This window comes from Arthrobacter sp. NPDC058130, assembly GCF_042884475.1.
Lineage (GTDB): Bacteria > Actinomycetota > Actinomycetes > Actinomycetales > Micrococcaceae > Arthrobacter.
The window spans coordinates 56,069-171,411 of record NZ_JBHVTV010000012.1; the positions used below are offsets into that span (position 1 = coordinate 56,069).

Here is a 115,343-nt window from a genome sequence, read left to right on the forward strand (position 1 = left end):
GGCGCCCGGCGGGCCACAGTGCTACGACGTGCGTTCCGACGGCCGCGACGAGCGGACACGAGCCGGCATGCGGTCTCCGCAATGAGGTTCAGAAGTGAGGGAAGGGTGGATGGCTGGTGTACCGCAGATGCGATTTCCTACTCCCCGCACCCACTCGTGAAGTTCAACACGTGGAATTGACACCTTGTTACTGTGCCACAACACAGGGAACCCAACTCAATGAGGTGTGGCCCAACAGATGCCGGTATCGGCTCCATGGAACACGCTATGTGTGCGGGAACATAGTCGAGCCCCCAAGGTGGTGTCGTCGACCATAGGTTTGCTTGCCGTGACAGGGCAGAGTTAGAACTCAATCGGCCGTGTGCCGAGTGAGGTTTCCGTTTTGAAGGAGAGCAATGAAGCCCCCCGTGTTAGCCCATAACGACGTGGCCCCGGCCCCCGAGGCGTTCAGCTTCGGCGCGCGCGCGGCCTGCAGCAAAGGAGCGCGATGAAACCGTCGGCATTCGCCTACTACGATCCGGAGACGCTCGACGAGGCGGTGGATCTGAAGCGGGAGCATGGCTCGGACGCAATGATCCTGGCGGGCGGCCTCAGCCTCATGCCACGTATCAGCATGCGCCTGACCAAACCCCGGGTGCTGATTGACATCAACCGCATCGAAGACCTCAAGCGAGTCGTTCAGAACAGCGCCTACATTGAGGTCGGCGCGGGAGTGCGCCAGCACGCAGTCGAGGTTCACTCGGGCGTCCGCGACCGGCTGCCCCTGCTCGCCGAGATGGTCACTTTCATCGGGCACGCGGAAATCCGCAACCGGGGCACAGTCGGCGGAAGCATATCTTTCGCTGACCCGGCGACGGAACTACCCTGCGCCTCCGTGACCCTGGACGCTGAAATGGTCGTCGTGGGTCCGAACGGAACACGGACGGTGAAGGCCCCCGAATTCTTTGTCGGAGCCTGGGTCAACTGTTTGGGACCCGACGAACTGCTGGCAGCGATAAGGTTCCGTGCGCAACAGGCCGACGGCCATGGCTTCGTGGAGCTATCACGCCGTGTCGGCGAACGCGCTCTCGCTTCTGCTGCAACGCAGATGACCTTTGCCGAAGACGGCGCCGTGGCTTCGGTTTCGATTGGCGTATCCAACATAGCGGACCGGCCGCTGCGGGCCACTGCCGCCGAACAGATGCTGGTCGGCCAGAAGCCAACCGAGGCCCTCATTTTGTCGGCTGCCCAAACAGTCACGGACCAGGTGAGCAACGGCGATGACATTCACGCCACACGAGCCTATCGGCAACACGTTGCAGGGGTTATCACTGCACGTTCCATCAGGGCTGCGGTCAACCGCAGCAAGAAGGGAGATCAGTCATGACGACGCAGTCCACCACTGACAGCGCCTACCGCCGCGCGGTGACAGTAACGGTCAACGGTAGAGAATTTACGCGCGACGTTGACACGCGCACCACGCTAGCCGACTGGCTCCGTGAAGATCTTCAACTGGTCAGCGTCCACCTCGGATGTGAACAGGGCGCATGCGGTTGCTGCAACGTGCTTCTCGATGGCGAGTCTGTCCGGTCCTGTCTGATGCTTGCTGTCCAGGCAAACGGACACGAAGTCGAGACCGTTGAGAGCCTGTCAGCTGACCCGAACCACCTCCACCCCATCCAAGACGCCTTCCACGAGGAACACGGCCTCCAGTGTGGATTCTGCACGCCCGCGATGGTCCTCCGCACCAAGGAATTGCTTGCCGAACAGCAGGACCGCACAGACGAGGACGTTCGTGATGGAATTTCCGGCATTCTGTGTCGATGCACCGGCTATCAGAACATAGTAAATGCCGTGCAGTGCGCTGCGCGGAAGATGACCAAGCAGTCTCCAGCGCCTATCGCAGCAGGTGTAGGCACAGGCGATAGCCCGGCTTCGGAACGGAAGGCTTGACATGACCGGAACAGCTCCAGCACAGGCCACGTCAGGGAACCACACCAGCGGCACGGAAAGCGTGCCCGCGCCTCCTGGCAGCAAGTTCAAATACATCGGTCGAAGCATGAAAAGGGTCGAGGACCCCCGATTGCTCGTGGGCAGGGGCGGATACATCGCGGACGTCCGAATTCCCGGCCTGAAGCACACAGCCCTGTTCCGGAGCCCCATAGCGCACGGGAAGATTGTCTCCATCGATGCCACAGAGGCGCTGAAAATTCCTGGTGTCATTGCAGTATTCACGGGTGAAGACTGCCGGGAAAAAATGAGTCCCTGCATGAACTTCGGCCCCACCACGATCCAGCAGTACCCCTTGGCCGTCGACAAAGTTCGCTACTTCGGCGAGGCAGTCGTCGCCGTGGTCGCAGACAGCCGCTACATCGCCGAGGACGGCGTCGACGCTTTGAAGGTCGAGTTTGAGGAGCTGCCTCCCATCGTCAGCCCCATGGCTGCCCTGGAGCCGGATTCACCGCTCGTGCATGAAGCCCACGGGTCCAACCTCGCCTACGAACGCACCTTCACCTTCGGTGAGTTTGATAAAGACTTCGAGGAGGCAGACATCATCGTCTCCGACCGCCTCCATTGGGGCCGCACAGCCGGCACCCCGATGGAAACAACAGGAGCGATTGCCCGCCCAGGCTTCAACGGCGTGCTCGAAATTTACTGCAACTCGATGAACTTCAGCTACTTTGTGTGGTTGATTGCCACAGCGCTGCAAGTCCCCAGCAACCGCATCACCATCAACCCCGTACCAGCCGGCGGCAGCTTCGGCAGTAAGTTCACCGCCCACAAGGTCCCGACACTTGCTGGGTTCCTGGCGTTGCAGCTCAACCAACCTGTCGCCTATATCGAGGACCGGCTCGACCACACCCTGAACTCCGACCATCACGGGTCAGACCGTTACTATGACGCCAGACTGGCTTTGAAATCCGACGGTACGTTCGTAGGACTCGACATTGACGTTATCGACGATTACGGGGCGTACCTACAGTTCGGAGTCGGGACGCACGGCAACGCGCTTTCACAATCGGTGGGGCCCTACCGTATCGGGAGCCTGCGCTACCACCTGCAGGCAGTGCTGTCCAACAAATGTCAGCAGGGGGCCTACCGGGGCTTTGGTTCGGAAGTGCAAAACTGGGTCCTTGAACGCCTCGTCGATCTTGCCGCCAAGGAATCCGGGCTGAAGCCTGAGGAAATCCGCCGCAAGAACTTCATTCAGCCGGAGCAGTTCCCCTACAAGATTCCCGGCGGCAACCTCTACGACTCCGGTAATTATGAGGCCGTGCTTGATGAAGCGCTGTCCATGATAGACGTTGAGCATTGGCGGCGGGAGCAAAAGCGACTGCGGGAGGACGAAAACCGGTATATCGGAATTGGTCTGGTTTCGACCCAGGAACGAAGCGTTTTCAGTTCGACTGAGTTCTGGTACTGGTTTGACGAGCCGGCCTTCCCCATCACATCCAGCCCGGAGAGCGCGACCGTTTCCATTGATCCGGCCGGCGAGTTCCAAGTGGTACTGCATTCACAGGCCATGTGGGGTAACAGCCCCGAAACTGTCGCGGCCATGGTCGTGGCCGAAGAATTCGGTGTCGATCCCGCCAAGGTCAACATCCGCTACGCCGATACCGCCCACGCGCTGCCGGGGACCGGCCCGGGCGGTAGCCGTTTCACCGTCATGGTGACCGGCGCCATCCGGGGAGCCTCACGCAAGCTTCAGAAGAAGATCATCGACATCGCAGCCCACACTCTCGAAGTGCCGGCGGAAGATCTCGAGGTTACGGACGGACGCGTCCAGGTCAAGGGCGCTCCCGGGGTCGGGCAATCCTTGGGTGAAGTTGCGGCAACCGCGTACTTTTTCGCCCTCAACCTCCCGCCCGGTGTCACCAGCGGGATGGAAGAGCAGTACACGTATGACCATCCGATCACGACGCTGCCCTCACCTGACCGCAGTGATTTGGGTATTTTCTACCCCATCATGGGTCACAACTGCCACATCGCCGTCGTCGAGGTCGACCCCGACACCGGCATGGTGAAAATCCTTGACTACGCGGCCGTCCATGACGCGGGAACCATCGTGAATCCGATCACCCTGGGAGGTCACGTCACCGGCGGCGCAGCCCAGGGTATTGGCCAGGCGCTGCTGGAAGAACTGCCCTACGACGAGGACGGTAAGTTCCTGGCGACATCTTTCCGCGATTACCTCGTGCCTTCTGCCCATGAGGTACCCGCCATGAAGCTTGGCCACGTTGAGACGCCCTCGCCCTACACGGAATACGGTATCAAGGGAGGCGGAGAGGGGGGCCGCATGGCCACGCCCGGTGTGCTGTCTCAAGCTGTCGACGACGCGCTGCGGGAGTTCGACATGCGCGTTCGGGAGCTGCCCATCAAACCATCCCGGATTGTCTCTGACGTCCTCGCGTCGACGGCCCGGAAGCCGTAGGCGGTGGATCCTATGATCGATACTCTCGGTTCGGCCGCGCGGGTAGGCGCCCCTGCCAGCGCGGCCGAGCTGCAGGCCAGCCTTCGCAGCGTGGATTATCTCGCAGGCGATGACCTCGCCATGGCAGCGTTCCTCGCGCTGAAGCTCAACCGTCCACTTTTGCTGGAAGGGGAAAACGGTGTGGGGAAGACGGAGATTGCCCATGCCTTCGCGGGTCTCCTCGGCAGGGAACTGATCCGGCTGCAGTGCTACGAAGGGATCGACGCCAGCCAGGCCCTCTATGACTGGCACTACCCCAGGCAGCTGCTTGCCGTGAGGGAAGGCAAAGGACACGGCGATGTGTTCACCCCGGAATTCCTGATTGCCCGACCGCTGCTCCGGGCACTGGAGAAAGGCGACGGGGCCGTCCTGCTCATTGACGAACTCGACCGTGCCGACGACGAGTTCGAGGCGTTCCTTCTCGAGTTGCTCTCGGACTTCGCCGTGACCATCCCTGAAGTGGGGTTGGTGCGCGCAGAACAACCGCCGCTGGTCATCCTGACATCCAACCGGACACGCGAGCTCCACAATGCCGTCCGCAGGCGCTGCCTGTACAGCTGGGTGGCGCACCCGGACGCCCAACGTGAGCTGGAGATCATCAAGCTCCGGGCCCCGGACGTACCCCAAGAGCTGGCCATTGAAGTGAGCGGAGCAGTCGCCAGGATCCGCGGCCTTGACCTGGTTCACCGGCCAGGTGTCGGGGAGGCTCTGGATTGGGCCAGCGCCCTGCACATGCTGGGCGTCATGTCCCTGGACCGTGAAACAGCCCGAGTCACCATGGCCGCACTCATCAAGGACGTCGATGACCAGCGTAAGGTCCAGGCGCACCTTGATGATGTCATCCCTCCTGCCCAGGACTAAACGATGGAGCTCTTGACCGGACAGCGGCAGGAAAAGGTCACCGAAGACCGTTCCGACCCGGCACAGATGTGCACAGGCTTCGCTGCCGTGCTCCGCAGGTGCGGGGTGCCTGTGGGGACGTCGCAGTCCATCACCTTTCATGCCGCCGTTCACGAGCTCGGCGACTTCACCCCGGCCGAGCTGTTTTGGGCAGGTAGGGCGGTGTTCGCCACAGACACCACCGCTTACGCTGCCTACGCATCGGCGTTCGCCGAATATTTTTCGGAGAGTGTGTCCAACGAGGATCTTCCGGCTGCCGCCAAACCTCCCGTCGGTATCTTCGCGGAGGAAGCCGAGGAGGCCGAACGGCCGCCGATGAATCTGGAGGTAGGTGAAGAGCTCCTGGAGCTCCCAGAAGAGGCACGCGTCCTTGCCAGCGAAGTGGAACGGCTGCGCGTGAAATCTTTTGCACTGATGACCGAGCAGGAGCGGCAGGAATCCGCACAAATCATCCGTCATCTTCGCCTGCGACTGGACCGCCGGCCGAGCCGGCGGCGGACCACGGCACGGACGGGCCCATTCCTGGATATGCGGGGTACGCTGCGGTTTCTGTTATCAACGGATGGGGAACCGACACGTCTCTGCCGCCGCCGCCGGAGGATCCGCCAACGTCCCATCACCTTCCTGCTGGATGTTTCGGGGTCCATGGGAGCGAACGTCCACGCAGTTCTACGTTTCGCGCACGCCTTGGCCAGGGCGGGGGAGCACGTCGAGGTTTTTACCGTCGGTGTCCGCCTCCACCGGGTCAGTGACGCCCTGCGGTCCGCGTCGGCAGACCGCGCCCTGGAACTCGTGGGGCAGATCGTTTCCGACTGGGACGGTGGCACTCGTCTGGGGAGCTCCTTCTCCGAACTTCTGCAACGCAGTCATGGTCACAACACCCTCCGGGGCGCCGTCATTGTGATCTGCTCCGACGGGCTGGATCACGATGAGCCGGAGATATTGGCGACAGCCATGGACCGTCTTCACCGGCTCTGCCACAGGCTCATCTGGCTCAATCCTCTGAAGTCCGATCCACGCTATGAACCGCTTGCCCGGGGGATGGCCGCAGCCCTTCCCTACATTGATGACTTCCGCGCCGGACACAACATTGCCAGCCTGGAGGGCTTGGCCACCGTGCTGGCCGGCGGTAAGACGAACACCACGAAAGGCCCTGTCAGTGAGAGACATTCTTGAGGAAGTGACCGGGTGGTACCGCGAGGGCACCCGGTTTGCGCTGGCCACAGTAGTACAAACATGGCATTCGTCACCCCGGTCGGCTGGCGCCGCGATGGCTGTGTCGGAGTCGGGCGACGTTGTGGGCAGCGTCTCCGGAGGATGCGTCGAGGGCGCTGTCTTTGAGCTCGCCCAGGACGTCCTGGCCACCGGCTTACCTGTTCGGCAGACGTATGGGGTCTCGGACGGGGAGGCGTTCGCCGTGGGGCTTACCTGTGGAGGCACCATTGAGGTGTTCGTTGAACTGGTGACCCCAGAGCTTTTCCGGAGACTCCCGGACGTCGCGGAAGCGGTCGGGATGCGCAGCGCGGTGGCTGTTGCCACCGTCATCGGGGGCGATGCTGACGTCGGAGCGCACATGATGGTCACCGAAGGTTCTGCAATCGGTTCCTTCGGGGAGCACTCACTGGACCACAACATCGCCGAAGTGGCGCAAGGAATGCTTGCCCAGGGCCTCAACGGCGTTGTGCATGTTGGTCCTCATGGCGAGCGGAGAATGGACGACGTTACCGTGTTTGTCGAATCTTTCGCGCCGTCACCTGAGATGATTGTTTTTGGCGCCATTGATTTCGCGGCCGCCGTGGTGCGCATCGGCAAATTCCTTGGCTACCACGTAACCCTTTGCGATGCCCGTCCGGTGTTCGCAACCCGGCAGCGGTTCCCGGAAGCAGACGAGATTGTCGTCGAATGGCCCCACAAATTCCTGCAATCCAGAACTGTCGATGAACGGACGGTGCTGTGTGTGCTGACGCATGACCCGAAATTCGACGTCCCCCTCCTCGTTGAGGCGCTCAGAACCAAAGCGGCGTACATAGGGGCGATGGGGAGCCGCCGTACCCATCTCGACCGACTCGATAAGCTACGCAGTGCCGGAGTCGGGGCTGCCGAGCTGGAACGGCTGTCGTCGCCAATCGGTTTGGATCTCCGGGGCAGAACCCCGGAAGAGACAGCCGTTTCCATCGCCGCCGAAATTATCGCCTCAAGATGGGGCGGCTCGGGACAACGGCTACGAGAGTTATCGATGCCGATCCATGCCTGAAACGACTGCCGCGGCGCGGGAAGGCAAGGTGGACGTGGCGGCCATCATTCTCGCAGCGGGTGCCGGCTCGCGTTACGGGTACCCCAAGATCCTCGCTCCAGGCTTCCTTGATGCCGCCCTGGGGGCTCTGGACGGCGCAGGAGTAGCCAAAATCATGGTCGTTACCGGCGCCCGCCGCGTGGTCCTGCCTGACAATGTCCAGGAAGTATTCTGCCCTAGATGGCACCGCGGCATGGGTGCCTCCTTGCGTAGCGGCCTCGAGGCAGCGGCCGGGGCGGCCCAAAGGCTTCTTCTGCATGTCGTTGACTGTCCGGACGTCGACTCCCATGTTGTGAGACGGATCCTGGAACAAGACACTACCCGGCCGGCACGGGCCGTCTTCGAGGGGAAGCCCGGACATCCAGTGGTCCTGCCACGGCCTTACGTCACCAAGCTCCTTACCGTTCTTGACGATGCCGCCGGCGCTGGCCGCTACCTGGCCGGCTTGCCGGAACTGCTACAGGTCGAGTGCTCAGACCTCGCTTCCGGGCATGACATTGACGTTCCGGGCGAGGCCGGACAATACACATGGGAGCAGGTATCCCCGCCGCCGGGCGCGGGGAACTGAAAAGCTCCTTTCCGGCTGTAGCTTTCTGACTGCGGCGATACCTGCCGCGCCCGAAACTGCAAAGCAGGACACTCCGGGACCGCGCCGGCTGGCCGGGCCTGAGTCCGGCTGTGGGCGGTCGCTGTTCTTCCCACCCCCGATACCAAGACCACCACAGCAGGATGTCCGTGCCCAGATCTGAGGGGGCGTTGACTCGCATCTGGTCCATGCGTTGGCCCGGGCCAACGCCCTGCTGCAGATCCCCAGCGACGTCACTCATCTGGCCCAAGGTCCGGAAGTCGAAGTATGGATGCTTTGAACCAACTCCCCGGTATCACTGGCGAACTGACCCACCTCAGGCAAGACGGCACTGCACAGATGGTGGATGTCTCCGAGAAGGATGTCACCACGCGTGAGGCAATGGCCAATGCCACTGTCCACAGCACGCCAGGCGTTATGACCCTGCTGGGAGCCGGCGAGTTGCCCAAGGGTGATGCGCTCGCAGTGGCGCGTGTTGCGGGGATCATGGCGGCCAAGAAGACAGCCGAATTAATCCCCCTGTGCCATCCGCTGCCATCTCCAAGGTCATCGTGGATTTTGAACTCGGCGTCGACTCCGTGTGCATTCGGGTCACCGTCAAAACCAAAGGAGTCACGGGCGTCGAGATGGAAGCCTGACCGCAGTTTCGGTCGCGGCCCTGAGCGTCTACGACATGATCAAGGCAGTAGATAAGCACGCAGCGCTTACCGACATCCGCGCGCTGGCCAAGAGCGGCGGAAAAAGCGGAAACTGGACCATCCGGTAGGGCATCACCAGGGCGTGCGCCTGACGGGACGCTCGCGGCAGCATGCCCAGCCTCGACGCTCGAGTGGAAGAGATTCGCCTTGCGGGCTTCCGCGCGCTTTGTTGCTTGTTGCCGGGCGGGGTTGGAGGAGAGTGCGGCTCGCTCGGGACCGCACCTCCGCATCTGCTCATCCTGGCACCGAGGGCGGTGGAGCGTGGCGTCCGTTGTCTGACACGTTCCGGGTATCGGCTGTTCAGCATGGCAGCCGAAGGTCGGCCGCGGTTGCGGGAAGGCGGATCCAGTATGCCGGAATATGGCTGCTTTGAGAGTGGGCCTTCGTCGCCCGGGTAGCAGAACGACGTGGAGGGTGAATAGAAGCCCCATGCCACCTGGAGCGGGTCTGCGGGCCTTAGCGCGTACACGGGGTGGCTGGCATCCAGGAACTCGAAGCTTGTCACCTCCCAGCCTTCCGCCAACGGGGTCTGAAATGGGTACATACCACTGCTGACTTCGCCGTTGACGTCTGTCACGTAACGGAGCTGCCCGCGGCCCGTTGCGGCGATTCCCTCGCCGACGGTGGCGGTCGTCCGAATTATGGGAACACCGTCGGCCTCTGTGGTGGCAGTCAGAACGCCGTCTTCCACGACGGGCGTCGTCTTACCGGGCCTCGCGGGTGCCCCTCTGTGAGGCGTGCTCGCGCATGTCTGCGTTGGAATTGAAGTCGTTCGTCACCACCGCCCGGGTATCTTGCCGTCCGGCGTATCGCGGCCTGACAGGTCAGCGCCACAATACGTTAGGGAGTATGCCTCGAAGGCGGACGTCTGGTCGGTCGAGTCGACGACCTACTGGTTGACGAAGCACTGGGCGTTTTCAGCGAGCTCCAACTCCGCTGGGACGAGTCCGCGCACCGCGGCCGGGTCCGCGGGCACCCAGGTGAAGTAGGGCATCCGGCTTCCTGTCAGCGATGGTCGAAATCCGCCGCCGTCACAATGGCTCACTTTTCGACCGTCACCGACAATTCCAGTAACCAATTGCGGCGCTTCGAGTACAGCCATAGAGCATCTCCTTTTGTAGTGCAGCCGACCAGGTTCAGCTGGCGTGCCGATCACACTACTGCTCCCGGTGTGGACAACCTATGGGTGGCTCCGCTGGCTCAGGTGCCTGATTCTGTGTGGCCTCACAGTGCCGGGCAGTTTCGACGCCTGTAGCCGGTTGCACCGACCGGACTGCATAGTTTCTGGTCCGGAAGCGCGTGGCCGCTGCCGTCCCTGCCCAAAGGCGGGGCCGGTCAGCCAGTCTTCGTGTTCGTCGGCACATGAGAGCAGCGGAAAGTGTGGTCCGCGGCTCATGGTGAGGAGGCGATTTGGGGCACATACTCGAAGCAACGGAGTCATTCCCAGTGGGCCGAGGTCTACCCCAACTGTCCGGCCGTTCCGCGAGGCGCGAGTCGTTCGGCCAACACATTGACTCGCGACGTTTGCGAGTTCCCGTCGGCGACGGGCAAGAAGGAGAGAGTTATGGTCAGTCAGAAGAAGCAGACCCCCGGCGTCCTGGCGGAGGTTTCCGAAGACCGCCCGGCGGAGTGGAACCTCACCCCTGAGCCGAGGGAACCACGGTTGCCTGCCTGCATCGACGATTTGGCGGCATCGCCGTGGGTCGGTCTCCATTTCAGGCATGAATTCCTTCTCCAGCACAGCCATGAACTGTTGGAGCTTTTCCTGCCCGCATCGCCCTGAACAGCCTGTACGTACCCGGCAGTGTCAGGGCTCAGACACCTTGGCCGCAACAGCATTTCCGGCCGCGTGATGGCAGCCGGCCACACCGGCAAATGAACTCGGGCAGGGCCCGACACGGAACCGCTGTCAGTCAATGGGTACTGGGTAAGAATCCAGCGATGGGGACAGCGACAGCTGTCACGCATTCACCGTCGGGATGGTTCTACGTGGCGCGTGCCTGGATGACGTCGTCGATTGTCAGGGCAGTGCTAATATGCGTCAGGGATGCGATGCTCGTGAGCTGTAGTCCGAGAATCTCCTCGATCCGTCGGCGCCGCTGGTCGACAGTGTTTTTGTGGACGAACAGCTGTTCCGCAGTCGCCTTGGTGTTGAGGTCGTTCCTGATGAGGGCGGAAAGTGTTGGAAGCAACGCCGTACCTTGCGCCCGGTCGTAAGCCCGCAACGGTCCTAGAACTTGCTCAGTGTAGCTCTCGAGGCGCGACGTGTCCGGCACCTGCAGGAAGAGCCCGGCCATTCCGAGATCGGACAGGACGAGCGTACGGGTGTGCAGGCCGCGAAGGGCGGCGAGTTCGACGGCACCCCGGGCGATGGCGAAGGTTTCGGGATAGCTGGCGGGATTGTTGACCGGCCCAGTAATCACTGTGATGGCTGACATCGCAGCTGTGCTGTTACCGGTCAGGCTGCGGCGGATGTCCTCGCTGACTGCACGGACGGTCTCCAACGGCTGGTTCTCCACCGGCCAAAGGGCGACGACATAGCCTCCGTGCATACCGAGGAGAGGCTTCGGCGTGGTGTTCTCGCTGAGGCGCATGAACGTCGAGGCCAGCCGGTACTGCAATGGCCCTTCGAGGCCGTTGTCGTACCTTGCGAGGATGACAGCGTGTGGTTGTGACAAGTCGTGGCCGAGACTCGCGGCTTGGTTGATCAGCGCAGTAGAACCCCGGACAGCCCCACTGAGCAGTCCCGAAAGTATTTCCCCGGAGTGTCTCCAGGCAGCTTCAGCTGCGGTCCGGGTCCGAAGGAGCTCAAGAGCCATGACCGTCGCGGCATGTTCTATGGTGCGTCGGTCCAAGGGTCCCAAGGATTCCAGCTGACCGTTAGTCCAGATCCACGCGACGATCTCGTCTTTAATCATGACAGGTGCACGGAGGACAGAAACTGGATGTCCGCTCCCGGACAGTACCTGGGTTTGCGCGAGAGCCGGAGACTGCGGTCCTGCTGCCGCTGGTTCGGCATGCTGGTAGCTCGTTTCCCGGATCAAGATGTCGGGCAGTGATTCAGTTCCAACGAGGGAATTGCACAAGAGCGCGCCATTTGCCCCCCGGACCGTCACAGGACGGGCGATCAGCTCCGCCAAAGCGGCCGAAACGGTGGGAACGCCGCCTCCTTCCAAAGCGAGGGCAGTGAGTCGCTCATGGACCTCCGCACCTTGGCGCTGAAGGTCATACTGTTCTTCCAGGCTCGCGTTCGTGATGTTCAGATGTTCAATTGTCCGCGCTTGGTCTGTTTTCAATCTGGCCGTCGTGATGGCGATGGCAGCCTGATCGGCCAGCATCGTCAGACGTGCCTCCTCTTCTTTTGAGAAGTCGTGGGCGGCTCTTGTGTAGCAGTTGAGTGTGCCGAGGATTTCGCTGGCCGTGTTCAGCGGCACCGAGATCATGGACAGGAAGCCTTGGTCTGAGGCTACTCCGCCCCACGGCCCGAAAGAGGGGTTGGTTCGCGTATCGGCAACGTGGACTGCGACGCCAAGCGTAAACGCCTGGCTTGAAGGAGCAGGGGTGGAAACTCCATGCAGCCGAATGGGATGGGTTGCGTTGACATCCTGGATGTAGTCCTCGGAGAGGCCGAATGAACCCTTGATCAACAGCACCCGATTCTCGGGGTCCGGCAGCGTGATGGCGCAAAAATCGTAGTCCATGAGCCGGCATGCCGTTTCGGCGATGACTGAGAGCAGAGCATCAAGTGAAGCTCCCTGATTGACCGCCGAACCAATTTCGGCGACTGAGTGCAGCCACCCCTGCAGCTGCTCGGCTATCCGGTCCGGTCGCACTTTCACCTTCCAAGTTTTTCAAGAATCGCTGCGGCGCTCAGTTTACAAGCAGAGTATTTCCACGATGCCAGCCCGCTCACGTTTCGGACAATGTGCAGGGGGACACTCAATGTGCCTGCTTTATGTTCCTAGAGACCTAGGATGTGGCTGTCTTGCCGGGATCACTTAGCGATGGCCGTCACTGGGGGTGCCGTCAGCGGAGCCGCCTACTAGCTCAAATCCGTTCCGTTTAGCCGGCTCTGGCTGCAGCGGCCACCTCAAGCCGTGGTGCGGGCATCCTGAGCCATGAGGGCGAAGTCAGGATTGCGCAAGTGCGTTCCGGAAGTGCGTGCAGGGTAGTGCTTTTCCTGATGTGTGCGGATCGTGCCGTACTCCTGGTTATCCATCACGATGACCAGTGGAGTGGCGCCGTATTGCGCGGCCGTGGCCAGCTCCTAGCCATTCATGAGGAATTCGCAGTCTCCCGCGATAGTTACCACGCGCCGGCCGGGTACTCCAGGGAAGCGGCCACTGCGGCGGACACGGAGTAGCCCATCGAGCCGTTTCTTGCGCTGATCATCGATGCGTACGATTCGGTGGGGAAGTACCTGTGCGCCCAGTTGGTGTGCTCACCTGCCCCAAAGGTCACCATTGCGTCCTGTGGCAGTTTGGGATGAGGTTGGCCATCAGGGTGTCCATCCGGGCTTGTCCGGATGAAGGTACCGGGGCCGGCAGCTGGGCGAACGTCTCTTGCTCGGCCCTCATCCGTTCAGTCCACGCCTGCCATTGCGGTTTGATCGGCAGGCTCACCGCTGCGAGGTCCCGGACGAATGCATCCGGTTTTGTTCTCTGCATCCAGAGCCTCGCTGAGTGCTTGAATGTCGAGTCCGGTCATGCCTCCGGCCGCAACGGGGAATGGGGGATGCAGTTCAGCAGGGACCAGCCCGCGGATAACTTCTTCGGGGAGCCCGACGACGACGGGTCCCGGGCGGCCACTCATGGCAGCGAACATGGCTGCCGCGACCAGTTCGGAAGCCCGTTCCGCGTGGTCGAGGACCATGACACGTTTGGCGCCCGTGTCAAACCATGCTTGAGGTCAAACTCCTGAAAAGCTTCGCGGTCCCGGTGGGCGAACGGGATCAACCCCACGAATAGCACCATCGGAGTGGAATCCTGCCACGCGGTGTGCAGGCCCACATGAGCGTTGGCCGTCCCGGGGGCCCTAGTGACCATGGCGACACCGGGGATTGTGTCCATTTTGCCGTCGGCTTCGGCCATGGAGCTGGCGCCGCCCTCACGACGGCATAGAATCGCGTCGGTCTCCGAGTCGTGGAGCCCATCTAGGACATCAAGGAAGCTCCCTTCGGGTACGACGTGCACCCTCTTGACACCGTGCGCGCGCAGGCTGTCAACAATGACGTGGCTTTCAGTCTTGGAAGAGGAATCCGGCTGGATGGGCGGGCCGTCGTTTAGGTCATCGTCTGTAATGCTTTCTCTAGGTGTGGCCTGGGTCTGGTCATCGGCGCAGCGAAGGCTAAAACGGACCCGGTAGGGCCGGCTGCGGCGGGGAAGCACACGTATTTCTGGCTCAGGATCTACGGGATTGGTGGAGTTCCGGACCCAGCAGCTTTGTGCTGTGTGCGTGGCATCCCACTGTGGTGGGCCATAGAAAAGGTCCCGGGCTGTCGCTGAAAGCGAAAGCCCGGGACCTCTCCCACCCGTACCGTTACTTTTCGGTCAGCGTCAGTGGTGCGTTCTCGGAATTCAGATGCTCGACCGTGGTGAAGATGATCTCGTTCTCACCCACGTTTTCGATGTCGTGAAGCAGGTACTCACCGGCACCGAAGTGGAAGTGCCGGGTTTCTCCCGGCTGGTAGGACACCTCGCGGGTGGTGCCATCGAAGGTGTGCTGGCGGCTGCGTCCTGCGGTGACGGCCGTCCAGAAATAGTCCAAAACATGCCGATGGGCATGCCACCGCTCGCCCGGGGCGAGCCTGATCTCCCAGACACGAACCCGGTCGTTTTCGCTCAGAAGCTTGGATCCAACGGCGCCGTCGAATGCGTGATCTTCGAATTCGCGGCGAAGGTCTTCGGACCAGCCTTGGAAGTTCGTGCCGACAAGTTCACCGGCGAGGGGAAGGTCAGAGAGGAATCGTGTTTCAGTCATGCGTTCAGCACCCTTTCAGGGGGTCGGTATTGGTTGCGTTCTTGAAAATGTCATAACCATTTCCATGTCCGAGAAGCTTCAGACGGTGGCTGATCAGGGTCGTAGGGTCGTTAGACCGCGCAGCATCGCTGGAGCATGGGCGGGAATTATTCCCTGGGGCCATAGAGACCGAAACGGAGGTCCGGGTCTCCTGGGGTCCAGGTGTTCTCGAATTGGGACCGCGCGCCCATGCTGGTCACGCGGTCGATGAGGTTGTTACCGAGCCGAAGTCGCCCCGGTTCCCATTTGGCCAGAGCCTCGGTGATACCCTCGTTTTCGCCAAGAGCCTCCGCTAGTGCCCAGGCATCTGCCGCTGCTTTGGCAGCTGCAGCTGCGGCGTGAGGGCGGGCGGCGAATGCGGCATCGCCGATCAGGGCGACCCGTCCTTCGACCATTCGGGGCGTCCGGACGTCGAGGACAGGCTGGATATACGGCTCCGCAGTAAGGTTGACGAGTTCGGCGGCGGCCGGTGCCAGCAGTTCCTTGGCAGCCGTCTTCATTTCGGTGACGTAGCGGTCCTGAACCTGTCCAGGATGAACTGAGACGGAACCGACAAATCCACGTTTGTCGGTCAGGATCTCGTCGAGTTCACGGCCCTCGGCCACATTCCGGTACCAGACGTAGTTAAGGAGGCGCTTGCCAACCTCAAAGCCGTTGTCAGGGCCGGGGATGGGGTACATGCAGATGTGGGTGCTGGGTCCAACCGAGTATGTGAGGGAACTTCCGAGCAGCTCTGCCGTTTCCGTCGGGACGTCGCTTTCCAGGACGGTACCGCGCCAGCCGATGTAGCCGGAGTAGGACAAACCCGCTTCGGGGTATAGGCGTTTGCGGCCGACTGAGGTGATGCCATCGGCGAAAACTACGAGGTCAGCGCGTTCAGTGCGGCCGCTGACAAACCGGACGTCTACACCATCAGCATCCTGGTCAAATCCGACGGCGTACTCGCCCAATACGTAGCTCTCCCGGCCGAAGTCGGCCAGCAGGGAGTTGTACATGACGCTCCACGAGCTGTAGTGCCACTCCGCCTTCTCTTCGAACAAGATTCTGTTACCTTCGCCCAGGTAGCGGAGGAATTGTGTCGAGGTGCTTACCTCTTCAGGGCTGATGTTGCTTCGTTCACGGAACCACCGGAGGGTGTCAGGTTGAAGCACGATGCCGCCGCCGCGGTTGCCCAGCTCAGTGGATGTCCGTTCGAAAATCGTGACATCGAATCCTTGTTCCCTGAGCAGCAGCCCCGCGGTAAGGCCGCCAACGGACCCTCCGAGGACCAGGGCCCGCTTGCCATTATGCGTAGTCATTCTGTTAGCTCCTTTGCCAGCTTGTTGCGTCATCGGTGACCGCAATCACTACGTCCAGTGTGGGCGGTGCAACATCGCCAACAAAGGTGCATGAGCCTATAAAGATTGCCCAACCTATGTGTTGGAACACACGGTCCTTGTGGTGAAGGGCAGGGCTGGCCAACGTGTCACGGCGACGGCCTAGTCGTAGTTCCCACGGACGTTGTGAACAGCGTGGCGTGATGTAAAGCGCGAGGGCCTCCGGTATCGATTTGGGTTACCACACTCCCCTCGACGCCCAGGAGGTGGACATCAAAAGCTCGGACGCATCCCCAACGGCGGCGGACACCGCGCCCTTGGCCGGGCCGAGGGCAGGCGGAACCGCAAGGCGGGGACCGGGTACGCCTGCCTGCACCACGCCGTCGATGACGACTCGCGTCTGGCGTACTCGGAAATCCTCACCGACGAGACGAAGGAAACCGCCACCGCCTTCTGGCTGCGCGCCGTCGCGTTCTTCGCCGCCCACGGCATCAACGTCAAGGCCGTACTGACCGACAATGGGTCCTGCTACCGTTCCCGGGCCTTCGCCGCGGCCGTGGGACCACACATCAAGCACCGCAGGACCCGCCCCTACCGGCCCCAGACCAACGGCAAGGTCGGACGCTTCAACCGCACCCTCGCCACCGAACGGGCCTACGCCCGCCCCTACCTTTCAGAAGGTGACCGCGCCGCCATCTGCCCGGACTGGCTGCACCAATACAATCACTGTGGGTGAGAATCTGCGTCGCCGCGCCGGCAGCGCTGGTGGGACTTGCCACAATGATCATGACGCCTCCGTCTCTGGCCCCGCAGATCGCCGGTCTCGTCGCGCTTCCGGCGGCTCTGGCAGGACTTCTGGGAGGATTACTTGGCCGACGCCGGGGCCAGGCAGCGGATTGTCCGCCTCTGACACCTCCGGGGACTAAGCGGATCGGCATGGATCCCGGAAGCATCCCTCCGATCACCGGCACCTCTGGTGTGTCAGATTGAGCTCTGAGAGTTCAGTCCTACCGTGCCGGTAGATGGCAATTCAGGGTCTGTCCTGACGCTTCAAGGGCCTCCTCCTGGCGTCAAGTCTGGGTGTAGACCAGCCTGAAATCTGTGCGACAGAGCCAGTTTCGGTTCCGTCGCCAGCGGAGGTAGTTGCCGGTTTATACGCCGCGACAAACCTTTCGGGTTAAACACCAGGTGCGTCCTCATTCCTACTAGTGCGCGGCGGAGCCAGTTGCAGGGATTCTCAGCCGCGGTCCCTGGAGTTGCTGTGGTACAGGACTGCCCTGCGGCCCCGGTCCTCAAGTCGGATCAGGAACGAGAGAAAACCGGTGTCACGCGCACAATGTGCTGGGGCGGATGACACCGGTCTTCATTCAGGATCTCTCAAAAGTTAGTTCACACCGGCCTTTTCTACGGTGTTCTTTGCAACGAGCGGGTCCTGCGGCGGTGCCGGAGATCTCTCGTTCCAGAGCTGTGTGAGGTGGCCTATGGAGGTATCTGCCATATTGGCAGTGGGGACATGTGCATCTCAACCCACATCAGTGCTCGGCTGGCTCAGCCTAAGCGGCCACTGATCCCGGCGGACTGCAGGCGCCAGAGCCGCAGGGCCACATGGATGTCCAGGGATCGGCCGCCCCTGCGCCAGCTGGCGCCGAGGATAGTATCGATGCGCTCCAGCCGCTGGCGGAGCGTGTTGGGATGAACGTGTAGGGCCTCCGCCGCCGCCGTGCCGGACGCGTCGTTCTCCAGGAAGGTCCAGGCGGTCAGAACGAGCTGCGTTCCACGGCGGCTGTCATAGTCGAGCAGGGGTCCGAGCTGGGCCGCCAGCAGTTGCGTGGCAAAGGGGCTGTCCATGGCGCCCAACAGCATCCCGGCCGTGCCGAGGGCGGCCAGGTCGGCGGCCTCGCCCTTCCGCGACAGCGCTTGCAGCGCGCGCAGCACGGCATGGGCCTCGGCATGGGCTCCTGCCAGGCTGGAAAATCCTGTTACCGCCCGTGAAGAGCCCACGCTGGCCTCGATGCGCTGGTGCTTCAGGGCATCGAGGATCGACTGTCCGTTGTCCTCGCCCCCGCCCCCGCTCGTACTACGGCCGTGGCGCGTCGGTGGCTCGATGACGCACAGATGCGATTCGTGGAGGGCAGTGATTCCGGGACGGTTCTGGGCGTGTCGCTTCAATACTGCGAGTGCCCTTTGCCGCTGGTCCTCCCGAACGCCCACCACCCGGACCACCAGCGGGATGCTGTCTGCGAGGCCGAATCTCCCGGCCCGGCGTTTCAGTGCTTCTGAATCCTCGGACCGCGGGTTCAGGAGTTCGTCTATAAGTTCCAGCTGCAACCGGTACTGCGCATCCTGGAAAGTCCTTTCAAAGAGCAACGCCGCACTGAGGACCAGGGCGCTACGCTCCAGCACTGCAAACCGCTCCTGGCTGATGTGGCCGGCAACAATCAACGAGGCCAGGTGCTGGTCGCCGGCGACCGCGGACATCACGGTGTACTGCCGGCCGTCTACCGTGAAAGGGATGGGCAGCGTCCGCGCGGCGGAGAGCTCGGCGGCGCTTAACGCAGCGGGATGGCCGAAGTCCGGGTTTGCGCCGAGCCCTGCCACGGTCTCACCCATGGGCGAAACCACGAACACTTCGCTGTCCATGGACTCGGCCAAAAGTAGCATGAGGTTGGGCAGGCTGTTGGCAGACGCCAGGGTTTCCATCAACCGCTGATCGAGGGAAGAAAGCTCCTCCAACGCCTTCACGTGGGCAAGATTCTGCCGCTGCGCCTGATCCAGCCGGGCCAGGGCGTCGGCCATTTCCGTGAAGTGACGGGCGTTCTCGAGCGCAACAGCGGCATGGGTGCCGATGGATTCCATGAGCGCGACGTCGTCGCTGCTGAAGTTGTGCGCGTGCCGGTCCGCCACGAGGAGCGCCCCGATGACCTTGCCTTCGGCCCTCAAGGGCACGCCCATGATCGCCTTGACGCCTTCTGCCGCGACCGCCGCATCACTCGACTCGAGGTGAGATTTGCTCTGGTCAGCCAGGTAGTCCGCGGATTGGGAAGGGGCTTCACCGGTGGCCACGGCGCCGAGGACGCCCTCGCCCAGGGGCATGCGGATATTCCGAAACAGGGCTGTTGCGGCACCGTCGGTCACCCGGATGTACGATTCCCCGGAAGCGTAATCATTCAGGCTCAGATATGCGATGTCGCTGCCGATGAGCGAGCGGGTTCTGCGCACGATGGCCTTCAGGACGGCCTCAACGTCACGAATGCCGGTGAGGTCCGTGGCCGTGTCGTACAGGACTCGCAGCAAGCCCTCCCGCCGACTGGCCTCCCGGAGCCTGGCGTTGAGGCTGCGGGCCGCTGCTGCCGTCGCTGGATCGAGCAGGTTCTCCGCCTGCATGGCTGCCAGTTGGGTTTCCAAACCCTCAGCAGACACGCCCTCACCGAGGAGAGCCAAAAGCCGCCCTAGTGTCAAACCCTCCGGAGGAGGAACGGCGCCGGTGTGGACCGGCGGACTCTCTTGGGCATCCATACGGGCCATGGTAGCGGCCATCCGAACCTTGAGGAACGCCGCCCCGATACCGTGGGTGGCGGGTTCAACGCCCTGGCTGGTGGGCTCCCCGCCTCTTGGAATCTGGGGGTATGTGCCGTCCTATCTGGCTGATCCGGTGGCCGGTTTATAGACAGCAAGAAGAAGCACAAATGTCTCGCCGGCCGCCACCCACGAAGGATGCTCCAACAAATGATGGGACAGTTGCGATAGGGCGGAAACAAAGACCAGATCGAAGAACAGCTCGAGGCGCGAAACCTCGCTTGCGGAAGTCGCGGACGCATCAGCGACCTGGCACGGATCATCTGTATCCAGGATCCAGTCCCGCCGAGGGTTTCGAACAGGAGGGCTGCCGTTCCCACCGGGACGATCCAGAAGTGATCTCGATGGGGGTTGCGCCCTGAGCCTGAGCAGCGTCCAGGCGCCGGGACGCCGCGATTCCCCGGGGCCGGACCCCGCCCGTTGCTGCTCCCGGGAATAAATACGCTTTCTCAACGTTGAGTCAAGTACACTCAACTCTCTTAGGAAGGTTTCATGGCTGAATTTTTTGGGCCGGCGGAGTCCGGCCACGGCTCGTTCGACGAATTCCTTGCCCGTTACCTGCAGGGCCAGCGCGCGGCCGGCCCCGGGCACCCGATGGACATCACCCGGCTGCTGAGCCGGCGCACCCATGACGTGCTCGCGCGTGCCGCACAGTTCGCCGCGCAGCACGGTCACATCCATGTGGACGCGCTGCACATCCTGCGTGTCATGGTCGAGAGGGAACCGGCCGCCGACTACATCCGCCGCGCAGGCGCGGAACCTGCCGCCATCGCCACGGCGGCCGAGGAGCGTCTCCCGGAGCAGGGAACGGCCAGGGCGGAAACGACGCCGGCCCTGACGCCGTCGGCCCAACGCGCCCTACTCGACGCCTACCAGGTTGCCCGGGCATTCGGCTCAACCTACATCGATCCCGAACACGTGTTCTTCGCGCTCGTCGTTAACCAGCAGGCCCCGGCCGGGCAGGTGCTCGCAGCGGCCGGGGTGACGCCGGAGTCCCTTCAGTCCGGTCCGCGCGACCAGTCCGCTCGGCGTGGGGCCACGTCGACCGGCGCGGAGCCCGGACTGTCGCAGGCGGGTGCCGCCGGGTCGGACACCCCGACCCTGGACACCTACGGCAGCGACCTCACGGCACATGCCCGCGAAGGCAGCCTGGACCCTGTGATCGGCCGGAGCGCCGAGATCGAGCAGACCATCGAGATCCTGGCCCGGCGCACCAAGAACAACCCTGTCCTAGTCGGGGAAGCCGGCGTGGGCAAGACCGCGATCATCGAAGGGCTGGCCCAGGCGATCATCGCAGGCGCCGTGCCCGAACAGCTCCGCGGCAAGCGCGTCATTGCCCTGGATCTGCCTGCTATGTTGGCCGGGACGCGGTACCGCGGGGACTTCGAGGAGCGCCTGACCAAGGCGATGGACGAGGTTGGTTCACGCGCCGGGGAAATCATCCTGTTCATCGACGAACTTCACACGGTCGTCGGAGCCGGCGGCGCGGGGGAAGGCGGCATGGACGCAGGAAACATCCTGAAGCCGCGCCTGGCCCGTGGTGAACTTCATCTCGTCGGCGCCACCACCCTGAGCGAATACCGCAAGGTGGAGAAGGACGCGGCTCTGGAACGCCGCTTCCAGCCCGTACAGGTCGGCGAGCCGAGCATCGAGGACGCCGTACAGATCCTGGGTGGCCTGCGCGGACGGTACGAGGAACACCACGGCGTCCGCTACACCGACGAGGCGATCCGCGCCGCCGTCGAACTCTCCGCACGCTACGTGAGGGACCGTTTCCTGCCCGACAAGGCCATCGACCTCATCGACCAGGCGGGTGCGCGGCTGAGCATCAAACTCGGCTCACAGACCGACGTGACTGTTCTTCGCGAGCAGCTCGCAACCCTGGAAAAGTCCAAGGACGATGCTGTCGCCGCGGAACGCTATGAAGAGGCCTCGCGGCTGCGGGATGAGATTGAGGCAGTGAACGGGAAGCTTTCCGCTGCGATTTCCAGTGCACCTGAGGCTTCCGAAGGCGCCGAGGCGGTCGTCGGTGAAGCGGAGATCGCGGGGATCATCTCCCGGTCCACCGGGATCCCGGCCAGCAGGCTCACGGAAGACGACCGGGAACGCCTGGCCAGGCTCGAGGAGGAACTGCATCAGCGGATCGTCGGGCAGGAAGACGCCGTAACTCTGATCGCGAAGGCGGTCCGGCGTAGCCGCACCGGCATGGGGGACGCGGACAGGCCTGTCGGCAGCTTCCTGTTCCTCGGCCCGACGGGTGTGGGCAAGACCGAACTCGCCAAGGCGCTGGCCGGGTCCTTGTTCGGGGATGAGAATGCGATGGTGCGCTTCGACATGAGCGAGTTCGGCGAACGGCACACCGTAAGCCGGCTGGTCGGAGCCCCTCCGGGTTATGTCGGCTACGGAGAAGCCGGGCAGTTGACCGAACGCGTCCGTCGTAACCCGTACTCCGTGGTGTTGCTCGATGAAGTGGAGAAGGCCCACCCGGATGTGTTCAACCTGCTGCTCCAGGTGCTCGACGACGGGCGGCTGACCGACGGACAGGGCCGCATGGTGGACTTCCGCAACACCGTGATCATCATGACCTCCAACCTCGGTTCGGAGTTCCTGGCCAGCAAGGGCGGCGCGATGGGCTTTGTATCGAAGGCCGACGAGGGCAACGGCTTCGGCTCGGAGAAGGCGCTGCGGGACCGGGTGCTGGGCCGGCTGCGGGAGACCATGCGGCCGGAGTTCCTCAACCGGATCGACGAGATCGTCCTGTTCCGCAAGCTGGACCAGGCGCAACTGCGCCGGATCGTTCGGCTGATACTGAACCAGACGGAAGCCCGCCTGCAGTCCCAGGGCATCACTCTTGAGGTCAGCGAAATGGCTGTCGACTGGATCGCCGAACGCGGCTACGAGCCCGAATACGGAGCCCGGCCGATGCGCCGCGTGATTCAGCGCGAGCTGGACGACCGGATCGCGGATCTGTTCGTGGCGTCGGACCTTCAGTCTGGCGGCCAGGTGGCCGTCTCGGTCGACGGGCAGTCGCTCGTCGTCGAGGCCCGCCATGAGGCGATGCCGCTGGCGGCGTAAGCGGCGTCCGGATCCGCCAGCGGGTAGGTCCGGACCGCGGCCGGGTACACAGGGGCGCCCTGTGTGCCCGGCCGAAGCTGTCTGGCGAGCCCCTCCCGGTTCGCTGTGCCACGTCGCCACCCATTTCCAGGACGCGCTGTGGCGCGAGATGTTCCACCTCGTCCAGAGCGGCGTGACAAGCGTCAAGGACACCGACACCGCCACTTCCTATGGCGCCGCCCGCCCTGAGCGAAAGCAGCGGCTCTCTGCCCATATGCTTAGCAGGGCAATAGGTCTCACGCCCGCGCAGGAGGGCTTTTGCCCTGGCGAGCTTCATCGGGTTGACGATGCTGCGGTGCTGATGAGATGTGGAACGTAGGAGGTTCGTCTTGGCTGTAGCACCTGTGCCGCGTTCAGACGCGGAGGTCCGCCCGTACCTCGACTCTCTGGGCTTGCCGGGGATTGTTGATCTGCATGTGCATTTCATGCCTTTCAAGGTGCTGGAGAAGGTGTGGGGGTTCTTTGACCGCGTTGCGGACAGCGGTGCTCCGCCTTGGCCCATCACCTACCGGGGCCCGGAAGAGGAGCGGGTGCGAACGCTGCGGGACATGGGAGTGAAGGCATTCACCACGCTGAACTATGCACACCGCCCCGGCATGGCGCAGTGGCTCAACGACTACTCAACAGCATTCGCCTCGACCCATGCTGACGCCATCCACTCTGCCACTTTCTACCCCGAGCCGGGCGTGGAAACCGTCGTCGCGCGCAGCTTGAAACTAGGCGCTCGAATCTTCAAGGTACACATCCAGGTGGGAGGATTCTCACCCTTGGACCTTCAGCTTGCACCCGTCTGGGAGCTCATCGAGGACTCCGGCACACCGGTCGTCATCCACTGCGGCAACGGTCCGCACCCCGGAGAATTCACCGGACCCGAACCCATCCGCGAACTCATTAAAAGGTACCCCTCGTTGGTGCTCATCATCGCGCACGCGGGCCTGCCGGAGTACCAGGAGTTCGCCGATCTTGCCGCAAACAACCCTCACGTCTACCTGGACACCACCATGGTCGGCACCTCTTACATGGAACAGGTCGCCCCGATCCCGCCCGGATACCAGGACACCCTTGCTGGACTGTCACACAAAGTCGTCTTCGGTTCGGATTTTCCTTCGATTCCCTACTCCTACAGCCACCAGATTCAGGTACTCGAAGGCTGGGGGCTCGGAAGCCAATGGATGAAAAACGTCCTCTGGCACACCCCGCGGACACTCCTAGGGCTGGACCGGCTGCGCTAGCCACGCCTGTTCTTTGCTCCTAACCCTGGGGCAGGCCGTGTCCGAGCCCGCGCGCCCTCCAGGGCGCCGGGTCCTTCGGATTTTCGAGACGGCAAATACGGGGAATGAATACCTGCGTCGCTACCGCCTGCTGTTCGTTCTTGGGGGGGTGGGAATAGCGTCGCGGCTCTTCCCTGCTGCCTGTCACGACGGGGGATCCATGTCCAGCAACTCCCCGTTCCTTCCGAGCACCGCGGGCTGAGGTGCCCCGATAATGGAGGCATGCGAAGGGTCATCGAGTGTTCCTGAGGGATAAGGAGACGCGCAAGTCGTGAGTAGCCATAGTTTCAGCTCCCCCGTCAACAGCACCCGGGTTCGGCTGGCGGTCATGGCGGCCGGGGGGCTGGCCGTGGCCGTTGCCGTGGGGCTCTTGGGCTCCTGGGCCTACGCCCCGGACATCGGGTGGGCGGCCGCGTCGCTGATCTACTTGGTTTGGGTGTGGTCGGTGATTTGGCGCCTTGATGCGTCGGAGACCGCTGCCCACGCACTCCGCGAGGATCCCGGCCGGTTCGCCTCCGATATTCTCGTCCTGGCGGCCACGATGGGAAGCTTCGGCGGCGTCGCACTCATCCTGATGGATGCAGGTTCCGCCGAGGGGGGAACGAAATCGGTCATCATTGGCGTTGCCCTGGGCAGCGTCGCCCTCTCTTGGCTCCTGGTCCACACCCTTTTCACACTCCGCTACGCCACCCTTTACTACCGGGCAAATGATGGAGTGGACTTCAACAAGAAAAATCCGCCCAGGTACGCGGACTTCGCGTACCTGTCCTTCACCATCGGCATGACATTTCAGGTTTCCGACACCAACCTGACCACGGACTCCATACGGTACGCCGCACTGCGCCAGTCCCTGCTGTCCTACGTGCTGGGAGCCATCGTGCTAGCCACGGCGATCAATCTCGTCGCGGGCCTCGTCCGCTGAAGGTCCGGCTCCGAGTCGCCGGACTGGATTCCCGATATTTAGCAGCGGCCGTCAGCGGCATCGTCGTGCTTATCCGTGCCAGTCCAAGGAGCTCACCGTCCCGGGCCCTGGCCGATGTGGGCCAACTACGCGCGGCGCACCGAAGGATTCGGACTGTTCAGTTATGGCTGTCCTGCGCGGTGCCAGACGCTGGGGCGAGTGTTCACGGCGGGGGAGGCCGAAACGTGGTAGCCCCCGGGGCCGGCAGGTGGGAGGTAGACGCTTTCACCACCGGGTGGGGCAAGGCGCCGGTCACGGATGCCCAAAATTCGGCAAGCGTGGCTGGATTCTGGGCCTCCAGGTTGATCGCACCGAGGGTGATCTGATGAGTTGTCATGGTTGCAGCGCTAACCGGGGCCTTCCTTGACCTGCCCGGCATCAGGGTGGTCGTCCCCGGGGGCGGACGCCAATGCCGACGTTCCTGCGGCGGGGGCCGGGCGGGCCGGGGGGAGTGGCCCGCGTAGCGTTGGGTGGTCTCGGTTGTTTGGGTGTGTGGCAGGAGCGTTGCGGCAGGTGCGGCGGTGAGCGTTATGAGGGGCCCGGGCGGTCACGAAAGCAACGCGTTCCGGCGTGGCTCAACGTCCAGTGGGGCCCGTGCCGGGTCTAGGGCCGGGTTCCGTAGATGAATTCCTTGGCGTGGCTGACGGCCTTTCTGAATGCGTCGTTGCGCAGGGTGATCTGGTCATCTGTGTCTGTGGTGCCCGGTTCGGTGTAGGCGGTGAGGCCGGGGTGGAGCCCCCAGATGTCTCCGGCGGGCGGGAGGTAGAAGACGCCGAAGGAGCGGTGACGGGGGTCGTCGGCCCAGATGGGGACGACGGCGACGGCGGCGCCGGTGTCCGGGTTGATCCATTGGGCCCGGGGCAGGGGGTGTTCGTGGACTTCGGGGTCCAGGAACGGGGCCGTTCCCTTGCCCCAGCGTTGTTCGAAGCGTTCGTAGAACGCCGGCATCAGATGGGCATCGTAGGGGTGCCAGGCACTCATGGGGGTTTCCTTGTCCGGGTCGGGTTTTTGTCAGTGGCGGCGTCCGGGGGCTGGTCAGAACCGGATCCACCACAGGACCTGCCGTCCCGGGGCCGGTGTGCCCGGTGTCGGGCTTTCGCGCCGGAGCGGGCCGATGATCAGGTCAGGGCCGGAAAGTCCCGGCTCCCGCGGCGGCGCTGGCTGGGGCGTCGTCGGCCGTTGCCGGTCGTAGGCGGCCCGCTTGGCCGGGTCGCCGAGGACGGCGTAGGCATCCATGATCTCCTGCAGCTCCTGCAGCTCCTGCCGCTCTTGCGCTGTGGAGTCCGGGCCGGCGGGAACGGCGCCCGCGGGACGGGTGTCGGGATGACGGGCCCGCACCATGGCCCGGTATGCCCGGCCTACCTCGCGGGCCGTCGCCGCACGGCCCAGGTGGAGAACCTCGTAGGGATCGGGGCTGCGTCCTTTCATGGTCCGGACTCCCGTCGGCTCGGCTGTTCCGGTCCGCCCTGGCGCCCCGGCGGGGCGGGGGCGGGGGTGTGCGGGTGGTCCCCGGCCCGGAGGCCGGGGACCACCGTGCGGGAGGCGCCGTCGGGGCCGCATTTCGCTGCGCAACTGGCGCGGTGGCGTGGCTGCTCTGCATCGCCCTTTACTTACTGGCGGCCGGTCCCGGTGCTCCCGGTCCTGCGGGCCTGTCCTTCCCCAGGGGTGGGTCAGGCGGCGTTGATTGCCTGTGGCTCGTTTTTCTCGGAGGTGATCTCGATGCGGCGCGGCTTGGCCTTTTCGGCCACGGGGATCCGCAGCGTCAGGACCCCGGCGTCGTAGCTGGCCTTCACCGCGTCGGTGTCCAGGGCGTCACCGAGGATGAGCTGGCGGCTGCGCCGGCGGCAGCATTCACACACCCGGAATCGTCCTCGACCATGCGGCCCACCCAGGGGTTTACTGCCGGGCAAGGGCGCGGTTAGGCGGATATGCCGACGGTCCGCCCTGCATTTGCATTCGATTCCGCATAGGCCAGCAAGGCGGCGGTGGTCCGTTCGATGTGCTCCGTTAAGGCTTGGACTGCGCCTTCGGCGTCCCTTGCGACGGCGAGTTCAGCTATGTGCCTGTGTTCGGCGGCGACGTCGCGGTCCAAATCATGTGCGATGTCAATGGACCAGTGCTGATAGAGCAACGAACAGTCCCGCAGCTCGGTGGCGATGGATTCGAGTCGCGGGCTGTTGGCTCCGGTAAGAAGTGTCCGGTGGAAGGCGTGGTGGGCCAGAGACCAGTCCCCGCCCAAGTGCCCTTCACGTGTTGTGTACGGCGTCCCCTGAAGTGTGTGATGGGCGGCTATCACCGCGGATTCCCACTCCAATCCACCTTGGCTAATTGATTCCCGGAGCACGGCGGTTTCGATGAGCACACGGGCGCGGGTCAGATCCAGCAGGTCCTCCACGGACAGTGGAGCCACGGAGAAACCGCGTTGCGGGAGCGCACGTACCAGTCCCTCTCCGGCGAGGCGGGTCATGGCCTCCCGGACCACAGAAAGGCTCACGCCGTACCGGGTTCCCAGGCCGGCGAGCCTCAGCTTGCTTCCCGGGAGGAAGGTTCCGCCAAGCAGTTCGGCCCGCAGGGAAGCATAGACCTCCTCGGAATGGGTCTTCGGCTCAGTTGCGCTCATGGGAACACCTTACCCGAGGGACAATGGAAAAACGCCTAACTCAAATAAAATCGATATTTTCTTGCTATATCGACGAAGCGCTGGAAGAGTGTGCTGCAGATCACCCCCAGATCGGCCCCTGAAATCCCGTTGGCAGCGTAGCCAGCAGGAACAGGACAAACGGCCAATATCCCAGCAGTACTTGCCCTAAGGAGATTCCATGACGGATATACAAGTTCCTGTCCTCATCGTCGGCGGTGGCGGTGCAGGTTTGACCGCGTCGATGACGCTGTCAAACCTCGGCATCGAGTCGCTTCTGGTGACGGCATTCCCCAACACCTCGATTCTGCCCAAGGCCCACGTGCTGAACCAGCGCACCATGGAGATCTTCACTGAGGTCGGCGTCGCCCCCGAGATCTACAAGCGCAGCACGCCCGCCAAGAACATGAAGGCCACCGGCTGGTACGCAGGGATCACCGGCGATCACGACGGCTACGGCCGTGAACTGGGACGCCTTGAAGTCTGGGGCGGCGGCTACACCGATCCAGACTACGTCGCGGCCAGCCCCCGCCGGACCTGCAACCTTCCCCAGATCCGCCTTGAACCGGTGCTGCGGGCACACGCAGAATCACTGAACCCGGGGAACGTCCGTTTCAACCACGAACTCACCGGACTTGTGCAGGACGAGGACGGCGTCGTGGCCACCGTCCACAACAAGGACGACGGCACCGACTTCACCGTCCGCGCCAAGTACCTGTTTGCCGCCGACGGCGGCCGAACGGTCGGCAAGATCCTGGGCGTCGGCATGTCCGGGCCGCGGGACCTGATGCGCATGGTTACTGTGCACTTCACTGCAGACCTCTCTGCCTACCTCAAGGACGAGGAAGTCCTCATCCGCTGGCTGGTCAACCCCGACTTTGGCGGTTCCTGGTCCAGCGGGGTCCTCGTGCCCATGGGCCCGGACAACTGGGGACCCGCTTCCGAGGAATGGATCATCCACCTCCAGTACGCCACGGATGATCCCGAAGCCATGCAACGCGAGAAGGTCCTGGACCGCCTCAAGGGCACGCTCGGCATTCCGGACTTTGACCCCGAGATCAACAGCATCAGCCAATGGGTCATGGAAGGTGTTATCTCGGACAAGTTCCGGGCAGACTCCGTCTTCTTCCTGGGCGACGCCGCGCACCGGCACCCCCCGACAGGCGGCCTGGGGCTTAACTCCGCTGTGCACGACGCCTACAACCTGTGCTGGAAGGTAGCATCGGTACTCCGCGGCCAGGCCGGCGATTCCTTGCTGGACACCTATGAGGCAGAGCGCAAGCCGGTGGATCAGAACAACATCAACAATGCCGTTGCCAACGCGATGAACCACTTCGTCATCGACAAGGCACTGAACCTTTCCCCGGACAACACCCCGGAGCAGAACTGGGCGGAGGTCCGCCCGCTGTGGGAGGACCTGCCCGAATCCCACGACAAGCGGCACGCCCTGAACAAGGCCATCGGCTCCCAGACCATGGAGTTCCGCCACCACAACGTGGAGTTCGGCTACACCTACGACTCCACTGCCGTCGTCCACGACGGCAGCCCCGAGTACGTCCCGCTGGACCCGGTCCGCCTCTACGAGCCGAGCACCAAGCCCGGCCACCCGATGCCCCATGCCTTCGTGGAACGCGAAGGCGAGCGGATCCCTCTGGGAACCCTGGTCCATGGCGGCCATTTCCTGCTCATCGCCGGGGAAGACGGCGGCGACTGGGTCGAAGCCGCGAACAAGATCGCCGCAGAACACAACCTGCCCATCAAGGCCGCAACCGTGGGTGTCCTGGACAGCGACTACGTCGACGTCCGTGCTGCTTGGCTCAAGCACCGCGAAATCTCCCCGACGGGTGCAGTGCTGGTCCGGCCCGACCGGTACGTGGCGTTCCGCTCCGTCGACGGCGCAGATGACGCCCAGGCGGTGCTCAAGTCCGCGCTCAGCCAGGTGCTGGCTACAGAACTGATTTGAGATTGGGGCTCTGACCTGCCGGCGCCCGCCGAACCACTGTCACTACTTTCAAGGAGCTATTTTGCGTATCGCAAACCACAACAGCCGGGCTGTTTTACTGACCTCAGATGAGGCTGGCAAAGACGTCCACACCGCCAGCGAGGGCCGTTTCGGCCCGGACCTGCCTTCGCTTTACAACGAATGGGAAGCGTTCACAGCTTGGGCCGAGGGCGTGCCCAGTTTTGAAGCCGATGTTGCCATCGACCGTTCCCTGCTCGGGTCCCCTTCCCCGGCGCCCCGCCAGATCTTTGCCATCGGGCTGAATTACAGCGCCCACGCCAAAGAATCAGGGTTTGAGGAACCCGACCAGCTGCCCCCGGTCTTCACCAAGTTCGTCAGCGCCCTCACCGGGCCCGATTCCACGGTGGCCCTGCCCGAGGGCGGAAACACCGACTGGGAGGTGGAGCTCGTAGCCATCATCGGCAAGGAAGCCTCCAATGTCTCCGCGGCCGACGCCTGGGAGCACGTGGCCGGCCTCTCGATCGGGCAGGACCTCTCCGAACGAGTCTCCCAACTGCGGGGCCCAGCACCCCAGTTCGGGCTCGGCAAGTCCTTCCCCGGCTTCGCCCCGGTGGGCCCGTGGCTCGTCAGCCCCGGAGAGTTCGGCAACCCGGACGACTTGGAACTTGGCTGCAGCCTCGACGGTGAAGAGGTCCAGAAGGGACGCACCAGTGAACTGATTTTCTCCGTTCCTGCCCTGATCCAAGGCCTTTCCCAGACGGTGACGCTGTTTCCGGGCGACATCATCTTCACGGGCACGCCTTCCGGCGTCGGTGTGGGCAGGAACCCGCAGCGCTTCATCCAGCCCGGCGAGACTCTCATTTCCCGCATCGAAGGCATCGGCGAAATCACCCAGACGTTCGCCGCCGCCGCTTCGTGAAGCATTCCTGCTGCCCGGCGGCCAGCCGGGCGGCAGGACCCTCACCCGATCAGCGTTTAGCCTTATCCATGGATACAAAGGAGTAATCCCATGTCTTTGCACCGTCTTACCCGCGTGGTGATGGGCGTTCCCAACGTGGACGAAACTGCCGCCTACTACGAGGAATTCGGTTTGGACCCCTTGGGCAACAACTCGTTTGGAACCCGCGACGGGGGCGAGCAACTGAAGATCGTCCACGCACCGACCCGGCGCCTCGTTGAACTCGGCGTCGGCGTGGACAACGATGATGACGTCGCCAAAGTCACCGCTCAGATGAGCCGCCTCGGTGTCCCGATTAGCCACAACGGCTCTGAGCTCCTCGCCCAGGAACCGATCTCCGGATTCACCGCCCGCATCCACGTTGCGCCTCGCATCGCCCAGGAAAAAACTCCCGCCACGCCCTACAACGGACCAGGCCGGACCGACCGCTTCGGCCGGGCACCCGGCGTCGTGCGTGAAACCCGCATCAAGCCCCGCAAACTGGGCCACACCGTCATCGGAACCGTGGACCTGGCCGCAACCATGAAATTTTTCACCGAAGGTATCGGCTTCAAGGTCAGCGACTACGTGGGCGATAAAGGCGCCTTTATGCGCTGCTCCGTTGACCACCACAACGTCCTGGCCCTGGCCGCCCCCGTGAACTTCCTCCACCACACGTCTTGGCAGGTCGATGACATCGACGACGTCGGACGCGGAGCGAAAGCCATGCTCGAGAACAACCCCGAACGCCACATCTGGGGCCTCGGACGCCACCACGCCGGCTCCAACTTCTTCTGGTACCTCAAAGACCCCGCCGGGAACTTCTCCGAGTACTACTCCGACATGGACTGCATCCCCGAAGACGAAATCTGGACCCCCGAAACCTTCCACGGCGCCCAAGGCCTCTTCAGCTGGGGTCCGCCGCCACCGCCGTCGTTCCTGGAACCCGATGACCTCGCAGCCCTGATGACCGGAACCCACGCACCCGCTTCCGCCTAACACGCAGGCCCCCTACCGACCATCGGTCCTCCGTGTCCATGCCCGCTGATGCCTTAGTCCCTGCCCGTCGCGTCACATCGGGCAACTCTACCCGCGGGATCCAAGAAGGAGAGCGAATGAAAACGGACACAACGCTTCGCGGGACAGCACCCGGGGCAAAACGGTCAGGGCCATCGGGCGTAAGCCGGAACTCTGTCCACCCACTGCCGGCCAGGAGAAGTCAGCCTCTGCTGATGACTCAGTGGACTCTGGCGTGAAGAGTTCGTCGAGCTGAGGCGCGGAGGACGTATGACGGCGGCCGGCTGGGCTGATGAGCTCACTCCAGACGGCACCGTCATCTGGATCTGCCTGACGGGTGGAATGGGCCGGATGATGATTCACCGCGACGACGGGCTCGATATCTGGCGCGTGGACTCCCGCATCGTTCAGGGCCGCTGACCACTACGACCGACGGAGGCTGACCGAACGTAAGCGCCCAGAGCGTCGGCGCATAGTGCGCCTGGCCCGGAGCGGCTGACCAAGGTCTCCGCGTGAATGCGTCCCGCTCCCAACCACTGCGCCCGCGCAACACAATTCGAAGGAGAGACGCGATGTCCACAAATGTTGACCGTCCAGCAGCACAGCTAGAGGTAGCACTGAACCAAGACACCGGAGCCGGACAAGCCGGCCAGGACCCTGATAGCAAGGAGCTGACTTGTTCCCCTTGGCTCGGACTTCACTACCGGGCAGAACAGGGCTAGCCACTCAAATGATCCGGCAGCTAGTCGACCCTGATCTGTCGATTGCGCCCGACTCCCTTAGGCATCTCCAATTGCGATCGTATTTGAGATGCTCGAGGGTGGCGCCAACGCTGGTCCGGATACATACATAACGGACACGGATCATGAGACAGGAAACGCCGGAGTTGAGATTAGCCGCCACGACATTCGCACGAACGGTCGTCTATGGACAGACAGATTCATTGAAAACCCCGAGGTTCTGGACCACATGATTAGCAAACTGCGGCCGTAGAGACGGCCGATGGCGCCAGGTCAACGCAACTAGAACGTGCGGATGGGATTCAACCGGTATTTCCGTCCAGCGCGACAAGGTCGTATTCGGCCGACTGCAGAGCGGGAAGGTTTGCTTCCGGTTCGGTGATGTACGACATCACCCGCGCCCAGTCCAAAGGAAGGAAAGACTCCCTCACCAAGGATGAACGCAACGCGCAACGCGATAGTATCGCCGGGCGGCGCTACGCAGAATTCGACAGCGCCGCAGCACCCCTGGAGACCGGCCGGGGCGCTCCGCTTGACCTCGATAACGCCGACTTGATCGGCCGTGAATTGAGACCGGGTGTGTCAAAGGACAGGAATCTCCAACGGCACGTTTGGGACGGCCGGAAGGCCTGGTGAGGAGGCAATGCGCCCGGCCTTGATGACTGCGCGGTTCCGGCTCTCGTCCCAGAGCACAGAGGGATCCTCGAATGGATTGCCGTCCAGTATCACCAAGTCAGCGCATGCCCCCTTCGCGATGCGTCCCAGGTCTTTCCGTCGGAGGAGTGCCGCGTTGGTCGATGTCGCGGAGCGGAGTGCCTCGTAGACGCCGAGCACTTCGCACTGCAGGCGAAGCCCGGTCAGCTGTTCATCCTCGAGTTCACCCATCAGGTCGGTGCCGAAACCAATCCGGACGCCGGCTTCCCGCGCCAGCATGACGGCCTTCTTGCCAGCGGCCAGTACTTCCTGGTTCTTGGCAGCACCTACCCCGGTGAGTCCGATTTCCGTTCCGCGGCGACCCATGGCGTCGTACGTTACCAACGTGGGCACAAGATACACGTCGTACTCGGCCATGAGGAGGGCGGTTTCACTATCCAGTAGGTTGCCGTGTTCAATGCACCGAACCCCGTTCACGACGGAATGGCGGATCGCTTCTGGCGAGTAGGCATGCGCGGTGGCGTAACTGCCCCGCCGGGATGCCTCTTCTGTGACCGCGCGGATTTCCGCCGCGCTGTACTGCGGGACACGTATAGGGTCGGCCGGCGAAATCACTCCTCCGGAGGTCATGAGCTTGATGGCGGTGGCGCCGGTCCGGAACCTGTGCCGCACCGCCCGCAGCAAGTCCTCAACGCCATCCACGACCTGGCACATGTGACCGCCGTGAAAGCAGCTTCCATCGTTTGCAGCGCGGATGTCACCGTGGCCACCCGTCTGGCTAAATGCGGGGCCGGTAAAGAAGTAGCGGGGACCAGGGTGCAATCCTTCCTCGATGGCGGCTGCAAGGCCTACGTCGCCCCCGGCCACGTCCCGGACAGAGGTGAAGCCCCTGGCGAGCGCGGCCTCCAGCCTGCGGGCACCAGCCAGCGCCGAATAGCTCAAAGGTCCGGTTTCGTTCAGGGCCGAGGTAAGGCTGAGCGCGTAGGCGTGGAAGTGGGCATCGATGAGGCCAGGAATCACCACCCGGCCACCCGCGTCGAGTACGGTTCCGGACCCGGCGCCGGCACTGTCTTCTTCCAAGATGCCTACGGCTGTGATCCTGCCGTCGCGGACAGTGATGGCGCCGTCCACGAGTGCAGGAGATTCGCCGTCGAAGATCCTGGCGTTCAAAATGGTCAGGTTTCCCTGAAGGTTGGGGATCACGCGGAGCGTTTCCTTCCTGTTGTAGGGCGCAGGCTAGCTGGTTGCTGCCAAAGCGTCTTCGAGGAGCTGGACAGACCGCCTCGCAACCTCTAGCGCGGCGTCCACTGAGGACTGGTCATAGCTGCCTTCGGGCGCCAGGAAGTTCATGGAGCCGATGGTACGGCCGGCGCTCACAACCGGGACATTGACAATCGCGCCGCACCCCAGCGATTCAATGGTTCCGGAGTCGAAGAAGAAGCCCCTGACCGCTTCCCTGTCAGGGCCCAGGAATGGCTGCTGGCCGATGAGGACCTGTTCTAGCCACACGGGATTGGTGTCCCCCGCGAGGGTCTTCTTTCCGCCGACGGGGTAGACGTCGGGGTGGGTGGTGTAGATGCGCGCCATGCTGGTGCCTTCGTCGGCGAGGACGGACGCGGTGAAGAGACGGACGCCGACCGTTTGCCGGGCGGAGGCGTAGGCGTCGTCGAAGGATTCAAACTGGGAACTCATGGGAGTCCTTTCTGGTTTGGTGTGGATTAAGGGAAAGTTGGTTTCTCAGGTGCTCGTGCCCGCAGCACAGCGAGGACTAGATGGACGGACAGCAGCTCGGACGGATTGTCGAGCGGGACGCCCAGTTCCCGTGCACGGGCCAGCCGGGCCTGGAGGGTGTTGCGGTGCAGATCGAGTGCCGCCGCTGCAAGGCTGACCGAGCCCCGGTGGTCAAGGAAGCCTGCTACCGCAGCCACTATCGCCTCCCGGTCAGGAGATGCCATCAGCCGCGGCAGGGTAAGCTCAGCCACCAGTGCTACGGCCTCCTTGTCGACGAACGTGGTGGCCGCCGCTACGCCCAGGCCGGCGAAGTTCAGAACCGTACCCTGTCCTGCTGACCGGGCGGACACAGCAGCCAGCCGTGCCTCCCCGATGATGGCCGGAAGCGGGGGAGCCTCCTGCGCCCAGCTGGACAAGCCGGCAACCAGGCCCAGCTCGGCCAGTGCAGGCTGGAGCCGTGCCCTGAGCCGGAGTTCAAGCTGTGCAACAACTGCCTGGTGTGTGGCCGGAACAAGTGCCAGCCAGCCGCCGTCGACCTCCGCCAAAGGAATGCGCGCAGCGACCTTTCGCCAGAGCAACCTCAGCACCGCCGTCAAGTCGCTACCTGCATGTGCCCCACTGCGGCAGATCCATACAGCTGCGTAGCATTCGTCGGGGCGCCAGCCAAGCTGTGACAGGAGGTATCGATGGTCTTCCTCGAAGGCCCGCCCGGAAGAACCCGGGCCAAGGTTTAGCCCGGCCAGTGCCGCGGTGGGAACAGCGCGTCCAGCGTCTCGGGAGTTGCCCAGCAACCATGCGGCCTTTACGGAAGGGGACGCCACTTCGAGGATAGAACGAACCAGCCGCAGGTTATGCACCCCGGAAGTGGGTAAGCGGGCGGTGAGGGCGGACGGGCCGGCGGTGCCGGCAGCGCCAAGGTCAACGGCGATGACCTCTGCCGGATCCCGCGGGGCGATGCCGGCTGAGGCGAGGACGATGCCGTCGTATTCCAGTGAGACGCCCACCCCGTCCAGTTCCCCGGATATGGTCTTGAGGACATCGCCGAGGGAAGTGTCCTTCGCGACGGCGCGGGCGAACCGGGCGAGCTCGGCATCCACCACGGACAGGGCAGCGCCAATTTCGGCGGCCAAGGCCAGCGCGACTCCTGCCGGGTCTCCTTCCGCCGCTAGGAGGGTGATGCCCAGCCGTTCAGCCAGGCCGATGACCGCGCTGGAATAGGCGCTACCGGCCACGACGACGGCGCTGGCGCGGCGTTCCCAGGCATGCCTCAGCGCCGCAGATACAAGCCATCCACCCGCGCCCATTTCAGCGGCAAGGACCACAACAGTGTTCGGCCGCACCCGTTGGATGGCCTCAAGCTGGGAGACCAGGACGACGCTTTCAATCAGCGCGCTGGCCGGGGTGAGGTACAGCGGGGCCGTGTCGCGCAGCGAGCCGTGCGCCAGCAGGGCTGCAACGTCGAGCCGGGTGTCCTTCATCGACCTACCCATGGCGCCGCCTTGGATGCCTGATAGGAATACCGAATGCGGCCGGTTCGGCCAGGTCCAGTCCTGCTTCTGAATACCATTGCGGTGCTGCGTCGAGTTTGAGGACATCCACGACGTTGCCTACCCTGAGGTCGTCAAGGTTTGCCACGGATCCGTGCTCGGAGTTGACCAGTGTCACCATGTCGGGGACGGCAGCGGCCACGGAACCGTCCACGAGCACCAGCAATATCTCATTCTGGATCTCCAGCCGGATGATTTGCCCGGTACTTTCATCCTCCAGGGTCACACTGGACGGTTGGGCGGGGAGCCCCAGGTCAGTAGGGCGGGAAAGGCCTTCGATGTGGGTCACCCGCGCCCGTGCAATCCGCGTCACCCCCAGCAGGTCGGCAAGTGACAGGAACTTGTTCTCCGCCGAGGTTTCGGCGTCGAGGATCTGTCCTATCTGGATCATCCGGCTGATGGAGCCATGGACTCCGTGCTCCGTCAGCTGCCGCGCAGTGCATGGATACATGACGGTGGCGGCCCAGCCGCCGAGCTCAGTGACGAGGGCTCGGACCAGCGTCTCGGCGCGCCGGGGATCATCCGCCTCCACCAGGGCGCGCTCGCCGGTTACACCCATGAGCGCTACGGGGCCGATGGCCACCCCGCCGATGTTCAGGGTCGTCTGGCTGATGAGGGGGAAGACGCGGCCCATGGGGTCGGAGTCGATCACTGGAAGCGAGGACTGCAGCCCAACCATGAGCGGAACGATTCCGTTGATGTTGGCGGCGGCGAGCGAATAGATGGCCCGCACCTTGCGGCCGAGCCTCGTTTCGATCGCGTCGATGCAGCCTGTGAACTCGTCACCCACAGGAGGCATGTCAGCGATGAACAGGCCTTGAGTCACCATACCGACCGCCACCACCAGATCCTCAGGGGCGAGTTCATCTGCGGTGATGAGCTCCACGGTCCGGCTCTGCATGGCTTCCTGGATCATGCCGGCGTAGACGTGGATGGCGGTGGGATCGATCGCGCAGGCCAGGAAATGGGCGCCGGTCCGTAGGTGCCCCACGTCTTCGCCCGTGAGCACGCTGATCATGCCGGGGCTCCCACGCCTAGTGCGGCCATCGATTGTTCCTCCGAACTGGAAGTCCCACCCGCGGCCTGGACCCGGATGCGGACAATCTCGGGATTCCCGTAGGGCATGGCGAAGACGTTCGATTCGATGATGCGGGGGTCCGTGGGGCCGGCACCCAGCTGGACGGCAGCTGACCGGGCTTCCTCCTCGGCGCGGTGCTGCACCCGCTGCAGGTCGGCCCGTCCACTGACCCTTTCAAGCCTGTCGATCCAGGCTGTCAGCGGTGCCGCGGCACAGCCTATGAGGCCCAGATCCCGGGCACCAGGAAGTGTCGCCACCAGGCCGTAATCAGGCGGGGTGTCCTGGGTGGTGCGGACGTCGGCCACCACGGACGGGATGTCGGGCCGGACGGGATGGTTGGCGGTGTACGGTTCCGCGACGGCGGCGTTGGTGGCGAGGCTTGCCTCATAGCCTTGTCGGATGCGGCTTTGTGCAACAGGAAGACCCCGGCGCACGTTCCCTACGCTCACACCCTCATCAGTGCAGACCACTATTTCCCCGTCACTCAGCCCGCCCAAAGTTGCAGCACCCAGGATCGCCATTGCGGGTTCCGGGCGGAGCGCGTGCACGGGAGCCACGGCCAGCCGCGCGAGAGGTGCCCGTCCGCCGTCGTTCCTGGCATAGGACAGTGTGGCGGCGGGGAAGTGGCGCTGCCCCGCCTCTTCCAGCATGGCCGCCAGCTCTTCGCCGGATTCCATCAGGGCACTATTAAGAATCGCTGTGTAGTCACGGTCGCGGAAAACGCTTGAGTAGAAATCGCTGGAGATGCTGATTCGCATGTCGCTGTTGTTGGACAGGATGGCATCCGCGATGCGCGTTTCGTGCTCCGGGGACGCGGTGGAACCGACTGCGGTGATGGCAACGTTCCGCAACGGCCCGGACAGGATGGAGGGCAATTCCGCCAGGAACGCTTTCAGGTCCAGCGGCGCAAGGGGCCGTCCCCGCAGGTCGTGGCCACCGCGGACATGCATGCTCCTGGTGACTGCGGGCTCAATGAGCGCCGGCAGGCTAGTGTTGTGGAACCGATCAGCTGGAGGGCGGGGAGAGATGCGGATAGCGACGACGTTCCCTGGCTGCCCAGCGGCGAGTACGCGTCCGACGTCGGCCGTTACGGCCGTGATCCGGTTCCCTAACCCCAGGCGTAACGTGTGCAGCACCCGGTCCAGCGCTTCAGCCAGGCTGCTGGCCTGCAACTGTTCGGCCACAGAGACAACGGTGCGTCCCTCCAGCACCAGCGCCCGGCAGCTGCTGCCCTGGAGCATCAGTCCAATCCGCATTGACGGGCCTCCTGCTCAACTTGCTGCCGGGCGCCTGCCCCGCGATGCATCCATGTCATATATCTAGGGTCCACCCTGGACAGTCATCTGGTGGCTTTGCGGAAGAACAATCCGTCAGCTGCAACTGCCACCAGGATGAGGACGCCTGTCACCACCTGCTGGTAAGTGGTATCCCAATGCAGCAGGTTGAAACCGTTGCTGATGACGGTGAGGATCATGACTCCCACGAATGCCCTCCACATGGCGCCCTGCCCGCCCAGGATGCTGGTGCCGCCGATGACCACGGCGGCGATTGCGGTGAGTTCGATGCCGATGGCCATGGCCGGTTGGGCCGAGCCGGCACGCGAGGCCAGAATCATCCCTGCCATTGCGGAGCAAAGGCCGCTGATAGCGAAGACCGCAACGTGGATTGAACCGGTACGGATGCCGCTAAGACGGGCGGCTTCCTGGTTGCCGCCTACCGCGTAGATCCTGCGTCCGAAGGTGGTGCGCCAGAGCACAACTCCCAGCACCAAGGTCATCGCCAGCATCAATACCGAGCCGGCAGTGAGGCCGAAGACACTGGGCCAGGTCCAGGTTTGGAAGGATGCGAGCTGGTCAGGCAGTGGTGCGACAATAGCGCCGCCGGTGATCACAATGGCCAGCCCCCGGTAAATGATGCTTACCGCCAATGTTCCGATGAACGAGTTGACCTTCGTGCTGACCACGATTAGCCCTGTAACAGTCCCCAGAAGGGCACCCACCAGCAAAGCTCCGAAGAATCCAGCGGCAACGCCGAAATGCTGCGTGAGCATCACGCCCGAAATGGCGGAGACCGCGAGGGTGGCAGTTGAGGAAAGGTCAAATACCCCGCTGATGATGCACAGTGTGGCTGCCGCGGCGAGCAGCCCCACCACGGCGGCCTGGTCAAACAAGTTGATGAAATTGCGGCCTGTGAGGAACGTTCCGGTGTTCAGGGACAGGAACAGCATGATGGCTGCTAAGCCAAAAACGATCCCGAAGTCCTTGAGATTTAGATTGAATTTTTTCTCTGCCGCCGCGGGCACGGCAACTGACGTTGTGGTCATTTGGGTTCACCTATTTCAGGAAAGCGGAAGTCATGACTTCATCGCGGGAGGCGTTTCGGTCGAACTCGGCGACAATGCGCCCTTGCCTCATGACATGGATACGGTGGGACAGGCCGAGCACTTCCTCGAGCTCGGAGCTGACGACGATGACTGCTGTACCCTTCGCAGCCAGTTCAACAATGATGCTGTGGATCCGTGCCTTGGCGGCGATGTCCACTCCCCGGGTTGGTTCATCCACCAACAGCACCGCCGGAGGGTTCAACAGCCATTTGGCGAAAAGCGCCTTCTGCTGGTTCCCGCCGGAAAGGTCCGCTACGGGTGACCCTGGCCGGGCGCCGCGCAGGTCAACGGATTTGCTGACGTCTTGGACGGCCGCCTTCTCCCGCTTTCCACGGACAAAGCCGGCCCGTGACCGCGCAGACAGCGTCGGGAGTGCAATGTTCTCGGCGGCCGGCCGGGACATCACCAGGCCCTGTTCTTTCCGCGACTCCGGAATGAGCGCAATGCCGGCCTTCATGGCGTCCCTGATGGAGCCGGTGCGGATGCGGCTGCCGTTGATTTCGACATGGCCGCCGGTGGTCCGGTCTGCACCGAAAACGGCGAGCAGCGTTTCGCTGCGGCCGCTGCCCACCAGCCCTGCGATGCCCAGAATCTCCCCGCGACGGACCTCAAGGGTTATGTCGTTGACCTTGGTGCTGGTCAACCCGACAACCCGGAGAACCGTCTCAGCTTGGGACTGAACCTGTGGAACTTCGGGGAGGAGGAAATCGACGTCCCGGCCGACCATAAGCCGCACAAGCGACGCCGGCGTATGGCCGTCGGCGTCTTCGGTGACGATGTGCTGGCCGTCGCGCAGAATGGTCACCCGGTCCACCAGTTCCAGCACTTCCTCCAAATAGTGGGAGACGATGAGGACTGTGGTCCCGGTGCGGGCCAGCCTCTTGATTACGTGCAGGAGCTTTTCCTTCTCAGCCTCATTAAGGACCGCTGTGGGTTCGTCCATGCACAGCACCTTGGCTCCGCGCGCGAGGACTTTCAGGATTTCCACCTGCTGCTGTTGGCCGATCGGCAGGTTTCCCACCGTTGCCCGCGGGTCCAGCTCAAAACCGGTCTCTTCCAGCAGCCGGGCGAAATGGTCACCGTCCTTGTTTGGGCGGAGGAGGCTGCCGTTGTTCGACCACCGGCCCAGGAAGACATTCTCCAGCACTGACAGGTTGGGGATCAGCGCCAGTTCCTGGGTGATAAGGGAGATCCCGTGGGAGATGGCGTCCCGTGGCGTTGTGATCCTGACCGGGTTTCCGTCCAGTTCCATGGTGCCGGAGTCCGCCATGACGGCACCGCCGAGGATTTTCAGCAGGGTGCTCTTTCCTGCGCCGTTTTCCCCCATGATGCCGTGGATTTCCCCGGGGGTTACCGACAGTGTGACGTCCTTCAGCACCTGGGTGGCACCGTAGCGTTTGCCGATGCCGGAGACGGTGATATCCGGGGCGGGTCTCCGGTTTGCGTGCTCGCGTTCTTCCAACTGTTGTATAGCCATGTTGACCTCTGGAAATGGAAGGGACTTTAGGGCCAGGGTTCCCGGGGCCGAAGCGGTGAGGCGCGGCCCCGGGTTGCCGGCGGGAGGGGCTGGGCTAGTCCGAGTACTTTGAGACGTAGTTCAAGGCATCGAGTGCCTCTTTGGTGCCCTTGCCGTTGTTGGGGGACAGGCTGGCTTCGTCGATGGCAGTTTCCACCTGCTTGCCCCGCGCCTTGGCGAGCCCCAGTTCGGTGGCCTTGGCGCCGTTGGCCACGACGTCGCTGACGTAGATGGAGAACCATTTACCGGACCGGACCGCTTCCACATTGGAAGCGGATGCACCGTTGCCGATGAACTTGATGTGACTGTTCCCGGCGGCCGCGGCGGCCCCCGTGATGGCCTGGGATGCACCAATCACCACGTCGACATCGGGGTTCGCCTGCGAGATGTTCTGGAATGCCTGGCGGCCGGTGTCCTGGGTGTACCCGCCTTCCACGCTGGCCACGAGTTTGATCTTCGGATCGGTGGCCAGTTCCGCCTTCACCGCATCGGTCCGGGCGTTATCCAGAGGCAGGGACTTGAAGCCTTCAAGGTAGGCCACCTTGCAGGTGTCGCCCGGCACTGTGGCGCAGGCTTCCTTGCCCATCTCGCCGAGCACCTTTCCGTTGCGGGTGGGGAGGTCGACGATGCTGATGCCCCCAGGGATCTGGGGCTGGATTGTGTCGAACTTTGGCCCAATGACGGAGAACTCAACAACCACCGTTATGCCCGCCTGCACCGCCTGGGTCAGAGGTGCGATGAGGGCCTGGTTGTCATTGGCCTGAACTACGATCACCTCGAACTGCTTGGAGGTTACGGCATCCTGGATTTGCTGGACCTGTGTCTGGGCGCTGAAATTGGAGTCCACGAAGGTGGCGCTGGCGTTATTGGCCTTGGCTGCCTGCTCCACGCCGAGGTACGTGCCCTGTGCAAAGCCGTTGGATTTGGCAAAACCGAAGAATCCAACGTTGAGTTTCTGGTCTGCACCGGCAGCCGCTGCTTGTGTGGTGCTGCTTTGGGCGGGCGGGGTGCATGCGGAGGTCAGCATGGCGAGGCTCATGAGGGCAATCGCTGCGGCTGGTCGCTTGGTGATTTTCACGATCAATCCTTTCTGGCGCGGCGTTAGTAGCCGTAGTGGGTCTTGGCGAAGTCCTCGGTGATGAAGCCGTTGACGATGTCGTACTCAATGTCTTCCCGGGTACGCTTGGAGACATCGCCGAAACCCCCGCCGCCGCCGACGGCTAGGCGGACGACATCGCCGGCCTTGACTTTCCGTGCGTTGGCTTTCAGCGTCCGGACTTCATCGTGGCGACCGGGATTGATCACTACTTCCGGGCCCTGGGCGTCAGAACCGCCGAAGAGGCCCCATGCCGGTGTCTTGGACCTTTCGAACCACAGGCCTACCACGCAGTCGGCGAGGAACTCGTATTCACGGATAACTCCGTTGCCGCCCCGCCACTGCCCGGGGCCACCGGAGTTCGGCCGGATGGAGTACTCGTTGATCCGCAGAGGGTACCGGGTTTCCATCATCTCGATGGGCAGGTCCTTGAGTGATCCGTTGACGTTGTTGATCATGGCGGATTCGCCGTCGGTGCCCTGCCAGGCGCCCCAGCCGCCCAGGGTGGCCTCCATGCTGACGAAGTTCCGGCCGAAGCGGGGATCGAAGCCGGCCGCGGTGATGATCATTGAGTCGCCGTGGCTGGCGCTGGCTACGCGGTCAGGCATGGCCGGCGCCATTGCCTTGGAAACCAAGTCGATCAGCAGTCCCAGATGCGAGAAGTACCACTGGCACGGTGCAGGTGCCACGGCGCCGAGCACTGAGCCGGAACGAACCTGGGTGGTCAGCGGGCGGAAGGATCCGCCGTTGGAGTTGGAGTCCGGGCTGACCAGGAGTTTGTACCCCACGCGCAGGGCGGAGACGGCTTGGGCTGCCCCGCAGTTGACCGGCCCCATGGTCTGGTCAGCGGAGCCGGTGACGTCGAAGTCAACAGTGTCGCCGGCAACAGTTATTTTCAGCCTGATGGGGATGGGCGTGTCCAGGTTGATGCCGTCGTTGTCCAGCACGCCTTCGGCTTCATAGACGCCGTCTGGGATGTTGCGGACGGTTTCGCGCTCGATCTCCTCCGTCTGCCGGAAGATCTCATCGCGGGCGGCGTCGAGCTGCTCCATGCCGTACCGGGCCACCAGTTCCTTCATCCGGGTTGTTCCCATCCGGAGTGCGGCGATCATCGCGTGCATGTCGCCGATGGTCTGGTAAGGGAAGCGCACGTTTGTCCGGATCAGGTCCACCACGGAGGTTTCAATCCCGGCCTCCATGAGCTTGACTGGCCCCATGCGGAAGCCTTCCTGGAATATGTCAGTGGCATCCATCGAGCCGCCGACATCCTTGGACCCCATGTCCATCCAGTGGGCGCGGGTGGCGGCGAAGCCAACCACGGAGCCGTCATCGAATATCGGCGCGAAGATGGTGACGTCGTTCAGGTGCGTTCCGCCGAGGTAGGAATCGTTAAGGATCCACACGTCCCCTTCCTGCCAAACTTCCCGCCCGTAGAGCTCCTCCACAGCGATGGAACAGGTCTCCAGGTTGCCGAGGAACAGCGGAAGCCCGGCGGATTGTCCGAGTACGCGGTGTTCGGTGTCGAGCAGCGCCACGACGCAGTCCCCGCCCTCATAGAGGATGGGTGAGTAGGCGGAGCGGATAAGGGTCGCGTTCATGTCGTCCGCGGCGCTGGTGAGCGCATTGCGGATGATTTCAACGGTTACCGGGTCTAGGGTTTTGACTGCAGTGATTGTCATTTGTGGTACCTCAATTTCCTTCGGCGTCGTCAATGCGGATGACCAGGGAACCGAACTCGTCGACCGTGACGTTGAACCCGGGCGGAACCACGGTGGTGGCGGTCTGCTCCACGATGATTGCGGGACCTTCAAAGGTGTGCCCGGCGGCCAGATCGTCGCGGCGCACCACGGTGGTTTCGTGTTCCACGTGGTCAAAGACCACTCGGCGCATTTCGTGCTTGAATTCAGGGCTCTGTGCTGTTGCGAAGAGCGGTGCCTCCAGCCGGCCCAGGTCGCCCACCGCCTGCATCCGCAGTGCAACGATCTCGATTGGCGCTCCGGGGTTGGAGTGCCCGTAGCGTTCGTGGTACATGGCGGAGAAGCGGGCCGCCAGTTTGGCGACGAAGTCTTCTGACTCGGATTCGTCGGCGGAAGTTAGAGGAACGTTGAGCGAAAATTCCTGCGACTGGTAGCGAACGTCCACGGAGGGACTGGTCCGGCGGCTTTCCTCGGGGACCCCCTCGGAAACGAGGGACCCCAGTCCCTCTACCTCCATGCTTCGCAGGACGCCCGCCATGTCGGCGACGTCGATGTCCTCATCCAGGTAGAAGTAGGGTTCGGAGAAGTCCTTGCGGATGTTCGTCTGCAGCATGCCCCACGCCGAGAACGCGCCTGGGAATCGAGGAACCACGGTTTCGGGTATTCCGAGCTCCTTGGCGAGGAACACGGCGTGCATGGGCCCTGCGCCGCCGAATGCGACGAGGGCAAAGTCGCGTGGCTCGATGCCGCGGGAGATGGTGATGGTCCGGATTGCCTGGGCCATCTGGGAGTTGGCGACATCGCAAATTCCTTCCGCCATGGCGATCGGGTCCAGGCCGAGCTCGTCTCCCACTGTCTTAAGGGCCGCGATGGCCGCTTCCCGGTCCAGGGCAACCTGTCCGCCTGCGAACCAGTCGGGGTCGACCCGGCCGAGCACCAGGTTGGCGTCTGTGACGGTGGGCTCGGTGCCTCCGCGGCCATAGCAGGCCGGCCCGGGGGTGGCGCCGGCTGACCGGGGACCTACCCGTAGGCCTCCGGCTTCGAGCCATGCGACAGAGCCGCCGCCGGCACCGACTGTGTGGATGTTGACCACGCTCATGAGCATCGGCAGGCCTTCGAGGTGGGCCTCGGTGGATACGTCGGGTTTGCCGTCGACCACCAGGGAGACATCGAAGGAAGTGCCTCCCATGTCAACACCGATGAGGTTGCGGTTGCCGGAAACGGCGGCCAGTTCGACGTCACCCATCGCACCACCGACCGGTCCGGACAAGAGCGTCTGGAGGGGACGCTTGCGGGCTGACTCCGCAGTGAGCACGCCGCCCGAGGACTGCATGATGTGCAGCGGAGCCTCCACGCCGCGGTCGGCGAGCTTCTCTTCGAGGTCAAGGAGGTAGTTGCGGACCACGGGGCCTGTGTACGCCTCGACGACGGCGGAAGAAGTGCGCTCGTATTCGCGCCATTCCTTCGCTGCTTCGTGGGAAAGGGAGACAGTGAAGTCTTCGCCGAGTTCTTCGAGCAGGATTTCGCGGGCACGAAGTTCGTGGGCCGGGTTCTTGTAGCTGAAGAGGAATGCAACGGCCACGGCGCCGTATCCTTCGTCCAGCGCACGGCGGGCCGCTTGGCGGACGGCCACTTCATCGAGCGGCCGGATTTCTTGGCCCTGGGCATCGAGGCGTCCGCCGACACCGATGACGTCTTTCCGGTCGACCAACGGAGCGGGCTTGCGGTATTGGGCGTTGTAGAGCTCCAGGCGGGGGCCCCGGGCGATGTGGTAGGAATCCTCGACGCCGGCCGTGGCCAGCAGGAGCACGGAAACACCGCGGCGCTCAAGGAACGCGTTCAGTCCCTGGGTGGTGCCGTGCACCAGGAATTCGACGTCGGAAAGGTCGGTGACAATCGATTCGAGTCCGGCGATGACGCCGGCACTGAGGTTGCCCGGTGTGGTGGATGCTTTTGTTGCCTCATATGTTCCCGCGGCCTGGTCGTACGCCACGATGTCCGTGAATGTGCCGCCGATATCCATCGACACCCTGTAGTTCGGCATGTGTATCTCCTCATGGTTCTGGGGTAGAACTTGGTGTGTGACAAATCACGGTAGGTGGTAGGGGTGCTTCCCCAGTGTGCGCTGTGCACAATATGCGCCACTCCATCAGGGCTGATTGCCTATGCTTGCGTTGAAAGGCCTCGTGTGGAGCCAATTTGGCAGTCGCGAACGCGGAACAATATTTTTCGGCGGGTGGAGGTTGACACAGGGAAAGTCTCATCGCGCGGATCCTTCAGACCTCCGCCCGACGGCCCCTTCGATACCGCCTCCGTGCCCATCCGAACGTCGCAGAAGCTCATCATGCCGACCTGATTGAAGCGGTCTGACCAACGGCAGGCTTGGGAGCGAGAAGGCAGGCGCGGACCGCGCTGCGCTCGAGACGGATCTCCGGCGGGCTGCTGCATCCGCCTGCCCGCGGCCGGTAGGGCCGCCCCCTCCCTTGGGCGTGCCGGCCGGCGTAGAGTTGGCCTTGTTCCACGCTTCTCCGAGCGAGGGGGCGGCCATAGGCGATACCTCCGGCACCGAGGTTTCGGTGTTGCCGAACGGGACCGGCTGCGTCGAATGCGAAGCCGACGGCGGCTGGTGGATGCACCTGCGGCGGGGTGCCCGGTGCGGCCACATCGGCGGCTGCGACAATTCGCCGTCCCGGCACGCCACCGCACATGCCCGCTCCACGCGGCACCCGGCCATCCGCACTTTCGGGCCAGGTGAGGACTGGTTCGGGGACCACCGCAGCTCCACCTATTTTGACGGCCCGGAACTGGCACCCCCGGCACATCATCCGCTGGACCAGACGGCCCCGGGCCCGGCCTCACGGGTGCCTGCCGACTGGGAGGAACAGTTGCATTAACACCGGGGGGAGCGGTGAAGGTCACGGAGAGGAATCGATCGACATGGCATCCGAGCTGGGCTTCAACGTTTTCGCCGCGCCGGAGAAGCCTGTGGTGGGGGACAGGCCACGGCCGTTCGGGCCGCCGATGGCCTGGGACCCGATGACTTCGACGCTGATCTACGGCGAGAGCGACGCGGTCCTGGTGGACCCGCTCACCACCGTCGCCGAGGCTGAGGCGCTGGCCGCCTGGGTCAAGCTTCACCACCGCAACCTCACGACGATCTACATCACCCACGGTCACCTCGACCACTTCGGGGGTCTGAGTGTGCTGCTGCACCACTTCCCCGGGGCGCGCGCCATCGCCACGCCGAAGTCGGTGGAGCTGGCGCGCGCACAGCCGGTGGCGGTCTACCGCAAGCTCCTGCCCGGCCAACTGCCGGCCGCGATCACGCTGCCCGAGCCCTACCCGGAGGAGGTCTTCCACGTGGAGGGCCACGAACTGCGCATCATCGAGCAGGGCCATACCGACGCCGCCGATAGCACCTCCCTGTACGTGCCCTCGATTGACCTCGTCGTCGGCGGGGACGTCCTCTACAACCAGTGCCACCAGTACGTCGCCAAGCTCACCCCCGAGATCGGCGAGAACTGGATTGGTGCGCTGGACCGGCTGGCGGCGCTGAACCCGAAGACCGCGGTCGCCGGGCACAAGAAACCGGGCGCCCCTGACACGCCGGAGGCCATCGGGTGGACGAAGCGCTACCTCACCGACTTCAGCCGCCTGAAGCAGGAGACCTCCGAAGACAGGGAGCTGTTCGACGCCATGGGCCGACTGTACCCGGGCTGGGCCGCCCACCAGGCGTGGCTGATGTTCGGCCTGGCCTAAACAGCCCCCACCCAGATCATCACGGGCGCGACGCGGAGGCGGGTAGGCCCGGTTGTCTAACGGAACGCGGACGCATCTAGGAAAGGACCAGCAATGAACGCCAACGGCAAGGGAACACCAACATCGGGCCTCACCGACCAGATCAGGCATAGCGTCAACAACCCTCTCACTTCTACCGACTTCGACTTCACCGCAGTCCTCGACCATGTACTCGGCACTGTCGGTCTCAGCGTCCAGGACGCTGGTGGGGACGTGCGCTTCTACGGCGGAGCCGACCCGTTGATCGCCAGTCCGTTCCTTTTCGCGTCTGCGGCTGCGGTAGCACTCGGCGCCAAGGGTGTTGCTGCTTCAGCGATCTGGCGCGACCGCGGCGGCAGCGGCCAGGACATCGCCATCGACATTCGGAGGGCGTTCCAGCGGTTCTCCGGATTCGCGGACGGGCGCTGGGAACAGATCAACGGCCGGCCGCCATCGCTCAAGTGGAACAAGTACAACCCGTTTGGCGAAGTGCCGTTCTTCCGGGCGACCAGGGACGGGCGGCATGTGGTTGCGCTCAATGTCTACCCGGGGCTGCACCAGAAGGCCCTGACGTTCCTGGACTGCGCGGACAACGCCAAGGCGATCCACGAGGCCATCGCGAAGCGCGACGCCGATGAGCTCGAGGAGGCGGCCGCTGATGCCGGCATCATCATCGCCAAGGTGCGATCGACCGAGGAGTTCTTCCAGGAGCAGCAGTACCAGCAGGTGCTGCAGCACATGCCGCTGATTTCCGTCGAGAAGATCGCTGACGGCGACCCGCAGCCGCTGGCAGCCGGTGCGTCAACGCCGCTGGGAGGCATCCGGGCCTTGGGAATGGGGCATGTCATCGCTGGCTCCGGGATCGGCCGGGACCTGGCATCGTTCGGGGCCGATGTCCTGAACGTGTGGCGCCCCGACGACAGCGAGGTCGAAATGTTTTACTGGGACACACAGGTAGGCATGCGGTCGGCGTACCTGTCCGATACCGGCGATGATCGTGCCAAGCTGGACGAGCTCTTGCGGGAGGCGGACGTGTTCTTCTCCAACCGTCACCCCGGCCACCTGGAGCAGGTCGGCCTGACCGCCGACAAAGTCGCCGTCGGCCACCGGGGTCTGATCCATGCGCAGGTGCTGCTGCACGGCGCCGAGGGGCCGTGGGCGACCCGCCCGGGATTCGACGAGATCGGTGCTTGCGTCAGCGGGATCTTCGCTCTCGGCGGCACCCTCGAAGACCCCAAGATGCCACCGATGCTGCCCATCGTCGACAACATCGTCGGCTGGTTCGGCACGGTCGGGGTACTGGAGGCGCTCCGCCGCAGAGCCGTCGAGGGCGGCTCCTACCGCGTCCGGGTCTCACTCACCCGCGTCTGTCTCTGGCTGATCTCCCTGGGAATCTTCGACAAGGAGTTCGCTGCCACCACAGCGGGAAGCACCTCGGAACACACGGCCATCCCGCCCGAGCTGTTCACCGCGAAGACCCCGCTCGGCACCTACCAGGGAATGACCGATCAGATCGAATTCTCTTCACTTCCGCAGGGATTCACCACCACCGTGCTGCAGCCGATGGGCGCGGATCAGCCGGAATGGTTGCCGCGGGCAACACGTCCGGCCTGATCCGCGAGGCCCGCGGGCGCGGAGACTCAGGGCGGAATGACGGCGCTCAGCAGACACGATTCTCCGGGCCGTGAGGACTGCGGCATTTCTCTGGGTGCATCAAACTGGTGTTGGCTAGTTGGTAGTGTCGGTTCGCTAACGAAAGATCCGGCCCGCATCGCTGCAGCGCGCGAACCCTGCAGGGCCGAGCCACTGAGCCTCCGGCAGGTCATTGAAACCGCCTGTCAGGAGTGTGGACATCAACGGTAGGGCATTGGACTTGAAAGATGGGGCCTATGGAGGTGTCCAGAGGTGCCTCAAACGGCACTCGACGCAGTGCGACGCCCTGGTTTTCGTTCGGCGTCCTGGCTGGGTCCCGTTGATGCCTAGACCACGCCCGGACGTTGCCCTATGGTTGGGGCATCAACGGCCGTTGGGCCGGGTGGAGCTCCACTGCGGAGGTGCATCATGGGTATCATTTCTTCGGGTTTCCGTGGACGGCGGTCGGAGAATCCTGCACTGCCTCCCGGGCAGCATGAAACGCAGGACTTTCCCGTCCTGACGGCGGGGCCTGCTCCGCTTATCCCCATCGGCGAGTGGGAGTTTTTCATCACCATGGAGAACGGCCGGCGGCTCTCCTGGTCGTGGAATGAATTCTTGGCCTTGCCGCAGGAGGAAATCACGAAGGACATTCACTGTGTGACCAGTTGGTCAAAACTGGGAACGGTGTGGCGTGGCGTTTCGCTGGACACGTTCTTTGAAAACGTCGAAACGACCAGCGACTTTGCCACGGCGCATTCCTTTGGCGGTTACACAACCAATGTTCCGCTGTGGGATCTGTTGGGCGGCAAGGCGTGGGTGGTGTGGGAATTCGATGGCGAACCGCTTGCGCGGGCCCACGGCGGACCGGCGCGGCTTCTGGTGCCGCATTTGTATTTTTGGAAAAGCGCCAAATGGATCCACGGCGTGGAACTGACAGGGGAGGACGTTCCGGGTTTCTGGGAATCGAATGGCTACCATCTTCACGGGGACCCCTGGCGCGAGGAGCGGTACTCGTGAGGCACTTGCTGTGAGCACGGCATGGCATGTCGCTGAAGTGGTTGGCGGGGCCCCGGAAAACGCCACGGCCCGGACCATTCGGCTGCGCGTGGATGGCTTGATGGGACAGCTGGCCGGCCAGCACATTGACATCCGCCTCACCGCCGACGACGGGTACACCGCGATCCGTTCGTACTCGGTGGCATCCGCGAGTACGGATGAGCATCTGGAAATCACCGTTGACGAGCTGCCCGACGGCGAAGTGTCGCCCTACCTTGTCCGGGACCTGGCCGTCGGGGACCGGTTGGAAATCCGGGGGCCGGTGGGCGGCTGGTTTGTCTGGCGGCCCAGCAGCGGGAACCGGGTGCAGCTGATCGGGGGAGGATCCGGTGTGGTGCCACTGATGTCGATGATCCGGGCCCATCAGGCTTCCGATAACGCGTCCCCTTTCAGGTTGCTTTATTCCCTCAAGTCCCCCGAGACTTCGCTTTACCGGGACGAGCTGCGCCGATTGGATCAGGAATCAGCCAAGTTGATGGTCGACTACGTCTATACGCGTTCGACGCCGGAGGGCTGGCCGGTCCCGCCGGCGCGGCTTACGTCGGACACCCTGTTGGGCAAGATCTTTCCACCTGAGGAGAATCCGGATGTGTTTGTCTGCGGTCAAACGGTTTTCGTGGAGACCGTTGCGGACTGGCTGGTGATGGCGGGCTATGCGCCGGGCTCGATAAAGACCGAACGGTTTGGCGGGACGGGAGGTATCCGGTGAGCGGCGCCGACGACTTTGCTGTCCCGGACTCGGAAGACCAGGACATTGCAGCATCAGCCCATGACCCGATCCCGCACGTGGACGGCAACGCCACGGCCGGCGCCCTGTCCGAAGTGTTCCGCATCGACATCATCGCGGCGCTCGGACGCTGCAGGCATTGCGGCTCAGTCAGGGCATTCGGCGAGGCCATGGTCTTCACCGACGCGCCCGGCATCGTGGTGCGGTGCCGCGACTGCCAGGGCGTGCTGCTGAGATTGGTGGAAACACCAACCCACTATTGGTTGGACCTGAGCGGCCTCAGCTACTTGGAGATCGACCGCGAGGACTAGGCCCCGGGAGCGCTGGCCCTGCATTACGTGACGCTGGCAGGGGGAGTGGGTTGCCGTGGCTGGCTTGCACTCATTGATGTCTCGACTGTTCATGGCCACTTACCCGGGTAAGCGCATGACCGTGCGCGACTTGTTGGCGGGTTCTGCCCGGCGTGACTGAGGAACCTGGCCGACCCGATCGGGGTCGCAATGGCTAAGCGCCGGCCTTGGCCGCATCCACCTTCCGCGCGCTGCTGCAGAAAGCCCTCGACCTGTCCGGGGGGCCTGCCAACGGTGCCGCCTCCAACGTGCAGGTCTGGTTCGACGGCAAGCTCCTCTACTCCAGCCACCGGGTCGGGACCGGGTTCACGACCCTGACCTGCCTGCACCTGGGCGCGGAGCACCCTCGGCAGGTGGGCGACAGCGATAACGACGACGTCGTAATCAATGCCACATAACCCGCTTGCGCTATCACTTTGGACGCCAGGCCGCCCGGCAAAGTCAATTGTTTGGAGCAACGCCGCCGAATCTGATCGCGCAAAGGGTGCCGGGATGCCCGGACGTGGGACAGAATGGGTCCATGACCCGAATCGCAATCATCGGCGGCCACGGAAAAGTGGCTAGGGAACTCTCCAAAGTCCTGGCTGCGGACGGGCAGGAGGTCACCGCCATCTTTCGCAACCCCGAACACGCGTCCGACGTCGCGGCAACCGGCGCCACCCCACTCGTCCTGGACGTGGAGAATGCGACGACGGCCGAAATCGCCGAGGCGCTCTCGGGTCACGACGCCGTCGTATGGTCGGCCGGTGCCGGCGGCGGAAACCCCGGGAGGACCTACGCCGTGGACCGTGACGCCGCGATCCGCTCGATGGACGCTGCTGCCCAGTCCGGCGTCGACCGCTACGTCATGGTGTCCTATCTTGGAGCCGGACCGGACCACGGAGTGCCCCGGGACAACCCCTTCTTCCACTACGCGGAGGCCAAGGCTGCCGCTGACTCCTACCTGCGCGGCACCAGCCTGGGCTGGACCATCCTCGGCCCCGGCGCGCTCACGGACAAGCCGGGCAGCGGCCTGATAGACGTCCACGTCAACAAGCCCTGGCAGGCTGCCGAAACCGCCCGCGCCAACGTCGCCCTCGTCGCTGCGGCCGTCCTGGAGCTGCCCGCCGCAATCGGCCGGACTATCGGGTTCCGCGACGGCAGCCAGCCCATCGCTGCAGCCCTGGAGGCGGTGGCCTAGCCCGTTCGGGGAAAAGTGGGCACAAGGAGCAGCTGGCACTCATTATGGACTGCTGCTCGCCACGGTGGTCGCTGAAAGGCATCACCGTCATCTACCACAACCTCATGGAGTCCTAGGAGAACGGCGCCTCGGGCGGATAGCGCACGGTTCAAGGGTCGCCGAAAGGTTCAACCTCTCCCGTCGTTCCCTGTTCTACTTTTTCGAGAATAAAGAACTCCACTTGGGCGAGCGTATACGCGCCTTGAGAACGCGCAAAGCGCTGGAGCTCCTCCTTCGGGCCGACGCCCAAAGGATCACCTACGCAGAAATTGCGGCGTCGTGCGGATTTACCAACGTGCAAAGCATGCGCCGTGCGGTGAAAGAGTTTACCGGGATGAATGTGAGGGAGATCCACTGGTCCGAGACCGGCGTGCGTGTTGCGCTGCAGCAACTGCGGGAGTCGCTGACCCCCTAGCCCCTGACCGAATTGGCGGAGGGAGCTAAAGAACTCCCTCGCCATCGCCTCAAACGAATCATTTCCCCGGCTGGACCAAAACCTTCACCCACCCACGCCTTGCGCAGCGATCGTTGACCGCCTCACGTATGGCGCAACATCATCGAAACCGGCACCGACCCACTCCTACCCCCTCGCCCACACCCGCAACCGACTCGCGGAAGGGTCGGGAGAGAGCCGGCGGCGAAACACCACGGGCGCCACCGTGAAGGCGACCGTGGGAGAAACGAAACAAGGACAGGCTGGCCCGCCTCCGGCAAGGCCGGATTATTCGCCTTCGTCGACCGACTGGCGACGATGGCGTTCCCGTTGGCCGTACGCCGCCCGAAGAATGTCGTCCTTTGACTCGAATCCCGAGCCCAACGCACCACCGATGAGCGCCGCCGATGTCGTCATCCAGGCGACTTCCACAAAGTCCCAAACATTCACCGGATGTTGCAGGGTCAGCGCCAATAAGACATCGTCGATAGTGAACGCCGCGGCCAGCAGCACGGCCACGAACAGCAGGATGTAGCTGATCACAACGCCGATCATCAACGACCACACTGTGGAAGTGTTATACAAGGAAGCCTTGTACCGTTCGAGCGGATCGTCGCGCCGGGGGCTTTCCCACAGATCGTGTTGGGTGATGATCCAGAACACCATCGAACTGATCGAAAGGACCATCAGCAACGTCAGTCTCGGCGCCCCCAGCAGGTCAGCGAGTTGCCAGATTGTGTTAGTGACAAGCGCGAAGGCGCCTGTGGCGATCGCGGCTGCCATTGCGCTTCTCAATCCGAGGGCCAGCCGCCACGGACGGTTCGCCCGCAGCATGCCCGCCAGCAACCTTCCGCGGCCGAGGCGGGTTGCTGAGACGTAACGGAACCCAATCGGCCCGTCGTCAAGAACAGCGGTCTCGATGTGCCGCGATTGGTGCAGCGAGGGCGGACCGAATGCCCCGGCGTCATCCTCGGGATCGAAGTGGCGGTGCATCGCCCAGCCGAGGTCGGCGACGGCAGTGCGGACCCGGCGGTCGATGTTGACGGCACCGAGCGCGGGCAAGGAAACCAGGGAAATCGGCTCCCCGAGCGCAACTTCCGCGACCACAGTCCGGCCCTCGAAACGAATCGGAAGATCGGTCAAGCAGACCATGACATCCCATCCGCGGCGGATCCGGTGCTTCGCCATGGAGTCCAGCATCGGCGCCAACCCATTGCCCGCCGTAAAATCCTGGTATTCGATCACCACGGACCAGTCGTGGCGCTCATCGGCAAGGTTGAGCAGATGGACCACTTCGCGGCCGTTGCGCTCAGCAAACTCGGCTGTGACCTCCGGTTCGGCGAGCACGCCCAAGGTACGGGCGCTGATACGGTTTACGTCGCCCGAACTGTCCGGCACGCCCGGCCTCCTATGGTTCCGTGTCTATGACCAGCGAACTGGATGTCTCCGTCGACGTGGACACCGGTTCCCGATGCCTGACTCCGTCGGGTGCGCTCCGGGCCGCCGCGGTTCGTGGTGCTGCCGGCTTCCCGTGCTCGCTCGGTCAGGGTCTACCGGCCGCGGCCTCACCTGAGAGTTCCTCTGCCCGCCATGGATGCCGCATTGCCCCGCCTGTCCGGAAGCTGCCCGCAGTCGAATCCGGCGGGTCTACCGGCACCCCGCTGACCGCGGCGATGCGGCCGATTGAGGCCTGGCTATGGGACGTGAAACGGGGCGCCGTGCGGACGAAGGCGCCATGCGCGCGTTGCGACGTGCAGGTTTAGTCGGGTCTCGGGATCGGCAAGGTCGAAGCCGGTGATCTGCCGGACGGACTTCATGCGGTAACGCAGAGTGCTTCGATGGATGGTCAGGCTCTGGGCCGTGCTGTCATAGTTGCCGCCGTGGTCCAGATACTGGGCCAGGGTTTGCACCAGGTGAGACCCCCGGTTGTCGTCGGCGCGTTGAAGGGCGCCGAGCCACTCGTCGATATAGCCGGCCAGATCCGGTTCGCCCCCAGCTGGGTCCAAGATGCGGTAGATCCCCAGTTGATCAAAGCGGGTGACGCCGTAGCGATCGCTTGAACCGGCCCGAATGTGCAGCGCGTGCAGGGCTTCCGAGAAGGAGCGCGGAATCTGGGCGACATCCAGGCTTGGACCGCCGATGCCCATGGCGCCGGTGGCACTTCGCAGGATCCTGGCGACAACGGCAAAGACCTCGGCGCCCAACGGACTTCCACGGACCACGGCAACAGCCATGTCCGAGCGCCGTGAAACGAGCGCGGATGTGCGGAGCTCTAGGAACGTCCTGCGCAGTGCCACCACCACGGTATCGTCAGTTCTTGGCGGCTGCCACTCCGCCACGATGACGTGCTGCGGACCACTGATGTCATATCCCAATGCCTCGGTGCGAATGCCTGCGGTCGCGCCATCCATTCCGGACACGAGTTCGTCCACGAGGTCGCGCCCCAGCTTTAATTCCAGCCGGGCCAGGCTCCGGCGGTGCGACAACTCGACCTCCAACAGCCGCGTGGCATACTTCAAAGCGAAGACGTTGCTGGCTGTGACCGGCCGGTCGGTTTCCAGCATGCAAATAGCCCCCAGCACCTCGCCGTGCGACAGGGCCAGGGCAACGAGCCTTCGCGGTTCGCGTACTGGTGAGCCGGAGGCAAGCCAGAGCTGCGCAGTCCGCGACCTGGCCGCCGCGCCAAGCCTGGGGTAAGGGCGGCTGGACCCGATCCCAGCCGCCGCCCTGATATGCCCGAACGCGTCCTCAATACAGATGGGCCGGCCCGTCAGCCGTGAAAGCACCTCCGCCAAGCTGCCGTCCTTGGACTCATTGTCCCCGAGGTCGGAAGTCGCGCGCTCGTCCAAGGCATCCCGGATCCTGGCTTGTTCTTCAAGCTCAAGTACCGTCGCTGAGAGGGACAGGATACGCTGATCCATGTCGTCACGGCGGAGCAGCTGACTAATTGAGTCATTCGGGAGTTGCCCTGAGGATCCCCTAACGTGAGTCCTTCCCGTCGTCCCCGCAACTGTCCGGAGCTGCATCAGCTGCGGGAGATCCGGAGGGCAGGCGGCGGACAGCACCAGACACCCGTTCAGCTCGCCACCGGCGGCAACGGTGAACAGTGCATATCGCCAGCCCGCCCTTTCGCCGGGAAGAACGGAGTCCCGGCCGTTGAGGTGCCGGACGTCTTGATCCTGCGGTAACGCCGGGCGTTCGGGGACGGGGTCCAACTGGCCATTCACCGCGAGGTAACGGTCCTTGACCTCACAGAACGACATGCCCGACACCGCCTGCGCGGCCGTGTTGAGGATTTCCTCGGCCACACGTTGATCGAACATATTGATCCTCGTCTCTGTCCACGGCAAAGGGGACCATCCAAGGGATACAAGCCTGGGCAGACCGTAATCCGTTGCCCTCTGTGATCGAGATTCGGCTCAAGCCGCTTGTCCCGATCACGGAGTCCAGAATCGACCATTTTCGGGTCCCACGGTATGCCGTCCTGAAAATGAACCTCGACGGCAGGGATCGGCATACCAACACCACCAAAACTACGCCCGTATATCGCCATTGTTAAGCTCTCGTCATGTCCCTGCGGATTGCCGTCAGCGCTGGTCGCTCAACGGCATTTCGGGACGTAATCGACGCTTCCACGGCATCGTCCAGTTCCTCGGCCGCCAGCAGGTGTGGGCGCAGTAAGGACGACTGAGCCCCTGCGCGGTCGACAGGCCCTGTATTTACGGCACCGCATCTGGCCGGAGGCACGCGACGCAGATATCAACGCCAGACAAAGGCTTTCTTGGCCTCCAGCCGGATCTGCGATTCGATCATCCATATCGGCGAGGCACAACTTATTGGCCGCGGCGACTTGACTGAAAATCTCGAAATTGGTGCCGGGCGTCGTCCGTCATAGCCTGCCGGCCCCTTGTGCTGGACGTTCACCGTCCCTCACTCCAACGCGCGCCGGACCATCCCGGAGGAGGCGTAGGTGCTCGTGGATCATTGCCACTGCTGTTGAGCCTTCACCGGCGGCAGCCGTTACACGTTTCACCGATCCATGCCGAACATCGCCGGCGGCGAACATTCCGGGCACGCTGGTTTCCAAGGGCAGCCGTCTGCGTCCCAGATGGCTGAACCCAGGAGGAAGGTCCTCGAGATCAGCCCCGGTGAGAACAAAGCCGTCGCTATCCAGGGCGAGGGTGCCCTGCAGCCATTCTGTGTGCGGCTTGGCCCCGATGAAGATGAAGAGGTACCGGGAGTCGAAGATGCGCTGCTCGCCTGTGGCTCCCAGATCGACGACGATCCGTTCAAGGACGCCTGAACCGTCCACGCCCACGATGTTGGCCCCCAGCAACACCTCTATGCCCGGGTGCTCTTCGATCCGTTCCGCGAGGTACCCCGACATGCCCGCGCGGAGGTCCGCCCCGCGCACCACCAGCCGCACTGGTGCTGCCGTGCCAGCCAGGAACAGCGCGGCCTGTCCCGCAGAGTTTCCGCCGCCGACGACGGTCACCGGCTGCAACCCGCACAGCCTGGCCTCATGGACAGTGGCGGCGTAGAAGACACTGATCCCCTCGAATTCCTCCAGCCCCGGGACTGGCAGTCGGCGGTAACGAACCCCGGTTGCAAGGAGCGCGGCCCGTGATGTGGCAGGCCCGCTCTCGTGGAACTCGGCTCGGAACTCGCCGTCCCTCAACTCGATGGTGCGTGCCCGGCAGGCAACGTTGATCTGGACTCTGAATTTGCGGGCTTGAATGATCGCTCTTTCAGTGAGTTCCCCGCCGGAGATCCCGGCGGGAAAGCCGAGGAAGTTCTCGATCCGCGGCGACGTGCCGGCCTGCCCACCTATCGCGTGGCCTTCCTTAAGGAGGACCGACAACCCGTCGGATGCCGCGTAAACGGCAGCCGCCAAGCCGGACGGCCCGGCCCCGATCACCATGAGATCGTAGGAGGCCGAATGCTCTTTCACAGCCCGTAAGCCCATGGCAACGGCCAGATCTGCATTTGAAGGGTTTCTGAGGACCCGCGAGGCGCCAAGCACCACTGCGGGCAGGTCGTTCGCAAGGATCCCGGCCCGGTCCAGGATGGCCTCGGCCTGTTCGTCGTTCTCCAGATCGACCAACCGGTGGGGCAGGCGGTTCGCGGCAGCGAATTCCAAGAGGCGAACGGTGTCACGGCTGAAACGGGATCCAACGATGCGGATGCCCGCGCCCGAGCTGATCAGCAGGATCCGGCGCTGAAGATAGGCCCGCAGGATGGTCTCGCCCACCTCGGCGTCCGTCAGCACCACGCGGCGCAAATCATCCCCGCTGATCTGGAGCACTTCTCCTGCCTCAGCGGACACAGTGCTGAGAAAGGCCGGTTGCCCCTCGACCAGGCCCAATTCCCCAAGGAACCGTCCCGGACGATGAACTTCGAGGATCCGCGTGCCTGGGTCCACCTCAGCAGGCTGTCTGCTCCCGGCGGCATGCAGCCCCTCCACGACCAGTACGGTGCCCTGCAGTATGACGAAGAAATCAGTGTCGAAGTCTCCCTCCTGTATGAGGACTTCTCCGGCTGAGACAACCCGGACGGTTCCGGCACGGCCCAACAATTCGATCTGGGCTTGGCCGAGCCGTGGATAAGCGCCCGAGACGTCCGGCGTCTCGGTCATGGTCGAGCCTGCGATAGGTTCCATCAGCTGATTGCGCCCGCCGGTTCCCTAGACGAATGCCTCATGGGGATAGCACCAGCGCCAGTCCTCGCCGGGCTCCAGGGAACGAACGATTGGATGCGACTCGGTGGCGTGAGCCCGGGCGTGCCGCATAGGTGAAGAATCACAACACCCGACGTGGCCGCAGGAGAGACACAAACGCAGATGAACCCACGGAGTGCCCAAAGACAGACACTCCTCGCAGCCCTGCGGTGTGCGGACCCGCACCGGACGAATCTGTGCAAGATGTGGGTCAAGTATTCCGCGAATCATGTTGCCTCCTCCTAAGCCGGTCCGCCCATGGATCCGGCATCGCCGCGACAGCTGGCAATAAGCATTGCGTTGGCACTGACCGGCGGCATAGGGCGCCGGCGTGGGACGAGGCGAGTGGGTGCACCTGTTAAGGCACAGTAGTAGACCCGGCCCACTGGCCTGTCAAGTGGCGTCCGGGAGATCCGGGTCGAGCAGGGAAGTAGACGATGGCGGGATCCAGGCGGTCTGCTGGTTCGACGGGATCAGGCTGACCGGGATTAGGCCCCGCAAGCCAGAAGCTCTACCGCCAAGGTGTACTGCCCAGGCAGGTTAGTTAGGCGGCTGATGGGCGGGTGGCCTCCGATTGCGGTGTGGGGTCTGTGGACTCGTCCATGTCTGTCAAACCGCGTTCATCGTTGCCGCTGAGTCGGTGAGCGTCCGGGGCCGCCAACGAGCGGCCTCCGGGATCTGGGAGGCGGTGAGGGACCTGCGGGCGTCGACGCCAAGATTGTTGCTGCGTACCAGAGCGTTGAGCGCATTGACTGATCGGGTGCGGTCACCGCTCATGGAACTGCGGGCGGTGGTCAGGATCCCCGGTGCGTTTGTCCACGTGGTGCAGTCGGGTCAGCCGGCACAGGACCGCATGCACTGTCGAGGCGGGCATGCCCAGCTTTGCCCCTAGCGACCGGCCCCAGCCGTTGCTTCCAGCGCAGATGCACGACCTTGCGAACGAGCCGCTGCGGGGTCCGGTTCGTCACGGGTGCATTGGCGTGGGACATGAGGACCTCCTGGTCGCCTCCGCGGTTGTCTAGGCAACTCCACTGTGCAGCCGGAGGTCCTCACTCATCCGTCAACGACTCCAGCGAGTCATCGCCTTTCAGCCCATCGAGAGCCTTGTATCAGGGCTTTCGCCCAACCTGCGCAGTCCGACACCAGAGGCGATCAGGAGTACTCCGAGGAGAATTGCGAAGAACGAGAGCAGCCCCAGGAGACTAAGTATGCCTGCGCCGGGAAGAATCACCAGGAAGAGTCCGAAGAGGGTGGTGATGATACCTGTGATCAGCCAGAGCCACCATGACCCGAAAGTACTTTTGACTTCAATAGCCAGCGCTATTTGGGAGGCGCCGAGCATAACCGCCCACAGGCCAATAACGATTGTCAGCGAGAGGGCGGTGATGTCTGGCCAGACGAACGCGACGAGACCCGCGAGCACAGAGATGATGCCGCCCACTAGTTGCCATACGGACCGGCGCCTCTTGCGCGTGATGTAGTGCACGATGTTGGTTACGCCGTCCAAGACAGCGTAGATTCCGAAGAGGATCACCAGTGCGAGTACGGAGACACCGGGCCAGAGGACAACCAGAATGCCGAATAGAACGGCCGCAATGCCCCGGATAATCAACGCAGTTCCTGATCCCTTAGACAGTTGTTGTGCCAATGGGTCGGCCATGGCCACACCTCTGTTCCTGGAATTGATGTAATCGTAGTCTTGCTGGCCGGGGCCACACGAAAGGGTTTATCCCGCCGTTGCGGTGCTGCCCAGTGTGACTTTCACTGATTTTGTGTCCTGCCCGCGCTGAAACCCGATGTCAGACTGCTGGCCTGGCTCTTTCTTGCGGACAGCGGCAAGAAGGTCGGTCACACTGGCGATCTTCTGCCCGTCGAACTGGGTGATGATGTCACCTGGCTGTAATCCCGCTTTGGCTGCCGGTCCCCCTTGGGTAACTGCGATGACCAGCGCGCCCGAGGTTGTGGGGAGGTTAAAGCGGTTTGCGATCTCCGGGGAGATGTCGGTCGGAATGATTCCAAGGACCGGGTGTGTGGCAACTCCACTCTTGAGTATCTGGTCCGCTACGTCGGTCACGGTGGCCGCGGGAGTCACGAACCCGATCGACACGGCGCCCGAACTGGGTGGCAGATACGCTTCTGAGAGTCCGATGATCTCCGAGCTGCTGTTGACCACGGCCCCACCGGAATTGCCCGGGGAGATGGGCGCGTCCGTCTGGATAAGGTCAATAAGCCCCTGGGGCGATCCTTCGGACGGTGGCACATTGCGGTGAAGGGCGGAAACAATGCCCGCCGTGACGGTCTGCTCCAGCCCCAGTGGACTGCCGATAACAACCGCCAGCTGCCCAACTGCGGGAAGCGCCGTCGAGAACTTGGCGGCCGGAAGGTTGCCCCGGTCAGCCTTCACCACTGCCACATCGGTTGGGTCGTCAACACCGACGACGGTGGCCGACGCCTGGGATCCGTCCGCGAAGTGGATCCGGACGCTCTTGAACGGCTTCTTTTGCTGGTCCTCCACCACGTGGGCGTCCGTGACGATGGTGCCGTCGCTGCGGTAGACCACTCCGCTGCCGATTCCGCCTGATGTTTCGATCGTGACCACAGAGGGCTCGACTTCCCTTACGATCCTAGGAACGGCTGAAAGGTCCCCTGTGGAACTGGAACCCCCAGCGCTGGCGGATTGTGATGCCGGAGCCGGAGGCGACCCTGTGCACGCCGACCCGAATATGAGTAACCCCGCGCCGAGGGCGGCGGACCAGGCCCTCCTGCGTCCCGGCGCTGGGAGCGAGCCCGTTCCCTCGGCAGCCGTTGCGCTGCTCATATTCATTGGATTCCCGTTGCTTTCTCTGGCTGTTTACGGAAATAGGTAACGGGTTGAGTCTCCTCTACCGCGGTGACCTCCGCATGGCCCCGGAACGCCTAAAAGCCGCCCGCATTTGAATCCGCCAGGTCAACTCAGCTACCTCGTGCGCGCTTCGCTCTCCCGCGTGGCCGGGGTCTGCAATCCCCGCGCCAGAAGCGGGTGGCGTGCGTACAAGTTGAGGCGGGTCTCCGGGTCAGCAGGGCGCGGCTGTCGTTTTTGGACCGGCAAGCCGGAGGCGAGCCAGAGCTGCGTCGGTCGCGGGCGATGACCTGCAGTCTCTCCGCAGCTGAGGGACTCGTTCGTGGGCGACATATGTGTGGCGGCCGATCCTCGAATAATTGCAGCGCTTTAGAGGATACGCCCGGTGAATTAGTCCTGGTAGGTCAATTCGCTCGAGCATGTTGGACCCTATGGGGCCATGTCGTCGCTCGCGTCCAAGGGCAGACTCGACCCTATAAGGCCCCATGACAAGCCCTTTGAGCCTCGTGGCCCAGCAGGACTGGGCGTGGAGTCATGCGGTGCAACTTCGGGCGGACGTCGCCACAGGACCGGTCGCCCTCTAAGACCGGAGTGAGTCATGGCCAAAGCAGTAGGAATTGATCTCGGAACAACCAACTCGGTGATCGCCGTCTGGGAAGGCGGGGAAGCCCGCGTCATACCCAACGCGGAAGGAGCCCGGACCACTCCGTCAGTTGTGGCGTACACGGACAGCGGTGAACGCCTTGTGGGGCAACTGGCCCGGCGGCAGGCGATTCTGAACCCCAAGGGAACCATCACGTCGGCCAAGCGGTTTATCGGCCGGCACTATGATGAGATCTCGGATGAAGCCAAGGCCGTGAGTTTCGACGTCGTAGCGGACGACAACGGCGTGGCGCGTTTTCAGGTTCAGGGCAAGAAGGTCGCACCCGAAGAGGTGAGCGCGCTCGTCCTCCGCAAGCTAGTGGACGACGCCGCGAAGCAGTTGGGCGAAAAGATAACGGAGGCCGTTATTACGGTTCCCGCGTACTTTAACGACGCACAGCGCACCGCGACCAAGGACGCGGGCAAGATTGCCGGGCTGGAAGTCCTGCGCATCATCAACGAACCCACTGCCGCGGCCCTGGCCTACGGCATTGACAAGCGTGAGCATGAGACGGTGCTGGTGTTCGACCTGGGCGGCGGAACCTTCGATGTGAGCCTCTTGGACGTCGGCGACGGGGTAGTGGAGGTCCGCTCAACCGCGGGCGACTCACACCTCGGTGGCGACGATTTTGACCGCCGGCTTGTCGACTACCTCGCCGATGACTTCCAGAAGGAGTCCGGCATCGATCTCCGATCGGACCCCCAGGCATTGCAGCGTCTGTTCGAAGCGGCCGAGAAGGCCAAGGTTGAACTCAGTTCGGTCGCCCAGACGCAGGTCAATCTTCCCTTTGTTACGGCCGATGCGACGGGCCCCAAGCACCTGACCACCACCATCCGGCGGTCCGTCTTCGAGGACCTTACCCACGACCTCGTCGAGCGCACGATGGGGCCGGTGCAGCAGGCGATGACGGACGCCAAAGTCACGGCCAATGACATCGACGAAGTGATTCTGGTGGGCGGCTCCACCCGCATTCCTGCCGTACAGAACCTCGTGCGGCGGCTGACGGGCGGCAAAGAGCCGAATATGAGCGTCAATCCGGACGAAGTGGTGGCCATCGGCGCGGCGATCCAGGCCGGCGTGCTCAAGGGCGAGGTCTCCGATGTCCTGCTGCTGGATGTCGTACCGCTTTCCCTGGGTGTTGAGACCCGAGGCGGCGTCATGACCAAGATCATCGAACGCAACACGACCATCCCCGCCCGGCGCAGTGAGGTCTTCTCCACAGCGGAGGACAACCAGCCCGCCGTTGACGTGGTGGTCCTCCAGGGCGAGCGTGAGCTGGCGGCGGACAACCGGGTGCTGGGACGGTTCCAGCTGAGCGATATCCGTCCGGCGCCTCGCGGGGAACCGCAGGTGGAGGTCACGTTCGACGTCGATGCCAACGGCATTCTGAACGTCACCGCGCGTGACAAGGACACGGGCAAGGAGCAGGGCATCACCATCAGTGAAGGCTCCAACCTCGACGCCAAGGAAGTCGAGCGCATGATTGCCGAGGCGGAATCCCACAGGAGCGAGGACGTGCAGAACCGGGAGCGGATCGATACTCTCAACGAGCTCGATGCGGTGGCCTACCGCGTTGAGCGGACGGTGAACGAACTCGGTGACGCGGTCCAGGCGCACGACAAAGCCCGGGCGGAACTGCTGATCGGGCAGGCACGCGATGCGGTCAGCAACCAGGCGGAGGTGTCGACGGCGAGGGAACTCATCTCCGAGCTTCAGCAACTGCAGGCGGCGCTGAGTGCCTCGGCTGCCTCCGCGGCGACTGCAGGGGCGGCCCAGGGAGCCGCATCTCAATCCGGAGCGTCGAACGCCGTAGATGACGATGACATAGTCGATGCAGAATTCGATCGTGGCTAGGAGTGGCCATGAGCGACCAGGCAGGGCCGGCTGAGCAGGCCCATCCAGGAAGTGACGCGGCAGCGGCGGCCGCACCCGATGAGAAGGAAACCGAAGCGGCAGCACATGCGGAAGCGCTGGCCAAGATGGAGGACCAGTGGCGTCGCGCGTTGGCCGACAACGACAACCTGCGGAAGCGCGCCGTCCGCGACGGCACCCAGCAACGGGCCCAGGAGCGCGCCGCGGTTGCCTTGGCATGGTTACCGATTTTGGACAATCTCGAACTGGCCCTGGCCCACGCACCGGCGGGGGCGGAGGACCCGCTCGTGGAGGGCATAGCCTCAATCCGGAAACAGGCCATCGATACCTTGGCCCGTTTGGGCTATCCCCGGATCGACGCCGAGAACGTCCCCTTCGATCCCCGCGTCCATGAGGTTGTCAGCGTGGTGGAAACTGACGACGTTCCCCCTGGGACCCTAGTAAGCGTGCTGCGTCCTGGCTACGGAGGCCCTGACAACGCTCTCCGGCCAGCCGCCGTCGTGGTGAGCCGGGCGGTGACCCCGGACCGTGGCTAAGGATCACTACTCGGTTCTCGGAGTCCCGCGCACAGCGAAGCCCGACGAAATCCAGCGCGCCTACCGCAAACTGGCAAGGAAATACCATCCGGACGTCAACCGCGAGCCGGATGCCGCCGATAAGTTCAAGGAGATAGGCGAGGCCTACGACACCTTGTCGGATCCCGAGACCAGGACGCGTTATGACCGGTTCGGCGCCGACTACCGGCAGTACGCAGGCAGCGGCGTCAGCCCGGGGGGCAGCGGCGGGCGTTGGGGTTCAGGGGGCCCCCGGCCCGGCCCGCGGCCTGGCCCGCGCCCGGGACGCGGCGGGTACGGCAACGCCGACGTCGATATGGGAGGCGACGTCGATTGGGAGGATCTGCTCGGGGGCTGGTTCCGGCAACAGGCAGGGGGCCCGGCCCAGGGTGCTGACCACGAAGCAGAGCTATGGCTGACCCTCGAAGAAGCTGTCCGTGGCGGAAAGCGCACCATCAGGCTGGCCCAGCCGGACGGTGAGACCCGCAATTATGACGTCGACGTGCCTGCCGGCGTGCTGGATGGGCAGCGTATCCGTCTGGCCGGGGAAGGCGCTACGGGCCGCGAAGGGGGCCCACCCGGCGACCTCCTACTGACCGCGCGGATCCAGCCCGACTCCAGGTACCGGCTTAAAGGCCGGGACATCTACTTCGACCTCCCGGTGACGCCCTCGGAGGCCGCACTCGGGTCCAAGATCAAGGCAAGGGCGCCAGCGGGCGCGGTGACCATCACCGTGCCCGAAGGCTCCTCCAGCGGCCGCCGGCTGCGGCTGCGAGGGCAGGGCATGCCCAACCCGCGTGGATTACCGGGGAACCTGTACGCGGAGATCAAGATCATGGTGCCCCCGAGCCTTAACAGGGAGGAGCGCAAGCTGTACGAGAAACTGGCCAGCGCCTCCGACTTTAGTCCCAGGGAGGAGGGATGAGCCGAGTGTATGCGCTCGCTTACCCGTGGCGCCTAAATCTTGAGGCGGTGGCACGCAGCAGCGGAGTCCACCCCGACGTCGTCATGCGGTTCGTAGATCTGGATTTGATTCGCCCACTGGGCGATGCCCCGGGCGGGCCCTGGTTCAGCCCGCGGGCCCCGGAGCTCATAGCGCACGTCATGAGACTCCATTCGGAGTTGTCGCTGAACTACGCGGCAATCCCGTTGGTACTCGATCTGTTGGTGCGGGTTGACTCGCTTGAACGACGACTGGTTGAAATCACGCAGATCGAAGGGACCGGTTCACGATGAACATGGAGAGTTTGACGCAAAAGTCGCAGGAGGCCTTGGCAGAGGCTCAGCGGATAGCCCAACGCAGTGGGCACACTGAGACCGACGGCGAACACCTGCTGTTGGCCCTGCTGGAGCAGGAAAATGGCCTTGTCCCGCGCCTGCTCGTGGGCATGCAGGTGGATGTGGATGAGTTGAAGGCTGCTGTTGAAACCGAGCTGAGGCGCAAGCCAAAGGTCACCGGCCCGGGGGCAGCGCCGGGGCAGGTGTACGTGAGCCGCAGGCTCGGCACACTCCTCGATGCCGCGGAACGTGAAGCCAAACGGCTCAAGGACGAGTACGTTTCGGTGGAACACCTACTGGTCGCGTTGGCGGAGGAAGGCCGGTCCACGGCAGCCGGCAGGGTGCTGGCCGAGCATGGAATCACCCGCGAGGCGTTCCTCTCTGTCCTGACCCAGATCAGGGGAAACCAGCGCGTCACCTCGGCAACGCCGGAGCAGACCTACGAGGCGCTGGAGAAATACGGCCGCGATCTGGTGGCGGATGCCCGCACCGGAAAGCTGGACCCGGTCATCGGCCGCGACGCGGAAATCCGGCGCGTCGTCCAGATTCTTTCGCGCAAGACCAAAAACAATCCGGTGCTTATCGGCGAGCCTGGAGTCGGCAAGACCGCCATTGTTGAGGGACTGGCCCAGCGGATCGTCCGGCAGGATGTGCCGGAAGGGTTGAAGGACAAGACCATCTTCTCCCTCGACCTGAGCGCCCTCGTGGCAGGCGCCAAGTACCGCGGCGAGTTCGAGGAGCGGCTGAAGGCGGTGCTGGCCGAGGTTCTGGCGGCAGAAGGCAGGATCCTGCTCTTCGTCGACGAGCTGCACACCGTCGTCGGCGCCGGAGCGACCGAGGGATCAATGGACGCCGGGAACATGCTGAAGCCAATGCTGGCCCGCGGGGAGCTGCACATGATCGGGGCGACCACCCTCGACGAATACCGTAAACACATCGAGTCGGACGCGGCCCTAGAACGCCGCTTCCAGCCGGTCCTCGTTGAGGAACCCGACGTGGAGGATGCCATATCCATCCTCCGCGGGCTGCGGGAACGGCTGGAGGTGTTCCACGGCGTGCGGATCCAGGATAGCGCTTTGGTGGCCGCGGCCACCCTGTCCCACCGGTACATCACTGACCGCTTCCTCCCGGACAAGGCCATTGACCTCGTGGATGAGGCGTGCGCCCGGCTGCGGACGGAAATTGATTCGATGCCGGCGGAACTGGATGAGCTCACCCGAAAGGTCACGCGGCTTGAAATAGAAGAGGCGGCACTCTCCAAGGAGACCGATCCGGCCAGCAAGACCCGGCTCGAGGAGCTGAGGCGTGAATTGGCGGACCTGCGCGCCGAGGCAGACGCGAAGAGAGCCCAATGGGAAGCCGAGCGCCAGGCGATCCACAAGCTGCAGGAAATCCGCAGTGAACTGGAGCGGGTGCGCCAGGAGGCCGAGGAAGCCGAGCGAAACTACGACCTCAACCGGGCGGCGGAGCTACGCTACGGCAGATTGGCCGACCTCGAACGGCGGCTGGCCGCCGAGGAGGAACGGCTGACCGCGAAACAGGGTGAAAAACGCTTGCTCCGCGAGGTTGTGACGGAGGACGAGATCGCCGACATCGTCGCAGCCTGGACAGGCATACCAGTCGCAAGGCTGAAGCAGGGCGAACGTGAAAAAGTCCTGCACCTGGATGAAATTCTTCGCGCCCGTGTTGTGGGGCAGGAAGAAGCGATTAGCGCGGTGTCGGACGCCATCATCCGCGCCCGCTCCGGTATCCGGGATCCCCGCCGGCCCATCGGCTCCTTCATCTTCCTCGGTCCGACAGGCGTCGGGAAGACCGAGCTTGCAAAGGCTCTGGCTGCGGCGCTCTTCGACAGCGAGAACGCAATGATCCGGCTGGACATGAGTGAGTACCAGGAGCGCCACACCGTGAGCCGCCTGCTGGGGGCGCCTCCTGGCTACATCGGTTACGACGAAGGCGGTCAGCTCACGGAAGCGGTGCGCCGGAAGCCGTACTCGGTGGTGCTGTTCGATGAGGTGGAAAAGGCCCATCCGGACATTTTCAACACCTTGCTGCAGGTGCTCGACGATGGAAGGATTACGGACTCGCAGGGCCGGACCGTCGATTTCCGCAATACCGTGATCATCATGACCTCCAATATCGGCTCCCAGTATCTTCTGGAGGGTTCGGCCGAAGGCGGGGCGATCACCGAGGAGGCGCGCGGCATGGTGATGGGCGAGCTCCGGGCGCATTTCCGCCCCGAGTTCCTCAACCGCGTGGACGATACGGTCCTGTTCGCGCCGCTGGGACTGCCGCAAATCGAACGCATCGTTGATCTGCAGTTCCAGCAGCTGCGGCAGCGGCTGGCCGAGCAGCAAATAGAGCTGCACCTGACCGAGGATGCGCGCCTTCTGATAGCTGAACGCGGCTTCGATCCGATCTACGGAGCCCGGCCCCTGCGCCGCTACATTTCCCATGTGGTGGAAACACAGGTGGGCCGGGCCTTGCTGCGTGGCAGCATCGCGGAAGGCGGAGTGGTCACGGTGACCGCAGCCGGAGGGGAACTAGTGGTTGACTACAGCACGATGGAGCTGGAAGAGGCCGGAACGGCATGAACAAGGCCATCATCAAATGTCCCCATTGCGGCAAATCCAACCGCGTTCCGGCCGTCGCCGACGGCCGGCCACGCTGCGGGAGTTGCCACCGGGAGCTTCCCTGGGTGGTTGAAGCGGGCGACGAGGACTTCGGCGAGATCGCCGAACGGTCCGGCGTTCCGGTACTGGTGGACTTTTGGGCGGTGTGGTGCGGACCCTGCCGGATGGTGAGCCCCGTGCTGGACCAGTTGGCACACGAACGCGCTGGGCAGATCAAACTTGTGAAGGTCGACGTGGACCACTCGCCACAGCTCTCCGCCAGATTCGCCATTCAGGCAGTGCCAACGTTGATGGTCATCGTCGACGGCAAGATCGTCGCGAGGCAGGCCGGCGCAGCTCCCGCACCGGTGCTGAGATCCTGGTTGGAGGGGGCACTCACGAAGTAGCTCAAGGACAGCGGACGACGGCGGGCGGTTTCCCGTCATCGTCCCTTATGGCCGCGGGTGTCCAAGTTTCAGATGGTTGGATTGGGTTCGGGGCGCGCCTTTTGGGGCGTCTGCACTGTCGAGGATGCTAGGGCTCCAACTTTGGGGGCTTCCCGGCATCCGATGACGGGCAAGCGCTGCGAGCAGCGCGCAGGCGATGTAGGCCCCCAGCACCACGCACCATCCAGCCATGAAGCCGTTGAACGCAGTCAGCAGCCCTCCCATGGCCAAGGGCCCGGCGGCGAAGCCGAGATACAGCCCGACCGCCACCCGGCCGGAGGCTGCGCCCACCTTGCCGGGAGGGACATCGCGCATCATGCCCGCCATGACCACCACGTTTATTGCGAGACCCATGGCCCCGTGCAGAAGCACCCCGCACCAGAGCAGGACGCCTGACTGCGTCGGACCTGCGGCCAGCAGGAGGGCCGCGCCGGCGGCGGCACCCAGACCCAATGTGACTAGCAGCGTGAACGAACTGCCCTTTCCCACGATCCGCTGTCCCCACACAATGCGGGACGCCACGCCGACGACGCCGGCAACTGCCGCCGTCAGCCCCCCGAGGACGAGGGAGAAGCCGACTTCACGTTGCGCGAACAGGGGGAGATACACGTTGGTCGCCTGGATGCCGAAACCGGAAAGCAGAGCGTAGGCCGCGTAAACCCAGACTGTGCCCGGAAGGCGCACTTTGCCGCCTTTCGCTGCGCCGGCAGCCCGCGGAGAAGTAGCGCGTCCTGCCGACACAACGTCCGGCGATGGTGCCGTGGATCGCACGGCAGCCGGGGAATCCGGGACAGCGGACGCCGGGCCCGCGGACACCGGAATCAACTGCCAGGCCACGATGAGGAGGACCAGGGCAAGGGCGCTGCTGAATCCGGCCGCGCTCCGCCACCCCGCCACTAAGGCCACAGCGGGGAAGGCGATCCCGGCCAGGAACTGGCTACCCTGCACGCCGGACTGCTTGACCCCGATCCAGCCCGCTCGTCTGTGCGCAGGCACATGGTCCATCACCAGGCGGTTGGTGGCCGGGTTGGAGAGTGCTTGGGCGGCACCTGAAAGAACCACGGCCGCCACCAGCCCGAGGAAGTTGCCGGATATTGCAACCAGCACCATCGCCACTGCCGCGCCGCCGAAAATCAGGCAGATCTGGGTCCTGCCCCGCATCCGGTCGCTGAAACGGCCGAACACGCCCGAACTGACCCCGGCAGCCAGAAAACAGACGGTGGCAAGCAGCCCGAACTCGCCTGGCGATATCTGCAGGCTGTCGATGACCAAGCTGCTGGTCGCGCTCAGGCCGTACATCAGGAGCGGCCCCACGCCCATGGCGCAGCTCAGCACGAACAGCAGTCCCGCCGCCGGTTTCTGCTGCCGCTTGGCTGCTATGACTCTGCCCTGACGACAACCTTGACCTCGTCGGGGCGTTCGTTGACGAAGTACATGGCGACCATGCCGATGAGCGGTCCGACGGCGAGAGTGCCCAAGGCGGCCATGAAGTTGTTGCTGGTCGCGGCGAAGACGGCGCCGACCGCGACGGGCACGAGGACGCTGCCGAGCTGCCACACCGCGTTGGTGAGGCCGGCCGCGGTTCCGACCATCTCGCTGCTGACGAGCCGGGGGATCAGGGCCACGATCAGCGGCAGGTAGCAGTAGGCGGACAGACCCAGCAGCGGCGCGGCGATGAGGAACGCCGGAACGGTGTCCAGCATGCCAAAGACGATCAGCATCACGGCGAAGCAGCCCAGCACGATCATCGTGGGCACCCGGCGGGCACCGTTGAACCGGTCCGCCACGAGCCCGATGATCGGTTTGCCGAACACGCCCAGGGCGGCGAAGAGTGCCACGATGATGCCGGCGGTGGCCGGGGCCACGCCGTGGCCCTTGATCATCAGGGCGTTGGACCAGATCACGAAGCCGTATGTTCCCCAGAATCCGCCGAAACCGGCCAGACCGACGAGCAGCAGGTTGCGGTTGCCCGAGAGGGTGCGCCAGGCGGACGGACGTTTGGGGCTGCCAGCGGGATCGGTGGCGATCGCCACGACGGGACCGGGGCGCAGGACGAGGTGGCAGATGATGCCGGACACAATCGAGATCGCGCCGAACAGGTGGTAGGAGGCGCCCCAGCCTGACTGGGCGATCAGGAACGGCACGGCAAAGTTGGCGATCACGACGCCCAGCGACGTCGCCGACGTGAAGATGCCCATCACCTTGCCGAGTTCCTCCGGGCGGAACCAGCTCGAGAGCAGCTTGATCCCGGCGGCATAGTCAGCGCCGGCAAAGAAGCCGACGACGCCCTGTACCGCGATGCCGACAACAGCGGAGGTGGTCGAGCCGAAGACCATCATGAAGGCGCCGGCGCCGATCATCGAGATCGTGATCAGGCGCCGGCCGCCGATCTTGTCGGTCAGGAACCCACCGCCGGCATTGGAGACGACGTACCCGATGTAGTAGGTCGTGGCGAAAATTCCCAGGCTGGCGAGCGGAACAGCCAGACTTTCACCCACGAAGACCGACGACGGCCCCCAGGTTGAGCGGTCCACGGACGTCATGGTGAAGGCAAACCAGCAAAGGAAGAGAACCGTCCAGCGGTATCCCTTACGGGTCGTGGGTGGGGACGAGAGGGACGAGGTCAAGGCTGTTGTCACGTCGAAACTTCCTGTCAGCTATGCGGCAGTGGGCGTGGAAATAACGCCCGTGCGCGGAGGATGTTGCGGCGCTTCCGGGGCTGGCCCCACGGGTGGGAGGGCTCACGGGGCATCGTCGTCCCCGCGGTCCCGTACGGGCGTCGCATTGAAAGAATCTAGCAACGGTGATCAGCGTCACGCAAGAAAAACGTCCATTAAGAGTTCAAATGCGCGCAAAGCGGACGTAGATCGCCGGCTCAGGACTCGATGCCGCTCCTGAGCTCCAGCGAGATCCGACCGGCGCACTCCTGCAGGCGGGGAACGAACTCGGCGGTCATGACCCGCTGGGGCATGGCGGCGCTGTGCAGGGACGCGCTCAGGGCCGCCGCGACGGAGCCATCCCGGGCATAGAGCGGGACAGCGACTGCGCGGACGCCGACGTCGAGCAGCTGGTCCACGTAACTCCAGCCCTGCTCCCGGACCGCGTCCAGCGCAAGGGCAAGATCTTCCCGTTCGGCGGCATCCAGATGATGCGCCCCCTGGCCGTGCTCGGCGCTGTCCAGATAAGCGACCAGCCTCTCCGGAGGCAGCGATGCCAGCAATACCCGGCCCAGCCCCGTCCGGTGGGCGGAGATCCGCGATCCCACTCTGATCGCGACAGCCAGCGCACTGGGGGCATTTACCCGGTGGACGTAGCGGACGTCAGGGCCATCCAGCACGGCCACCGAAACGGAGGCGCCCAGCGCGCGGGCAAGCCGCTCCGCATGGGGGCGCACGACGTCGGCCAGCGAGAGCTTTGGCAGGTAGGAATACCCCAGCTCAAGGACCTTCGGCGTGAGCTCGTACTGCCGCCCGGAGGAGGTGACATAGCCCAGGTCGACAAGGGTGTGCAGGAAGCGGCGCGTTGCGGACCGGGGGAGCCCGCAGCGCTTCGCCACCTCCGTCAGGTTCATCGTGGGATGGTCAGCGCCGAACGCGCTCAGTACGGCGATGCCCCGCTCCAGCGACTGGACCAGATCCTTGGGGCGGGCACCCCGCAGCCCGGCCCTCGCGGGGTCTTCCGAGACGGCGAAGCCTTCGTGACGCATACTTTGCCCTCTTTCGGTTCAGGCTTTCAGTTCAGGGGGTCGCTGGATCGAGTGTACCGGGATGCGGGCTTGACGCCTCGGGGTAAGCGGTGTCACAGTTCTACATAACGCGCAGTTGCGCGGCATGCGGACGCACAAGCGGTTTCCCCCACGCTGCACAACCATGCTGCCCCTGCCGTTCCACCGATCTTCCTGAAAGGGCCATCATGCTGACCGAAGAACAGAACACCCTCCTGACCCAGACCGGAGCCGATACGCCGATGGGCCGGCTCTTCCGCCGCTACTGGATTCCGGCGCTGCTGGCCGAGGAGCTGCCCGAGGCCGACTGCCCGCCGGTACGCGTGAAGCTGCTCGGCGAACAGCTGATCGCCTTCCGCGACACCAAGGGCCGCCTTGGCCTCCTTGACGAGTTCTGCGCCCACCGCACCGCCTCGCTGTTCTTCGGACGCAACGAGGAATGCGGCCTGCGCTGCGCCTACCACGGTTGGAAGTACGACGTCGAGGGCAACCTCGTGGACATGCCTTCTGAGCCCGAGGACTCCAAGTTCAAATCCCGCATCAAGCAGAAGGCCTACCCCTGCGTGGAACGCGGCGGCGTCATCTGGACCTACATGGGCCCGGCCGACCAGCAGCCCGAACTGCCCGAACTGGAATGGGCCATGCTGGGCGAGGGACAGCGGTTCATCTCCAAGCGCCTGCAGGAGACCAACCACATGCAGGCCATGGAGGGCGGCATCGACTCCAGCCACGTCTCCTTCGCGCACCGCTTCAACCTCGACGACGATCCGATGCACTCCGGCACCGAGGGCAACAAATACCTCAAGGCGGACACCCGGCCCAAGTTCGAGGTCGTCGAGAGCGACGGCGGCCTGCTGATCGGCGCGCGCCGCAACGCCAACGACGAGGAATACTACTGGCGCATCACGCAGTGGATCATGCCCTTCTACACGATCATTCCCCCGTTCGGCACGCACAACCCGCTCGGCGGCCACGCCTGGATCCCGATCGACGACGAAAACTGCTGGGCCTGGAGCTGGAACTACCACCCCACCCGGGACCTCACCGAGACGGAGCTGGAATCCATGCGCAACGGCGACGGCATCCACGCCAAGTACATTCCCGGCACCTACCGCACCCTGGCCAACAAGAACAACGACTACCTGATGGACCGTGAGGCCCAGCGCCAGAAAAAGTCGTTCTCCGGCATCGAAGGCATCGCCGCGCAGGACTTCTCGCTCCAGGAAAGCATGGGCAGCATCGCGGACCGCACCAAGGAGCGCCTCGGCACGTCCGACGCGGCCATCATCCTCGCCCGCCGCCGCCTCATCGCGGCCCTGGACCACCTCGACGACGAGACCCTGCCGGGCATGGCAGTAGCGGACCAGCGCGTCCGTTCCACCTCCGTCCTGCTGCCCAAGGAAACGCCGTTCCACGAAGGCGCCCGCGACGCCCTCGTCGTGGTCGAGGGGGAAAACTTCGTCTCGATCTAGCCCGCCAAACCCCGTCCACACCGCTTATTGGAAGAGGCTGTACCTCCCGTGAAGAACCACCACTCCACCTCCGTTGCCCTGCCTGAACCCGGACCCGCCGCCGGGCCGGTGACAGGACGCCCGGACCGGGTCCGGGCCGCCGTTTCACTGCCCGAAGCGGCGACCGAGGTCAGGTACCTGGACACCGCCGGCGCCATCGGCGCCGTCGGCTGGCTGCGCGTCGAATCCTCCGCAGTGTGCGGGACGGATGTCAGCCTCTACCAAGCGGGGCTGGACTGGCCCACGGTCATGGGGCACCACGTGGTCGGCCGGATCACCGCGCTGGATCCGGACCGTGCGCTGGCCTGGGGTGTGACGGTGGGGGACTTGGTGGCACTGGAAGAGTACCTGCCGTGCCAACGCCCCGACTGTGCGGCATGCTCCATCCCGGGCCGCTACCGCATGTGCCCGGAGTCGGACCTATGGAAGGGCCGGCGCCGGGTGGGATTGATCTCCGCCGAAGAGGGCTCCGGCCTGTACGGGGGCAACGCCGAGTACATGCAGCTGAACACCAACAGCATCGTGCACCGGCTGCCTTCGGAGCTGGATCCGGACCTCGCGTCCTGGACCCAGCCCTTTGCCAACGCCGTGGACTGGACGATCAACGCCGGCGGAGCCCGCGAGGGCTCCACCGTCGTTGTTATCGGTCCGGGCTACCACGGCGTCGCCGCCGTCGCCGCGGCCCGGGCCGTGGGCGCAAAGAAGATCGTCGCCGTCGGCCGTTCCTCCCAACGGCTGGCGATCGCCGAAGCCCTCGGCGCCGTGCCGGTCATCAACGACGACGGTGCGGACCTGGGAACCCTGATCGACTCTGCCACCGGCGGCAACGGCACGGACCTCATCCTGGATACTGTCGGGCTGGGCAGGGCGGTCACGTCCGCCGCAGCCGGAACGCTGCGCAAACTCGGGCGGCTGGTCCTCGCAGGCCTCGGGCCGGTCCCCGTCTCCGAGGTGGACCTCAAGGCGCTGATCCGCGGCGCGAACACCATCACCGGGGTCCGCGGCCGCTCACCCGAGGCCGTGCGGCAGAGCATCGATCTCCTCGCCGCCGGCACCTCGGGGCTTGAGCTGGTCCCCGCCACCCACGTGCCCCTGGAAGAGGTCGGCGACATGCTCGACCGCCTCGCTGCCGGGAACGGCCCGGCCAGCCCGCACGTGGTCATCCGCCCCCAGCCGGCCGGGACGCCGTCGCCAAACACGTCCTCCCGGCAGGCCCACACACAGACAAGGAACCTCAATCGATGACCTCCACCCCCACGCGCCTCTCCTACGAGGCCCGGATCCTGGTGGCGCCGCTTGGCGCGTCCGGAAATGCCATGGTGCAGGCCATGGCCGCCGGCAACCTCACCAACATCCGCATCGTCGCGGACGCCGGCCAGTCCGCAGCCTCCGTCCGGGACATCCAAGGCGCCGTTGGAACTGAATTCACGGAGACCATGGCCGATCTGGCCGCCTCCGCGGACATGATGATCCTGCTCGGCTCCGACCTGACCGAGGTGCCCTCTGCCTTTGTCGCGACGGTGGCTCGTGCCGCCCGCGCCAACGGCGTCCTTCTGGCCGGCATCCTGGTGGACCAGCATAACTGGGAATCCGCCCGGGGTGCCTACGCCATGGCGGTGCTCCGCCGGGAACTGGACATGCTCGTCTCCGTTCGGGAGATCGGACTCGCCACAGCCTTTATCGACGTCCTCAAGGGCGGACACCGCAAACCCGCTGACGCCGGCACCGCGCCCCGCGCCGCCACCCCGGCAACCAACGCAGAAATCGAAAACAGCACCGGAAGGGGCACAGTATGAGCACCGAAATCACCGAACTACTGGTCCGCGCCCAGCGCCTGGAATCCGACGCCGTCCTGTCCCTGGTTTTGGAACATCCGGACGGGAGCGAACTGCCTGTCTGGACCCCTGGTGCCCATATCGACGTCGTCCTGCCCTCCGGCACCGTGCGGCAGTACAGCATCTGCTCGGATCCCGCCGAAAAGACGCAGTACCGGATCGCCGTGCTCAATGACCCCAACAGCCGCGGCGGATCGCGTGAAATTCACGAAACCGTGCGCACCGGCAGCCTGCTGCCGTATCGCGGGCCGCGAAACCACTTCGAACTTGAACCGGCGCCGCACTACCTGCTCATCGCCGGCGGCATCGGCATCACGCCGATCCTGGCCATGGCGCGGCAGATCGCGCAGGGCGACGCCGGCCTGACCGTGCTCTATGGCGGCAGGACCCGGACGTCGATGGCCTTCCTGGACGAGTTGGCAGGTCTCGGCGGAACCGTGAGCATCATTCCGAAGGATGAATCCGGCTATCCGGATTTGGACGGGGCCATGGCAGCCGCGCCGGCCGGGACCGCCGTGTACTGCTGCGGGCCCGAGCCACTGATCCGCGCCGTTGAACAGGCCTGCGAGCGCCACCTGGGCGCTGACGCGATGCACTTCGAACGCTTCGGCGCCGCGGCTACCCCTGCTGCAGCGGAGGCCGGATCCGGGGCCGCCGGCCTCAAGGACGTAGGGACGGCTGAGGGACTGGCGGAATTCGAGGTGGAACTCAAGCAGAGCAACCGCGTGCTGAAGGTGCCCGCCGACCGCACCCTGCTCGAGGTCGTCCGCGACGCGAACCCCTCGATCCTCTTCTCCTGCGAGGAGGGTTTCTGCGGCTCCTGCGAAACCAAGGTGCTGGCCGGAATTCCGGACCACCGCGACACGATCCTCAGCAAGGCGGACCGCGAGAAGAACGAGACGATGATGCTGTGCGTCGGCCGGTCCAAGACGCCGCTGCTGGTGCTGGACGCCTGACCCGGGTTCAGCAGCACCTAAACCGGACGTCAAAGCATGACGTCGGCCGGCCGATCGCCGTCGTCGGAGTTATCCGCCGGCGGCGAGGTGGTTTCCGATGGCCGCCGCCGGCAGGGGACCGGCTTTCCCCGTGTCCGCATCATCGCGTTTGTCCGTCCACTAATTCCGAGTCAGCGCCGCTGGCATCGCCGGGGGATGTGATGCCAGTGGCTCGCGGTGGATGGGTTCGGCCGTCTCGGTCAGCGGACGGCCGCTGCCGCCCCACATCCCGGAGATGATCTCTGCGGCGATTGATACCGCCGTCTCCTCCGGTGTTCTGGCGCCGAGGTCCAGGCCGATCGGAGAACGCAGCCGGGCTAGCTCTTCCTCCAACAGGCCGTTTTCACGAAGCCGGGCGAGCCGGATATCGTGCGTGCGCCGGCTTCCCATGGCTCCGACATAGCCCGCCTGTGTGCGCAGCGCCAACTCGAGGAGCGGTACATCGAACTTGGGGTCATGGGTCAGGACGCAGAGGACCGTCCGTTCGTCCACCTCTGTTTCGGCGAGGTATTTGTGCGGCCATGCGACAACCACCTCATCGGCTGCTGCGAACCGCGCCCTGGTGGCGAAGATGGGCCTAGCATCGCACACGGTCACGTGGTATCCGAGAAACTTTCCGATGCGTGCGACTGCCGCGGCGAAATCGATGGCACCGAACACGATCATGCGCGGCGGGGGTGCTAGGGATTCGACAAAGACGGTCAGCTCGTCGGATCGCCGCTCTCCGTGCGGACCCAGATGCAACACCCCGGTGGTGCCGTGTTCCAGCATGCCCCGCGCACCGTCTGCCGCTGCCTGGTCCAGCCGTTCGTGGCCGAGCGAGCCGAAGGCGGCCGACGGCGTGACAACGAGGCGGCGTCCGGCGGATGCGGCGCCGTCAACAACGGTGACGACGGCGATTGGTCGGCGTTCGCGTACCGACTCGATGACGTCCCCCAAACCGGGGAAGGTTCCGGCGTCGACGACCTGGACGAAGAGCTCCAGGATACCGCCGCACGTCAGTCCTGCCGAAAACGCGTTGTCGTCGGAAACACCGTAGCGGACGAGCTGCGGAACACCGGTTTCAAGGACCTCCCGGGCTACCTCGTAGACGGCGCCTTCGACGCATCCTCCCGATACGCTGCCGATGACCTCTCCGGTTTCGAAGACGGCCATCGATGCACCGATGGGGCGCGGCGACGAGCTCCAGGTGCGCACAACGGTGGCTACCGCGAAGCGCCTTCCTTCCCGGTAGCACGGTGCAATGTCATCGAGAATATCGCGCATGCTGGGTCTCCTTCCGGTTCGGCCGGTTTACGTTGAAAAAGCGGGGCGCCACCCGGTTGCCTGTCACGCGAGCGAGCCTGCCCGGCGTCCGAATACCGCACCCGAGGTCAGCCCGGAACCGCCAGGATAATTGCCGCTGAACAGCCCGCCGACCATTTCGCCGCAGACGTACAGGCCAGCGATGGGGGCGCCGTCGTCCTTGAGCACCCTGCCGTGGTCGTCGGCGCGCAGTCCGCCGAAGGTGAAGGTGATTCCGCACGTCACCGGGAAAGCGTAGAAGGGCCCCGTGGCGATCCGGACAGCCCAGTTGCTCTTCGGAGGCTGGACAGCCGACGAGCGTCCGTCCTTGATGCTGGCATCGAAGGGCCGCTCTGTGTTGATGTTGGCGTTGAAGGCTTGCACCGTGTTGACGAAGGTCTCGCTGTCGACGCCCATCAGCGCTGCCAATTCCTCCAGCGAATCGGCAACGTGCACACTGGCTCCGTCGCTGTCATACTCCTCGGTGCGCAGCATGGGCCTCGTCGTCGAATCGTAGACCTGGAAGGCCCGGCCCTCGGGCTGCTTCAGGATCTCGGCGCCGTACTTGGCGTAGGTGAAGTTGCGGTAATCGCTGCCTTCGTCGATGAACCGTTCACCCTTCACATTGACAACGATGCCGAGGAAGTAGCCGCCGCGCGTCAGTTGGTTGGTCAGGGTGCGGCTGCCGGTCTCGGGAGCGTTGGCATCCCACGCCACACTGTGGCACGTGTTCCAGTCGCCGTACGGCGCCGCGCCGGCCGCGAGGGCGGCGCGCAGCATGTCGCCGGTGTTGAGCGGATTGCCCCTGACCTTCGCACGTTCCCACCCCTCACCGAGGTATTCCCGACGCATCTGGGCGTCTGCCTCGAATCCGCCCGCGGCGAGGATCACCGAATCTGCCCGGAGTTCGACCGTCTGCCCTTCCGCATCCTCATAAACGACGCCGTGTACGGCGTCTTCCTCGATCAGCAGTGATCGGCCCGCGGCCTCGTACCGGACCTCCACGCCGAGGCGTGCGGCGGCCGCGGCGTGCTGCTCGATCAGGCCGATTCCTCCTCCGACCGATCCGACGGCAAGGCCCCCCCAAAACCGCTGCCGGCCCGTGGCATCGGGATAGGCCTGGCGCTCGTACATCAGGCGGAAACGCAGCCCGTGGCCCTGCAGCCAGCGCAGCGTGTCCGTGCCGTTGCCGACCAGCACATCGGTCAGCATCTGGTCGTTGCGGCCGTTGGTCACGCGCTTCATGTCCAGCTGAAAGTCGGAAGGGCTGTAGCTCGGCAAATCGGTGGCCGTATGCCGGTCATCGGGTTCGATCAGGTCGCCAATGTCATGCAGCCCGTCGTGGGTGATGCGGAAGGCCCCCGCGGTGTAGTAACTGTTGCCGCCGCGGGCGGCGCGGTTCGCCTTCTCCAGCAGGACTACGCGGCGGCCGCGCTCGGCCGCGGCGATGGCGGCGCTGAATCCGGCATTACCTCCGCCGACAACGACGACGTCTGTTCGGTCTTCAAGGGTCACTTCGCGCTCCTTCAGGGGCTGGTTACGTAAATACGAGGGAATACTTTGGTATACATGACGGCCTAGACGGGTGCCCGTTCGTCCGCGATGGGCGTTCAGGGGGTGAGGATCAGACGGGCGCGCGTGGACTTGCTGGATAGCGTGTCAACGGCAGTCCGCCACTCGTCGAGGGCGAAGGTCTCGCTCCGGGGTGCGGTCAGGCGCCCCTGGGAATACAGCTCGAAGATGTTTTCGAAGCAGCGTTCCATAAGTTCCGGGGCCCGTTTCCGGTAGTCGCTGATTTGCAGGCCCGATACTTCGATGTTCTTAAGCATCGGGTAGTTCATCTTGAGCGTGGGGATCCGCCCGGCAGCGAAGCCCACGATGACCAGGCGGCCGCGCCAGGCAACCGCACGGACCGCGCCATCGAAGGCGTCGCCGCCGATGGCGTCGATGACGATATCCACGCCGCGGCCGGCAGTCAGCTCCAGCACACGGTCCCGCAGGCTGTCGCGCAGGTTCGGTCCCGACTGTAGAACGTAGTCGTCGGCTCCGAGCGATGCGACTTCGTCGAATCTGGAGGCTTTGGAAACTCCGGCCAGCACGATGCCGGCTCCGAGGGCCCGTGCGAGTTGCACCGCCGCTCCGCCGACCGCTCCGGTGCCCCCGAGTACAAGCACGGACTCACCCGCCGCGAGCCGGCCTCGTTCGATGAGGGCCATCCAGGCCGTGTCAAATGCCAGCGACATGGCGGCGGCGTCGACAAATCCGAGGTCGGGTGGAAGGCGGTAGGCTTGGTCGCCGCGGATCACGCACTTCTCGGCGTAGCCGCCGTACTCTGCCATTCCGAGCACCCGGTCACCGACCTTGAGGTGGCCAACCCGCGCTCCAACGGCGCTGACCCGTCCGGCCGGACCCTTGCCTGGCGTGTATGGCAGCGCCGGACGGAACTGATAGGCGCCGCGCATCGTGACTAGGTCGACGTAGTTCACGGGCGCGGCCGCGACGTCGATCACGATTTCGTCGTCGGCCGGGACCGGCACATCGGAAGACACCACACCGGCCGCGTCCAGATTGTCGAAGGCCCAGACCTGGATCGCCCGCATCCCGGCGCTCATCGGACGGCCGCCGTGAAGCGGATGGGCGTGGGAGTGATCTCTCCAGATTCCATTTGTGCGATGAGGCGGCGCTTGTCGAGCTTGCCCGAGGGCAGGAGGGGAATGGAGTCGACGACCTGCAGGAATTCGGGCATGTCGTATTTGGACAGGCCCTCCTGGTCGAGAAACGCCAACAGGTCCTCGGGGTCAGGATCGGAAAGCCCGGCGCGGGTGACCACGAGACACACGCGTTCTCCGAGCCGATCATCAGGCACGGGAATCGCGGCTGCCTTGCCAACCGCCTCGAACTGTGAGGCGAGGTTTTCGATCTTTGCAGGGAAAATGTTGTGCCCTCCCCGGATAATGACGTCCTTCTTGCGTCCGGTAATTCGGATATAGCCTTCTTCGTCGGCCCATCCCAGGTCGCCGGTCAAGAACCAGCCATCGGACGTGAACGATGAATCGGTGGCCGCCTGGTCGTCGAAATACCCCAGCATGACGCTCGGGCCGCGCCCGACGATCTGTCCGACGGTGCCCGGGGGGACTTCAACGGAGGCATCCGTGGGGCTAACGATCTTGGCCTGGTGCCCGCTATACGGGCGCCCTGAACTGCCGACAATGAGCGCCGGGTCATCATCGGGAAGCGTGTAGTGGTGGGAGCCGGCTTCGGTCATGCCGTAGCCGCTTTGCGGGATGACGCCGGCCGCGATGAGGCGTTTGGCAACGTCGGTCGGGATTGCGGCACCGGAAATTCGGAATCCCGCGAGGTCGGGTAGTGCGTTGATGTCCCCGCGTTCGAGTTCTGCGAGCAAGTCGATGGCGTGGGTCGGTACGCCGAAGACAAATGTGGCGCCGGTATCAGCGATGCGCCGGGCCACGCTTTGCCCGCGCCGCAGATCGTGCGCCACGAGCGTTCCGCCGCCGGTCAGCGCCAGCAGCATGGCGCCGAAGCCGAGATTGTGGCTCAAAGGTGAGAGGGAGTAGATCACCATGTCGGCGTCGAGGTTCCAGTCGTTGGCCAGCGCGCGGACCGGGGCAAGCAGCGTGTTGCTCGAGTGCATGACTCCCTTAGGCTGGCCGGTGGTCCCCGACGTGAACGCCAGGTAGACGATCGATTCGGGATCGCTGTGTCGGTCTTCGTCCGCTGCGGGGGACGCACACTCGGGGAACAGCGTCTCGGCTGCGTCGGCGGGCTCGAGCCGGATGCGCACCCGGAGGGAATCAATCTCGTCCAGGCGGGAAAAGATGTCTGCGCGGTGGCTGTCGGCACCGTAGCCCGGCTGTCCGATGAACGCCCTCGCGCTGGTCCGCTGCGCCAGGGTAATAACCTCTCCCACTGTGTGGTCGCGGTGCAGCGACGGGCAGGCGATGTACCCGTTACGCGAGCAGGCGAGCAGGACCACGGCGACCTCGGCTCGGCTTGGCAACCATACGGCGACCCGGTCCCCGCTGCTCAGGCCGGCGTCTGCCAGATGCCCGGCGAGGCGGTCCGCGGCGTCGAGCAGCATTCGGTAGCTGATGCTCCGTGACCGTTCCACAACAGCCACCTTGTCGGGGCGTTCAGACGCTGCCTTTCGGGTGCGGTCGTAGACCGTCTCATCCTGCCAGTGGCCGGCGGCGTAGTATTCGCGCACCTGCGGCAGGTCGAGGCGTGTAAGCATTCGGTTTGTCATCGTTGTCCTGTCCTTCGGAGGGCCGTGGTCGGGATCAACTCTTGTCACGACCGAAGAGGCCGGGGACGTTGCGGCCGACGGAGCGCGTTAGCGCACCGACTACCAGGCCGATCCCTCCGATCGCTTCCGCGGGCTTAGCCGCGGCGAGTGGTGAAATGCTGGCGCCGGCTGACCCCGCCTGAGCTGCAAGTGCAGGTTCCGACTCGGCGGATATGCGGGCTTCAAGATTCCGGGCGAAGTCCTCGGCGATGCGCTGCGCCACGTCCTTCATCACCCCGCGGCCGAACTGCGCGATCTTTCCGCTCACTCGAAGGTCGGACACGATGGTGACCCGGGTGGCCTCCTCCGAGGCGGCGTGAACCTGGGCCGTCACCGTAGCGTCTGTGGCGCCGCGTCCGCGCTGGTCCTTCGCCTTGCCGGCGATGACAAGCACCATCTCGTCGCGGTCGCGGTCCTGGATCGTGGCGAGGCCCTCGAGGGTGAGTGCGAGCGGCCCCAGTTTGATGGTCACGTGGCCTTTGTACTCATCGTCCGAGATCTTGGCGTCGATCTGTGCTCCTGGGATGCATTCCACGACTTCCTCGGTGCGCAGCAGGTAGTCCCACACCTTGCGATGAGGTGCGGCAACGGTGAACTCAGTGTCGATTTGCATGGCGCTCCTAAGTGCTCGTATACAACTGTATGATCAAGTATACAGACGTGTTCAAAGTGCGTCCAGAGTGATCTGGATCTCTTCGATGTCGTCTGTGCGCTGCACCGCCAGTGCCAGCGCGATCCTTGCCTGCCAAGGTGCCATCGCGGGGGCGGTTACCCGCCGCGCGGCCTTCATCGCCGGCGAGCGGGAGACGCGTCCGGACTGCACCCGCGTGCTCTGGCACACCACCACGCCCTGGGCGGCAGCGGCGTCGAGTGCGTCGCTCTCCGCGGGAGTGGGGCGGCCCGCGCCGGTGCCGGCGCTGACAATCCCTCGCGCGCCGGCACCGACGGCCGCCTCGATCAGCGCGCCGTCGGCGCCGACGTAGGAGAGGACGACGTCGACACGGGGCATCCCGGCGATGTCGCCGACGTCGAAGGCGGGTATGGCATTGGTGGCGTGGAGGTGGCTCAACCGGATCTCGCCGTCGGCATCGACGTGGCCGAGCGGTCCGAGGCCGGGAGCCGCGAAGGCGTTGACCCGGAAAGTTGCGGTCTTGGTGGCGTCCCGGGCTGCGAACACAGTGTCGTTGAGCATCACCAGGACGCCGTGACCGCGGGCCTGGGCCGAGCCGGCGAGCCGCACGGCTTGGAGGAGGTTGACTGCGCCGTCACTGCCCAGGCCGTTCGCTGGGCGCATGGCGCCCACGAGGACAACTGGGATCCTGGTGCTGATCGTGAGGCTGAGCAGGAAGGCGGTCTCCTCAAGGGTGTTTGTCCCGTGCGTGATGACGATCCCGTCGTACATGCCGTCCGCGGCCAGCTCCCGGACCGTCGCAGCGAGCAGCGACCAGTCGGCGGTCGACAGCGCATAACTGGGCATCCGGACGAAGGGTACCTGAACGACGTCGGCAACCGTTTCGAGTTCCGGCAGGGCAGCCAAGAGGCCGCCGTCGGGAAGTCTGTCCTTCGTTTCGGTGTACCAGGCCAGGTCGAGTCTCGACGCGCCGACGGCATCGATCGTGCCGCCCGTGGAGATGAGGGCGACACGGGGCAGGCCGCTCATCGTTGCCCGCCTCGGCCGTGATCGACAATGTCCGCGGGTGAGGCCCACCACACGTCGGTGCGCGAGGCCAGCCGCGCCATGAGGTCACGGAGTGCGCGCGCCCTGAAGGGCTCGCCGCAAAGCCAGGGGTGCAGGTGCAGGCACAGCATCCGGGGGGACCGGACGCTGTCCGCGGCCAAGACATCGACGGCTTCGAGCACAGCGCGTGCGTACGAGTTTGGGGCGATGCCCCGAACGAACATCGAGGACAGATCACTGAGTTCCCAGGAGACGGGCAAGCTCCACAGATCGCCCGCGCCCGTGACGGCGTAGGGCTGCTCATCGTTCGCCCAGTCCGCGACGTAGTCCACCCCGTGGCGGGCAAGAATGCTTGGTGTGCGGAAGGACTGGGAGCCCTGGGGGCTCATCCACCCGCGGGGTCTGGTCCCGATGGCACTTTCTAGCCGGTCGAGGGTCTGACCGATGTAGTGGTCTTCTTCCGGCTCCGACATCAGGCTGCTGATCGCGCGGCTGGAGCTCAGTCCGCCGGCAAGGATCTCCACAGCCTCGTCCTGCAACAGCGACAGCACCCGCGGATAGTGCTCGGCCGTGAGGACATCCACGGCAGCAGCCCATGGCACGGCAGCCTCCCGCAGAATCGCCGCCAGCCGGAAAAGCCCTGCCCGGTGCCCGAATTCCCGGTGGGACATGCGGGGAAAGTCAGGATGGGGCGCTAGTCCGCGTCCCCCAGGCACCCCGACAGCCGGCGCGCTGTATTCCCATTCGGCTGCCCGGACGTCGACGACGACGCTGAGCGCGAGGCCAGGAGGGGCAAGCTGGCGCCGGTCGGGCCTGGCCGGGAGGGGTGTGTACGGAAACCAGTCGTGGTCGTAGCCTGGCGCGGCCGCGGTCAGCGGGCGCACGATGTTGAGTTCCGGCCGGCTCATGCCCGCACCACCCCAGTCGCGCGCTGCAGGTCGTGGTCGTAAGCCGTCTGCCGGTAATGGGCGACTATGTCAGATGCGGTCGCGAACCACACGTCGTCATGGGCGCGCAGATGGGCCAGGACACGATCGAGATGGCCGGCGCGGTGCGGCTGTCCGATTGTGAACGGGTGCAGGGACAGGCACATCATACGTCCGATGTTCTCCTCGCGCTCGTGGAGCTCCTCGAACTGGGCGAGGAGGTACTCGGCATACTCGGGACCTTCCACGTGCGAGCGCATCAGCAGGGGCGCATCGTTGAGGGCGTAGGTGTAGGGCAGGGCAACCAGAGGGTGGCCGGAGCGGGTGATGAGCGGGGCCGGCCGTTCGTCGTGGACCCAGTCTGCGTGGAACGTCATGCCGAGTTCGGCCATCAGGTCCGGCGTCCAGGCGTTGCCAGTGATGTTCGGTCCCAGCATGCCGGAGAAATTGCTGCCCGTGTGCCGCCGCAGCACCTCGTTGCATTCCTCCAGGAAAGCCCTCTCTTCCGCCTCGTCCATCCCCGTCAGGTATCGGGTGTTGTAGAGCCCATGGCTCATGTGGTCCCAGCCGCGTGCGGCCATGGCCTCGGCGATCTCCGGGTAATGGTCAAGGACGGCGACGTTGAGGGACGTCGTGCACGGGATCTCGTGGCGGTCGAGGACCTCCAGCATCCGCCAGAAGCCGACCCGGTTGCCGTAGTCGTGGTAGGTGTATTTCCGTACGTCGGGGTGTGGCGTGCGGGGGTAGGGGTCCACCGCGCCGGCCGGCGGAAGGTACTCGTAGTGCTCAATATTGGGCACCACCCAGACGGCAAGCCGAGCGCCGCCCGGCCACAATGGGGCCGGGCGGTCGACGATGGCATCGTAGGGCAGGCGGTCGTGGATCGGCGCAAACGGCCGGTCGTGGTCCCAGGTCATCACTGTTCTCCTAGCATGTTCAGGACGCGGCGCACCCGGCGCCCCCGGGCGTGGATTCCCGGTTGCGGCTGCAGATCCGGATTGCCTCATTGATGGCCTCGTAAGAGCCGCATCGGCACAGATGGCCTTGAAGCCCGTCCTCAACTTGCTGCCGCGTCAGTTCGCCTTCTGTTTGGTCGAGCAGAGCCTGTGCACTGGCCAGGAACCCGGGTGTGCAAAACGAGCATTGGAAGGCCTGGGATTCAATGAACTGCTCCTGCAGTCCGCTGAGCGTCTCCCCGGACGCGGCGCCCTCCACCGTCCGTATAGTACGGCCGTCCATGGCATACAGGGGCAGGATGCAGCTGCTCACCGGTTCGCCGTCGAGCAGCACGGTGCAGGTTCCGCAGACGCCCAAGCCGCAGGTTTCCCGCACCCCGTACAGGCCGCGGGCGCGCAGGGCCGAGACGGTCGAGTCGGCAGGGTCACCCTGCAGGGTCACGTCCTCGCCATTGATCCGGCATGTCACCAGGATTTCGTCGTTCATGTCTTTCATCGTTCCTCCATGGCGTCGATCACTCGTTCCGGTGTGATGGGAAGCCGCCGCACGCGGTGACCGGTGGCGTTTGCGACGGCGTTGCCGATTGCTGCGATAACCGGCGGAAGCACGGTCTCTCCGAGGCCATGCACGGTGGACTCGCCTTCGTCCTCTAGCAGCGCGATCTCCAGCTTGTGTGGCATATCGCCCATTGTGGTGATCGCGTAGTCGGAGAGGTTGGGGTTGGTGAGGAGGCCGTCCTCGAAGATCAGCTCCTCGTACAGCGCATGGCCGATGCCGAAGACGATGCTGCCATGCATCTGCAGCCGGGCAAGCTTCGGATTAATCACAGTACCGGCGTGTGCCGCGGCGTAGACGTGCTGGAGGTAGACCTTGCCGGTGCCGAGGTCCACCTCAAGCTCAACGGCGGCGCTTCCCTGGTGCCAGTGGTCGCTCGCCAGCCCCTGGCCCGTCTCGGGGTCCAGACCGCCGGACGTAAGAACTTCGCCCTCGCCCAGGATGCTGCCCGTGCGCGTATCGTGGAAGACCTCCTGGATGCTGAGGCTGGCCTCCGGAACGTCGATGACTTCGATCCGTCCGTTGCGCAACCGCAGCTTGTCGCCTGTGAAGCCCAAAAGCGGGGCGGCACGCTCGATGAGCTTGTTGCGGACCTCATGGGCGGCTTTGGTGACGGCGCCGCCCATCGCGCGGGTAGTTCGGCTAGAGCTTGTCGTCTGGTCGTACGGCGTGTAGGCGGTGTCGGGGGTGGTCACGTTGACACGGCTGATGTCCACTTCCAGCGCCTGCGCGGCGAACTGCGCCAGCACGGTGTGGGCTCCCTGTCCCATTTCGATGGCCGAGGAGAGTACCTGAACGGACCCGTCGGCGTCGAGCCGCACCGCCGCATGGGTCGTCGACGGGGTGATGGTCGACTTCAGGACGACAGCCAGGCCCTTGGCCCGGACCCGGTCCGGCGAGACGGTTGTCCGCACACCGTCCGACCAGGAGACGGCCTCGGCGGCCATGTCGAGGAGCTCACCGTAGCTTGCTTCAGTCATGATCTCACCGGTCGCGAACTCGTCACCCGCGCGGAGCAGGTTTTTATGCCGCAGCGCGACAGGGTCCATGTCGAGGGCGGAAGCGATCTGGTCCATCTGGCTTTCGTATCCCCAAGCGGCCTGCGAAACGCCGTAGCCGCGGTAGGCGCCTGCCGGAACCTGGTTGGTGTACAGCGCATACGAGTCGATCCGGACGTTCGGGATGCGGTAGGGCCCGACGCAGCTGTAGCCGCCGTTCTTAATGAGCCTGGGACTGATGTCCGCATAGGCCCCGCCGTTGAAGTGCACCACAACGTCGCGGCCGATGATGGTGCCGTCGTTCATCACGGCAGACCGCATATGGATGCGCGCGGCGTGCTTGGTCGTGGTGGAGAACTCCTCCTCCCGGGAGAGAACGAGCTTGACCGGACGGCGACACTTCCAGGCCAGGACAGCGGTGATGGGCTCGAACTTTGCATAGGTCTTGCCTCCGTAGCCGCCCCCGATAGGCGGCACTGTGACGCGGACCTTCGAGCTGGGCATCCCGAACATTTCGCACAGCGTGTCGCGGACGGCGAATGGCGCCTGGCTGCTCGTGAGGACGTCCAGCTTGCCATGGGCGTAGGTGGCGAGGACCACATGGGGCTCCATGGTGACATGCTCGACGGCGGGGCTGTGGTAGACGTCCTCGATGATTACGTCGGCTTCCGCGAAAGCGCGGTCGACGTCGCCCTTGCGGACCTGGAACTTCGTGCAGACGTTGCCTTCGCGTCCGAGGAGTTTGATGTCCGAGTAGCTGCGTTCCCGCGGCCGCGGCGGCGTGTCGTGCACGTGGACGGCGTCGGCGGCGAGTGCATCGTCGATCGATGCGATAACCGGCAGTTCGTTGTACTCCACCTCGATCAGCCCGACGGCTTCCCGCGCGATCTCAAGGGTCTCAGCGACGACCGCGGCGACTGGGTCCCCGGCAAAGCGGACTTTGCGCGCGCAGATGACCGGCTGGTCGTTGATGACCGGCCCGAAGTGCCGGAGGGGAGCACCTGGCACGTCGAAGTCCGCCGCGGTGAGCACGGCGACGACGCCCTCCAGTTCCTCGGCGGCGGACACGTCAACCGAGACGATTTCGGCGTGTGGCACTGTGCTGTGCAGAATGGCCGCGTGAACCATTCCGGGCACCTCGGCATTGAGGGCAAAGTTGATGCTTCCGTCCACCCGGGAACGGGCCTCGTACATGTCGATCGGGGTGCCGATGCTGGAGCCAAGCCCAACCCTGACAGCCCCGGCTTCATTGATCGCAGCGTGATTGATCACAGCTTCGTGGCTCCGTTCACATAGTCGTCATTCATCTCGCGCAGCGCCCTCTCGATCAGGACCCGGGTGACGCGCCTGCGGTAGCTCGAGGAGCCGCGGGCGTCATCAATGGGGTCGATGCCTTCCGCGTAGGACCGTGCGATATGGTCCCAGGTTTCGTCACCCGGTTCCGCCCCCTCGCACTCCTCGAGGACCGACCGGATGCTGAACGGCGTTGCCGTGGCGCCGGCGATCTGCACGTCAACGCTACGGAACCGGCCGGCGTCGTCGGTCGACACCGAGGCGGCGACGCCGACGCACGGCCGGTCCTCTGAGGAGCGGCTAACGTACTTGAGGTAGTTGGTGCGGGTGCTGGCGTCCGGCCTCGGGATGATGACTTCCACTGCCAGTTCGTTGTGCTCCAGGCTTGTCTCGTAGTAGTCGACCAGCAGATCGGTGAGCGCAATCAGACGCTCACCTTGCGGGCCCGCGACGCGCACCTGGCAGCCGAGCGTCGTCAGGATGGCGGGCGGATCGGAGGCATAGTCCGCCTCGCAGACGTTCCCCGCGATGGTCGCGCGATTGCGCACCCGGTGGTTGGCCACCATGCCCAGCGCCTGGGTCAAGGTCGGTAGCAGCGTCTGCAGTTCGGCCGAGCGTTCCACGGTGCGGAGCGTTGTGAGTGCGCCAATGCGGATCTCTGTGTCGTCGGCCTGGATGTAGTCGAGCCCCTCAACACGGTCAAGCGCGATGAACCCGGTGGGGAAGACGAGGCCGTTGCGGAGCATCAGCATGAGGGCGGTACCGCCGGAGATAATCTTCGCGTCGTCGTCCGAGGCCTCCAGCATCGCCAACGTCTCCGGAACGCTCGTCGGTCTCAGCACCTGCATGTCTGGTTCCGTTCCTCTGGGTTTCGGTGTCCGGTCACGATCAGCCCGCCAGGATCGTGGTCGGATCTGGCAGGCCGTCCTTTGAGAACACGCCGTATTTGATGCATGCGTCGTACCAGGCCTGAAGCGAGGCCTTGTTGGGCATGCCGGAAGGCCAGTTGCCCATGGAGATTTCCTTCGCTACCGTCGCGTCCATTTTCAGGAACGTGGGTATGTAGGCGCGGACCTCGTCAACGTGTTCGGTGGCATAAATCCGTGACTTTTCCAAGGCACGGCGGAACCCGTCGACCGTCTTCGCCTTCTCTGCGATGACCTTCTCGCTGGTGAACCAGGAAGACATGAAGACGTCGGGAAGAACCTCACGATAGGGCGCTGAGAGGATGCGCGCCCCGCCTTTTACGGCCTGGCTCAGGAAAGGCTCGGCGACATGGGCGACCTCGATGCGTCCGCTGGCCAGCGCCGCCGGCATATCCGGGAAGCCGACCTCAACGAACTTAACTGTTCCGAGGTCGACGCCGGCCTTCTCCAGCGCGACGCGGTCGGCGACCTCGACCATGTTCTTTAGGCCGTTGACAGCGACAGTGCTGCCGCCAAGATCCGCGAGCGACTTGGCGCCGTTGTTCGGCCCGACCACGATGGCTTCATCCGGCGGGGCAGGGTTCGTCCCGGCGCTGCTGGCCGCCGCTACGATCTTGATGGGCAAGCCCCGGGCCCGCGCGGTCATCAGTGACACATTGTTGGAGAATGCAAAGTCGTACTGGCCGCTGACCACCGCCGGCACCAGTGCCGCCCCGCCCTGGGCGCTCGCGAGCTTGACATTGAGGCCCTCTTCCTTGAAGAACCCCTTCTCGACACCTAGGGCCAGAACAGTGTTGCTGACGATCGGTAGGGTGCCGACAGTGATCTCGGTGAGCGCGCTGGTGCCGCCGTCGGAGGCCGCTGGCCCGCCGCATCCGGCGAGGAATAAGGAGGCCGCCCCCAGTGCGGCGGTGAGGGCGAGTCGATTTTTCATCGTGTGTAACCTCTCTGGCTGTAATTGGCTTGCGGGAATCGGGTTGCAGGATTCCGGGACGCTTTCACTAGTTCGTCCCGACGATCTGGTTGTAGACGTGGTTACGCAGCTGGCTGTAGGCCGGAAGCGCCTTGGTTTCGGTCTGGCTCCGCGGCCGGGGCAGCGGGACATCGAGGTGCTCGCGGACCACGCACGGCGGCGCGCTGAGGATAACGATCCGGTCGGCCAGGTACACCGCCTCGTCGATGTCGTGGGTGACGAAGATGATGGTGATCCCGTACTTGGCCGTGAGCTCGAGCAGGAGGTCCTCCAGCTCAATCCGGGTCTGCGCGTCCACCGAAGCGAACGGCTCGTCCATGAGCAGGATTTCAGGGCGGTAGGCGATTGCGCGGGCAATCGCAACGCGCTGCTGCATGCCCCCGGAGAGCTGCCAGGGGTACTTGTCTTCGTGGCCCTGCAGCCCGACGGCGGCGAGTGCTTCCCGGACGGCGGCGGCCCGCTCGGCGCTGCGGTGAAGTTTGCGCAGCGGTAGCTCGACATTGCGCCGCACCGATATCCAGGGAAACAGCGAGCGGTTGTACTCCTGGAACACCAGGCCCATCTGCCGCGGCGGGCCGGTGATGGCTTTCCCGTGCAGGTTCACTGCGCCGCCGGTCGGCGGCATGAGGCCGGAGAGGCATCGCAGCAGGGTCGTCTTCCCGCATCCGGACGGTCCTACGATGGATACGAATTCGCCCTGCGCCGCTGTGAAGCTGACGTCGCTGACCGCGACGTGCGCGGTGCTGCCGGAGCCGTAAGTCTTCTGCAGGTTCTTGACGTCGATAATCATCGTGGTTTGTTCCTGCCTGGTGGTTTCGTGAATAGCTGTCATGCGTCTCGTGTGCTCGCTTTCAGACCGTGGTGCCACCGGAGCGTAAAGTGCTCGACACCGAGGAAGATCAAATTGACGACGTAGCCGACGACGCCGAGCATCAGTAGCCCGGCCCACATGTCGGTGATGACAAACATCCGCTGTGACTGGAGGATCGAGTAGCCGATGCCGTCGGTGCTGCCCACCATTTCGGCCACGACCATGAGGATGAGCGCCAGGGCGAGGCTGGCGCGCAGGCCTGAAAAGATGCTCGGTGCGGCGGCCGGAAGCACAACTCTGAAGAGTCGCTCAGCCCGCGAAAACTGGAAACTGCGGGAGACGTCATGCAGGATCGGCTCCACGGAAGCCGCCCCTGCTGCCGTGTTCAGGATGATGGGGAAGGAGCAGCCGAGTGCGATGACGAAAATCTGCATCGGCGCCCCGACTCCGAAGACGATGAGGCCGAACGGCACCAGCACGACGGCGGGCAGGGCGCGCAGGAAGTCGATGCCTGGGCCAAGGAGCCGACGGGCCCAGGACGACACGCCGATGGCGAGCCCTACGCTGATGCCGGTTACGGCGGCGAGCAAGTAGCCCGCCAGCATCCGGCCGAGGCTCGGAATGACATGTTCGACGAAGCCTTGCCCAACCCACACCTCGCGGAAGCTCTCCAGGATGGCGGCAAGGGGAGGGAAGTACAGGGAGGTGGAGCCAGCTGAGAGCACGTACCACGCTCCAAGCACCGCCACAGTGGTTGCTATTTCGAGGCCAAGCAGGCCTGGTTTGCGCCCTCTCATGCGGCTGCCTCCCGGTGGCTGGGGTGCCAGCGTAAAAGCCGGCGTTCGACTGCGACGATGATGGATCCTGTGATGTAGCTGAGGAGTCCTGCAGCGAAGATCAATGCGTACATGCGAACACTTGATCCTGCGCTCTGCGCCGCCAGGATGGCCGTGCCCAGGCCCGGTCCTCCTGCGATGAGTTCGGCCGTTACCGCGATCACGATGGCCAGCGCCGACGCCAGTCGCACACCCGTCGCTATGGACGGTGCGGCGCTGGGCAGGGTGACGTGCCAGAAGACCTCGGCGCGAGTGAAACCAAAGGAGCGCGCGGTGTCCCGGGCGACCGAATCTGTCTCACGGACCCCGTAGACGGTCTGGAACAGGATCGGCCAGAACGTCGCGAATACGACCAGGAACACTTTCATGTCGGTCGTGATGCCGAAGATCAGCACGGCCAGCGGGATCAGTGCGACGGCGGGGATCGGGCGCAAGAACTCGATCAGGAAACGACTCGCGCTGTAGGCATAGACGTTGCTGCCGATCAGGATGCCCGCGGCGACCGCGGCAACCACGGCGATCAGTAGGCCAACGGCCCATGCCAGCATTGTTGATTGAACGTCGTTCCAGAACGGCGCGGTAAACAGCGTCGAGACGAAATCCGCGAGGACGTTCGAGGCTGGCGGCAGGAAGCTGGACGGCACCAGTTCGATCCGCGGAGCGATTTCCCAGATGGCCAGCGCCATGACAATACCCGGCCAACTGGCTGTCCGGGTGGCCATTTTTAGCCGGCCCAACATGCTTTCCGAAATTCTCATGCGGTCACTGTATACGCATGGATGCGGAAAAATGCATAGTTTTTGAAAAACTTTTTTCCGGAGCGAGTTATTTAGCCGCAGGTGGGGGCTGGCGCGGGAGTTCCAAGACAAGTTGCGTGCAGGTAAACCAGGCTACGCGGCGCGGCTCGACGTCGGTCCGGACGCGGTCCACCTCAACGTTCACCACCACGGTACGCCGGCCTTGATGTACGAGTGATGCTCGGGCCCGGAGCGCGTCTCCTGTGGCTGCCGCGCCGGTGAGATTGCAGGAGAAATCCACGGTCACGTAGTGTTGCGAGCCCAATGCCGCCTCGGTTGCCCACCCAGCCGTGGCATCTGCGAGCACTGCATAAACGCCGCCTTGAACGCTTCCTTGCTGATTGAGGTTTTCGGGCCTGACGATCATCTCCGCCTCGGCCCAACCGGGGCTTGACCCCACCAGTTTGATACCTAGCACGGCAAGCGCACAGTCGTTGGGAATTGCCGAATCCATGAGCTTCGCTCCTTGCAATACGGGGAAATGGATACTACTGTACACAGTAGGTCCGAGGGGGCAATCGCGTCATGCTGGTTATGAACATGAACGTCCCATGGCTTTCCATAATCCAAAGAGAACTCAGCAGGGGAGATGTCCTCATCCATGGCAACCAGGACACGGGCGGCCGAAACAGGCCCCGGCAATACACCGCAGATCGACCGCCGCCGCAGTGCGTACGAACGAATCAAGCAGGCCATCGTCTCTGGAGACTTCAAGCCCGGCGAACCGCTAGTAGAGACGGTACTCGCCGAATGGTGTGAAGTGAGCCGGACCCCCATCCGTGAAGCCCTCACGCGCCTGGAGCAGGACGGGATCGTTGTTCGCACCGACCGCGGCCTGATGGTACGGGACGACAGCCCCGAGGACGTGCTAGACCTGTACGAGACCCGCATCGTGCTTGAGGCAACTGCCGCGCGGGTGGCATCCGAACGACGCACTTTCCACGACCTGCTTCAGATGCACGAACTGGCGGACCACATGAACACGATGGATACCAGCGACCCGCGGGCCATGGCCGCGGCGAACGACCGCTTCCACCGCTCGGTGTGGCGCGCCAGTCACAACCGCTCGCTGGTTGACCTGCTCGACCGGCTGAGTCTTCACCTGGGACGGTACCCTGCGACGACGTTGTCATTTCCCGGCCGCTGGGAGCGGGCGAACGATCAACACGCCGCGATCATTGACGCCATCGAGGCCCGCGCCGGCGATCTGGCGGCTGAGCGCGCCGTCGAGCACTTCACGGAGTCCCGCAACATTCGCCTCAAACTATGGACCAGCCGGGCGCCGGAATAGGGGCCGCATCCCGTCAGGGCGCCCGAATCCACATCGGCCAATTCAAAGGATCGTGTTTGATGAAAGCCTGCAACACCCCCGGATCTCGTTGCTGTGACTCCGCCACCACGGCGGTCGCGGCGTGCCGGGGGCGCTAGTGGGACATGGCGGCCACCTGTCCGGATTGATATTCGTCGCCGGCAAAGGCCGCCGTCTTGGAGCCGTACCAAAAGCCCTGCTGCGCTATCGGAACCAATATTTCATCGAGCGACTTGCCAGGATCTTCCACGAATCTGGCTGCTCGCCGATCATCGCGGTCCTTGGTTGCGGCGCAGATGAGGTTCTGGAATCAGCGCACTTAAGCAATGCCAGCGCTGTCTTGAATTCCGATTGGGCCAGTGGCATGGCCTCTTCATTTCGACGAGGCATCGCGGCGCTCCAAGACCTCGAGGGCGACATCCTGGTCTCGGTCGTCGATCAGCCAGATGTCTCGACTGAAACAATCACGCGACTCCGGTCTGTACACCGTCCGGGTCGAATCACAGTCCCTCTTTTCTCCCAGCAGCCGGGCCATCCGGTCCTGTTCGACCCCGTCCTTGCGCGGAGAGCAGCAGCCATGGCAACAGGCGATATCGGAGCTCGAAAATTCATTCAGACGCATCCGGAAGTAGTGACGTACGTCGATTGCAGCGACCTTGGATCAGGGATGGACATCGACACACCTGAGGACCTGCAATTGTTAGCCGAAGGTCTCCGCCAGCGGGAGGAAATTTGTGTCGGCGACGGTAGCCAGGCATGAAAATTTCTCTGGGGCTGCCGCTGCCGGGAGCTGGCGCGCTTGCTTCGGGTGTCTCCAGTTCCCGCGCCACACCTCTCGTGCCGGCGTCGCTCGTCGGCCTCGCGGACAAGTATGGGAGGCGCGCGACGGATATGCGACTCTCCCTAACGGACAAGTGCAATCTGCGCTGCACCTACTGCATGCCCGCCGACGGCCTGGACTGGCTGACCAAACAGCACGTCATGACAGGCAACGAGATAGTCCGGCTGGTCCGGATCGGCGTTGAACAGCTCGGCATCAGGGAACTCCGGTTGACCGGGGGCGAACCCTTGGTGAGGGCGGATCTGGTGAACATCATCCGTGCCATCCGGACCAGCCATGCGGACCTTCCCATATCCCTGACAACAAATGCCCTAGGCCTGGAAAAGAAGGCCCAGGCACTCAAGGACGCAGGCCTGACCCGGATTAACGTCTCACTGGATTCACTGCATCCGGACACCTTTGCCCAGCTGACCCGCCGGCCCGTCCTGAACCGTGTTATGGCCGGTGTTGAAGAAGCAGATCGAGTGGGACTCGGGCTGATCAAAATCAACGCTGTACTGATGCGCGGTGTTAACGACAACGAGGCCCCCCAGCTGCTTGACTGGGCGCTGACCCGTGGTTTCGAACTGCGGTTCATCGAGCAGATGCCGCTGGATGCCGATCATGGCTGGACCCGGAAAGGCATGATCTCCGCCGCGGAGATCCGGCAACTGCTGGAACCCGATTTCGTCCTCACGCCAGATCGGCGACAGCGCGAAGGCGCCCCCGCCGAACGATGGGAAGTACGACGGCGGGGTGCGGGTGGCGCGCCGGGCGTCAAAGTCGCGGGGACCGTAGGAATCATCGCTTCTGTCACCGAACCGTTCTGCTCGGACTGCCGCCGAACACGCATTACGGCCGAGGGCAAAGTGCGCAGCTGCCTCTTCTCGCACGAGGAGACTGACTTGCTGGGCCTGCTCCGGGCGGAAGCGGACGACGGCGTAATAGCACGCCGTTGGCAGGAAGCCATGTGGGGCAAACCGAAAGCCCATGGCATGGACAACACGGGATTGGACTCAGCGGACTATGTACAGCCCGAACGTACTATGAGCGCGATCGGTGGCTAGATATCCCGGATTGAAACGATGGTGGTGCCGGACAGAATGGAGTGGGAATGCTGATCAGATACTTCGCCGCGGCGAAAGCCGCAGCCGGCATCGAGCAGGAAACGCTGGAGTTTTCCGACGGTGCTGCCCTGACCGACGTCATCTACCATCTCATTGAGCTGCACCCGGGGACCGGGGCGGGTCACACGCCGACCTTGGCCAAAATTCTTGCGAGGAGCAGCTTCCTACGCAACGAAGTGGCACTGAGGGACTTCGACGCGCCATTGGGTCGCGCCGACGTCATCGACATTCTTCCGCCCTTCGCCGGCGGGTGAAGACAGCGGGCACATACCCGAAGACCAAATGGAATTGCGGGCGGCCGAAGAAGTGAGAGTCCGAATTTGTTCTCACTGTGCCTTCTGTTGGCGTTTGCCAAAATCACCGCCTGACGAGTATCCACAGGGCGGAATCGAGGGCGGATCAGTCGTGCTGCCGCTATTGCCATATCTGCGGACACCCAGAGGAACGGAATGAACATTAGCGTTGTAGTGAAGGCCACGATCTCCGAGGCGCCGCTGAAAATGGAGATGGCACTGGCCGCGGTGCAGTCGACGGACTGTGGCGCCGTGGTTTCCTTCAGCGGGGTCGTGCGCAACCACGACGGCGGCCGGGACGTGGATGAGCTGACATACATCGGCCATCCCAGCGCCCCGGAGGTCATAAGACAGGTTGCGGCTGAGATCGCGGCCGGGCACGATGGCGTGCGGCTCTGGGCAGCGCACCGTGTAGGTCCCCTGGCCATCGGGGAGGCAGCCTTGATAGCCTCAGCTGCGGCGCCACACCGCAGCCAAGCATTTGCTGCCTGCTCCGAGCTCGTGGACACCATCAAGGAACGCGTACCGATCTGGAAGGAGCAATTCTTCAGCGACGGCTGCGCGGAATGGGTTGGCGTGTGGGGATAACATGACCGCCACTAACACAGCGGAGGATTAGGACCGGCGTGGCCCCGGAGATGACCTGGCGGACGTTGCTACCAGGACGAAGGGCGACTAACCGGGCCGTTGACATAGCTGTTCGCCTGGGACAGAAAGGGGTCTCGCTGCTGCGTCCTCTGCGCGTCGGGATGGTCCCATGTGGAAGCAGGGGCATCCCGTTTTAACTATTCGGATGGGATGCCGTCACGCGGACAAGGGCGGCTTGGGCATTGTGGCGGCGAACGGTGTCAGCTGTCGCGTGACGACCGCCCGTACCCGCCGACCGCACTCTGCTCGACGTCGTCCGCGACGCGAACCCCTCGATCCTCTTCTCCTGCGAGGAGGGCGTCGGCGAACCGTGCGAAACCAAGGTGCTGGCCGGAATTCCGGACCACCGCGGCACGATCCTCAGCAAGGCGAACCGCGAAAAGGGCCGATCCCCCGATCGTCGGCGGCGGAGTTATCCGTCGGCGGCTAGGTCTTTTTCGATGGCTGCCGCCGCCGTCAGCAGGCGGGGCAAAATAGTGTCGGGCAGGCTTTCGGCGCTTACGCGCGTCGCGTGTGCGGAGACGTTCAGCGCCGCGATTATGCCGCCCCCCGCATCCCGCACCGGGACGGCAATGGACCGCAGCCCCTCGGCCAGCTCCTGATCGGCAAGGGACCAGCCGTGCCCCCGTGCCGCGGTGATCCTCTTCCGGATTTCCTCGCGGTCGATCGCCGTGTTGCCGGTCAGGCTTTCCGGCACCAGGGCTTCCAGATACTCATCCAGCGTCTCGTCGGTGAGCCCGGAGAGCAGGACGCGGCCGGTCGCCGTCGCGTAGGCGGGCAGGCTGGTGCCGATGATGATGTTGACGGTGAGGACGCGGTCGGCGTGGACCCGGTCGATGTAGATCACCCGGCCCTGATGCAGCACCGTTAAGGATGCGGTCTCGCCAACCTGCTGCACCAGCGACGCGAGGTGCGGATGGGCCACCGCCAGCAGATTGTGGCTGAGCAGATATGCATCGCCGATCTCCAGCACGGCCGGCCGCAGGGAATAGCCGCTGGAGTCATAGGACAGATAACCCAGGTATTCCAGGGTGAGAATGAAACGCCGCGCCGCGGTCCTGGTGATCCCGACGAGCTCGGCAACATCGGAGACCGACAATGGCCTGTCCTGGGTGCTGAAGGCCTTCAGTACGGACAAACCCCGGGCCAACGCCTCGACATGGTCCGGGTCGTTCTTCTTCAAGAGGGAGGCGGTCTCCGGGAGGCTTTGCACTATCCGAATCTATCTCATCCGCGGCGCGTTTATTGGCCGCTCTGGTGAGGACTAGGGACCAGACGGCGCTAGGAGGGCGTGGGCGGGCAATCACTGCCGCACCGGCGGTATCTCCGAAAATTCTCTGCTGGGCAGACGGGATTACGTGCATGCGCGATCAACCCCTTTCGCCTGATTATTTGACGCCGATAAGGGACCTTCCGTCCGCCGCGGCAGAGGGCGCCTGATGCAGCGGTTGACCGGATTTCCGTTCCGGGAGGCTCCTAGCACGGAATGCCGAAAGCCGCACCCAGTTTGGGGAGTGGGCCCGCAATGCTCGGAACTGGCCCAATTTGGGGTGTGTCTGCCACGCTTCCGGCTACGGATGGGGTTGTATGTGGGTCGGATTGGGCCGGATGCCGGATGTTTCCGCGGGAGTCCAGTGTTTGCGGGGGAGGGAATGCAGCTCGAGTCCCACCTTGGGCACATCATTCCCCCTCGTCAGAGGGGGTTTTTGCTTTCAGGCGCGGTTGTCACGTCGTACGAAGGACATTCGCTTAGTGCGGGGTCCTTCGTGGCTGTCCTGGCGGGACAGTTGCAGTGGAACGCCGGAAGATTTTCGCGCCGTCGCAGTGCAGGAACAGGGCGCGTCCGCGCCCTTCGTCCTGGATGAGCCAAAGCACACTGCCGTCCGGTGAGAGCATGTCGACGTGACCCGAAGCGATTTCTTCGCCGTGGTGGTAGATGGTTACTTGATCGGAGCGGGCTAATTTTGTCCAGTTTGGAATCGGGGCCGGGAGCATGGCTTCTGGGTGATGGCGGCGGATAGTCATAAGTGGTCCTTGGGGATGAGGCTGCCGGATGTTCGGTTCGGGGCTGCGGGAGACGGTGCGCCAAGACGAGTGCGGGGACCGCCGAAAGACGGTCCCCGCGCCTCTGGCTTGCAGGTTGGCTATCGTGGTGCGAGTTCGGCTGTTATCTCTGCGGCGAGAGGTGCGGCCGGGGGCGCGAGGTTGCGGCGCTGTTCGCGGCGTTCCATGGCGGCGGCCAGCAGTCCGAGTGCGATGTTGACGATCATGAAGCCCAGTGCTGCGACGATCTGTGCTTGGAGCAGTGAGCGGCTGTAGTACGTGCCGATCACGGTGGCGCTGCGCAGCAGTTCAAGATATCCGCCGAGCACGAACGCAAGTGCGGTGCCCTTGAAGAGGATCACCATCTGGCTCACGAGGGCCGGGCTCATGGACCGCAGCGCTTGGGGCAGGAGCACCAGTTGCATGGTCCGGATCCCAGAGAACCCCAGGGCGTAAGCTGCTTCCGTTTGCCCGGCGGGAATGGCCCTGATTCCTGAGCGGAGGAGATCTCCCACGACGGCGCTACTGAAGAGCGTCAGGGCGATGACGAGGAACCAGAAGTCGGAGAATTTCAGCCCATAGGACGGAAGGACCAAGGACGTGAAGTAGAGCAGCAGGAGGAGCGGCACGCTGGCGAAGACGTCGGTAAACACCCGGCAGGCGATGCGGATGGTTTTGCGGCGCGAAAGCAGGCCGAAGGCGAGCAACGAGCCAAAGAGCAGGGACAGGGCCATGCCGACGGCCGCTGCGCGCAGGTTGTTGGCAAGTCCTTCTCCCAGGAGCGCCCACAGCCCCCATTGCGTGAATGGTTTCCAGGCCGCGGCGCTGAATTCCCCGTGTGACTCGAGTAATTCGTACACCGTGTACGCGCCGAGGGCCAGAGCGGCAACGCAGATGATTTCGATGATGGTGTGGCGGCGCCGGGCGCGGGGGCCTGGCGTGTCGAAGAGTGTCTTGGTAGTCATCGGCTGAACGCCGCCTTTCGGTCAATCATGGCCACGAGCCGGCCGACGATGAGCCCGATCAGCAGGTAGCTGACGGCCGCTCCGCTGAAGATCAGGAACGGCTGGGCCTGGTCGACGGCGGCCTTGTTGGTGGCGAAGGTCAGGTCGGCCACGCCGACCAAGGCGGCGACCGAGGTGTTTTTGATCATGGTGATCAGCACGTTTCCCAGGGGCTGGACGACCGTCCCGAAGGCCTGGGGCAGTATCAGGTGCTGCATGGCCGGGCGGGGGCCGAACCCGAGGGCGCGGAGGGCTTCCAATTCGCCGGAGGCGACGGTGTTGAGGCCGGACCGGAGGGTTTCACTGACGAACGGCGCCGTGTAGAGGACCAGGACTATCGCCGCCGAGGCGAAAAGAGAGTACTGGATGCCCAAGAGCGGGAGCCCGAAGACGAACAGGACCATCTGGACCGGAAGCGGAATGTTGCGAAAGACGGTGACGTAGGCGGCTGCGGCAACGTTGAGCGTGCGGATCGGGCTGACCCGCATTGCCGTCAGCATGGTTCCGAGTGCCAACGCCCCTGTCCAGCCCAGCACGGTGAGTCCGAGGGTGACCAGGACTCCGCTGGTGAAATCGGCGGCATAGCCGGAGAGGAAGGACATGATGACTGCCTAGAGGGTGATGTGCGGTGCGGTGACGTCTGCGGGGCGCACGGCGCCGAGGGTGCTGTCGTAGGCCTTCTTCCACTCGCCGTTGTCGGCGATCTTCTTGAGGAAGCCGTCGAGGTAGTCGTGCCACGCGGTGTCGTCCTTGGCGGATCCGATCGCGTATTCCTCTGTTGCGAGGTAGTCTCCGACGATCTTGAAGTCGCCCTTGTTCTGCTCGATCAGGCCGAGAAGGAGGGACTCGTTGGTGACGACCGCGTCGACCCGCTTTTGCTTCAACGCCTGCGCGCATTCGCTGTAGGTGCCGAAGAGGGTGAGTTTTGCCTGGGGGGCCAGCGTGGGAAGGAGCTGGGCGGCCCGTGCGCCGGTGGTGGTGCAGACGGGTTTGCCGTTGAGGTCGTCCTTGGTGGAGATGGATGATTCGTCGTCGCGGACCATCATGGAGACGCCGCTTTCCAGGTAGGGGCCGGCAAAGGAGACCACTTTTTTCCGTTCGTCGGTGACGGCGTAGGAGGCCAGTATCAGGTCGACTTTGTTCTGCTGGAGGAAGGCCTCGCGGTTGGCCGTGACGGCTTCGACGTATTCGATGTTGTCCTCGCTGCCGGTCAGGTCTTTGGCGATGCGCTTTGCCAGCTCGATGTCCAGGCCTTCCATCTGCCCGCTGACCGGGTTTTTGACGCCGAACATGGGCTGATCGAATTTCACGCCGACGATGACTTTGCCGCGCTGCTGGATCTTGCTCATGGTCGTTCCGGCGGCGAAGCTCTGCACCGGGGTGCTGCTGGCGGGCGATGGGGAACTGCCGCAGGCGGTGGCGCCGAGGGCAAGGGTTGCGGCGATCGCGACGGGGGCAAGGATGCGGAGGGTTTTCATGATTGTCCTTTTGGTGTGGGCGTCGGCGTCTGTGCCGTGTCCGAGTTGGAGGGGAGGGGGTTAGTGCACGGAGGAGAGAAAGCTGCGGGCCCGGTCGCTCTCGGGTGCGGAGAAGAAGGTTTCGGGGTCTGCCGTTTCGACGATGGCGCCATCGGCCATGAAGATGATGCGGTCTGCGCAGGACCGTGCAAAGGACATTTCATGGGTGACGACGAGCATGGTGGTGCCGCGTTCGGCCAGCTGGCGCATGGTGGCAAGGACGTCCTGGGTGGACTCCGGGTCCAGGGCTGAGGTGGGCTCGTCGAAAAGGATTACTTTGGGGTCCATGGCGAGGGCCCTGGCAATGGCGGCTCGTTGGGATTGTCCGCCGGAGAGCTGCGCGGGGAAAGCATTGGCTTTCGCCCCGATACCCACCATGTCAAGGAGTTCGCGGGCGCGCTGTTCGGCTGCGGCTTTGCTCTGGCCCAGGATCTTCCTTGGGGCAAGCGTGATGTTGTCCAGGATGGTCCGGTTGGAGAACAGATTGAATGACTGGAAGACCATGCCGACTTCGGTGCGGAATTTGAAGAGTTCCCGCCCTTCGGCCGGCTGCGGTGCACCGTCGACGAGGATCTGTCCGCTGTCAATGGTTTCCAGACGGTTGATGGTCCGGCACAGCGTGGATTTGCCGGAGCCGGAGGGGCCGAGGACGACGACGACTTCTCCACGCCTGACGCTGAGGTTGATGTTGCGCAGAGCGTGCAGGTTGCCGAAGTGTTTTTCCACGGCCCGGAATTCGACGACGACGTCGCTTTCCGCAGGCAGTATTGAGGCGGTTTCGGGCATGGGGTATTCCTGTCTTGGGTTGCGGTGACGAGGTCTTCTGAACGAAAACCTGTTGAAAAGTGAGGCCGTGCGGGCCGGTTAGGGGAGGCCGAGCTCCCGAAGGGTGTTTGCCACCCGTTTTTCCTGCTGCCTGAGGAAGGCACGGAAGGAGTCGCCGGTGGTGAAGGCGTCCTCCCAGCCGTTGTCGGACAGCGCCTGTTTCCAGGCCGGGGAATCATGAAGCCGGGTCAGCGCCTCGATGAGTCTGTTCTGGTCCGCCTCGGACAAGCCCGGAGGAGCGAGGACTCCGCGCCAGTTCGTGAAGACCAGGTCGATCCCGGATTCGCGGAGGGTGGGTGCCTGGATCCGTGCCTGGCGCTTTTGACCGGAAACGGCCAGTACTCGCAGTTGCCCGGAAGCGATCTGCTCCGCGTACTCGGCCAGACCCGAGGTTCCGAAGGTGACCTTCTTCTCCAGCAGTGCCGGCAAGAGCTCACCTCCGCCGGCATAGGGGCGGTAGTTCACATCTTTGATCCGGATGCCTGCGGTGCGTGCCAGTTCCATCGGGAAGAGGTGATCCGGACCGCCGACGGCCGAGCCGCCCCCCACCGTGATGGTTGCCGGTGAGGCTTTCCACGCTGCGACCAAATCCCCGACCGTCCGGTACGGCGAATCCGATCGGACCAGGATGCCCTCGGATTCCTCAAGCATTCTGGCGACGGAGGTGGCATCCGAGACGCTGATCTTGGAGCCGATTGCGTAGCCGGAACCGACAACGCCCAGCCCCATCATCATCATGAGGCTGGGGTTTCCTGTCTCATTCATCAGCCGGGCCATGGCAACGGTGCCGCCGTCCCCCGTGACGTTGAAAATTTCGATGTGTCCGGCGATTCCGGAATCTTCCATTACGCGGGCCGCGATCCGGGCGGTGATGTCGTACCCGCCGCCGGGGCTGTTCGGGACCATCATGCGGGTGGCGGATACCGTCTCGATGCCCGGGGCGGACGATCCACAGGCACTCAAAGCCAGGAGCAGCGCGACGGCTGCGGCTCTTGCGTACTTGGACAGGCTCATCTTGCTCCTCACCTCCTTGTGGTGTCCGCCGGGCCTTGATGGCGTGGCTACTATCAAAGAGTGACTCATGCCATGTCCGATGTCACGGTTAGCGAATCAATGGAGGTTGTGGTCTTTGTGGTCACGTTCACTGCTGGGTAGACGCATCACCTTGTCGGGGCAGTTTCTGCTCCTGCAGCTTGGCGTGATCACCATCGTGCTGCTGGCGGTCACGATGGTCTCGGTGACTCAGTCACGGGCGGAGTTCGTCGAAGTCCGCGGGCAGAGGATGTTGGCGATCGCAGAAAATCTGGCGTCGACGCCGCTGGTCCGTGACGATATCACTGCGCCTCAGGCCTCCATCATGCTCGCGCCGGATGTGGACAAGTCCCGTGCCCTCTCTGGTGCGTCGGTGGTCGCCGTGACTGACGCGAAGGGGACCGTCATTGCGTCCTCGGATCCGCAAACAGTGGGGGACACTTTGGACCTGGCCGCGGACCGGTCCCCTCTTGGTCGGTCGTGGACCGGCGACCTGACGCTGGGCGGCCGGCAGACCATTGGAGCCCGGGTCCCGGTCCTTCAAGCAGACGGAACTGTCAACGGTGTCGCCCTGGTGGCCGAAGAGTACCCTCCCTACGGCAGCGCACTGGCCGCAGCCGTGCCGGATCTGATGCTCTTCCTCGGAATGGGAGCCGCACTGGGCCTTGCCGGCTCCTGGCTCTTGTCACGTCTCATCCGCAGACGCACCAGAGGGCTGGAGCCGGACGAGATCGCCGAACTGGCAGACAACCGTGAAGCCCTCCTCTACAGCATCCGCGAAGGCGTGATCGGCGTCGGACTGGACGGCAAAATCACCCTGCTGAACCAGACTGCGACTGACTTGCTGGGACTCCCGCCCGACGCCGCCGGGACGCCCGTCAAGGAGTTGCCGCTGGACGGGCACGTCCAAGGCCTGCTGCTCGAGACCACCAACGGTGAGGAAACGATGGCAGTTAGCGGATCGCGACTCCTCGTGCTCAACCGACGCACGGTCGGAAGCCGCGGCCGCCCGATGGGAACTGTCACCACCCTGCGTGACCGGACCGAACTGGCCGAATTGGAAAGCCGGCTCGCAGCGAACCAGAGCATCACTGAAACGCTCCGCGCCCAGACGCACGAGTTCCTAAACCAGCTCCACACCGTGTCGGGTCTGGTCCAGCTGGGCGAATTTGCGGAAGTAAGGACCTTTATCGGGACTCTGACCCGCCGCCGCGCGGAGATAAACGACGAAATAGCCCAGCGCATCAAGGACCCCTCCGTCGCCGCGCTGCTCGTGGCCAAAACAAGCCTCGCCGCCGAATCCGGCATCGAACTTCGACTTTCCAGCGCATCACATCTGAGTCCGCTGGAGCCCTCTCTGGCAGCCGACGCCATCACCGTTCTGGGGAACTTCATCGACAACGCCGTCGATGCCATCGCCGGCCTTACCGACGTCACGGTCCTCGTCGACGTCAGCGACAATGATTCCATGATCACCATCCGAGTTAGTGACCCCGGACCCGGAGTTCCGGAAGACCTAGAGCAGCGCATCTTCACTCGCGGCTTCAGCACCAAACCCGCATCTGCGTCCGGGCGTGGCGTGGGCCTGGCCCTGGTCCGCCTCGTATGTTCCAAACGGCACGGCTACGTGGCGGTCCGCAACGACGCCGGGGCCGTCTTCGAAGCCACGCTTCCGTACGCCACCGTGGTCCATGATTGACGTTCTCGTCGTCGAGGACGACTTCATGGTGGCCCGGATCCACACCCGGTTCGTTGAGCAGACTCCTGGCTTCCAAGTGGTTGGAACAGCGTCCACCGGGAAGGACGCAAGAGACGCTGTCCAGGAGCTTCGCCCGGACCTGGTCCTCCTGGACGTGCATCTGCCCGACATCAGCGGCCTTGAGCTGCTCCGCGAGCTGCGCGCCGCGCGGGTGCCGGTCGGTGTCATCATCATCACCGCCGCCACGGAAGCCCACAGCGTGCGCGAGGCCCTGGAGGGCGGTGCAGCCCACTACATCATCAAACCCTTCGAATACGAGGACCTCCTCGCGCAGCTTCGACGATTCCAGGAACGCCACGATGCGTTGAACCAGGCCAAAGCGACGGGTCAGGACGACATCAACAAGATCTTCGGATATTCAGCCCGACCATTGGCCGAGGTCATCCACCGCCTGCCTAAGGGTTTGAGCACCGAAACGGCCACGCTAGTCGCGGCATCGCTCGAGGGTGGTGGCGAAATTTCCGCCTCCGACTGCGCGGACACTACCGGACTCTCTCGTGTAAGCGTCAGACGCTATCTCGAATATTTTGTCGAAACGGGTCAGGCTGCCGTCCGTCTGGAGTACGGCCGCGCAGGACGCCCGGAGAGAAAATACCGGCGTCAGTGAGCCGTGGAGCAGGACATATTCTCCGCCAGCCGGAGTCGCTGAACACGGTCGCATCTGACGACTGACCAGCGCACAGGGCGGTCATCGCGCTGGTTAGGCCTGCCTTTCGGATGTGATGCAGCCTGGCTTCGGGATTGAAATGGTTTAGGCTGCGCGTCGGGCGAAGGAGCGGCTGAAGTCCTGTCCGGACTGCACCAGGCTGCGTGCGCTGTGGCGCCGGTTCTGTTCGTAGTCCTGGAGTGCCTGGGCGGTGCATGAGTGAATGACGCACGACCGAGCCTGCCACGCTTCCCGTCTGCCGCAGGAGGGAGTGACGGCGCGGCTGGAATTGATGCCCAGCAAGGGGCAAAGGAGGGAGAAGATCGCCTGCGGCATTGGACCGCCAGGCTGCAAGCTCATGATTTCGCGGCACATGATGGCTTTGGCATGGTCGTGACCCATTTCACCGTTGCCCCCTTGTGCTGTTCATCACTCGGCGATGTCCTCCGCCCACAGCTCAGGGTGTTCGTCCTGGAAGGTGCGCATCATCTCAACGCAGCGGGCGTCATTCAACAACACCACTTCGACGCCGCGTGAGCGCAGAAGATCGAATTCGCCGGGGAACGTCTCGGCTTCACCCACCACCACGCGCGGAATCTTGAACTGGATGATGGTCCCACTACACATCGCACACGGCGCCAGGGTGGTGTAGAGGGTTGTGTCCCGGTAACTCTTCTGGCGTCCGGCAGCCCGCAGCGCTGACATCTCGCCGTGGGCGATTGGATCACCTTGCTGCACACGCTCGTTGTGGCCGCTGGCAATTACTTCCCCGCCGCGGGCCAAGGCGGCGCCGATCGGAATGCCGCCCGCGCGCAGGCTCTTCTGTGCGGCCTCGTAGGCAGCCTCAAAGGCCGCATCTGTGGTGGTTCGTTCAGTTTCGGACATGGGTGCAGTCTAGATCGCGCCTCAAAGAATTGGGCAGGTGCCCTACCGGAGTCGGTGACGCGGTCCCGCCCCGCCCGCTGATCGACGGAAAACCAACGCACGGCGTGGGCGCTGATGGTTCTGTGCTCTGGATCAACGGTTACAGGCATGACTTCAGCACGGAGGCGGCATTGATCTCGTCGTGGGTGTGGCCGCCGGCGATGACTCATTGAACCCAGTGCCGGGCTGATTGCCATGCATCGCGTCAGGCGCTAGCTAGACGCCGGGTCCGTGGGCTGTGAGAATCGGGCTAGCGTTGCGGGTGCTGAGACCGGCGGCGGACTGGGCTAGACAGCCGAGCCTGGAGGGCGACCGCCGCCGGCCCGATCATTGTCCCTGTGCGACCTTGGAAAAAACGGGAGCGAATCTTATTCCGGTGGGCACGGCCCGATGATGCGCAGGGTCAGGTGCCGTCTGCGCGCTTCGGCAGTGCGGGGTCGTGGGGGGTGAAGTCTCGCCTCAGGGCCACGGAGTCCGGGCCGATTCTGGCGATGTCGTCCCACTGGACGATGTCCCGGACCCAGCGTTCCACCCAGTCGGCATCCAGGCTGCTGCCGCGGACGCCGAGGCGGATGACGATACCGACGTCTGCGACGTCCTTCCACGGGATCCGGATCAGGCGGGACGACGGCGGGCGGCCGCCGAAGATTCTGGTCCCGAGCGCCGGGCCGGTCAGCAGGGCGGTGAGCGACGGCGGGGCGGTGCCCGGGGGGGATCGGGACGCCCGGTTCCAGACCCTCGATTTCGACGTCGTCCGCGGTGGTGACGGGGACGCCGTCGGTGTCGAGGACCTGCCGGTCCAGCAGGTGCAGCTGGGCGTCGAGTATCCGGCCGGCAACCGGCGGGTGCGGGGAGAGGGCTCCGTCGGGGTTCATGAGCCGGCTCCCGTGATGGTCATGAGGGGGATGGCCGCGACGGAGGCGACCAGAATGATCAGCAGGTAGATCATCGCCAGGAGATTAACGGGGCGGATGTTGACGTGCTGGCCCATGTACTGGAGGTCGTTGGCGACAATCAGGATGGGCAGGTAGGTCAGCGGGAGCGCAATGGCGGAAAAGACCACGGAGTACTCGGTGACCAGCACCGGATCAACACCCGTGGCGAGAACCCCTACGCCGATGACGAGGCAGAGCATCATCGACAGGTGGAAGCGGGCGGCGCGGACGGGTCGGCGGAATTTGCCCCAGGACCAGCCAAAGAACTGGGCCAGGGTGTAGCCGCTGGACAGCGTGGTTTCCAGGGCCGCGCCGAAGGTGGCAGCCAGGATTCCCACAATGACGAAGGCGAGGGCCAGTTTCCCGCCACCCTCGGCCACCGGAAGCACCACCTGTGAGAGGGAAGTGACCGCGACGCCGGCCGGCAGCAGGACAACGGCGGCACAGGCAGCGATCGACACGGACAACAGGCCGCCCAAGGGGAACCCGACCAGGACATTGGACCGCGCCTGTGCCAGGTCCTTGACCGACCAGCCCTCCTCCACCGCGCCGGAGGAGAAGAAAAAGACCCCGTAGGGCGTCATGGCGGCGCCGAACAGCGCGACGGCGTAGACCACCAGACACAGGCCCAGCAGCCCAGCGACGTTCTCCATGATGGCGAACTTTACCCGCCAGATCACTATCCACACCGCCACGACGGCCACCGGAATCCATAACAGGTACTGGACGCTGCTGGCGAGCTGGAGGGCAAGGGCGATACCGCCGATTTCGGCGGTCACCGTCATGAGGTTGATGAAGAAGGACGCGCCAAGATTGGCCAGTCCGGCGCGGGCGCCGAGCCGTTCACGGATGACCTCGAAGGTGGCCCGCCCGGATGCGGCCGCGACCCGGCCGGACATTTTGGCGAACAGGCAGATGCCGACCACGCCGACCAGGACAAGCCAGGCCAGCGACAGGCCGAAGCGCGATCCGACGACGGAGTTGGTCACCAGGTCGCCGATGTCCACGAACCCGCCGATCGCTGTCAGGACGCCCAGTGCAAGGCCCAGCAGCTTCTTCACCCGGCACCGAGCCGGGTCGAGAGCTCCTCAAGGTCCCGGGCCGAGGCGGCAAGCAGGCGTTCAGCCTCCGCGGCGGCAGGGCTTCCGTCGGTGCTGTCGACCGCTTCCTGGGCCGTGAATGCCGGTAACGCAGCGGAGGAGTTGATGTCCTTGACCATGTCGCCGAGTGCGGTAGTCGCGGCCGCGCTGGTCAGCTGTCCGGATGATTCCAAGTCCAAGGCCAGCCGGGCCGTGGCGACAGCGGAATCGGCGTCCTTGACCACCTTGGATAGTGTCTCCTGGCCGCCGCTGCCGCAACCGGCAAGCAGCAGGCACCCTGCCAGGCCCAGAAGACACGGCCCGGCCAAGGTTCGGGCCTTCCGCTGATACAGCCGAGCGGGCTCGCCCTGGGCTTGAGGAGTTCCCTGTGCGGCTAGGACCGCCGCTGTCTCGAAAAGCCGTCCAACAACAGGCAGTCTCACGACACCGAATTGTGCGGGATTAAGAGAACCTGCGGCGGCTCGGAAGATCCGTAAATGGGCCGCTGAGAACGGATACAACCCAAGCCCTCGTGGCCGCATCAGTCAGGCCATAAAGCAGGCCTTCGACGCCGCCCAAGGCTAGCCAGAGCTCAGCGGGATGGATGTCCTGACCCGATATGGGCGATGTCATCGGCTACACGTATGCGCTGTTATCGGCGGTTGCGTAGCGAAATTCCCGGTGACAGTTGATGTATCTCCCATCGCCCAACCTTCGGACAGAGGGTTGCCGGCCGGGGCCTGGCTCCTGGGAAAATCGCCAGCCGAGCTCGCGCTCAGGGAAGATGAGCTCCGTCGCTACCTTAAGATCCATGCCGTCAACGTGACACAGCCTGCGAGGTCGGTAGCCGTAATTCCCTTAGAACAGCGGCCAGGGCACCGCCGGCATCTCACCGCTCGGAGCCGGTAACCGCCCTGCCAAGCGCAACCGGGCGCAGCGCGCGGCGAGCGAGGCGATTTCTTCGGCGCTGAGCAAGTCCGCCAGGTTTCGGCCCAGCCCGCCGTGCAGTCCTTGGCTGACACGATCTATGCCGTCGCGTTCCTCAGCGGTCAGAGCGTCTCCCAGCCATCCCCACAGCACGGTGCGCAGCTTGTGGTCACGGTGAAAGGTGAGCCCATGGTCCACGCCGTGCCGGTGTCCGTCCGTCATGGCAAGAATGTGGTCGCCTTTGCGGTCGGCGTTGTTGACGACCATGTCGAACACCGCCATGCGTCTGAGCGCCGGCGAGTCTTCGTGAACGAGGGTGACCATCCGTCCGTTCTCATCTCGTCCCTCGAGAACGTGTTTCCAGCCCGTCTCGGGCACGTGGTCCGTCGCGACCAGCTTCACGGCGCTTTGGGCGGGGTCTTGCTCCTGCCAGAGCGGCACCATTCCCTCGCCCATCGGACCATCGCGCAGCCAGGTGTGCGGCACGATGTCCCAGCCGAAGACCTCCGAGACCAGGTAGGCGGCCACCTCCCGGTGAGCCAGGGTGCCGTGGGGAAAATCCCACAGCGGACTTTCGCCTGCTATCGGCTTATAGACGACCATCACGTCGCCGATGCTGCCCAGAAATGTGGCGTTTGAAGCCGTCGTGATGCGGCCGGTGAGCGTCAGTTCGGCGGTCAGTAGGTCCGGCGCTGGCATCAGACCTCGGGAAGGGTGCAGATGTGCCCGTCGGCGTCTATGGGGTAACCGCAGAGCGGGCACGTCGGACGCCCGGCGCCCACGATCTCACGGGTGCGCTTGGCGAATGCGCGGGCAGTGCCGACCGGCATTCGCACCAGCAGCATTTCGGGTTCGTTAGCGCCGTCCTCATCAAGCGATCCGTCGTTGTCATCAGCATCGACATCGGTGATCGGGTAGGCCTCTATTACGACCTGGGCCGTGGTTGGGTCCCACCCTAAGCTCATGGCTCCGGTGCGAAACTGCTCCTGAACGGCCTCGAGCTGGTCATTGTCGACAAGTTCAATGGGAGTACTCGTGGGAACGCTGAAGGGGTTTCCCTCGACGGTGATGAGCTGGTCGAGAATTTCGTCGATCCTCTCCGCGAGCAGAGCCGACTGCTGCTTCTCCAGGGCAATGCTCACGATCTGCGTCCCTGCACGCACCTGCAGGTAGAACGTGCGCGCCCCCGGAAGGCCGATGGTGCCAACGACGACCCGATCAGGCCAGGCAAACTCATGAACACGTGTAGGCATGTCAGTATTCTAGGCACATGAGGTTCATGGCGCCTTTTGCCCTGCACCGCCGCCCACCGGCGCATCGCCAGCGTGGATGCCGTTCGACAGCCACGACAGATCACCCGCGTCGGTGTTGGTCGCGTAGACGCTCGGCCGGCTAGTGCCATAGCGCACGATCGATACGGAAGCGGGGCCCACGTTAATGCGCTGGAACAGGTCAAGATGCATGCCGAGCGCGTCGGCGAGGATTGACTTGATGATGTCACCGTGACTCACCGCCACCCACACGGCCCCCGGCCCGTACTCGGCTTCGAAGGCTGCATCGTGGCGTCGAATCGCGGCCACCGACCGAGCCTGCATCGCGGCCATGGATTCACCGCCGGGAAAGACGACGGCGGACGGTTGTGACTGCACAACCGGCCACAATTCCTCGGTCGCGAGATCACTGAGCGTGCGGCCCTGCCACTGGCCGTAATCGCACTCGGTGAGATCGAGATCGACCGGTGCGTACGGCGTGCCAGCCTGGCGATCGAGGATGAGCTGGGCGGTCTGCTGACAACGCTCAAGAGGGCTCGACACCACCCCGACCAGGGGCACGGCCGCGAGCCGGTCTCCGGTCAGAGCCGCCTGGTCCCGCCCGATCTGGTCCAGGCTGACGCCGACGGCCCGGCCGGCCAGCAGTCCAGTGGCATTGGCTGTGGTGCGGCCGTGCCGCACGAGAATAACTGTCGCCATCCACCCAGCCTAACCACCCGCTCGATGGCGGTGTGAACCGTGCCGGGTCGCGCGTCGAACAGGCAGATAAAGCACTGGCGGAACCCTTCAAGCACGCCGGCGCGCTCAAGGCCGCCCAGACGGACTCGGCACGCATCGGCCAGCTCATGGCCGACGCAGCATAACCGGAAGAACCGGCGCAGCCAGAACCCGCGGCCGAAGCCGACCCCCGTTTGGAGGACGTCCTGTACCCGCTGCGCGTCGGATCCAGTAGTTTCCGCCCTCTCAGAGCGGCGCTGGCCGTGGTCGCCACTCAGCTGCTCGCCCATTGGGTCACGGCGGAGTAACCATGCAGTCCATCCATCCCGGGTACTTCCTCCCCGTGGTCGCCGGGCCTTTTGTCGCAAGCATCGGATTCACAACGGTTCACGCTCCCGAAGCAGCCCTTGCCGCCTTCGGCGCCGGTGCGTTCTTCTGGTCGGTCTTAGGAACGGTCGTGACGGTCAGGCTGTGGACCGGCGGTCCGCTGCCGGCATCCGCCGTTCGCGCGCTGTCTGCCTACCTGGCCGCGCCCGCGACGGCAAGTGTCGCCTGGCACGTGTCACACCGCGGGGGCGCCGGCAGCCTCGAATGGGGCCTCACCGGAGTGCTGCTCATGATGCTGCTCATGCAGGCGCTCCTGATCAGGATTTATCGCGCGCTGCCGTTTTCGACTCTGTTCTGGGTGTTCACTTTCCCGGTGGCCACGACCAGCAATTACGCCAATCCGCTGGTTCACCGCTTCCACTGTCCCGGGGCGGGAAATCTACTCATGGGCAATTCTCGCCCTGTCCAGCACCTTTATTCTGGTGATCGCAGCCCGCACTCTTGCCGGACTGATCCGTCGGCCCACTCCCGCCGTTCAGGACGAGGGCTGCGGGCCGGCCGCCCGAGTCGGCCAACTGCGAAAACCCCTTGCCGCTCGGGAAACGGTCTCGCCCAGCCCCTCAGCTGTCCCACTTCAGTGACGCACGGGACCTGGCGCCGGAGGCAATCCCGCGCCGTGCCCAGGCCCCAGGTATGTGATGCCGTCCGGGGTGATACCGACGTCGATGAGGGTGACCCGTTCGTTTGGTGTGTCATTGGGGGTGTGGAAGACGAGGCAGTCCTGCCCGTTTGTTGTGTGGAGGATCATCCCGTGGCCGCCGTTGCCGGCCCCAGAGGGTTTCATCGTGCTGCACCCAGGGTCCGGTGATCAGTCCGCTTGCTGAGGTGGCGACACCGAGGGTGTAGCCGTTTTTCCCGTGGCTTGACCACAGCATCCTCAGCGGCGTCCCTGGTGCCTGAACCACGAAGGGTCCGTCGGTGAAGCGCGGATCCTTCGCAAGATTCAGCTCCTCCGGGGGTTCGCCGCCGTCGGGGAACCGCATCGGCACGCTCCAGCTGGCCGACGATGCTCTGAAGAGGAGAATAGGCTCGGCCACCGGGGATTTCAGATCGGGAGAAAGTCGAAGGGCGTACATCTCCCCGTCAGAGATTCCCGCTTCTCCACGGGGCGTTCCTTCGGCTCCGCGGCCATAGATGAGCCAGGGGTTACCGTCAGCATCGACATGAAGGGTTCCGTCGACGCAGGGCTGGCCGATCGGAGTGACGGGGCCGTCGCTCCACGGTTCGAATGGGCCGGTCGCATCATCCGGGACGAGTACCGCGACCCCACGTGGACGGGTGTGCGCCGACTTAGCGAAGGTCGCGAACATGTAGAACCTGCCGTTGTGGATGTGCACCTTGGGGCCCAGAACTGGGTATCCGACCAGAATCCGGCAGGTGGTCTGAACGGAGGAAACGGACCATTCCAATTGACCAGGTCGTCGCTGGTGTAGCACTCGAACCCGGTAGCCGTCCCACCCCATGGATTCTCATCAGTGGTCCCGAAAAGGACGAACTTACCCGGTATCGACTCCAGAATGAACGGGTCGCGCATCCGGATCTCGGATAGACGGTGAGTCGCCGCGGGCGCAGAAACAGTAGTGTCTGAAATACCTGATGCCATCGTCAATAAATCCTTCTTCTGCTCTAGGTGGGTCAGGCCCGTTGACCATCAACTCGACGTGACCGCTGATACCGGGAGCTCCGGTGCCCCAGCATCGAACTATGACGAAGGGGGCGCGCCCACTATCCAACGGTCATTTCATTGGTTGGCAGGCCGGGCCGCCCTGTTTCGCAGCGATGGCTTGCTGGCAGGGGCGCCCATGTCTTCCATGTAGCCCTTCCAGGTCTTGCCGGTGGAACTGAGTTGGCCCGCAAAGGTGGGAACCGAGACCGGTGCACACAGCCGGTACCTTTCACCTGGCCGGGCTCGGATGTTCCGGTTTGTTTGAACTTGGCATATACCGGGCGCCCGAGGCGTGTCATTGTATTCGAGCCTTGCCCGAAGATCTGGGCCAGATAGTTGGGGAAGACGCTCCTGCGGGTCTCAGGAATTCACCGGCCCACTGCTGGGCCGCTTTTGGAGACCGTGCCCGATGTGGAAACGGACGCTCGCCGAGTACCTGAGCGCCGTCAAAGGCGCGCCGAACTCCTCGGCAGACACGAAGCCAGGATCCACACCCCGCCTGGCCGCCCAGCTGCACTAACCATTGACCACTGCACGAGTCGAGTGACAGCTCAGCCAAGCCCGGTGCCGGCGACACTTCGCCTTGGCCGGGCGCGCTTCTTCCTGCCTCAGCGTGCTGCTTTCCTGGCCTCGTTGCGTCCGTGGACAACATGGCAGCGAACGCAAGCGTGGGATCCT

At 64.2% G+C, this 115,343-nt stretch carries 102 protein-coding genes and 7 pseudogenes (1 of these 109 cut by a window edge); 48 read left to right on the forward strand and 61 right to left on the reverse strand.

Annotated features, from left to right (window positions below; all coding sequences use genetic code 11):
* On the reverse strand, positions 1–82 hold the 5' end (the start) of the coding sequence (locus tag ACFVTM_RS18020; RefSeq protein ID WP_390205175.1) for a hypothetical protein. 200 nt of this gene lie to the left of the window's left edge; only the first 82 of its 282 coding nucleotides appear in the window; its start codon is at positions 80–82; its stop codon lies beyond the left edge, outside the window.
* A gap of 405 nt (positions 83–487) precedes the next feature.
* Here ACFVTM_RS18020 and ACFVTM_RS18025 point away from each other — a divergent pair, with 405 nt between their 5' ends.
* The 10 genes and pseudogenes from ACFVTM_RS18025 (at position 488) to ACFVTM_RS18070 (ending at position 10,710) form a co-directional block, all read left to right on the forward strand.
* Positions 488–1,366, forward strand: coding sequence for an FAD binding domain-containing protein (locus tag ACFVTM_RS18025; RefSeq protein WP_390205177.1), 879 nt, complete (start codon positions 488–490; stop codon positions 1,364–1,366).
* On the forward strand, positions 1,363–1,932 hold the full coding sequence (locus tag ACFVTM_RS18030) for a (2Fe-2S)-binding protein (RefSeq protein WP_390205179.1): 570 nt from the start codon (positions 1,363–1,365) through the stop codon (positions 1,930–1,932). Before ACFVTM_RS18025 ends, ACFVTM_RS18030 begins: the two co-directional genes overlap by 4 nt.
* 1 nt (position 1,933) lies before the next feature.
* Positions 1,934–4,411 carry a xanthine dehydrogenase family protein molybdopterin-binding subunit gene (locus tag ACFVTM_RS18035; RefSeq protein WP_390205181.1) on the forward strand — a complete coding sequence of 826 codons (2,478 nt, stop codon included), beginning with the start codon at positions 1,934–1,936 and terminating at the stop codon, positions 4,409–4,411.
* A 12-nt stretch (positions 4,412–4,423) separates the two neighbouring features.
* Positions 4,424–5,311 (forward strand): AAA family ATPase, encoded by an 888-nt coding sequence (locus ACFVTM_RS18040; RefSeq protein WP_390205183.1) that lies wholly within the window; start codon positions 4,424–4,426, stop codon positions 5,309–5,311.
* Between the two features lie 3 nt (positions 5,312–5,314).
* Positions 5,315–6,526 carry a VWA domain-containing protein gene (locus ACFVTM_RS18045; RefSeq protein WP_390205185.1) on the forward strand — a complete coding sequence of 404 codons (1,212 nt, stop codon included), beginning with the start codon at positions 5,315–5,317 and terminating at the stop codon, positions 6,524–6,526.
* Positions 6,510–7,604 (forward strand): XdhC family protein, encoded by a 1,095-nt coding sequence (locus ACFVTM_RS18050; protein WP_390205186.1) that lies wholly within the window; start codon positions 6,510–6,512, stop codon positions 7,602–7,604. Before ACFVTM_RS18045 ends, ACFVTM_RS18050 begins: the two co-directional genes overlap by 17 nt.
* Positions 7,597–8,211, forward strand: a complete 615-nt coding sequence (locus ACFVTM_RS18055; protein ID WP_390205187.1) for an NTP transferase domain-containing protein — start codon at positions 7,597–7,599, stop codon at positions 8,209–8,211. The genes ACFVTM_RS18050 and ACFVTM_RS18055 overlap by 8 nt, the downstream gene beginning before the upstream one ends.
* Before the next feature lie 211 nt (positions 8,212–8,422).
* On the forward strand, positions 8,423–8,509 hold the full coding sequence (locus ACFVTM_RS18060; protein ID WP_390205341.1) for a hypothetical protein: 87 nt from the start codon (positions 8,423–8,425) through the stop codon (positions 8,507–8,509).
* Positions 8,497–8,995: pseudogene (moaC, locus tag ACFVTM_RS18065) on the forward strand (cyclic pyranopterin monophosphate synthase MoaC). The gene ACFVTM_RS18060 and the pseudogene moaC overlap by 13 nt, the downstream one beginning before the upstream one ends.
* A gap of 1,496 nt (positions 8,996–10,491) precedes the next feature.
* Positions 10,492–10,710, forward strand: a complete 219-nt coding sequence (locus tag ACFVTM_RS18070) for a hypothetical protein (RefSeq protein WP_390205189.1) — start codon at positions 10,492–10,494, stop codon at positions 10,708–10,710.
* A 202-nt stretch (positions 10,711–10,912) separates the two neighbouring features.
* Here ACFVTM_RS18070 and ACFVTM_RS18075 read toward each other — a convergent pair whose 3' ends face one another.
* The 4 genes and pseudogenes from ACFVTM_RS18075 to ACFVTM_RS18090 form a co-directional block, all read right to left on the reverse strand.
* Complete coding sequence (locus ACFVTM_RS18075; RefSeq protein WP_390205191.1) at positions 10,913–12,766, reverse strand: helix-turn-helix domain-containing protein; 1,854 nt, start codon at positions 12,764–12,766, stop codon at positions 10,913–10,915.
* Between the two features lie 272 nt (positions 12,767–13,038).
* Positions 13,039–14,194 (reverse strand): annotated as a pseudogene (locus ACFVTM_RS18080) (thiamine pyrophosphate-dependent enzyme); the annotation flags it as partial.
* Positions 14,195–14,465: 271 nt separating this feature from the next.
* Positions 14,466–14,906 (reverse strand): hypothetical protein, encoded by a 441-nt coding sequence (locus tag ACFVTM_RS18085; RefSeq protein WP_390205192.1) that lies wholly within the window; start codon positions 14,904–14,906, stop codon positions 14,466–14,468.
* Between the two features lie 146 nt (positions 14,907–15,052).
* The gene (locus ACFVTM_RS18090) at positions 15,053–16,243 is read right to left on the reverse strand and encodes an FAD-dependent monooxygenase (protein ID WP_390205193.1); all 1,191 of its coding nucleotides are present in this window, start codon (positions 16,241–16,243) and stop codon (positions 15,053–15,055) included.
* A gap of 292 nt (positions 16,244–16,535) precedes the next feature.
* Here ACFVTM_RS18090 and ACFVTM_RS18095 point away from each other — a divergent pair.
* A pseudogene (locus ACFVTM_RS18095) lies at positions 16,536–16,997 on the forward strand (DDE-type integrase/transposase/recombinase); the annotation flags it as partial.
* An 812-nt stretch (positions 16,998–17,809) separates the two neighbouring features.
* Here the strand turns inward: ACFVTM_RS18095 and ACFVTM_RS18100 are convergent.
* Together ACFVTM_RS18100 and ACFVTM_RS18105 are read right to left on the reverse strand one after the other, a co-directional pair.
* Positions 17,810–19,681, reverse strand: a complete 1,872-nt coding sequence (locus ACFVTM_RS18100) for a helix-turn-helix domain-containing protein (RefSeq protein ID WP_390205195.1) — start codon at positions 19,679–19,681, stop codon at positions 17,810–17,812.
* 216 nt (positions 19,682–19,897) lie between these two features.
* Positions 19,898–20,428 carry a low temperature requirement protein A gene (locus ACFVTM_RS18105; protein WP_390205197.1) on the reverse strand — a complete coding sequence of 177 codons (531 nt, stop codon included), beginning with the start codon at positions 20,426–20,428 and terminating at the stop codon, positions 19,898–19,900.
* Between ACFVTM_RS18105 and ACFVTM_RS18110 the strand changes: the two genes are divergently transcribed.
* The 3 genes from ACFVTM_RS18110 to ACFVTM_RS18120 all read left to right on the forward strand — a co-directional run bounded on the left by ACFVTM_RS18110 (position 20,330) and on the right by ACFVTM_RS18120 (position 25,144).
* Entirely contained in the window at positions 20,330–22,912 is a 2,583-nt protein-coding gene (locus ACFVTM_RS18110; RefSeq protein ID WP_390205199.1) for an ATP-dependent Clp protease ATP-binding subunit, read from the forward strand. The genes ACFVTM_RS18105 and ACFVTM_RS18110 overlap by 99 nt on opposite strands.
* 368 nt (positions 22,913–23,280) lie before the next feature.
* On the forward strand, positions 23,281–24,183 hold the full coding sequence (locus ACFVTM_RS18115; RefSeq protein ID WP_390205200.1) for an amidohydrolase family protein: 903 nt from the start codon (positions 23,281–23,283) through the stop codon (positions 24,181–24,183).
* 310 nt (positions 24,184–24,493) lie between these two features.
* A complete protein-coding gene (locus ACFVTM_RS18120) occupies positions 24,494–25,144 on the forward strand; it encodes a DUF1345 domain-containing protein (RefSeq protein ID WP_390205202.1) in 651 nt (216 codons plus the stop codon).
* A 642-nt stretch (positions 25,145–25,786) separates the two neighbouring features.
* Here the strand turns inward: ACFVTM_RS18120 and ACFVTM_RS18125 are convergent.
* The 4 genes and pseudogenes from ACFVTM_RS18125 to ACFVTM_RS18140 form a co-directional block, all read right to left on the reverse strand.
* Positions 25,787–26,164, reverse strand: a complete 378-nt coding sequence (locus tag ACFVTM_RS18125; protein ID WP_390205204.1) for a hypothetical protein — start codon at positions 26,162–26,164, stop codon at positions 25,787–25,789.
* Positions 26,165–26,218: 54 nt separating this feature from the next.
* Positions 26,219–26,611 (reverse strand): J domain-containing protein, encoded by a 393-nt coding sequence (locus tag ACFVTM_RS18130; protein ID WP_390205206.1) that lies wholly within the window; start codon positions 26,609–26,611, stop codon positions 26,219–26,221.
* Between the two features lie 242 nt (positions 26,612–26,853).
* A pseudogene (locus ACFVTM_RS18135) lies at positions 26,854–27,018 on the reverse strand (Hsp20/alpha crystallin family protein); the annotation flags it as partial.
* 83 nt (positions 27,019–27,101) lie between these two features.
* The gene (locus tag ACFVTM_RS18140; protein WP_390205208.1) at positions 27,102–27,803 is read right to left on the reverse strand and encodes a GntR family transcriptional regulator; all 702 of its coding nucleotides are present in this window, start codon (positions 27,801–27,803) and stop codon (positions 27,102–27,104) included.
* A 199-nt stretch (positions 27,804–28,002) separates the two neighbouring features.
* On the opposite strand from ACFVTM_RS18140, the gene ACFVTM_RS18145 reads away from it, so the two are divergent.
* The 4 genes from ACFVTM_RS18145 to ACFVTM_RS18160 all read left to right on the forward strand — a co-directional run bounded on the left by ACFVTM_RS18145 (position 28,003) and on the right by ACFVTM_RS18160 (position 32,158).
* Positions 28,003–29,784 (forward strand): FAD-dependent monooxygenase, encoded by a 1,782-nt coding sequence (locus ACFVTM_RS18145; protein ID WP_390205209.1) that lies wholly within the window; start codon positions 28,003–28,005, stop codon positions 29,782–29,784.
* Between the two features lie 61 nt (positions 29,785–29,845).
* A complete protein-coding gene (locus ACFVTM_RS18150; RefSeq protein WP_390205210.1) occupies positions 29,846–30,703 on the forward strand; it encodes a fumarylacetoacetate hydrolase family protein in 858 nt (285 codons plus the stop codon).
* A gap of 90 nt (positions 30,704–30,793) precedes the next feature.
* A complete protein-coding gene (locus ACFVTM_RS18155; RefSeq protein WP_390205212.1) occupies positions 30,794–31,720 on the forward strand; it encodes a VOC family protein in 927 nt (308 codons plus the stop codon).
* 288 nt (positions 31,721–32,008) lie between these two features.
* Positions 32,009–32,158 (forward strand): hypothetical protein, encoded by a 150-nt coding sequence (locus ACFVTM_RS18160; RefSeq protein WP_390205214.1) that lies wholly within the window; start codon positions 32,009–32,011, stop codon positions 32,156–32,158.
* 902 nt (positions 32,159–33,060) lie between these two features.
* Here the strand turns inward: ACFVTM_RS18160 and ACFVTM_RS18165 are convergent.
* The 10 genes from ACFVTM_RS18165 to ACFVTM_RS18210 form a co-directional block, all read right to left on the reverse strand.
* Positions 33,061–34,335, reverse strand: coding sequence for an amidohydrolase family protein (locus ACFVTM_RS18165; RefSeq protein WP_390205216.1), 1,275 nt, complete (start codon positions 34,333–34,335; stop codon positions 33,061–33,063).
* Between the two features lie 33 nt (positions 34,336–34,368).
* A complete protein-coding gene (locus ACFVTM_RS18170) occupies positions 34,369–34,824 on the reverse strand; it encodes a GAF domain-containing protein (RefSeq protein ID WP_390205217.1) in 456 nt (151 codons plus the stop codon).
* Positions 34,825–34,850: 26 nt separating this feature from the next.
* Entirely contained in the window at positions 34,851–36,353 is a 1,503-nt protein-coding gene (locus tag ACFVTM_RS18175; protein ID WP_390205219.1) for a helix-turn-helix domain-containing protein, read from the reverse strand.
* Positions 36,346–37,428 (reverse strand): DUF917 domain-containing protein, encoded by a 1,083-nt coding sequence (locus ACFVTM_RS18180; protein WP_390205221.1) that lies wholly within the window; start codon positions 37,426–37,428, stop codon positions 36,346–36,348. Before ACFVTM_RS18180 ends, ACFVTM_RS18175 begins: the two co-directional genes overlap by 8 nt.
* Complete coding sequence (locus ACFVTM_RS18185; protein WP_390205222.1) at positions 37,425–38,744, reverse strand: methylhydantoinase; 1,320 nt, start codon at positions 38,742–38,744, stop codon at positions 37,425–37,427. Before ACFVTM_RS18185 ends, ACFVTM_RS18180 begins: the two co-directional genes overlap by 4 nt.
* A gap of 83 nt (positions 38,745–38,827) precedes the next feature.
* Entirely contained in the window at positions 38,828–39,811 is a 984-nt protein-coding gene (locus tag ACFVTM_RS18190) for an ABC transporter permease (RefSeq protein WP_390205224.1), read from the reverse strand.
* Between the two features lie 10 nt (positions 39,812–39,821).
* Positions 39,822–41,348: a sugar ABC transporter ATP-binding protein gene (locus tag ACFVTM_RS18195; protein WP_390205226.1), complete on the reverse strand. Its 1,527-nt coding sequence runs from the start codon at positions 41,346–41,348 to the stop codon at positions 39,822–39,824.
* A gap of 94 nt (positions 41,349–41,442) precedes the next feature.
* Positions 41,443–42,465, reverse strand: a complete 1,023-nt coding sequence (locus ACFVTM_RS18200; protein ID WP_390205227.1) for a sugar ABC transporter substrate-binding protein — start codon at positions 42,463–42,465, stop codon at positions 41,443–41,445.
* Positions 42,466–42,488: 23 nt separating this feature from the next.
* Complete coding sequence (locus ACFVTM_RS18205; protein ID WP_390205228.1) at positions 42,489–44,162, reverse strand: hydantoinase B/oxoprolinase family protein; 1,674 nt, start codon at positions 44,160–44,162, stop codon at positions 42,489–42,491.
* Positions 44,163–44,172: 10 nt separating this feature from the next.
* The gene (locus tag ACFVTM_RS18210) at positions 44,173–46,224 is read right to left on the reverse strand and encodes a hydantoinase/oxoprolinase family protein (protein ID WP_390205230.1); all 2,052 of its coding nucleotides are present in this window, start codon (positions 46,222–46,224) and stop codon (positions 44,173–44,175) included.
* A 469-nt stretch (positions 46,225–46,693) separates the two neighbouring features.
* Between ACFVTM_RS18210 and ACFVTM_RS18215 the strand changes: the two genes are divergently transcribed.
* The 9 genes from ACFVTM_RS18215 (at position 46,694) to ACFVTM_RS18255 (ending at position 53,359) form a co-directional block, all read left to right on the forward strand.
* Complete coding sequence (locus tag ACFVTM_RS18215) at positions 46,694–47,074, forward strand: UBP-type zinc finger domain-containing protein (RefSeq protein ID WP_390205232.1); 381 nt, start codon at positions 46,694–46,696, stop codon at positions 47,072–47,074.
* Between the two features lie 43 nt (positions 47,075–47,117).
* Positions 47,118–47,939, forward strand: a complete 822-nt coding sequence (locus tag ACFVTM_RS18220) for an MBL fold metallo-hydrolase (protein ID WP_390205233.1) — start codon at positions 47,118–47,120, stop codon at positions 47,937–47,939.
* Positions 47,940–48,032: 93 nt separating this feature from the next.
* Entirely contained in the window at positions 48,033–49,571 is a 1,539-nt protein-coding gene (locus tag ACFVTM_RS18225; protein ID WP_390205234.1) for a CoA transferase, read from the forward strand.
* 447 nt (positions 49,572–50,018) lie between these two features.
* Positions 50,019–50,609, forward strand: coding sequence for a molybdopterin-dependent oxidoreductase (locus ACFVTM_RS18230; protein WP_390205236.1), 591 nt, complete (start codon positions 50,019–50,021; stop codon positions 50,607–50,609).
* 10 nt (positions 50,610–50,619) lie between these two features.
* Positions 50,620–51,357, forward strand: a complete 738-nt coding sequence (locus ACFVTM_RS18235; RefSeq protein WP_390205237.1) for a ferredoxin reductase — start codon at positions 50,620–50,622, stop codon at positions 51,355–51,357.
* Positions 51,354–51,686, forward strand: coding sequence for a DUF6510 family protein (locus tag ACFVTM_RS18240; RefSeq protein ID WP_390205239.1), 333 nt, complete (start codon positions 51,354–51,356; stop codon positions 51,684–51,686). The genes ACFVTM_RS18235 and ACFVTM_RS18240 overlap by 4 nt, the downstream gene beginning before the upstream one ends.
* A 206-nt stretch (positions 51,687–51,892) precedes the next feature.
* Positions 51,893–52,123, forward strand: coding sequence for a hypothetical protein (locus ACFVTM_RS18245; RefSeq protein ID WP_390205241.1), 231 nt, complete (start codon positions 51,893–51,895; stop codon positions 52,121–52,123).
* Between the two features lie 122 nt (positions 52,124–52,245).
* Positions 52,246–52,905, forward strand: a complete 660-nt coding sequence (locus ACFVTM_RS18250) for an SDR family oxidoreductase (protein ID WP_390205242.1) — start codon at positions 52,246–52,248, stop codon at positions 52,903–52,905.
* A 64-nt stretch (positions 52,906–52,969) separates the two neighbouring features.
* Positions 52,970–53,359: a helix-turn-helix domain-containing protein gene (locus ACFVTM_RS18255; protein ID WP_390205243.1), complete on the forward strand. Its 390-nt coding sequence runs from the start codon at positions 52,970–52,972 to the stop codon at positions 53,357–53,359.
* A gap of 306 nt (positions 53,360–53,665) precedes the next feature.
* Here the strand turns inward: ACFVTM_RS18255 and ACFVTM_RS18260 are convergent, their stop codons facing one another.
* The 6 genes from ACFVTM_RS18260 to ACFVTM_RS18285 all read right to left on the reverse strand — a co-directional run bounded on the left by ACFVTM_RS18260 (position 53,666) and on the right by ACFVTM_RS18285 (position 61,692).
* Positions 53,666–54,775 carry a hypothetical protein gene (locus tag ACFVTM_RS18260; RefSeq protein WP_390205245.1) on the reverse strand — a complete coding sequence of 370 codons (1,110 nt, stop codon included), beginning with the start codon at positions 54,773–54,775 and terminating at the stop codon, positions 53,666–53,668.
* Between the two features lie 296 nt (positions 54,776–55,071).
* The gene (locus ACFVTM_RS18265; RefSeq protein ID WP_390205246.1) at positions 55,072–56,700 is read right to left on the reverse strand and encodes a PucR family transcriptional regulator; all 1,629 of its coding nucleotides are present in this window, start codon (positions 56,698–56,700) and stop codon (positions 55,072–55,074) included.
* A gap of 566 nt (positions 56,701–57,266) precedes the next feature.
* Entirely contained in the window at positions 57,267–59,036 is a 1,770-nt protein-coding gene (locus ACFVTM_RS18270; protein WP_390205248.1) for an FAD-dependent oxidoreductase, read from the reverse strand.
* 24 nt (positions 59,037–59,060) lie between these two features.
* Entirely contained in the window at positions 59,061–59,324 is a 264-nt protein-coding gene (locus ACFVTM_RS18275) for a UBP-type zinc finger domain-containing protein (RefSeq protein WP_390205249.1), read from the reverse strand.
* 856 nt (positions 59,325–60,180) lie between these two features.
* On the reverse strand, positions 60,181–60,753 hold the full coding sequence (locus tag ACFVTM_RS18280) for an HdeD family acid-resistance protein (protein ID WP_390205250.1): 573 nt from the start codon (positions 60,751–60,753) through the stop codon (positions 60,181–60,183).
* 66 nt (positions 60,754–60,819) lie between these two features.
* Positions 60,820–61,692 carry a S1C family serine protease gene (locus ACFVTM_RS18285; RefSeq protein ID WP_390205251.1) on the reverse strand — a complete coding sequence of 291 codons (873 nt, stop codon included), beginning with the start codon at positions 61,690–61,692 and terminating at the stop codon, positions 60,820–60,822.
* Between the two features lie 838 nt (positions 61,693–62,530).
* On the opposite strand from ACFVTM_RS18285, the gene dnaK reads away from it, so the two are divergent.
* From dnaK to trxA, 6 genes are read left to right on the forward strand one after another with little or no spacing between them, the layout of a single operon-like run.
* Positions 62,531–64,429, forward strand: a complete 1,899-nt coding sequence (gene dnaK, locus ACFVTM_RS18290) for a molecular chaperone DnaK (RefSeq protein ID WP_390205253.1) — start codon at positions 62,531–62,533, stop codon at positions 64,427–64,429.
* A gap of 8 nt (positions 64,430–64,437) precedes the next feature.
* Positions 64,438–64,983 (forward strand): nucleotide exchange factor GrpE, encoded by a 546-nt coding sequence (locus tag ACFVTM_RS18295; RefSeq protein WP_390205255.1) that lies wholly within the window; start codon positions 64,438–64,440, stop codon positions 64,981–64,983.
* Entirely contained in the window at positions 64,976–65,926 is a 951-nt protein-coding gene (locus tag ACFVTM_RS18300; protein WP_390205257.1) for a DnaJ C-terminal domain-containing protein, read from the forward strand. Before ACFVTM_RS18295 ends, ACFVTM_RS18300 begins: the two co-directional genes overlap by 8 nt.
* On the forward strand, positions 65,923–66,237 hold the full coding sequence (locus ACFVTM_RS18305; RefSeq protein WP_390205259.1) for a chaperone modulator CbpM: 315 nt from the start codon (positions 65,923–65,925) through the stop codon (positions 66,235–66,237). Before ACFVTM_RS18300 ends, ACFVTM_RS18305 begins: the two co-directional genes overlap by 4 nt.
* Complete coding sequence (gene clpB / locus ACFVTM_RS18310; protein WP_390205261.1) at positions 66,234–68,870, forward strand: ATP-dependent chaperone ClpB; 2,637 nt, start codon at positions 66,234–66,236, stop codon at positions 68,868–68,870. Before ACFVTM_RS18305 ends, clpB begins: the two co-directional genes overlap by 4 nt.
* Positions 68,867–69,295, forward strand: coding sequence for a thioredoxin (trxA, locus tag ACFVTM_RS18315; RefSeq protein WP_390205263.1), 429 nt, complete (start codon positions 68,867–68,869; stop codon positions 69,293–69,295). Before clpB ends, trxA begins: the two co-directional genes overlap by 4 nt.
* Before the next feature lie 45 nt (positions 69,296–69,340).
* On the opposite strand, the gene ACFVTM_RS18320 is transcribed toward trxA, so the two are convergent.
* From ACFVTM_RS18320 to ACFVTM_RS18330, 3 genes are all read right to left on the reverse strand, one after another.
* A complete protein-coding gene (locus ACFVTM_RS18320) occupies positions 69,341–70,669 on the reverse strand; it encodes an MFS transporter (protein ID WP_390205265.1) in 1,329 nt (442 codons plus the stop codon).
* Positions 70,670–70,710: 41 nt separating this feature from the next.
* The gene (locus ACFVTM_RS18325) at positions 70,711–71,973 is read right to left on the reverse strand and encodes a nitrate/nitrite transporter (RefSeq protein WP_390205267.1); all 1,263 of its coding nucleotides are present in this window, start codon (positions 71,971–71,973) and stop codon (positions 70,711–70,713) included.
* A gap of 236 nt (positions 71,974–72,209) precedes the next feature.
* The gene (locus ACFVTM_RS18330) at positions 72,210–73,040 is read right to left on the reverse strand and encodes an IclR family transcriptional regulator C-terminal domain-containing protein (RefSeq protein ID WP_390205269.1); all 831 of its coding nucleotides are present in this window, start codon (positions 73,038–73,040) and stop codon (positions 72,210–72,212) included.
* Positions 73,041–73,246: 206 nt separating this feature from the next.
* Between ACFVTM_RS18330 and ACFVTM_RS18335 the strand changes: the two genes are divergently transcribed.
* From ACFVTM_RS18335 to ACFVTM_RS18350, 4 genes are read left to right on the forward strand one after another with little or no spacing between them, the layout of a single operon-like run.
* Positions 73,247–74,530 carry a Rieske 2Fe-2S domain-containing protein gene (locus tag ACFVTM_RS18335; RefSeq protein ID WP_390205270.1) on the forward strand — a complete coding sequence of 428 codons (1,284 nt, stop codon included), beginning with the start codon at positions 73,247–73,249 and terminating at the stop codon, positions 74,528–74,530.
* A 48-nt stretch (positions 74,531–74,578) separates the two neighbouring features.
* Entirely contained in the window at positions 74,579–75,814 is a 1,236-nt protein-coding gene (locus tag ACFVTM_RS18340) for a zinc-binding dehydrogenase (RefSeq protein ID WP_390205271.1), read from the forward strand.
* Positions 75,811–76,365 carry a hypothetical protein gene (locus tag ACFVTM_RS18345; protein ID WP_390205273.1) on the forward strand — a complete coding sequence of 185 codons (555 nt, stop codon included), beginning with the start codon at positions 75,811–75,813 and terminating at the stop codon, positions 76,363–76,365. Before ACFVTM_RS18340 ends, ACFVTM_RS18345 begins: the two co-directional genes overlap by 4 nt.
* On the forward strand, positions 76,362–77,360 hold the full coding sequence (locus ACFVTM_RS18350; RefSeq protein ID WP_390205275.1) for a PDR/VanB family oxidoreductase: 999 nt from the start codon (positions 76,362–76,364) through the stop codon (positions 77,358–77,360). Before ACFVTM_RS18345 ends, ACFVTM_RS18350 begins: the two co-directional genes overlap by 4 nt.
* Before the next feature lie 159 nt (positions 77,361–77,519).
* On the opposite strand, the gene ACFVTM_RS18355 is transcribed toward ACFVTM_RS18350, so the two are convergent.
* From ACFVTM_RS18355 to ACFVTM_RS18430, 16 genes are all read right to left on the reverse strand, one after another.
* Positions 77,520–78,665, reverse strand: a complete 1,146-nt coding sequence (locus ACFVTM_RS18355; protein WP_390205277.1) for an XdhC family protein — start codon at positions 78,663–78,665, stop codon at positions 77,520–77,522.
* Positions 78,666–78,728: 63 nt separating this feature from the next.
* A complete protein-coding gene (tcuA, locus tag ACFVTM_RS18360; protein WP_390205278.1) occupies positions 78,729–80,198 on the reverse strand; it encodes an FAD-dependent tricarballylate dehydrogenase TcuA in 1,470 nt (489 codons plus the stop codon).
* 95 nt (positions 80,199–80,293) lie between these two features.
* Positions 80,294–81,283: an NADPH:quinone oxidoreductase family protein gene (locus tag ACFVTM_RS18365; RefSeq protein ID WP_390205279.1), complete on the reverse strand. Its 990-nt coding sequence runs from the start codon at positions 81,281–81,283 to the stop codon at positions 80,294–80,296.
* An 8-nt stretch (positions 81,284–81,291) separates the two neighbouring features.
* Entirely contained in the window at positions 81,292–82,935 is a 1,644-nt protein-coding gene (locus tag ACFVTM_RS18370) for a class I adenylate-forming enzyme family protein (RefSeq protein ID WP_390205280.1), read from the reverse strand.
* A gap of 46 nt (positions 82,936–82,981) precedes the next feature.
* A complete protein-coding gene (locus tag ACFVTM_RS18375; protein WP_390205282.1) occupies positions 82,982–83,599 on the reverse strand; it encodes an SRPBCC family protein in 618 nt (205 codons plus the stop codon).
* Between the two features lie 51 nt (positions 83,600–83,650).
* Positions 83,651–84,646, reverse strand: a complete 996-nt coding sequence (locus tag ACFVTM_RS18380) for an asparaginase (protein ID WP_390205284.1) — start codon at positions 84,644–84,646, stop codon at positions 83,651–83,653.
* Entirely contained in the window at positions 84,643–85,572 is a 930-nt protein-coding gene (locus ACFVTM_RS18385; protein ID WP_390205286.1) for a hypothetical protein, read from the reverse strand. The genes ACFVTM_RS18380 and ACFVTM_RS18385 overlap by 4 nt, the downstream gene beginning before the upstream one ends.
* Positions 85,569–86,507, reverse strand: coding sequence for a polysaccharide deacetylase family protein (locus ACFVTM_RS18390; protein ID WP_390205287.1), 939 nt, complete (start codon positions 86,505–86,507; stop codon positions 85,569–85,571). Before ACFVTM_RS18390 ends, ACFVTM_RS18385 begins: the two co-directional genes overlap by 4 nt.
* A 19-nt stretch (positions 86,508–86,526) precedes the next feature.
* The gene (locus ACFVTM_RS18395; RefSeq protein ID WP_390205289.1) at positions 86,527–87,033 is read right to left on the reverse strand and encodes a (2Fe-2S)-binding protein; all 507 of its coding nucleotides are present in this window, start codon (positions 87,031–87,033) and stop codon (positions 86,527–86,529) included.
* A 5-nt stretch (positions 87,034–87,038) separates the two neighbouring features.
* Positions 87,039–89,372, reverse strand: coding sequence for a xanthine dehydrogenase family protein molybdopterin-binding subunit (locus tag ACFVTM_RS18400; RefSeq protein WP_390205290.1), 2,334 nt, complete (start codon positions 89,370–89,372; stop codon positions 87,039–87,041).
* Entirely contained in the window at positions 89,369–90,241 is an 873-nt protein-coding gene (locus ACFVTM_RS18405) for an FAD binding domain-containing protein (protein ID WP_390205292.1), read from the reverse strand. The genes ACFVTM_RS18400 and ACFVTM_RS18405 overlap by 4 nt, the downstream gene beginning before the upstream one ends.
* Positions 90,242–90,281: 40 nt before the next feature.
* Complete coding sequence (locus tag ACFVTM_RS18410) at positions 90,282–91,253, reverse strand: ABC transporter substrate-binding protein (protein ID WP_390205294.1); 972 nt, start codon at positions 91,251–91,253, stop codon at positions 90,282–90,284.
* A 67-nt stretch (positions 91,254–91,320) separates the two neighbouring features.
* Positions 91,321–92,124: an ABC transporter ATP-binding protein gene (locus ACFVTM_RS18415; protein ID WP_390205295.1), complete on the reverse strand. Its 804-nt coding sequence runs from the start codon at positions 92,122–92,124 to the stop codon at positions 91,321–91,323.
* A complete protein-coding gene (locus ACFVTM_RS18420) occupies positions 92,121–92,900 on the reverse strand; it encodes an ABC transporter permease (RefSeq protein WP_390205297.1) in 780 nt (259 codons plus the stop codon). Before ACFVTM_RS18420 ends, ACFVTM_RS18415 begins: the two co-directional genes overlap by 4 nt.
* Positions 92,897–93,625, reverse strand: coding sequence for an ABC transporter permease (locus tag ACFVTM_RS18425; protein ID WP_390205299.1), 729 nt, complete (start codon positions 93,623–93,625; stop codon positions 92,897–92,899). The genes ACFVTM_RS18420 and ACFVTM_RS18425 overlap by 4 nt, the downstream gene beginning before the upstream one ends.
* A 139-nt stretch (positions 93,626–93,764) precedes the next feature.
* Complete coding sequence (locus tag ACFVTM_RS18430) at positions 93,765–94,190, reverse strand: PaaI family thioesterase (protein ID WP_390205300.1); 426 nt, start codon at positions 94,188–94,190, stop codon at positions 93,765–93,767.
* Positions 94,191–94,337: 147 nt separating this feature from the next.
* Between ACFVTM_RS18430 and ACFVTM_RS18435 the strand changes: the two genes are divergently transcribed.
* The 6 genes and pseudogenes from ACFVTM_RS18435 to ACFVTM_RS18460 form a co-directional block, all read left to right on the forward strand.
* Positions 94,338–95,027 carry a GntR family transcriptional regulator gene (locus ACFVTM_RS18435; protein WP_390205302.1) on the forward strand — a complete coding sequence of 230 codons (690 nt, stop codon included), beginning with the start codon at positions 94,338–94,340 and terminating at the stop codon, positions 95,025–95,027.
* 136 nt (positions 95,028–95,163) lie between these two features.
* The gene (locus ACFVTM_RS18440) at positions 95,164–95,805 is read left to right on the forward strand and encodes an NTP transferase domain-containing protein (protein ID WP_390205304.1); all 642 of its coding nucleotides are present in this window, start codon (positions 95,164–95,166) and stop codon (positions 95,803–95,805) included.
* On the forward strand, positions 95,802–96,932 hold the full coding sequence (gene moaA / locus ACFVTM_RS18445) for a GTP 3',8-cyclase MoaA (RefSeq protein ID WP_390205305.1): 1,131 nt from the start codon (positions 95,802–95,804) through the stop codon (positions 96,930–96,932). The genes ACFVTM_RS18440 and moaA overlap by 4 nt, the downstream gene beginning before the upstream one ends.
* 47 nt (positions 96,933–96,979) lie before the next feature.
* The gene (locus ACFVTM_RS18450) at positions 96,980–97,246 is read left to right on the forward strand and encodes a MoaD/ThiS family protein (RefSeq protein WP_390205306.1); all 267 of its coding nucleotides are present in this window, start codon (positions 96,980–96,982) and stop codon (positions 97,244–97,246) included.
* Positions 97,247–97,441: 195 nt separating this feature from the next.
* The gene (locus ACFVTM_RS18455; protein ID WP_390205308.1) at positions 97,442–97,873 is read left to right on the forward strand and encodes a molybdenum cofactor biosynthesis protein MoaE; all 432 of its coding nucleotides are present in this window, start codon (positions 97,442–97,444) and stop codon (positions 97,871–97,873) included.
* A 296-nt stretch (positions 97,874–98,169) separates the two neighbouring features.
* Positions 98,170–98,307: pseudogene (locus tag ACFVTM_RS18460) on the forward strand (oxidoreductase); the annotation flags it as partial.
* A gap of 38 nt (positions 98,308–98,345) precedes the next feature.
* On the opposite strand, the gene ACFVTM_RS18465 reads toward ACFVTM_RS18460, so the two are convergent.
* The 6 genes from ACFVTM_RS18465 to ACFVTM_RS18490 form a co-directional block, all read right to left on the reverse strand.
* Positions 98,346–99,116 (reverse strand): IclR family transcriptional regulator C-terminal domain-containing protein, encoded by a 771-nt coding sequence (locus tag ACFVTM_RS18465; RefSeq protein WP_390205309.1) that lies wholly within the window; start codon positions 99,114–99,116, stop codon positions 98,346–98,348.
* A 961-nt stretch (positions 99,117–100,077) separates the two neighbouring features.
* Positions 100,078–100,941, reverse strand: a complete 864-nt coding sequence (locus ACFVTM_RS18470; RefSeq protein ID WP_390205310.1) for an amino acid ABC transporter permease — start codon at positions 100,939–100,941, stop codon at positions 100,078–100,080.
* A complete protein-coding gene (locus tag ACFVTM_RS18475; protein WP_390205311.1) occupies positions 100,938–101,582 on the reverse strand; it encodes an amino acid ABC transporter permease in 645 nt (214 codons plus the stop codon). Before ACFVTM_RS18475 ends, ACFVTM_RS18470 begins: the two co-directional genes overlap by 4 nt.
* A gap of 9 nt (positions 101,583–101,591) precedes the next feature.
* Positions 101,592–102,458 (reverse strand): glutamate ABC transporter substrate-binding protein, encoded by an 867-nt coding sequence (locus ACFVTM_RS18480; RefSeq protein ID WP_390205313.1) that lies wholly within the window; start codon positions 102,456–102,458, stop codon positions 101,592–101,594.
* Between the two features lie 60 nt (positions 102,459–102,518).
* The gene (locus tag ACFVTM_RS18485; protein ID WP_390205315.1) at positions 102,519–103,283 is read right to left on the reverse strand and encodes an amino acid ABC transporter ATP-binding protein; all 765 of its coding nucleotides are present in this window, start codon (positions 103,281–103,283) and stop codon (positions 102,519–102,521) included.
* Positions 103,284–103,361: 78 nt separating this feature from the next.
* Positions 103,362–104,336 (reverse strand): Bug family tripartite tricarboxylate transporter substrate binding protein, encoded by a 975-nt coding sequence (locus ACFVTM_RS18490; RefSeq protein ID WP_390205317.1) that lies wholly within the window; start codon positions 104,334–104,336, stop codon positions 103,362–103,364.
* 151 nt (positions 104,337–104,487) lie between these two features.
* On the opposite strand from ACFVTM_RS18490, the gene ACFVTM_RS18495 reads away from it, so the two are divergent.
* A complete protein-coding gene (locus ACFVTM_RS18495; RefSeq protein ID WP_390205318.1) occupies positions 104,488–106,053 on the forward strand; it encodes an ATP-binding protein in 1,566 nt (521 codons plus the stop codon).
* Complete coding sequence (locus ACFVTM_RS18500; protein WP_390205319.1) at positions 106,046–106,720, forward strand: response regulator; 675 nt, start codon at positions 106,046–106,048, stop codon at positions 106,718–106,720. The genes ACFVTM_RS18495 and ACFVTM_RS18500 overlap by 8 nt, the downstream gene beginning before the upstream one ends.
* A 468-nt stretch (positions 106,721–107,188) precedes the next feature.
* Here ACFVTM_RS18500 and ACFVTM_RS18505 read toward each other — a convergent pair whose 3' ends face one another.
* The 4 genes from ACFVTM_RS18505 to ACFVTM_RS18520 all read right to left on the reverse strand — a co-directional run bounded on the left by ACFVTM_RS18505 (position 107,189) and on the right by ACFVTM_RS18520 (position 110,026).
* Positions 107,189–107,644 carry a nucleoside deaminase gene (locus ACFVTM_RS18505; protein ID WP_390205321.1) on the reverse strand — a complete coding sequence of 152 codons (456 nt, stop codon included), beginning with the start codon at positions 107,642–107,644 and terminating at the stop codon, positions 107,189–107,191.
* A 442-nt stretch (positions 107,645–108,086) separates the two neighbouring features.
* Entirely contained in the window at positions 108,087–108,521 is a 435-nt protein-coding gene (locus tag ACFVTM_RS18510; protein ID WP_390205322.1) for a hypothetical protein, read from the reverse strand.
* Positions 108,522–108,554: 33 nt separating this feature from the next.
* The gene (locus ACFVTM_RS18515) at positions 108,555–109,679 is read right to left on the reverse strand and encodes an NRAMP family divalent metal transporter (protein ID WP_390205323.1); all 1,125 of its coding nucleotides are present in this window, start codon (positions 109,677–109,679) and stop codon (positions 108,555–108,557) included.
* Positions 109,676–110,026: a hypothetical protein gene (locus tag ACFVTM_RS18520; protein ID WP_390205325.1), complete on the reverse strand. Its 351-nt coding sequence runs from the start codon at positions 110,024–110,026 to the stop codon at positions 109,676–109,678. Before ACFVTM_RS18520 ends, ACFVTM_RS18515 begins: the two co-directional genes overlap by 4 nt.
* Before the next feature lie 133 nt (positions 110,027–110,159).
* Between ACFVTM_RS18520 and ACFVTM_RS18525 the strand changes: the two are divergent.
* Positions 110,160–110,282: pseudogene (locus tag ACFVTM_RS18525) on the forward strand (histone-like nucleoid-structuring protein Lsr2); the annotation flags it as partial.
* A gap of 273 nt (positions 110,283–110,555) precedes the next feature.
* On the opposite strand, the gene ACFVTM_RS18530 reads toward ACFVTM_RS18525, so the two are convergent.
* From ACFVTM_RS18530 to ACFVTM_RS18540, 3 genes are read right to left on the reverse strand one after another with little or no spacing between them, the layout of a single operon-like run.
* Complete coding sequence (locus tag ACFVTM_RS18530; RefSeq protein WP_390205327.1) at positions 110,556–111,323, reverse strand: SCO1664 family protein; 768 nt, start codon at positions 111,321–111,323, stop codon at positions 110,556–110,558.
* Positions 111,323–111,877: a DUF3090 domain-containing protein gene (locus ACFVTM_RS18535; protein ID WP_390205328.1), complete on the reverse strand. Its 555-nt coding sequence runs from the start codon at positions 111,875–111,877 to the stop codon at positions 111,323–111,325. Before ACFVTM_RS18535 ends, ACFVTM_RS18530 begins: the two co-directional genes overlap by 1 nt.
* A 24-nt stretch (positions 111,878–111,901) precedes the next feature.
* Positions 111,902–112,594: a histidine phosphatase family protein gene (locus tag ACFVTM_RS18540; protein ID WP_390205330.1), complete on the reverse strand. Its 693-nt coding sequence runs from the start codon at positions 112,592–112,594 to the stop codon at positions 111,902–111,904.
* Positions 112,595–112,626: 32 nt separating this feature from the next.
* Between ACFVTM_RS18540 and ACFVTM_RS18545 the strand changes: the two genes are divergently transcribed.
* Positions 112,627–112,758 (forward strand): hypothetical protein, encoded by a 132-nt coding sequence (locus tag ACFVTM_RS18545; protein ID WP_390205331.1) that lies wholly within the window; start codon positions 112,627–112,629, stop codon positions 112,756–112,758.
* A 164-nt stretch (positions 112,759–112,922) separates the two neighbouring features.
* Positions 112,923–113,300: pseudogene (locus tag ACFVTM_RS18550) on the forward strand (TDT family transporter); the annotation flags it as partial.
* 273 nt (positions 113,301–113,573) lie between these two features.
* Here ACFVTM_RS18550 and ACFVTM_RS18555 read toward each other — a convergent pair.
* Positions 113,574–113,783 carry a hypothetical protein gene (locus ACFVTM_RS18555; RefSeq protein ID WP_390205342.1) on the reverse strand — a complete coding sequence of 70 codons (210 nt, stop codon included), beginning with the start codon at positions 113,781–113,783 and terminating at the stop codon, positions 113,574–113,576.
* A complete protein-coding gene (locus ACFVTM_RS18560) occupies positions 113,692–114,462 on the reverse strand; it encodes a family 43 glycosylhydrolase (RefSeq protein ID WP_390205333.1) in 771 nt (256 codons plus the stop codon). The genes ACFVTM_RS18555 and ACFVTM_RS18560 overlap by 92 nt, the downstream gene beginning before the upstream one ends.
* Between the last annotated feature and the right edge of the window lie 881 nt (positions 114,463–115,343).

Excerpts from the sequence above, each read along its gene's own strand:
- ACFVTM_RS18025 (WP_390205177.1), top strand. The coding sequence starts at position 488 with ATGAAACCGTCGGCATTCGCCTACTACGATCCGGAGACGCTCGACGAG.
- ACFVTM_RS18030 (WP_390205179.1), top strand. The coding sequence starts at position 1,363 with ATGACGACGCAGTCCACCACTGACAGCGCCTACCGCCGCGCGGTGACA.
- ACFVTM_RS18035 (WP_390205181.1), top strand. The coding sequence starts at position 1,934 with ATGACCGGAACAGCTCCAGCACAGGCCACGTCAGGGAACCACACCAGC.
- ACFVTM_RS18040 (WP_390205183.1), top strand. The coding sequence starts at position 4,424 with ATGATCGATACTCTCGGTTCGGCCGCGCGGGTAGGCGCCCCTGCCAGC.
- ACFVTM_RS18045 (WP_390205185.1), top strand. The coding sequence starts at position 5,315 with ATGGAGCTCTTGACCGGACAGCGGCAGGAAAAGGTCACCGAAGACCGT.
- ACFVTM_RS18055 (WP_390205187.1), top strand. The coding sequence starts at position 7,597 with ATGCCTGAAACGACTGCCGCGGCGCGGGAAGGCAAGGTGGACGTGGCG.
- ACFVTM_RS18070 (WP_390205189.1), top strand. The coding sequence starts at position 10,492 with ATGGTCAGTCAGAAGAAGCAGACCCCCGGCGTCCTGGCGGAGGTTTCC.
- ACFVTM_RS18085 (WP_390205192.1), bottom strand. The coding sequence starts at position 14,906 with ATGACTGAAACACGATTCCTCTCTGACCTTCCCCTCGCCGGTGAACTT.
- ACFVTM_RS18090 (WP_390205193.1), bottom strand. The coding sequence starts at position 16,243 with ATGACTACGCATAATGGCAAGCGGGCCCTGGTCCTCGGAGGGTCCGTT.
- ACFVTM_RS18110 (WP_390205199.1), top strand. The coding sequence starts at position 20,330 with ATGGCTGAATTTTTTGGGCCGGCGGAGTCCGGCCACGGCTCGTTCGAC.
- ACFVTM_RS18125 (WP_390205204.1), bottom strand. The coding sequence starts at position 26,164 with ATGAGTGCCTGGCACCCCTACGATGCCCATCTGATGCCGGCGTTCTAC.
- ACFVTM_RS18130 (WP_390205206.1), bottom strand. The coding sequence starts at position 26,611 with ATGAAAGGACGCAGCCCCGATCCCTACGAGGTTCTCCACCTGGGCCGT.
- ACFVTM_RS18140 (WP_390205208.1), bottom strand. The coding sequence starts at position 27,803 with ATGAGCGCAACTGAGCCGAAGACCCATTCCGAGGAGGTCTATGCTTCC.
- ACFVTM_RS18145 (WP_390205209.1), top strand. The coding sequence starts at position 28,003 with ATGACGGATATACAAGTTCCTGTCCTCATCGTCGGCGGTGGCGGTGCA.
- ACFVTM_RS18155 (WP_390205212.1), top strand. The coding sequence starts at position 30,794 with ATGTCTTTGCACCGTCTTACCCGCGTGGTGATGGGCGTTCCCAACGTG.
- ACFVTM_RS18160 (WP_390205214.1), top strand. The coding sequence starts at position 32,009 with ATGACGGCGGCCGGCTGGGCTGATGAGCTCACTCCAGACGGCACCGTC.
- ACFVTM_RS18170 (WP_390205217.1), bottom strand. The coding sequence starts at position 34,824 with ATGAGTTCCCAGTTTGAATCCTTCGACGACGCCTACGCCTCCGCCCGG.
- ACFVTM_RS18175 (WP_390205219.1), bottom strand. The coding sequence starts at position 36,353 with ATGGGTAGGTCGATGAAGGACACCCGGCTCGACGTTGCAGCCCTGCTG.
- ACFVTM_RS18180 (WP_390205221.1), bottom strand. The coding sequence starts at position 37,428 with ATGATCAGCGTGCTCACGGGCGAAGACGTGGGGCACCTACGGACCGGC.
- ACFVTM_RS18185 (WP_390205222.1), bottom strand. The coding sequence starts at position 38,744 with ATGCGGATTGGACTGATGCTCCAGGGCAGCAGCTGCCGGGCGCTGGTG.
- ACFVTM_RS18190 (WP_390205224.1), bottom strand. The coding sequence starts at position 39,811 with ATGACCACAACGTCAGTTGCCGTGCCCGCGGCGGCAGAGAAAAAATTC.
- ACFVTM_RS18195 (WP_390205226.1), bottom strand. The coding sequence starts at position 41,348 with ATGGCTATACAACAGTTGGAAGAACGCGAGCACGCAAACCGGAGACCC.
- ACFVTM_RS18205 (WP_390205228.1), bottom strand. The coding sequence starts at position 44,162 with ATGACAATCACTGCAGTCAAAACCCTAGACCCGGTAACCGTTGAAATC.
- ACFVTM_RS18210 (WP_390205230.1), bottom strand. The coding sequence starts at position 46,224 with ATGCCGAACTACAGGGTGTCGATGGATATCGGCGGCACATTCACGGAC.
- ACFVTM_RS18220 (WP_390205233.1), top strand. The coding sequence starts at position 47,118 with ATGGCATCCGAGCTGGGCTTCAACGTTTTCGCCGCGCCGGAGAAGCCT.
- ACFVTM_RS18225 (WP_390205234.1), top strand. The coding sequence starts at position 48,033 with ATGAACGCCAACGGCAAGGGAACACCAACATCGGGCCTCACCGACCAG.
- ACFVTM_RS18230 (WP_390205236.1), top strand. The coding sequence starts at position 50,019 with ATGGGTATCATTTCTTCGGGTTTCCGTGGACGGCGGTCGGAGAATCCT.
- ACFVTM_RS18250 (WP_390205242.1), top strand. The coding sequence starts at position 52,246 with ATGACCCGAATCGCAATCATCGGCGGCCACGGAAAAGTGGCTAGGGAA.
- ACFVTM_RS18265 (WP_390205246.1), bottom strand. The coding sequence starts at position 56,700 with ATGTTCGATCAACGTGTGGCCGAGGAAATCCTCAACACGGCCGCGCAG.
- ACFVTM_RS18270 (WP_390205248.1), bottom strand. The coding sequence starts at position 59,036 with ATGGAACCTATCGCAGGCTCGACCATGACCGAGACGCCGGACGTCTCG.
- ACFVTM_RS18275 (WP_390205249.1), bottom strand. The coding sequence starts at position 59,324 with ATGATTCGCGGAATACTTGACCCACATCTTGCACAGATTCGTCCGGTG.
- ACFVTM_RS18280 (WP_390205250.1), bottom strand. The coding sequence starts at position 60,753 with ATGGCCGACCCATTGGCACAACAACTGTCTAAGGGATCAGGAACTGCG.
- dnaK (WP_390205253.1), top strand. The coding sequence starts at position 62,531 with ATGGCCAAAGCAGTAGGAATTGATCTCGGAACAACCAACTCGGTGATC.
- ACFVTM_RS18295 (WP_390205255.1), top strand. The coding sequence starts at position 64,438 with ATGAGCGACCAGGCAGGGCCGGCTGAGCAGGCCCATCCAGGAAGTGAC.
- ACFVTM_RS18305 (WP_390205259.1), top strand. The coding sequence starts at position 65,923 with ATGAGCCGAGTGTATGCGCTCGCTTACCCGTGGCGCCTAAATCTTGAG.
- clpB (WP_390205261.1), top strand. The coding sequence starts at position 66,234 with ATGAACATGGAGAGTTTGACGCAAAAGTCGCAGGAGGCCTTGGCAGAG.
- trxA (WP_390205263.1), top strand. The coding sequence starts at position 68,867 with ATGAACAAGGCCATCATCAAATGTCCCCATTGCGGCAAATCCAACCGC.
- ACFVTM_RS18330 (WP_390205269.1), bottom strand. The coding sequence starts at position 73,040 with ATGCGTCACGAAGGCTTCGCCGTCTCGGAAGACCCCGCGAGGGCCGGG.
- ACFVTM_RS18335 (WP_390205270.1), top strand. The coding sequence starts at position 73,247 with ATGCTGACCGAAGAACAGAACACCCTCCTGACCCAGACCGGAGCCGAT.
- ACFVTM_RS18345 (WP_390205273.1), top strand. The coding sequence starts at position 75,811 with ATGACCTCCACCCCCACGCGCCTCTCCTACGAGGCCCGGATCCTGGTG.
- ACFVTM_RS18350 (WP_390205275.1), top strand. The coding sequence starts at position 76,362 with ATGAGCACCGAAATCACCGAACTACTGGTCCGCGCCCAGCGCCTGGAA.
- ACFVTM_RS18355 (WP_390205277.1), bottom strand. The coding sequence starts at position 78,665 with ATGCGCGATATTCTCGATGACATTGCACCGTGCTACCGGGAAGGAAGG.
- ACFVTM_RS18365 (WP_390205279.1), bottom strand. The coding sequence starts at position 81,283 with ATGCGGGCGATCCAGGTCTGGGCCTTCGACAATCTGGACGCGGCCGGT.
- ACFVTM_RS18370 (WP_390205280.1), bottom strand. The coding sequence starts at position 82,935 with ATGCTTACACGCCTCGACCTGCCGCAGGTGCGCGAATACTACGCCGCC.
- ACFVTM_RS18375 (WP_390205282.1), bottom strand. The coding sequence starts at position 83,599 with ATGCAAATCGACACTGAGTTCACCGTTGCCGCACCTCATCGCAAGGTG.
- ACFVTM_RS18380 (WP_390205284.1), bottom strand. The coding sequence starts at position 84,646 with ATGAGCGGCCTGCCCCGTGTCGCCCTCATCTCCACGGGCGGCACGATC.
- ACFVTM_RS18385 (WP_390205286.1), bottom strand. The coding sequence starts at position 85,572 with ATGAGCCGGCCGGAACTCAACATCGTGCGCCCGCTGACCGCGGCCGCG.
- ACFVTM_RS18390 (WP_390205287.1), bottom strand. The coding sequence starts at position 86,507 with ATGACCTGGGACCACGACCGGCCGTTTGCGCCGATCCACGACCGCCTG.
- ACFVTM_RS18395 (WP_390205289.1), bottom strand. The coding sequence starts at position 87,033 with ATGAACGACGAAATCCTGGTGACATGCCGGATCAATGGCGAGGACGTG.
- ACFVTM_RS18405 (WP_390205292.1), bottom strand. The coding sequence starts at position 90,241 with ATGCAGGTGCTGAGACCGACGAGCGTTCCGGAGACGTTGGCGATGCTG.
- ACFVTM_RS18410 (WP_390205294.1), bottom strand. The coding sequence starts at position 91,253 with ATGAAAAATCGACTCGCCCTCACCGCCGCACTGGGGGCGGCCTCCTTA.
- ACFVTM_RS18415 (WP_390205295.1), bottom strand. The coding sequence starts at position 92,124 with ATGACAGCTATTCACGAAACCACCAGGCAGGAACAAACCACGATGATT.
- ACFVTM_RS18420 (WP_390205297.1), bottom strand. The coding sequence starts at position 92,900 with ATGAGAGGGCGCAAACCAGGCCTGCTTGGCCTCGAAATAGCAACCACT.
- ACFVTM_RS18425 (WP_390205299.1), bottom strand. The coding sequence starts at position 93,625 with ATGGCGCTGGCCATCTGGGAAATCGCTCCGCGGATCGAACTGGTGCCG.
- ACFVTM_RS18430 (WP_390205300.1), bottom strand. The coding sequence starts at position 94,190 with ATGGATTCGGCAATTCCCAACGACTGTGCGCTTGCCGTGCTAGGTATC.
- ACFVTM_RS18435 (WP_390205302.1), top strand. The coding sequence starts at position 94,338 with ATGGCAACCAGGACACGGGCGGCCGAAACAGGCCCCGGCAATACACCG.
- moaA (WP_390205305.1), top strand. The coding sequence starts at position 95,802 with ATGAAAATTTCTCTGGGGCTGCCGCTGCCGGGAGCTGGCGCGCTTGCT.
- ACFVTM_RS18450 (WP_390205306.1), top strand. The coding sequence starts at position 96,980 with ATGCTGATCAGATACTTCGCCGCGGCGAAAGCCGCAGCCGGCATCGAG.
- ACFVTM_RS18455 (WP_390205308.1), top strand. The coding sequence starts at position 97,442 with ATGAACATTAGCGTTGTAGTGAAGGCCACGATCTCCGAGGCGCCGCTG.
- ACFVTM_RS18470 (WP_390205310.1), bottom strand. The coding sequence starts at position 100,941 with ATGACTACCAAGACACTCTTCGACACGCCAGGCCCCCGCGCCCGGCGC.
- ACFVTM_RS18475 (WP_390205311.1), bottom strand. The coding sequence starts at position 101,582 with ATGTCCTTCCTCTCCGGCTATGCCGCCGATTTCACCAGCGGAGTCCTG.
- ACFVTM_RS18480 (WP_390205313.1), bottom strand. The coding sequence starts at position 102,458 with ATGAAAACCCTCCGCATCCTTGCCCCCGTCGCGATCGCCGCAACCCTT.
- ACFVTM_RS18485 (WP_390205315.1), bottom strand. The coding sequence starts at position 103,283 with ATGCCCGAAACCGCCTCAATACTGCCTGCGGAAAGCGACGTCGTCGTC.
- ACFVTM_RS18490 (WP_390205317.1), bottom strand. The coding sequence starts at position 104,336 with ATGAGCCTGTCCAAGTACGCAAGAGCCGCAGCCGTCGCGCTGCTCCTG.
- ACFVTM_RS18500 (WP_390205319.1), top strand. The coding sequence starts at position 106,046 with ATGATTGACGTTCTCGTCGTCGAGGACGACTTCATGGTGGCCCGGATC.
- ACFVTM_RS18505 (WP_390205321.1), bottom strand. The coding sequence starts at position 107,644 with ATGTCCGAAACTGAACGAACCACCACAGATGCGGCCTTTGAGGCTGCC.
- ACFVTM_RS18530 (WP_390205327.1), bottom strand. The coding sequence starts at position 111,323 with ATGCCAGCGCCGGACCTACTGACCGCCGAACTGACGCTCACCGGCCGC.
- ACFVTM_RS18535 (WP_390205328.1), bottom strand. The coding sequence starts at position 111,877 with ATGCCTACACGTGTTCATGAGTTTGCCTGGCCTGATCGGGTCGTCGTT.
- ACFVTM_RS18540 (WP_390205330.1), bottom strand. The coding sequence starts at position 112,594 with ATGGCGACAGTTATTCTCGTGCGGCACGGCCGCACCACAGCCAATGCC.
- ACFVTM_RS18555 (WP_390205342.1), bottom strand. The coding sequence starts at position 113,783 with ATGAAACCCTCTGGGGCCGGCAACGGCGGCCACGGGATGATCCTCCAC.
- ACFVTM_RS18560 (WP_390205333.1), bottom strand. The coding sequence starts at position 114,462 with ATGGGGTGGGACGGCTACCGGGTTCGAGTGCTACACCAGCGACGACCT.